Annotated in this window: 90 protein-coding genes and 1 pseudogene (1 of these 91 running past the window's edge); 52 read left to right on the top strand and 39 right to left on the bottom strand. The window is 74.6% G+C overall.

Annotation, left to right across the window (positions count from 1 at the left end; translation table 11 throughout):
• Positions 1-755: the 5' portion of a LysR family transcriptional regulator gene (locus ACYVO2_RS15470; protein WP_461008366.1), read on the bottom strand. The gene continues 211 nt to the left of window position 1, outside the view; the window shows 755 of its 966 coding nt (coding positions 1-755); its start codon is at positions 753-755; its stop codon lies off the left edge, out of view.
• Positions 756-910: 155 nt separating this feature from the next.
• Here ACYVO2_RS15470 and ACYVO2_RS15465 point away from each other — a divergent pair, with 155 nt between their 5' ends.
• Positions 911-1,732, top strand: coding sequence for an EamA family transporter (locus ACYVO2_RS15465; RefSeq protein ID WP_461008412.1), 822 nt, complete (start codon positions 911-913; stop codon positions 1,730-1,732).
• Positions 1,733-1,751: 19 nt separating this feature from the next.
• Complete coding sequence (locus ACYVO2_RS15460; protein WP_461008365.1) at positions 1,752-2,336, top strand: sugar O-acetyltransferase; 585 nt, start codon at positions 1,752-1,754, stop codon at positions 2,334-2,336.
• A 71-nt stretch (positions 2,337-2,407) separates the two neighbouring features.
• On the opposite strand, the gene ACYVO2_RS15455 is transcribed toward ACYVO2_RS15460, so the two are convergent.
• From ACYVO2_RS15455 to ACYVO2_RS15445, 3 genes are all read right to left on the bottom strand, one after another.
• Complete coding sequence (locus ACYVO2_RS15455; RefSeq protein WP_461008364.1) at positions 2,408-2,764, bottom strand: tetratricopeptide repeat protein; 357 nt, start codon at positions 2,762-2,764, stop codon at positions 2,408-2,410.
• 136 nt (positions 2,765-2,900) lie between these two features.
• The gene (locus tag ACYVO2_RS15450; protein WP_461008363.1) at positions 2,901-3,269 is read right to left on the bottom strand and encodes a (2Fe-2S) ferredoxin domain-containing protein; all 369 of its coding nucleotides are present in this window, start codon (positions 3,267-3,269) and stop codon (positions 2,901-2,903) included.
• 126 nt (positions 3,270-3,395) lie between these two features.
• Positions 3,396-5,165: a pectate lyase gene (locus ACYVO2_RS15445; protein ID WP_461008362.1), complete on the bottom strand. Its 1,770-nt coding sequence runs from the start codon at positions 5,163-5,165 to the stop codon at positions 3,396-3,398.
• 359 nt (positions 5,166-5,524) lie between these two features.
• On the opposite strand from ACYVO2_RS15445, the gene ACYVO2_RS15440 reads away from it, so the two are divergent.
• On the top strand, positions 5,525-7,546 hold the full coding sequence (locus tag ACYVO2_RS15440; protein WP_461008361.1) for a vWA domain-containing protein: 2,022 nt from the start codon (positions 5,525-5,527) through the stop codon (positions 7,544-7,546).
• A gap of 197 nt (positions 7,547-7,743) precedes the next feature.
• Here the strand turns inward: ACYVO2_RS15440 and ACYVO2_RS15435 are convergent, their stop codons facing one another.
• Both ACYVO2_RS15435 and ACYVO2_RS15430 read right to left on the bottom strand, forming a co-directional pair.
• Positions 7,744-8,355, bottom strand: coding sequence for a hypothetical protein (locus ACYVO2_RS15435; protein ID WP_461008360.1), 612 nt, complete (start codon positions 8,353-8,355; stop codon positions 7,744-7,746).
• Positions 8,356-8,487: 132 nt separating this feature from the next.
• Positions 8,488-9,138 (bottom strand): RBBP9/YdeN family alpha/beta hydrolase, encoded by a 651-nt coding sequence (locus ACYVO2_RS15430; protein WP_461008359.1) that lies wholly within the window; start codon positions 9,136-9,138, stop codon positions 8,488-8,490.
• A 51-nt stretch (positions 9,139-9,189) separates the two neighbouring features.
• On the opposite strand from ACYVO2_RS15430, the gene ACYVO2_RS15425 reads away from it, so the two are divergent.
• Both ACYVO2_RS15425 and bdeA read left to right on the top strand, forming a co-directional pair.
• Positions 9,190-10,164 carry a LysR substrate-binding domain-containing protein gene (locus ACYVO2_RS15425; protein WP_461008358.1) on the top strand — a complete coding sequence of 325 codons (975 nt, stop codon included), beginning with the start codon at positions 9,190-9,192 and terminating at the stop codon, positions 10,162-10,164.
• 267 nt (positions 10,165-10,431) lie between these two features.
• Positions 10,432-11,361: a bis(hydroxyethyl) terephthalate hydrolase gene (gene bdeA, locus ACYVO2_RS15420; RefSeq protein WP_461008357.1), complete on the top strand. Its 930-nt coding sequence runs from the start codon at positions 10,432-10,434 to the stop codon at positions 11,359-11,361.
• A gap of 169 nt (positions 11,362-11,530) precedes the next feature.
• Here bdeA and ACYVO2_RS15415 read toward each other — a convergent pair whose 3' ends face one another.
• Positions 11,531-11,692 carry a hypothetical protein gene (locus ACYVO2_RS15415; protein WP_461008356.1) on the bottom strand — a complete coding sequence of 54 codons (162 nt, stop codon included), beginning with the start codon at positions 11,690-11,692 and terminating at the stop codon, positions 11,531-11,533.
• Positions 11,693-12,808: 1,116 nt separating this feature from the next.
• On the opposite strand from ACYVO2_RS15415, the gene ACYVO2_RS15410 reads away from it, so the two are divergent.
• From ACYVO2_RS15410 to ACYVO2_RS15390, 5 genes are read left to right on the top strand one after another with little or no spacing between them, the layout of a single operon-like run.
• Positions 12,809-13,195 (top strand): ectoine synthase, encoded by a 387-nt coding sequence (locus ACYVO2_RS15410; RefSeq protein ID WP_461008355.1) that lies wholly within the window; start codon positions 12,809-12,811, stop codon positions 13,193-13,195.
• Positions 13,195-15,765: a class I adenylate-forming enzyme family protein gene (locus ACYVO2_RS15405; protein ID WP_461008354.1), complete on the top strand. Its 2,571-nt coding sequence runs from the start codon at positions 13,195-13,197 to the stop codon at positions 15,763-15,765. Before ACYVO2_RS15410 ends, ACYVO2_RS15405 begins: the two co-directional genes overlap by 1 nt.
• Positions 15,762-17,036, top strand: a complete 1,275-nt coding sequence (locus ACYVO2_RS15400) for an acyl-CoA dehydrogenase family protein (RefSeq protein ID WP_461008353.1) — start codon at positions 15,762-15,764, stop codon at positions 17,034-17,036. Before ACYVO2_RS15405 ends, ACYVO2_RS15400 begins: the two co-directional genes overlap by 4 nt.
• On the top strand, positions 17,033-18,280 hold the full coding sequence (locus ACYVO2_RS15395) for an MFS transporter (protein WP_461008352.1): 1,248 nt from the start codon (positions 17,033-17,035) through the stop codon (positions 18,278-18,280). Before ACYVO2_RS15400 ends, ACYVO2_RS15395 begins: the two co-directional genes overlap by 4 nt.
• Before the next feature lie 52 nt (positions 18,281-18,332).
• On the top strand, positions 18,333-18,743 hold the full coding sequence (locus tag ACYVO2_RS15390) for a cytidine deaminase family protein (RefSeq protein ID WP_461008351.1): 411 nt from the start codon (positions 18,333-18,335) through the stop codon (positions 18,741-18,743).
• Between the two features lie 11 nt (positions 18,744-18,754).
• On the opposite strand, the gene ACYVO2_RS15385 is transcribed toward ACYVO2_RS15390, so the two are convergent.
• The gene (locus ACYVO2_RS15385) at positions 18,755-19,189 is read right to left on the bottom strand and encodes a VOC family protein (protein ID WP_461008350.1); all 435 of its coding nucleotides are present in this window, start codon (positions 19,187-19,189) and stop codon (positions 18,755-18,757) included.
• 253 nt (positions 19,190-19,442) lie between these two features.
• Between ACYVO2_RS15385 and ACYVO2_RS15380 the strand changes: the two genes are divergently transcribed.
• The 3 genes from ACYVO2_RS15380 to ACYVO2_RS15370 all read left to right on the top strand — a co-directional run bounded on the left by ACYVO2_RS15380 (position 19,443) and on the right by ACYVO2_RS15370 (position 21,545).
• The gene (locus ACYVO2_RS15380; RefSeq protein WP_461008349.1) at positions 19,443-20,333 is read left to right on the top strand and encodes an RICIN domain-containing protein; all 891 of its coding nucleotides are present in this window, start codon (positions 19,443-19,445) and stop codon (positions 20,331-20,333) included.
• A gap of 235 nt (positions 20,334-20,568) precedes the next feature.
• The gene (locus ACYVO2_RS15375) at positions 20,569-21,240 is read left to right on the top strand and encodes an enoyl-CoA hydratase-related protein (RefSeq protein WP_461008348.1); all 672 of its coding nucleotides are present in this window, start codon (positions 20,569-20,571) and stop codon (positions 21,238-21,240) included.
• A 182-nt stretch (positions 21,241-21,422) separates the two neighbouring features.
• Positions 21,423-21,545 (top strand): hypothetical protein, encoded by a 123-nt coding sequence (locus ACYVO2_RS15370; protein WP_461008347.1) that lies wholly within the window; start codon positions 21,423-21,425, stop codon positions 21,543-21,545.
• A 24-nt stretch (positions 21,546-21,569) separates the two neighbouring features.
• On the opposite strand, the gene ACYVO2_RS15365 is transcribed toward ACYVO2_RS15370, so the two are convergent.
• Positions 21,570-23,711 carry a glycoside hydrolase family 36 protein gene (locus tag ACYVO2_RS15365; RefSeq protein ID WP_461008346.1) on the bottom strand — a complete coding sequence of 714 codons (2,142 nt, stop codon included), beginning with the start codon at positions 23,709-23,711 and terminating at the stop codon, positions 21,570-21,572.
• Positions 23,712-23,813: 102 nt separating this feature from the next.
• On the opposite strand from ACYVO2_RS15365, the gene ACYVO2_RS15360 reads away from it, so the two are divergent.
• From ACYVO2_RS15360 to ACYVO2_RS15335, 6 genes are all read left to right on the top strand, one after another.
• Positions 23,814-24,866: a LacI family DNA-binding transcriptional regulator gene (locus ACYVO2_RS15360; protein ID WP_461008345.1), complete on the top strand. Its 1,053-nt coding sequence runs from the start codon at positions 23,814-23,816 to the stop codon at positions 24,864-24,866.
• A gap of 66 nt (positions 24,867-24,932) precedes the next feature.
• Positions 24,933-26,264 carry an ABC transporter substrate-binding protein gene (locus ACYVO2_RS15355; protein WP_461008411.1) on the top strand — a complete coding sequence of 444 codons (1,332 nt, stop codon included), beginning with the start codon at positions 24,933-24,935 and terminating at the stop codon, positions 26,262-26,264.
• A 19-nt stretch (positions 26,265-26,283) separates the two neighbouring features.
• The gene (locus tag ACYVO2_RS15350; protein ID WP_461008344.1) at positions 26,284-27,225 is read left to right on the top strand and encodes a carbohydrate ABC transporter permease; all 942 of its coding nucleotides are present in this window, start codon (positions 26,284-26,286) and stop codon (positions 27,223-27,225) included.
• On the top strand, positions 27,222-28,070 hold the full coding sequence (locus ACYVO2_RS15345) for a carbohydrate ABC transporter permease (RefSeq protein ID WP_461008343.1): 849 nt from the start codon (positions 27,222-27,224) through the stop codon (positions 28,068-28,070). The genes ACYVO2_RS15350 and ACYVO2_RS15345 overlap by 4 nt, the downstream gene beginning before the upstream one ends.
• A gap of 108 nt (positions 28,071-28,178) precedes the next feature.
• The gene (locus ACYVO2_RS15340) at positions 28,179-30,638 is read left to right on the top strand and encodes a CBM35 domain-containing protein (RefSeq protein ID WP_461008410.1); all 2,460 of its coding nucleotides are present in this window, start codon (positions 28,179-28,181) and stop codon (positions 30,636-30,638) included.
• Positions 30,639-30,832: 194 nt separating this feature from the next.
• Positions 30,833-31,936 carry a cation diffusion facilitator family transporter gene (locus ACYVO2_RS15335; RefSeq protein ID WP_461008342.1) on the top strand — a complete coding sequence of 368 codons (1,104 nt, stop codon included), beginning with the start codon at positions 30,833-30,835 and terminating at the stop codon, positions 31,934-31,936.
• Here ACYVO2_RS15335 and ACYVO2_RS15330 read toward each other — a convergent pair.
• The 3 genes from ACYVO2_RS15330 to ACYVO2_RS15320 all read right to left on the bottom strand — a co-directional run bounded on the left by ACYVO2_RS15330 (position 31,926) and on the right by ACYVO2_RS15320 (position 36,704).
• Entirely contained in the window at positions 31,926-33,725 is a 1,800-nt protein-coding gene (locus tag ACYVO2_RS15330; RefSeq protein ID WP_461008341.1) for a DUF6055 domain-containing protein, read from the bottom strand. The genes ACYVO2_RS15335 and ACYVO2_RS15330 overlap by 11 nt on opposite strands.
• A gap of 148 nt (positions 33,726-33,873) precedes the next feature.
• Positions 33,874-35,811: a hypothetical protein gene (locus ACYVO2_RS15325; RefSeq protein ID WP_461008340.1), complete on the bottom strand. Its 1,938-nt coding sequence runs from the start codon at positions 35,809-35,811 to the stop codon at positions 33,874-33,876.
• On the bottom strand, positions 35,808-36,704 hold the full coding sequence (locus ACYVO2_RS15320) for a hypothetical protein (protein WP_461008339.1): 897 nt from the start codon (positions 36,702-36,704) through the stop codon (positions 35,808-35,810). The genes ACYVO2_RS15325 and ACYVO2_RS15320 overlap by 4 nt, the downstream gene beginning before the upstream one ends.
• Positions 36,705-36,850: 146 nt before the next feature.
• On the opposite strand from ACYVO2_RS15320, the gene ACYVO2_RS15315 reads away from it, so the two are divergent.
• Positions 36,851-37,999 (top strand): winged helix DNA-binding domain-containing protein, encoded by a 1,149-nt coding sequence (locus ACYVO2_RS15315; protein ID WP_461008338.1) that lies wholly within the window; start codon positions 36,851-36,853, stop codon positions 37,997-37,999.
• Positions 38,000-38,403: 404 nt separating this feature from the next.
• Here the strand turns inward: ACYVO2_RS15315 and ACYVO2_RS15310 are convergent, their stop codons facing one another.
• Entirely contained in the window at positions 38,404-39,519 is a 1,116-nt protein-coding gene (locus ACYVO2_RS15310; protein ID WP_461008337.1) for an endo-1,4-beta-xylanase, read from the bottom strand.
• 361 nt (positions 39,520-39,880) lie between these two features.
• Here ACYVO2_RS15310 and ACYVO2_RS15305 point away from each other — a divergent pair, with 361 nt between their 5' ends.
• Positions 39,881-40,822: an MBL fold metallo-hydrolase gene (locus ACYVO2_RS15305; protein WP_461008336.1), complete on the top strand. Its 942-nt coding sequence runs from the start codon at positions 39,881-39,883 to the stop codon at positions 40,820-40,822.
• Positions 40,823-40,886: 64 nt separating this feature from the next.
• Here ACYVO2_RS15305 and ACYVO2_RS15300 read toward each other — a convergent pair whose 3' ends face one another.
• The 5 genes and pseudogenes from ACYVO2_RS15300 to ACYVO2_RS15280 all read right to left on the bottom strand — a co-directional run.
• Positions 40,887-43,679, bottom strand: a complete 2,793-nt coding sequence (locus tag ACYVO2_RS15300; RefSeq protein WP_461008335.1) for a DUF5682 family protein — start codon at positions 43,677-43,679, stop codon at positions 40,887-40,889.
• Positions 43,676-44,788, bottom strand: a complete 1,113-nt coding sequence (locus ACYVO2_RS15295) for an ATP-binding protein (RefSeq protein ID WP_461008334.1) — start codon at positions 44,786-44,788, stop codon at positions 43,676-43,678. The genes ACYVO2_RS15300 and ACYVO2_RS15295 overlap by 4 nt, the downstream gene beginning before the upstream one ends.
• A 209-nt stretch (positions 44,789-44,997) precedes the next feature.
• Positions 44,998-46,464 (bottom strand): vWA domain-containing protein, encoded by a 1,467-nt coding sequence (locus ACYVO2_RS15290; protein ID WP_461008333.1) that lies wholly within the window; start codon positions 46,462-46,464, stop codon positions 44,998-45,000.
• Positions 46,461-47,882, bottom strand: a complete 1,422-nt coding sequence (locus tag ACYVO2_RS15285) for a hypothetical protein (RefSeq protein WP_461008409.1) — start codon at positions 47,880-47,882, stop codon at positions 46,461-46,463. The genes ACYVO2_RS15290 and ACYVO2_RS15285 overlap by 4 nt, the downstream gene beginning before the upstream one ends.
• A 9-nt stretch (positions 47,883-47,891) precedes the next feature.
• Positions 47,892-48,389: pseudogene (locus ACYVO2_RS15280) on the bottom strand (hypothetical protein); the annotation flags it as partial.
• 766 nt (positions 48,390-49,155) lie between these two features.
• Here ACYVO2_RS15280 and ACYVO2_RS15275 point away from each other — a divergent pair.
• Positions 49,156-49,941 carry a TetR/AcrR family transcriptional regulator gene (locus ACYVO2_RS15275; RefSeq protein WP_461008332.1) on the top strand — a complete coding sequence of 262 codons (786 nt, stop codon included), beginning with the start codon at positions 49,156-49,158 and terminating at the stop codon, positions 49,939-49,941.
• A 96-nt stretch (positions 49,942-50,037) separates the two neighbouring features.
• Positions 50,038-50,748, top strand: a complete 711-nt coding sequence (locus ACYVO2_RS15270; RefSeq protein ID WP_461008331.1) for a carboxymuconolactone decarboxylase family protein — start codon at positions 50,038-50,040, stop codon at positions 50,746-50,748.
• A gap of 433 nt (positions 50,749-51,181) precedes the next feature.
• Here ACYVO2_RS15270 and ACYVO2_RS15265 read toward each other — a convergent pair whose 3' ends face one another.
• Entirely contained in the window at positions 51,182-53,107 is a 1,926-nt protein-coding gene (locus ACYVO2_RS15265; protein ID WP_461008330.1) for a potassium channel family protein, read from the bottom strand.
• A gap of 45 nt (positions 53,108-53,152) precedes the next feature.
• The gene (locus ACYVO2_RS15260) at positions 53,153-53,515 is read right to left on the bottom strand and encodes a hypothetical protein (protein ID WP_461008329.1); all 363 of its coding nucleotides are present in this window, start codon (positions 53,513-53,515) and stop codon (positions 53,153-53,155) included.
• Positions 53,516-53,904: 389 nt separating this feature from the next.
• On the opposite strand from ACYVO2_RS15260, the gene ACYVO2_RS15255 reads away from it, so the two are divergent.
• Positions 53,905-55,437, top strand: a complete 1,533-nt coding sequence (locus tag ACYVO2_RS15255; protein ID WP_461008328.1) for an alanine/glycine:cation symporter family protein — start codon at positions 53,905-53,907, stop codon at positions 55,435-55,437.
• Positions 55,438-55,543: 106 nt separating this feature from the next.
• On the opposite strand, the gene ACYVO2_RS15250 is transcribed toward ACYVO2_RS15255, so the two are convergent.
• Complete coding sequence (locus ACYVO2_RS15250) at positions 55,544-56,608, bottom strand: PucR family transcriptional regulator (RefSeq protein ID WP_461008327.1); 1,065 nt, start codon at positions 56,606-56,608, stop codon at positions 55,544-55,546.
• A 112-nt stretch (positions 56,609-56,720) separates the two neighbouring features.
• Positions 56,721-57,308: a DM13 domain-containing protein gene (locus ACYVO2_RS15245; RefSeq protein WP_461008326.1), complete on the bottom strand. Its 588-nt coding sequence runs from the start codon at positions 57,306-57,308 to the stop codon at positions 56,721-56,723.
• Between the two features lie 378 nt (positions 57,309-57,686).
• Here ACYVO2_RS15245 and ACYVO2_RS15240 point away from each other — a divergent pair, with 378 nt between their 5' ends.
• The 4 genes from ACYVO2_RS15240 (at position 57,687) to ACYVO2_RS15225 (ending at position 66,741) form a co-directional block, all read left to right on the top strand.
• On the top strand, positions 57,687-58,301 hold the full coding sequence (locus ACYVO2_RS15240; RefSeq protein WP_461008325.1) for a hypothetical protein: 615 nt from the start codon (positions 57,687-57,689) through the stop codon (positions 58,299-58,301).
• Between the two features lie 45 nt (positions 58,302-58,346).
• Positions 58,347-60,413 carry a flotillin family protein gene (locus ACYVO2_RS15235; protein WP_461008324.1) on the top strand — a complete coding sequence of 689 codons (2,067 nt, stop codon included), beginning with the start codon at positions 58,347-58,349 and terminating at the stop codon, positions 60,411-60,413.
• A gap of 228 nt (positions 60,414-60,641) precedes the next feature.
• Positions 60,642-65,477: a DNA repair ATPase gene (locus ACYVO2_RS15230; RefSeq protein ID WP_461008323.1), complete on the top strand. Its 4,836-nt coding sequence runs from the start codon at positions 60,642-60,644 to the stop codon at positions 65,475-65,477.
• A 40-nt stretch (positions 65,478-65,517) separates the two neighbouring features.
• A complete protein-coding gene (locus ACYVO2_RS15225; protein ID WP_461008322.1) occupies positions 65,518-66,741 on the top strand; it encodes an ATP-grasp domain-containing protein in 1,224 nt (407 codons plus the stop codon).
• A 15-nt stretch (positions 66,742-66,756) separates the two neighbouring features.
• On the opposite strand, the gene sigJ is transcribed toward ACYVO2_RS15225, so the two are convergent.
• The 3 genes from sigJ to ACYVO2_RS15210 form a co-directional block, all read right to left on the bottom strand.
• Positions 66,757-67,707 (bottom strand): RNA polymerase sigma factor SigJ, encoded by a 951-nt coding sequence (sigJ, locus tag ACYVO2_RS15220; RefSeq protein ID WP_461008321.1) that lies wholly within the window; start codon positions 67,705-67,707, stop codon positions 66,757-66,759.
• A 5-nt stretch (positions 67,708-67,712) separates the two neighbouring features.
• Complete coding sequence (locus tag ACYVO2_RS15215) at positions 67,713-68,657, bottom strand: NAD-dependent epimerase/dehydratase family protein (RefSeq protein ID WP_461008320.1); 945 nt, start codon at positions 68,655-68,657, stop codon at positions 67,713-67,715.
• 105 nt (positions 68,658-68,762) lie between these two features.
• Positions 68,763-69,659, bottom strand: coding sequence for an alpha/beta hydrolase (locus tag ACYVO2_RS15210; RefSeq protein ID WP_461008319.1), 897 nt, complete (start codon positions 69,657-69,659; stop codon positions 68,763-68,765).
• A gap of 117 nt (positions 69,660-69,776) precedes the next feature.
• On the opposite strand from ACYVO2_RS15210, the gene ACYVO2_RS15205 reads away from it, so the two are divergent.
• Entirely contained in the window at positions 69,777-70,811 is a 1,035-nt protein-coding gene (locus tag ACYVO2_RS15205) for a PucR family transcriptional regulator (RefSeq protein ID WP_461008318.1), read from the top strand.
• Between the two features lie 30 nt (positions 70,812-70,841).
• Here ACYVO2_RS15205 and ACYVO2_RS15200 read toward each other — a convergent pair whose 3' ends face one another.
• The 3 genes from ACYVO2_RS15200 to ACYVO2_RS15190 all read right to left on the bottom strand — a co-directional run bounded on the left by ACYVO2_RS15200 (position 70,842) and on the right by ACYVO2_RS15190 (position 74,207).
• The gene (locus ACYVO2_RS15200) at positions 70,842-71,669 is read right to left on the bottom strand and encodes a class I SAM-dependent methyltransferase (protein WP_461008317.1); all 828 of its coding nucleotides are present in this window, start codon (positions 71,667-71,669) and stop codon (positions 70,842-70,844) included.
• Positions 71,670-71,845: 176 nt separating this feature from the next.
• Positions 71,846-73,048, bottom strand: a complete 1,203-nt coding sequence (locus tag ACYVO2_RS15195; protein WP_461008316.1) for a PP2C family protein-serine/threonine phosphatase — start codon at positions 73,046-73,048, stop codon at positions 71,846-71,848.
• A gap of 541 nt (positions 73,049-73,589) precedes the next feature.
• Positions 73,590-74,207: a TOPRIM nucleotidyl transferase/hydrolase domain-containing protein gene (locus ACYVO2_RS15190; RefSeq protein ID WP_461008315.1), complete on the bottom strand. Its 618-nt coding sequence runs from the start codon at positions 74,205-74,207 to the stop codon at positions 73,590-73,592.
• A gap of 189 nt (positions 74,208-74,396) precedes the next feature.
• Here ACYVO2_RS15190 and ACYVO2_RS15185 point away from each other — a divergent pair, with 189 nt between their 5' ends.
• The 11 genes from ACYVO2_RS15185 (at position 74,397) to ACYVO2_RS15135 (ending at position 90,121) form a co-directional block, all read left to right on the top strand.
• Positions 74,397-74,957: a hemerythrin domain-containing protein gene (locus ACYVO2_RS15185; RefSeq protein WP_461008314.1), complete on the top strand. Its 561-nt coding sequence runs from the start codon at positions 74,397-74,399 to the stop codon at positions 74,955-74,957.
• Between the two features lie 751 nt (positions 74,958-75,708).
• A complete protein-coding gene (locus ACYVO2_RS15180; RefSeq protein WP_461008313.1) occupies positions 75,709-76,695 on the top strand; it encodes a 3-oxoacyl-ACP synthase III family protein in 987 nt (328 codons plus the stop codon).
• A 199-nt stretch (positions 76,696-76,894) separates the two neighbouring features.
• A complete protein-coding gene (locus ACYVO2_RS15175) occupies positions 76,895-78,556 on the top strand; it encodes a hypothetical protein (RefSeq protein WP_461008312.1) in 1,662 nt (553 codons plus the stop codon).
• 8 nt (positions 78,557-78,564) lie between these two features.
• Positions 78,565-79,653: a Gfo/Idh/MocA family oxidoreductase gene (locus ACYVO2_RS15170; RefSeq protein WP_461008311.1), complete on the top strand. Its 1,089-nt coding sequence runs from the start codon at positions 78,565-78,567 to the stop codon at positions 79,651-79,653.
• Positions 79,654-79,664: 11 nt separating this feature from the next.
• Positions 79,665-80,966, top strand: a complete 1,302-nt coding sequence (locus ACYVO2_RS15165) for a B12-binding domain-containing radical SAM protein (RefSeq protein WP_461008310.1) — start codon at positions 79,665-79,667, stop codon at positions 80,964-80,966.
• A gap of 7 nt (positions 80,967-80,973) precedes the next feature.
• A complete protein-coding gene (locus ACYVO2_RS15160) occupies positions 80,974-82,128 on the top strand; it encodes a Gfo/Idh/MocA family protein (RefSeq protein WP_461008309.1) in 1,155 nt (384 codons plus the stop codon).
• On the top strand, positions 82,125-82,982 hold the full coding sequence (locus tag ACYVO2_RS15155; RefSeq protein WP_461008308.1) for a class I SAM-dependent methyltransferase: 858 nt from the start codon (positions 82,125-82,127) through the stop codon (positions 82,980-82,982). Before ACYVO2_RS15160 ends, ACYVO2_RS15155 begins: the two co-directional genes overlap by 4 nt.
• Complete coding sequence (locus ACYVO2_RS15150; protein WP_461008307.1) at positions 82,982-84,631, top strand: serine hydrolase domain-containing protein; 1,650 nt, start codon at positions 82,982-82,984, stop codon at positions 84,629-84,631. The genes ACYVO2_RS15155 and ACYVO2_RS15150 overlap by 1 nt, the downstream gene beginning before the upstream one ends.
• A 29-nt stretch (positions 84,632-84,660) precedes the next feature.
• Positions 84,661-85,743, top strand: a complete 1,083-nt coding sequence (locus tag ACYVO2_RS15145) for a methyltransferase (RefSeq protein WP_461008306.1) — start codon at positions 84,661-84,663, stop codon at positions 85,741-85,743.
• Positions 85,744-85,760: 17 nt separating this feature from the next.
• Positions 85,761-86,924, top strand: a complete 1,164-nt coding sequence (locus ACYVO2_RS15140) for a cytochrome P450 (protein WP_461008305.1) — start codon at positions 85,761-85,763, stop codon at positions 86,922-86,924.
• A 407-nt stretch (positions 86,925-87,331) separates the two neighbouring features.
• A complete protein-coding gene (locus ACYVO2_RS15135) occupies positions 87,332-90,121 on the top strand; it encodes a helix-turn-helix transcriptional regulator (RefSeq protein WP_461008304.1) in 2,790 nt (929 codons plus the stop codon).
• A gap of 52 nt (positions 90,122-90,173) precedes the next feature.
• On the opposite strand, the gene ACYVO2_RS15130 is transcribed toward ACYVO2_RS15135, so the two are convergent.
• Complete coding sequence (locus tag ACYVO2_RS15130) at positions 90,174-90,824, bottom strand: TetR/AcrR family transcriptional regulator (RefSeq protein WP_461008303.1); 651 nt, start codon at positions 90,822-90,824, stop codon at positions 90,174-90,176.
• A gap of 119 nt (positions 90,825-90,943) precedes the next feature.
• Between ACYVO2_RS15130 and ACYVO2_RS15125 the strand changes: the two genes are divergently transcribed.
• Both ACYVO2_RS15125 and ACYVO2_RS15120 read left to right on the top strand, forming a co-directional pair.
• The gene (locus ACYVO2_RS15125) at positions 90,944-91,351 is read left to right on the top strand and encodes a RidA family protein (protein ID WP_461008302.1); all 408 of its coding nucleotides are present in this window, start codon (positions 90,944-90,946) and stop codon (positions 91,349-91,351) included.
• Positions 91,352-91,536: 185 nt separating this feature from the next.
• On the top strand, positions 91,537-92,217 hold the full coding sequence (locus tag ACYVO2_RS15120; protein WP_461008301.1) for a class I SAM-dependent methyltransferase: 681 nt from the start codon (positions 91,537-91,539) through the stop codon (positions 92,215-92,217).
• Between the two features lie 76 nt (positions 92,218-92,293).
• On the opposite strand, the gene ACYVO2_RS15115 is transcribed toward ACYVO2_RS15120, so the two are convergent.
• Positions 92,294-92,947 (bottom strand): response regulator transcription factor, encoded by a 654-nt coding sequence (locus ACYVO2_RS15115; RefSeq protein WP_461008300.1) that lies wholly within the window; start codon positions 92,945-92,947, stop codon positions 92,294-92,296.
• Positions 92,935-94,122 (bottom strand): sensor histidine kinase, encoded by a 1,188-nt coding sequence (locus ACYVO2_RS15110; RefSeq protein WP_461008299.1) that lies wholly within the window; start codon positions 94,120-94,122, stop codon positions 92,935-92,937. The genes ACYVO2_RS15115 and ACYVO2_RS15110 overlap by 13 nt, the downstream gene beginning before the upstream one ends.
• 138 nt (positions 94,123-94,260) lie before the next feature.
• Between ACYVO2_RS15110 and ACYVO2_RS15105 the strand changes: the two genes are divergently transcribed.
• The 9 genes from ACYVO2_RS15105 (at position 94,261) to ACYVO2_RS15065 (ending at position 108,189) form a co-directional block, all read left to right on the top strand.
• Positions 94,261-95,850, top strand: a complete 1,590-nt coding sequence (locus ACYVO2_RS15105; protein ID WP_461008298.1) for an alpha/beta hydrolase — start codon at positions 94,261-94,263, stop codon at positions 95,848-95,850.
• A gap of 419 nt (positions 95,851-96,269) precedes the next feature.
• Positions 96,270-97,241, top strand: coding sequence for a PaaX family transcriptional regulator (locus tag ACYVO2_RS15100; RefSeq protein ID WP_461008297.1), 972 nt, complete (start codon positions 96,270-96,272; stop codon positions 97,239-97,241).
• Between the two features lie 521 nt (positions 97,242-97,762).
• Entirely contained in the window at positions 97,763-100,135 is a 2,373-nt protein-coding gene (locus ACYVO2_RS15095; protein ID WP_461008296.1) for a glycosyl hydrolase 53 family protein, read from the top strand.
• Positions 100,136-100,677: 542 nt separating this feature from the next.
• Positions 100,678-102,144: a right-handed parallel beta-helix repeat-containing protein gene (locus ACYVO2_RS15090; protein WP_461008295.1), complete on the top strand. Its 1,467-nt coding sequence runs from the start codon at positions 100,678-100,680 to the stop codon at positions 102,142-102,144.
• Positions 102,145-102,316: 172 nt separating this feature from the next.
• Complete coding sequence (locus ACYVO2_RS15085; RefSeq protein WP_461008408.1) at positions 102,317-104,383, top strand: family 43 glycosylhydrolase; 2,067 nt, start codon at positions 102,317-102,319, stop codon at positions 104,381-104,383.
• Between the two features lie 275 nt (positions 104,384-104,658).
• Positions 104,659-105,492, top strand: coding sequence for a PIG-L family deacetylase (locus tag ACYVO2_RS15080; protein ID WP_461008407.1), 834 nt, complete (start codon positions 104,659-104,661; stop codon positions 105,490-105,492).
• Positions 105,493-106,159: 667 nt separating this feature from the next.
• Positions 106,160-106,324, top strand: a complete 165-nt coding sequence (locus ACYVO2_RS15075) for a hypothetical protein (RefSeq protein ID WP_461008294.1) — start codon at positions 106,160-106,162, stop codon at positions 106,322-106,324.
• Positions 106,321-107,391 (top strand): hypothetical protein, encoded by a 1,071-nt coding sequence (locus ACYVO2_RS15070; protein ID WP_461008293.1) that lies wholly within the window; start codon positions 106,321-106,323, stop codon positions 107,389-107,391. Before ACYVO2_RS15075 ends, ACYVO2_RS15070 begins: the two co-directional genes overlap by 4 nt.
• A gap of 192 nt (positions 107,392-107,583) precedes the next feature.
• Positions 107,584-108,189 (top strand): flavin reductase family protein, encoded by a 606-nt coding sequence (locus ACYVO2_RS15065; protein ID WP_461008292.1) that lies wholly within the window; start codon positions 107,584-107,586, stop codon positions 108,187-108,189.
• Positions 108,190-108,211: 22 nt separating this feature from the next.
• On the opposite strand, the gene ACYVO2_RS15060 is transcribed toward ACYVO2_RS15065, so the two are convergent.
• From ACYVO2_RS15060 to ACYVO2_RS15050, 3 genes are all read right to left on the bottom strand, one after another.
• Positions 108,212-108,664, bottom strand: a complete 453-nt coding sequence (locus ACYVO2_RS15060) for a nucleoside deaminase (RefSeq protein ID WP_461008291.1) — start codon at positions 108,662-108,664, stop codon at positions 108,212-108,214.
• Between the two features lie 89 nt (positions 108,665-108,753).
• Complete coding sequence (locus ACYVO2_RS15055; RefSeq protein WP_461008290.1) at positions 108,754-109,629, bottom strand: undecaprenyl-diphosphate phosphatase; 876 nt, start codon at positions 109,627-109,629, stop codon at positions 108,754-108,756.
• Between the two features lie 136 nt (positions 109,630-109,765).
• A complete protein-coding gene (locus ACYVO2_RS15050; protein ID WP_461008289.1) occupies positions 109,766-110,332 on the bottom strand; it encodes a helix-turn-helix domain-containing protein in 567 nt (188 codons plus the stop codon).
• A 125-nt stretch (positions 110,333-110,457) separates the two neighbouring features.
• Here ACYVO2_RS15050 and ACYVO2_RS15045 point away from each other — a divergent pair, with 125 nt between their 5' ends.
• Positions 110,458-111,138: a B3/B4 domain-containing protein gene (locus tag ACYVO2_RS15045; protein WP_461008406.1), complete on the top strand. Its 681-nt coding sequence runs from the start codon at positions 110,458-110,460 to the stop codon at positions 111,136-111,138.
• On the opposite strand, the gene ACYVO2_RS15040 is transcribed toward ACYVO2_RS15045, so the two are convergent.
• The 5 genes from ACYVO2_RS15040 to ACYVO2_RS15020 form a co-directional block, all read right to left on the bottom strand.
• Positions 111,125-111,874 carry an SIR2 family NAD-dependent protein deacylase gene (locus ACYVO2_RS15040; RefSeq protein ID WP_461008288.1) on the bottom strand — a complete coding sequence of 250 codons (750 nt, stop codon included), beginning with the start codon at positions 111,872-111,874 and terminating at the stop codon, positions 111,125-111,127. The two genes, ACYVO2_RS15045 and ACYVO2_RS15040, sit on opposite strands and share 14 nt — an antisense overlap.
• Positions 111,875-112,004: 130 nt before the next feature.
• Complete coding sequence (locus tag ACYVO2_RS15035) at positions 112,005-113,321, bottom strand: hypothetical protein (RefSeq protein WP_461008287.1); 1,317 nt, start codon at positions 113,319-113,321, stop codon at positions 112,005-112,007.
• Entirely contained in the window at positions 113,318-113,851 is a 534-nt protein-coding gene (locus ACYVO2_RS15030; protein ID WP_461008286.1) for a SigE family RNA polymerase sigma factor, read from the bottom strand. Before ACYVO2_RS15030 ends, ACYVO2_RS15035 begins: the two co-directional genes overlap by 4 nt.
• 115 nt (positions 113,852-113,966) lie before the next feature.
• The gene (erm, locus tag ACYVO2_RS15025) at positions 113,967-114,806 is read right to left on the bottom strand and encodes an ErmE/ErmH/ErmO/ErmR family 23S rRNA (adenine(2058)-N(6))-methyltransferase (protein WP_461008405.1); all 840 of its coding nucleotides are present in this window, start codon (positions 114,804-114,806) and stop codon (positions 113,967-113,969) included.
• Between the two features lie 203 nt (positions 114,807-115,009).
• Positions 115,010-115,138, bottom strand: coding sequence for a hypothetical protein (locus ACYVO2_RS15020; RefSeq protein ID WP_461008285.1), 129 nt, complete (start codon positions 115,136-115,138; stop codon positions 115,010-115,012).
• Positions 115,139-115,343 lie beyond the last annotated feature (205 nt).

Raw genomic sequence — 115,343 nt, 5'->3', positions numbered from 1 at the left:
ATGTCCTGGGTGTACTCCACCTCGGGCCGGGCCCCGGCGGGCCACAGGTCGAGCGTGGTGGTGCCGGTGCGCCGGTCGATGAGCAGGACCCGCTCGCGGATCTCCGCCAGGCGCACGGAGCGCCGCCGCGCCCACGGGTCGTCGGCCGCCATGGCGCAGTAGCGGCGCTCGTGGCCGACGACCGCGGCGGCGAAGCGCCGCTCGTCGAACGGCGCGCGGGCCACCGCGATGTCGCACAGCCCCTCGGCCAGCCCTCCGGTGGCGGTGTTGGCGCGGACCAGGTGCAGGTCCACGTCCGGGTACCGGGCCGCCCACCGGCGCTGGAACTCCCGCGTGTGGCGGCCCATCGCGGACCAGGCGTGGCCGATCCGCAGCCGGGTGTGGCCCGTGGTGGCCTCCCGCACCAGGTCCTCCGCCTCGGCGAGCAGATGCCTGGCCCGCGCGAGCACCTGCACGCCCGCGGTGGTGGGGGTGACGTTCCTGCTGGTGCGGTGCAGCAGCCGCACCCCGAGCACCCGCTCGAGCGACAGCAGCGTGCGGGACACCGCGGCCTGCGAGACGCCCAGCTCGATGGCGGCGTCGGTGAAGCTGCCGGTGTCCACGATCGCCACCAGGCAGCGCAGGTGCCGCAGCTCGAGCTCCCCGGCCCCGGCGGCCCCCGCGGGCCGGCGCCCGCCCGCCGCACCCCGGGCCGCACCCCGCCCCGCGGACCCGCGCGCGCTCCCGGCCGGGCCGTCCCTGTCCGCCCCATGCATGACTGAAGCGTATGCGAATGGGCGTGCATGCATTTTGCGCATCCGCGCCGCACCGACACGCTCCGGCCATGGAGATGTCCGTACACAAGGGGCGGACCCGGGGCGGCGCGCCCGCCGGGGGCGGCCGGGCCGGGCGCGGCGGGCGCCGGGCGGGTGTGGCGCTGATGTTCGGCAGCGGCCTTTCCAACCAGGTCGGCGCGGCCACCGGCGCGCTGGCCTTCCCCGTGCTCGGCCCGCCCGGGGTGGTGGCGGTGCGGCAGTGGGTGGCCGGGGCGGTGCTGCTGGCCGTAGGCCGGCCGCGGGTGCGCGGGTTCACCCGGCGGCAGTGGTGGCCGGTGCTGGCCCTGGCGGCGGTCTTCGCCACGATGAACCTGTCGCTGTACACGGCCGTGGACCGGGTGGGCCTCGGCCTCGCGGTGACGCTGGAGTTCCTCGGCCCGCTGGCGGTCGCGCTCGCCGAGTCCCGCCGCCGGCTCGACCTGGGGTGCGCGCTCGTCGCCGGGGCCGCGGTCGTCGCCCTCGCCCGCCCCCGGCCGAGCACCGACTACCCGGGCATCGCCCTGGGCCTGCTGGCCGCCGCCTGCTGGGCCTGCTACATCCTGCTCAACCGGGTCGTCGGCGCCCGGCTGCCGGGCGTCCAGGGGCCCGCGGCCGCGGCCGGGGCGTCCGCCCTGCTGTACGTGCCGGTCGGCGCGGTGGTGCTGGTCCACCACCCGCCGACCGCCGGGGCGCTGGGCTGCGCCGCCGCCGCGGGCGTGCTGTCGTCGGCGGTGCCGTTCCTCGCGGACATGCTGGCGCTGCGCCGGGTCCCGGCCCGCTTCTTCGGCGTCTTCATGAGCGTCAACCCGGTGCTCGCGGTGCTGGTCGGCCTGGTGGTGCTGGGCCAGTCGCCGGACGCCGTCGAGTGGCTCGCCGTCGCGGCCGTGGTCGGCGCCAACACCGTCGCCGTCGCCACCGCCCGCGACGGCTGGGGCTGACGGACGTACGGTCGTGCCCATGCCCGACTACTTCGCCGATGACCCCCGGACCAACCGCGAGCGGATGCTCGCCGGAGACCTGTACATTGCCGACGATCCCGAGATCGCCCGCGAGCAGCAGCGCGCCGTGCGCCTGGCCGCCGCCTACCTGGCCGCCTACGCGCAGGACGTCGAGGCGGCGCGGCCGATCGTCGAGGAGCTGGTCGGTGACCTCGCGCCCACCGCCCACATCCGGCCGCCCCTGTACGTCGACTACGGCACCCACCTCTCCGTCGGCGAGGGCACCTTCGTCAACTACAACCTCACCGCGCTGGACGTCGCGCCCATCAGGATCGGGCGGGACTGCCAGATCGGCCCCAACGTGCAACTGCTCACGCCCACGCACCCGCTGGAGCCGGGGCCGCGCCGCGACAAGCTGGAGGCGGCGCGGCCCATCACCATCGGCGACAACGTGTGGCTGGGCGGCGGCGTCATCGTGCTGCCCGGTGTGACCATCGGCGACGACAGTGTGATCGGCGCCGGCGCCGTTGTCACCCGGGACGTCCCGGCGGGCGTCGTCGCCGTGGGCAACCCGGCCCGGGTGGTCCGCTCGGTGCACGGGTAGCCGCGCGGCGGTCCCAGCCGTGCCGTGGGGGCGGACCCGGCCGGGTCCGCCCCCACGGCGCCTTCCTTCTCCTACGCCCGGTCCGCGGGCGCCGCGGACGGGCCGCGGAGCGCCGAGGCCGTGCGCAGCCACCGCTCCGCCTCCGCGTTCCGGCCCTGCCGCTGGAGGGTGCGCCCCAGCATCAACTGGGCGTAGTCCTCCACCGGGTCCAGGCGGATCACCTCGCGCAGCTCCCGCTCGGCGCGGCGCAACTGGGCGGAGTGGTAGTAGGCGCGGGCCAGCAGCAGCCGGGGGGCGACCTGCCCCGGGGCGTCGTCCACCACGCCGGCGAGGATGCGGGCGGCCTCGGCGTAGTCCTTCGCGTCGAAGAACAGCCGGGCCCGCGCCCAGCGCTCCGCGGTGCTCCCGTCCAGCCGGTCCCAGGTCATGACGGCTCCTCTCCCGCGTGCGCGGTGCGGCACGCGTTCGGTGGGGGCGGGCCGGTCCCTGCCGGCTCTCCGCCCCCGGGGTCCGTTGAACATTGAACTTCCTGGGTTCATTCCGGCCGGTGCCCCGCCGCCCCGGTCAGCCGACGGCGCGGCCCGGCGGGGTGAACGTGTACAGCTCCAGGACCTCGGGCGGCTCGGCGACCCCGGGGCCGCCCGCCTCGACCCACGCGGCGATGTCCTCGAACGCCTCGGGGTCGTTGACCAGCCCCAGCCACACCGGGCGCCCGCCCGCTGCCCGCCCCCGCGCCGAGGGCTGCACCACCACCACGTTCGCCCGCTCGCACACGTCCAGGCACGCGGAGATCCGCACCGGCACCCGCCCGGCGAGCCACGCGGTGCGCTCCGCGTGGTCCACCCCCGGCACCTTGGCGCTGCCGCAGCAGCAGTCCCGGCACACCGTCACCCGGCACGGTGCCGGCCCCGCCGGCGACGACTCCATGGACATGCCGACGACCATCCCCCTCCGGGACCGTGCCCGACCCGTTTCCGCCGGTCATCATGGCAGAGGGGCCGCCCGGCACCCGGACGGGGCCCCGCCCGCGCCCGCCCCCGCGCCGCGGGGGCGCGCGCCTCAGGCTCCCGCCACATGCGCCGTCAGCCGGGCCAGGTTCGCGGTGAACGTCTCGGTGGTGATGCCCTCGGCGCGCTCCGCCGGGGTGTACGGCGGCTCCTGCGGGGGCGTGCGCGGGTCGTAGGGCGAGGTGTCGTGGACGTCGCCGACGTCGGTGCTCATGAACGCGCGCCCGTCGTACGGCTCGTCGGTGCCGGGGCCGGCGCAGGGGTTGGTGGTCACGGGGATCGCCGAGCGCCAGTGGCCGCGGTCGCCCAGCTCGGCCACCAGCCGGGCCGCCTCGTCCGCGCCGACCGCGGGCAGCGGCGAGGGCGCCCCGGCGAACAGGTCGGTGAGCTCCGGGCGCCTGACGGAGAACCAGCGCGGCAGCGCCCCGCCGCGCGGGCTCATCGGCGACCGCTCCACCATGGCCGCGACCTCCGCGTCCGGCATCGCGGCCAGCTCCTCGTAGGTGGCCCACAGCGCGGCCGGGTTCAGGTTCTTGGCCGCGGGGGAGTGCTTGAGGGTGTGGCGGTGGTCGTGGTCCCAGTAGTAGGCGCCGTTGCGGACGTTGGACCCGAAGCGGTGCACGAACCTGGCCCGGTTGCTGCCGAGCTCCACATGGGTCGGATGGGTGCGGCCGGCCAGCAGCGGGTTCTCCTCGATCTGCCGGGGCGTCAGCCGGCAGGTCTCCAGCCACGCCAGCGCCTCCGGCACGCGCCGCAGGAAGGCGCGGTCGCCGGTGAGGCGGAAGTAGTGGAACAACTGGCGCACATTGGTCTGGGTGACGGCGGGAGCCAGGGCCCGCGGCTCGTAGGAGCGCGCGCTGGCCGGGGCCCCCGCGGGACGGCCGCCCCGCGGGCGGGCCAGGTGCTGGGCGCCCCACCCGGCCTGCGGGCCGGGTCGCTGCTGGCGGCGCAGGCACTCCATCGCCCGCCGCACCGGCCCGGTCAGCTCGCGGCGGCCGAGGCCCACGGCGCACATCAGCAGGAACTTGACGTTCTCGCCGAGCACGTCGTCGTTGAAGGTCACCTGGCTCGTGTAGTCGCCGTCCTCCATGGCGGGCCGGGCGTCGGCCGGGACCCAGGACGGCACGTGGTCCGGCCACGGCATCGCGTCCACGCCGCGCACCGCCGGGTACCGCTGCGGCCAGCCGCCGTCCGCGGTGCCGCCGCGCAGTTGGGAGCGGAGCACGAAGCCGACGGCCCGCCCCAGGGCCCGCCCGAACCTGCGGTCGCCCCGCTCCAGGTACAGCCGCAGCAGCAACTGCCCCGCGGTGGAGGTGGTGGCGTCGTCGAAGGTGGCGTTGCCGTAGTGGTGCTGGAACTCCTCCAGCCGCCAGCCGTTGGCCCCGACCGTGGCGTACCACTCGCGCAGCGCGTCCTCGCCCGCGAAGTCGTGCACGTAGTTCCACCCGCCGGATGGGTGCTGAGCGGCGACCAGGGCCAGGCCGGTGCGCTCGGCGGCGCGGTACAGGCGCTCCTCGCCGGTGGCGTGGTAGGCGTCCAGCAGGCCGTGCCCCACGGACGGGGTGCCCGGCGGCTGCACCCAGCACATGGTGCGCCGCGCCCGCATCTCGCCCCAGCGGGCGGAGAGGTCGGGCAGGTAGTTCCACACATAGCCGCCGCGGTAGGAGACTTCCTCATCCATGAACTCGGCGGCCCGCACCATGGCCCGCACCACCGCGCCCCGGTCCACCGCCCGGGCGGTCCCCCCGGTGCCGAGCGCCGCCCCCGCGCCCAGCGTGACCGGCACGACCGCACCCACGAACGTCCGTCGGCTCATCGTCATGCCCACGTCGTACCACCGGGGGCGGACGGGCTCAATGGGTTCGTCAGCACGACTCTTGTTCACGTACGTGAACATGGGGTGCGTCGGCCCGGGGTGCGGGCCGCCGCCCCGCGCCGACTTCCGAAGGGCATTCCAGCGCATCGAAATCCCAGAAAATTCCGCCCATTTATTCGAACTTTCGTACTGGCAATACATCAGGCGAGCGTATTTCTGGCGGGGAAATCCATATCGTGACCTGAAACGCTAATACGCTCATCCTTTCTTATTGACGAAAGCGTCACCACGCCGCGAGGCTTCCCCCGCAGCCGCCAGGACGGCGCACCAGGTGCCGTCCGGCCGCCGATTCCGGGGGGGGAATCATGCGCACAGCCCTGCGCCGACGCAGGACAGGTCCACGAAGAGCCGTCACCACCGCGGTGGCGCTGGCCGTCGCCACGACCGCCGCCCTGGCCTGGGCGCCGGCCGCGACCGCCGCGCCGGCCCCGGGGGCCTCGGCGAGCCCCACCACGATCAGCAGGTTCGGCACCTCCACGGTGCAGCTCACGCTCGACGGCGAGTCCAGCACCCAGTCCACGCCCACCGACCTGGTGCTGGTGCTGGACGAGTCCGGCAGCATCAACGGCACCGAGTACCAGCAGATGAACGACTTCGCCGAGAGTGTCGTGGACGGCGTCGCGGGCCACGGCCTGTTCGCCAACGGCGGCACGGTCGGCGTGGTCGGGTTCTCCAACACCGGGGAGACCGTCCACCCGCTCGACGGCGACAAGGAGGCCGTCAAGGCCGCCATCCAGAACAACCCCAAGCAGAACGGGGGCACCTGCATCTCCTGCGGCCTGACGCAGGCCAAGACCGTCCTGGGCGCCGACGAGCCCGACCGGAACGAGGTCGTCCTGGTCATCACGGACGGCAACCCCAACACCGGCGACCCGACCAAGGAGCGGGCCGAGGAGCTGCACCCGCGGGCGACGGTGATCGCGGTCGGCGTCGGCGACGGCGTCAACCAGGCCACGCTGGAGACCGTCGCCAGCGGCCCGGGAGCGGACAACACCTTCTCCGTGGGCGACTTCGGCGACCTCGACAAGGCGCTGAAGGCGATCGTCGAGGCCATCGTGGTGCCGGGCGCCACCAACCCGAGGATCGACGTCACCCTGGACGCGCCGTGGCGGCTGGTCCCGGGCACGGTCACCGCCAACCTGCCCGGCTCCGGCATCGGGAACGTCACCGACACCGGCTTCACCTGGACGCGCGCCCAGCTCGGCGACGAGAACCTGGTCATCACCTACCAGGTGAGGCACCAGGGCGCCCCGTGCGGACCGCTGAACGTCAACCAGTCCGTCGACTACACCGACGACGAGGGCGCGCCGGTGGTCTTCCCCGCGGTGCAGGTCACCGTCGAATGCCTGCCCCCGGTCGCCGACGCGGGCCAGGACCGCGCCGTGGACGAGGGCACCTCGACGACCCTGGACGGCTCCGCCAGCCACGACCCGGACGGCACCGTCGTGTCGTACGCGTGGAGCGGCGCCGACGCCGGGGTGGGCGCACTGGCCGACGCCGACCAGGCGGTGGCCACCTACCAGGGCCTGGACGACGGCGCGGACGAGGTGAAGCTGACCGTCACCGACGACAACGGCCTCACCGACGACGACACCGCCACGGTCACGGTGAAAAACGTCGCCCCCGACCTCACCCTCGGCCCCTGCCCCGTCGACCCGCACAAGGTCGGCACCGACGTGTCCTTCACCGGCTCCTTCACCGACCCCGGGGTGCTCGACACCCACACGATGACCGTCGACTGGGGTGACGGGCAGGTCACCGGCGTCCCCGGCGTCAGCTCGCCGGTCGGCGCCGCCCACCAGTACACCGCGGCCGGGATCTACACCATCAGCGTCACCGTCACCGACGACGACGGCGGCTCCGACACCGCGGACTGCGGCTTCGTCGTGGTGTACGACCCCGACGGCGGGTTCGTCACCGGCGGCGGCACCCTTCACTCGCCCGCGGGCGCCTACCCGGCCGAGCCGGGTGCCACCGGGACGGCCAACTTCGGCTTCGTCTCCAAGTACCACAAGGGCGCCGAGGTGCCGTCCGGCCAGACCGAGTTCCAGTTCAAGGCGGGCAGCCTCAACTTCCACTCCACCGGCTACCAGTGGCTGGTCGTGGCCGGGGACAAGGCCGTCTACAAGGGCAGCGGCACGGTGAACGGCCAGAGCGGCCACGCCTTCATGCTGACCGCGATCGACGGCGACCCGGACCGGCTGCGGATGCGCATCTGGCGCACCGCCGACGACACGCTCGTCTACGACAACCAGAAGGGCGCGGCACCCGACGCCGACCCGGCGAACGCGATCTCCAAGGGCCAGATCGTGATCCACAAGAACTGACCGCCCTCCCGTCGCCCCACCCGCCGCCCCAGCGGCGGGTGATGCGACGGGTGGTGACCCCAGCGGGGGGTGGGGCAACGGGGTGGTGACCCCAGCGGTGGGTGATGCGCCGGGATGGTGACCCCAGGCGGCCGGTGCTCCTCGCGAGCACCGGCCGCCTCCGCCGTGCCCGCCACCGCCTGCTCCGGCCGGCGCGTCTACTCCGGGCCGGCCCTCGCCGCCACATGACGGCAGATCTGGCCGAAGACGCGCCACAGCCGGGCGACGTCCGTGTCGAAGCAGTTCTTGGCCTGGAGGTAGAGGTCCGCCTGCGGCTGGAGGGCCCCGGTGCTGTGCGGGGAGACGACGAAGTGCAACCCGAGGGCCAGCCGCGCGCAGTACCGGTCGAGCGCCTCCCGGGCGGCGTCCAGCCAGCGGTAGGTGGCGTTCACCTCCCCGCGGGCCGCGGCCAGGCGGGCCAGCAGCAGGGACGTCTCGTAGGCGCCGCGGTGGTTGCGGGCCGCGGACAGGCCGCCGTCGGCGCTGATGCGGTGCCGCGCCCGGCCGAGCGGGCCGCGCACCTGGGCGTTGGCCGTGTACGTCTCGTGGGCCCGGTGCAGGCAGCGCGCCAGGCGCGCGTAGTGCTCGCGGGCGTCGGTGCTCGCCACCGGGCCGGTGTCGAGGGGGACGGCGCGGCAGCCGCGCCCGGTCACCGACGCGAGCACCAGGGCGCACTCGGCCTCGGCGAGCGACGCCTCGGTCTCCAGAGGGCGCAGCGTCCACTGCCGGATCTGCTCGAGGCGGCGCACGGCCGAGTCGGCGGACTCCATGCGGCGCTCCCTCCTTCCCGGGGCGGACGGGCTCGCCGCGCTCACGCCGTGACCGGCGAGCACCCTCCCATCGTGCGCCCCACCGCCCCGGGCCGCACGTCGGCGGCGGCCGCGCGCTCGGCCGCGCGGCGTTCACCCCTCCGCGGGCCGCGGGCCGAGGCGGGTGCCCGGGTCGAGGCACCAGGCGAGCACGTCCGGCCACGAGCCGTACCCCGCGGTCAGGTCCAGGTGGCCGCCGCCGGGCACCACGTCGGTGTCCAGGCCCAGCGGAGCGCCGTAGTGCGCCGCGGCGCCGCCCGCGCAGTACTCGTCCTCGTCCCCGGCGACCAGGCGGGTGTCCGCGGCGGCGGCCAGGTCCGCCGGGGTCAGCCGTGGCGGCACGAATCCGGCCACCTCGGGGTAGCTCGCGGTCACCGCGACGGAGGGCGGCGCGACCAGCAGCACCCGGTCGGCCAGCCGCCGCCCCGGGTGCCGCGCCACCAGGTGCAGCCACACCAGGACCGACAGGCTGTGGCACAGCACCACCCGCTCCCGGCCGCGCAGCGCGTCCAGGTGCCGGACGGACTCCGCGAGCCAGGTCTCCAGGTCGGGCTCGTCGGCGTCCGGGAGCTGCGGGTAGCCCACCGGGTGGCCCAGGCGGGTCAGTTCGCCGGCGAGCCAGTGCTGCCAGTGGCCCGGGGGCCGGTGGTTCTGCCAGCCGTGCAGGATGAGGAAGCCCTGGCCGGGAGCGGTGTCCGCCGCGGCGGACACCGGGCCGGGCGCGGGAGTGGCGGATGCGGTCATGGCAGCGATCCTGGCGGCCCCCAACGCTTCAGGTCCAGTTAATCTTTCTGCATGGAACAGGTGAGCGAAGCCTTCACCATCGATCTGCGCCGCCTGGGCGCGCTGCGGGAGCTCCACCGCCGCGGCAGCCTCGCCGCGACCGCGGCCGCGCTGCACCTGACCCCGTCGGCGGTGTCCCAGCAGATCGCCGCCCTCTCCCGCGAGCTGGGCGTCCCGCTGATCGAGCGGCAGGGCCGCGGGGTGCGGCTCACCGGCCAGGCGCGCATCGTGCTGGAGCACGCCGACCGCATCGCCGCCCAACTGGAGCGGGCCCGCGCCGACCTCGCCGCGTGGGCGGGCGGCGAGCGGGGAGCGGTCACCGTCGGCGCGTTCTCCAGCGCCATCTCCGGCCTGCTGCCGCCGGTGCTGCGCGCCCTGGCCCGGCGGCGGCCCGGCATCGAGGTCACCGTCGTGGAGGCCGAGCCGCCCGGCCTGTTCACCCGGCTCGACGCGGGGGACGTCGACGTGGCCGTCGCCGTGGACTTCGGCGACGCGCCCACCCACACCGACCGCCGCTACACCCGCACCGACCTGCTCACCGACGTCCTGGACGTGGCCCTGCCCGCGGACCACCGGCTCACCGGCCTGACGAGCGTGCCGCTGCGCGAGCTCGCCGCCGACCCGTGGGTGGTCGGGGACGCCAGGACCTGCTGCGGCGCCGTGACCCGCGCGGTGTGCGCGGCGGGCGGCTTCACCCCGGACGTCCGCCACGCCGTGAACGACTGGCAGTCCCTGGCCGCGCTGGTCGAGGCGGGCGCGGGCGTGGCCCTCGTCCCGCGCCTGGTGCAGCCCCTGCACCGTCCCGGCCTGTCGGTGCGGCCGGTCGAGGGGCAGGCGCCGTCCCGCAACGTCTTCGCGGCGGTGCGCGCGGGCTCGGAGCGCTCCCCGGCGCTCGCCGCGGTCCTGGAGCACATCGGGGCGGCGGCCCGCGGCACGGCCGCCGCGCCCCGGACGCGGGGCTCCCGGCCTCCCGCGGAGCGCCGCTGACGCGGCGTCGACGCGCCGTCGATTGGACTCGTGCACATCGGCGCCGGGCGGGCGGATGGGCGGAAGCACACGTTCCAGCATCGTCCGAGAAGGGGTCATGACGCGGCGGCCCGGGGGGTTCTATAGTTCCAACTCCCCGTTACTACCACTCGGTAAGTTACGTTGCCGCAGGTGACAGACGTGCGGCCGGGCGTACGACCGGTTGCTTCGGCCTGCCCGATCCCGCCCGCGCGGCAGCGTGGCTCACCCCTGGTGAAAGGACGAGTCGTGCGAATAACCCTCCGCAGAACGGCCCCGACCGCCGAGGGCGGAGCGCCCCGGCGCCGCCGCGGGCGTCTGGTCGGCACTCTCGCCGCCGCCGCGGCCGTCGCGACCATGAGCACCACCCTCACCTCCGGCGCCCAGGCCGCGGAGAACCCGTACGAGCGCGGGCCCGACCCGACGACGGCGAGCATCGAGGCGCCGCGCGGCCCCTACGCGGTGTCGCAGACCACCGTCTCCTCGCTGGGCGTCACCGGCTTCGGCGGCGGCACGATCTACTACCCGACCACCACCGCCGACGGCACCTTCGGCGCGGTGGCGGTGTCGCCCGGCTTCACCGGCACCCAGTCCTCCATCTCGTGGCTGGGGCCGCGGCTGGCCTCCCAGGGCTTCGTGGTGTTCACCATCGACACCAACACCATCTACGACCAGCCCGACAGCCGCGCCCAGCAGCTCCTCGCCGCGCTGGACCACCTCACCGAGCGCAGCTCGGTGCGCGGACGCGTCGACGCCACCCGGCTCGGCGTGATGGGCCACTCGATGGGCGGCGGCGGCTCCCTCCAGGCGGCCAAGACCCGGCCCGCGCTCCAGGCGGCCATCCCCCTCACCCCGTGGCACACGGACAAGACCTGGCCCGAGGTCAGGACCCCCACCCTGATCATCGGGGCCGACGGGGACAGCGTCGCCCCGGTCTCCTCGCACGCCGAGCCGTTCTACCAGTCGCTGCCGTCCACGCTGGACCGGGCGTACCTGGAGCTGAACAACGCCTCCCACTTCGCGCCGAACACCTCGGACACCACGATCGCGAAGTACAGCATCTCGTGGCTGAAACGATTCATCGACAATGACACCCGCTACGAGCAGTTCCTCTGCCCGCTGCCCCGGCCCAGCCTGACCATCGAGGAGTACCGGGGCAACTGCCCCCACACCTCCTGAGCAGCGACGCGTCTGCCGGCCCGCGCCCCGCGCGGGCCGGCAGACGCCGTCTCCGCCCCGGAGCCCCGGAGCCCCGGAGCCCCGGCGGGGCCGGCCGGGCGGCCGAGGCGGAGGTCCGCTGCGGGGACGCCGCTCCGCGCGCCCGGCTCGCGCGTCGGCCGGGTGGGCCTCACGCTCCGGGGGCCGGCCCGAACCGCACCGCCATCCGGGCGGCCGGGCCGGTGACGGGAACACCGCCGTCGATCGTGGTGGTGCCGAGTCCGTGGTCGTCCGCCTGCCTGCGGACCTCCTCGTCCCAGGGGGCATCGCGTCCGAGGCGCTCGGCGGGCACGGGTCCGGGGTCGCCGCCGCCCCGGTCGGCGCGCGCGGGCGGAGTCCGCGCAGCGCTTCGGCGAGTGCCTCCCGGCGGAACCGGGGTGCGGGCAGCGGGAAGAGGGCTCGGCCGGGCTGCCGCGGCGGCGGTGCGAGGTGACCGGGCGGGATCCCGAAGTGGCCGACCATGATGACGCGGTCGGAGGGCATGGCGATGAGGTCCTCACCAAGGAGGCCGCGGTCTGCCCGTGCGGGCTCGGAGTCGCCTGGACACCTGCCGGGGGGCGGCCCCGCCGCCTGTCGCCCGGGGACGCTCCGCGCGGGCGGACAGGCGCGGGTGACGCCGCGACGCGCACCGCGCCGACCGGCCGTGTTCCGCACGGTCGCCGTCGGGCACCGCGATGCCGCGCCGGTCGGCCGACAGCCGGGTCGACGTGCTCTCGCCGGCCCCCGTGCCGCCGGCGATCCAGCGCACGTGCGACGCGTCCCGGTGTCCGGGGAAGGGGAGGCCGTGCGAACCATGGTTCCGGTCGCCGCTCGGGAACCGCGGTCTTGTTCTCGCGTCGCGGCACGCTGATGCGGGGATACGGCAGGCCGGCGGTCGGGCGACGGCGGAGGGCGGTTCGTCGTCCCCCGCCGCGACCGCGCTGACGTTCCGGGCCGCTGACCCCGCTCGACCGCACGCCGTCCCCTTGCCGGACCGGACGCCGCCGCGCACCGCGCGCCCCGGCCCCCACCGCACACCAGCCCCCGCGCGCCGCGCGCCCGGGCATCGCGCCGCCCGTCCGCGAAATCCCCGCCCGCCCCCTACCCGGACCGGGGAAAAGAACGCCGGAAGGCGCCCTCTCCGCAAACACCGCCCCGGTGCGGCGAACAGGTCGTGGGGAAAGGGAAGGCCGCCGCCCTGCCGTGTGTGGCGCGGATCACACCTCGATGTTACTTGACCAACTCGCCGCACTACGTCAAGTATGTTTCCGGTTTCGTTCTCGTAAAGAGGATCGGCGCCGGTTCAACGGGCGAAACCAGCCGCTCTCCATTCTTTCCCGCAAGACCCCGTCCGCATCATGGGATTACGCGCGCTTTCCTTTTCCGGCACCAATTCCCTGCGTCACCCCGTCAACGCTGGAGTGTTGCGATGCTGATCCGCTCGCTGGCCGACTTAACCGGTTCCCCGTACGAGGTCGACTGGGGCAACGGCACCAGTCTGCGCCTGCTCACCGCCGTGGACAACATGGGTTTCACGGTCTGCCACACCGTGGTCAGGGCGGGCACCTCCTCGCTCATCGAGTACCGCTCGCACCTGGAGGCGTGCTTCTGCCTGTCCGGTTCCGGCGAAATCGAGGACATGGCGGGCAACGTCCACCGGATCACCCCGGGCGTGCTCTACGCGCTCGACAAGCACGACCGCCACCACCTGCGCGCGGACCCGGACGGCGATATGACGCTGCTGAGTGTCTTCAATCCGCCGCTGAAGGGCACCGAACGCCATTCGCTGGACCGGGTGAAAGCGTCGTCCTACTGATGGCCGCACACATTACCGGTGGCGCGGGCGACACCCCACGCCTATTCGAGTTGTTCGAGAGCAACGCTCGAGAAAACCCCGGGCGGGCCGCCCTCACCGTCGAGGGCGACGCCGTCACCTACGGGGAGCTGAACGAGCTGGCCGACGCCTACGCGGCGCAACTGCGCGAGACCGGGGCCGGTCCCGGCGACCGCGTCGTGGTGTACGCGGACCTGTCGCCCGACGTGGTGGCAGCGGCGCTCGGCATCCTCAAGGCGGGCTGCTGCCTGGTCACCACGCACCCGTCGTTCACCCGGCGCAAGCTGGTCCACCAGATCGGCCACTGCGACGCCGCCGTCCTGGTCACCGACCGGGCGGAGGACCCGGGCGGGCTGTTCGCCGACACGGACCTGGCCGCCGTGCTCCCGCTGGGCGGCGGCGGCCCGCCCGGCCCTGCCGTGCCGCGGCCCGGGCCCCTGGGGCGGGACAGGCGCGGCCCGGGGATCCCGGTCGAGGGGCACCCGGCCGCCGTGTTCTACACCTCCGGCTCCAGTTCCGCCCCCAAGGGGGTGGTGATCAGCCACCGCAACATGACCGCGGCGTTCCGGGCGGTCACCGCCCACCACGGCCACACCGCCGACGACGTGGTGCTGAGCTGCACCACCATCGGCTCCGACTTCGGCTTCTACAACATCGTGATGCCGCTGGCCTTCGGCGGCCGGGCGGTGCTGCTGCGCGGCCTGCCGGAGCGGCCGGAGGAGCTGCTGGAGACCGTCGCCCGGGAGGGCGTCACCGCCGTCCACGCCTTCCCGTCGCTGCTGGCCCTGCTGTGCCGCGTCGAGGACCCCGCCCGGCACCCCGTCCCGTCCCTGCGCTACCTGTCGAGCACCGGCCAGCGCCTGCCGGCCGAGCACATCCGGCGGCTGCGCGAGGCGTTCCCCGGCGTGCCGCTGCACTCGATGTACGGGCTCACCGAGTGCAAGCGCGTGTGCGCCCTGCCGCCGTCCGAGCTGGACCGGCGCCCCGGCTCCGTCGGCCTGCCCCTGGCCGGGGTGCGGGCGTTCCTCGTGGACGAGGCGGGCGAGCCCGTCGAGGAGCCCGGTGCCGCGGGTGAGCTCGCGGTCGTGGGGGAGCAGGTCATGCAGGGCTACTGGGGCGAGCCCGAGCTGACCGCCGAGGTGCTGCGCACGGGCCTGTTCGGGCAGGAGCGGGTGCTGTTCACCGGGGACGTGTTCACCCGGGACGAGGACGGCCACCTGTTCTGGGTGTGCCGCAAGGACGACACGTTCAGCCGGTCGATGTTCAAGGTGAACCCGCATGAGGTCGAGGCGCGGCTCAGGGAGCACCCGCAGGTCGCCGACGCCGCCGTGGTGCCGGTGCCGGACGAGGAGGCCGGGCAGGTGCCCGCGGCCTGCGTGGTGCCGCGGGACGGCGCCGCGCTCGACGCGGAGCAACTGCGCCGCCACTGCGCCGAGCGCCTCGACTGGCACATGGTGCCCGCCCTGGTGTCCTTCCGTGACGCGCTGCCGCGCACCGAGTCGGGCAAGACCGACCGGCGGGCCCTGCGGCGGGCGCTGACCGAACCCGCCCCCGCGGGCGGCGGCGCCCCCGACTACGTGGCCTCGTCGTCGATGGTGGGCCTGGCCGACCGCTTCGACGCGATCGCGACCGGCCGCGACCAGGTGCCGCGCGTCCCGGTGCGCTCCACGATCCGCGACCGGTTCCCCGACCGGCGCCTGCTGGACTACCAGGACGCGATGGTGGAGCGCTCGGGCCCGCTGTTCCAGCACTTCCTGGCCAGCGTGCCCGGCATCCTGGAGGAGATGTCCAGGGTCGGCGTGGCACTCGCCGACCTGGCCGGGCGCCGCGCCGCCCGCGAGGGGCGCGGCCTGACGTTCTACGAGGCCGACGCGTTCGACGGCAGCAACGGGCGCACCCTCGCCGCGTTCGCCGAAGGCCGCGTCACCACCCTCACCAGCTCCCCCAACCGCGCCAACGAGCGGTACTTCCGCACCTGGGCCGACCCGGCCCGCTCCCGGTACTTCCCCGGGTCGCTGTTCCTCCTGGACCGCGCCGTGCTGCGGGAGCGGGAGGAGTACGCGCCGTTCCGCGACGGCGTGGACGTGGTGTACGAGACGGCCGCGTTCCAGTTCTACGGCAAGGACCGGGCGGCGCAGATCGCCCACCTCACCGAGGTGCTCAGGCCCGGCGGCCTGGCGTTCTTCCTGGAGAAGCTCGACCACCCCGACCCGCTGGAGTACGAGCACCGGGAGCGGGTCAAGGACGAGGTGCACAAGGCCCGCTACTTCTCCCCGCAGGAGGTCGAGCGCAAGAAGCAGGAGATGCTCACCCGGATGGTCCACGGGCAGGTGGAGTTCACCGACCTGGTGGCGGCGCTGGGCGAGCGCTTCGAGCACGTCTGGCTCATCTGGAACGGCACCAACTTCCACGAGTTCGTGGCCTGCGACGATGCCGAGCTCCTGGCGGAGTTCCTGGAGCTGGCCGGGCAGCCGCGCATCCCGGACGGGTTCTGCTTCGAGGACCCGGTCGTGCGGCGGGTCGGCGGGCGCGCCGCGGCGGGCCCGCGGTGAGCGGCGAGGAGACGCCCGGCGCCGACCCGGGCGTGCTCGCCGCCGTGGACGCGCTCGCCGGACGGTGGCGGGCCCGGGCGGAGCAGGCCGAGCGGGAGCGCCGCCTGCCCCGCGGCACCGTCACCGAGCTGTTGGACGCCGGGCTGCTGCAACTGGCGGCCCCGCCCCGGTTCGGCGGCGCCGGGCACGGTTGGCCCACCCTGGTGGAGGCGGCCCGGCGCGCCGCGCGGGCGTGCCCGTCCACCGGGTGGGTCGTCGGGGTGGTCGGCGGGCACGCCGCGCTGGCCGGGCGGCTGCCCCGGCAGGCCGCCGAGCAGGTGTTCGCCGCCGGGGCCCGGCAGGTGTTCGCGACGGCGTCCGCCTCCGCGGGCGGGCGCGTCACCCGCGTGCCCGGCGGCTACCGGGTGGCGGGCAGATGGCGGTTCTGCTCCGCCGCCGACCACGCCGACTGGGTGCTGCTCAACGGCCCCTGCCCGGAGACGGGCGACCGGGTGCTGCTGCCGCTCGCCGCGGACCGGGTGCGCGTCGAGGACAACTGGCGGGTCACGGGCATGGCGGGCACCGGCTCGAAGGACATCACCGTGGACACCGTCGTCCCCGATGCGCTGACCGGCTCGCTGACGCGGTGCTTCGCCGCCCGGCGCCCGGACGGCGGGACCGCGCCGACGGCCTACTACCTGGACGAGGTCCCGTTCCTGCCGTACATCAACACCTGCGTCGTCGGCCCGGTGCTGGGCTGCGCCGAAGGCGCCTGGAGCGCCTGCCTGGACCTGCTGTCCGCCGGACGCGGCGGGGCGCGCGCCCTGGACGACCCGCTGGTCCGGGACGGCCTGACGGAGAGCGCGGCGGAGCTGGACTGCGCGCGCCACCTGTACCGGGCCGTGTGCGCCCGCCTGCACGGGGCCGGGGCCGCCCGGCGGGCCGTCACCCCCGAGGACGCCGCCGCGGTCGGCCGGGACCGCGCCTACCTGGCCCGGCTGTGCGTGCGGGCCGTGCACCGGCTGGTCGGGCTGGGCGGCACCGCCGTCCACGCCGAGGACCACCGGCTGGGCCGGCACTGGCGCGACCTCCAGATGATGGCGGCCCACCGCGACCTGGACTGGTCGCGCAACGCCGCCGCCTGGGCGGCCGAGGCCCTGGACGCCGCCGGGCCCGCCCCCGCCGCGCCCCCGGCCACCGGCACCGCCCCGGAGCAGCCCGCCCCGGAGCCCGCAACCCCGGAGCCCGCAGCCCCGGAGCCCGCAGCCCCGGCCCGCGTCCGCCCGGCGTGAGCCCCGCGCCGGGCACCGCCTTCCTGCGCCGCGAGGGGCGCTGGCTGCTGGGCGGCTTCCTGCTGTTCCTGCTCTCCTCCTTCGGCCAGACCTTCTTCATCTCGCTGTTCGCCGACGACGTCCGCGCCGCCCACGGCCTCAGCCACGGCGGCTACGGCGCCCTGTACATGGCCGCGACCCTGCTCGGTGCGCTCGCCCTGACCAGGGCCGGCCACCTGGTGGACCACCGCCCGGCGCGCTCCGTCGTGCTGGTCACCGCGCCGATGCTGGCGCTCGGCACCGTGGTCATGGCCTGCTCGGCGCACACCGCCGTGCTGTTCGCCGCCCTGGTCCTGCTGCGCCTGTTCGGGCAGGGCATGATGACGCACACCGCGTTCACCCTGCTCGGCCGCTGGTTCACCCGGCGGCGGGGCCGGGCGACGTCCCTGGCCGCCCTCGGCCTGAACACGGGCGAGGCGGCCCTGCCCGCGCTCGCCGTCGCGCTGGCCGCCGCGGCGGGGTGGCGCACCGTGTGGTGGACGGCCGCCGCCGTGGTGGCCGCGGTCGGCGCCGCCGTCACCGCGCTGTTCGCGGTGGAGCGCGCCTCGCGGCCCGCGCCCGAGCCGGGCCCAGCGGCCCCGCCCGCCCCGAGCTGGACCCGCGCCCAGGTGCTGCGGGACCGGTACTTCTACGTCCTGCTGCTCGCCACCGCGGCGCCCGCGCTCATCGGCAACACCGTCTTCTTCCACCAGGCGCACCTGGCCGAGGTGCGCGGCTGGTCCCTGGAGACCCTGGCGACGGCCTTCCCGCTGTACGCGGTGACCACCGTGGTGTGCAGCGTGGCGGGCGGCCACCTGGTGGACCGGCTGACCGCGCTGGCGCTGCTCCCGGTCTTCCTGCTCCCGCTCGGCGGCGGGCTGCTGCTGCTCGGCACGGTCGAGGCCCGTTGGGGCGCCTTCGCCTTCATGGCCCTGTACGGGGTGACCAACGGCGTCTCGCTGAGCCTGTTCGGCGCGGTGTGGCCGGAGGTCTACGGCACCCGGCACCTGGGCGCGATCCGGTCCGCGGTGGTGGCGGTGCTGGTGTTCGCCTCCGCCCTGGGCCCCGGGGTCAGCGGCCTGCTGATCGACGCCGGGGTCGGCCACCCCGTTCAGCTCGTCGCCCTGGGCGGCTACTGCCTGGCGGCGTCCGCCGTCGCCGCCCCGGCCGTCCGGCGCCTGCGCCGGCGCGCGACCGCCGCGCCGCGGCCGGCCGTCGGGGCGTGAGGGCCGCGGAAACCGGTGGCCCGGCGGCGGCCCGGTTGGTAGCTTCCGCCGGATGGCGACCCCTGGGCACGACGAACTCATCGCGGCCGCGCAGGCCGTGCTCAACCCCCGCCGGGTCGGCGACCGGCTGTTCGGCGACGTGGCCGCCGCGCTGGTCACCGACGCGGGCAACCTCTACCGGGGAGTGTGCATCGACACCTCCTCCGGCATGGGGTTCTGCGCGGAGCACGCGGCGGTCGCGGCCATGGTCACCGCGGGGGAGTACCGGATCGCGAAGGTGGTGGCCGTGTGGCGCGGCGACACCGGCGCGCTGCACGTGCTGCCGCCGTGCGGCCGGTGCCGGGAGTTCCTGCGCCACATCGACCCGGCGAACCTGGACACCGAGGTGGTCCTCGGCCGCCGCGACTCGGCCCGGCTCCGGGAGCTGCTGCCCGCCCACGAGTGGCCCGCCCCGCTGGACTGACCGCCGCCCCGTCAGCCGGCGAAGATCTGCGACTCGTCGGCGAACGCCTTGAACTCCAGGGCGTTGCCCGCCGGGTCGAGCAGGAACATCGTCCACTGCTCGCCCGGCTGCCCGGCGAAGCGCAGATACGGCTCGATGACGAACGCGGTGCCCGCCGCGCGCAGCCGGCCGGCCAGCTCCTGGAAGCGCGGGACCGTCAGGATCAGGCCGAAGTGCGGCACCGGGACGTCGTGGCCGTCCACCGCGTTGTGGGCCCTGTCCCGCGCCCGGCCCGGCGCGAGGTGCGTGACGAACTGGTGGCCGTGCAGGTTCCAGTCCACCCAGCTCTCGGCGCTGCGCCCCTCCTCCAGCCCGAGCACCCCGCCGTAGAAGCGCCGCGCGGCGGCCAGGTCGTCGACCGGCACGGCCAGGTGGAACCGCGGTATCGGGGAACCGGACGCGCTCATGGGCCTCGCCGCCTTCCTGTGGGCGCCCGGCACGCCGCCGGGACGGGTGGTGCCGAGGTTACGGGAGGCCGGAAGGAGCGCGGGCCGCTCCCGCCCGCCCCGGCGCGCCGGGGCGGTGGCCTCCTGTGACGGAACATGGTGGACCCGGACACGGCGTGTCACACTGCTGCCACGGGGAAGCGGTGGGACCACCCCATGGCCGCGGACCGGCTCGCCGCGCGGGCCGCTGCCGGGGTGGGGACGGGGGGCGCTGGTGGCCGACGGCGGTGAGGTGCGCAACGAGCTGACCGGCTCCGAGGCGTCGGGAGCGGTGGTCCAGGCCGGTGCGGTCCACGGCGGCGTGCACATCCACCACCACGGCCCGGCGCCGACGGGCCCGGGCCCCCGAGGGGCGGCGCGCCGCGGAACCCTGGTCGCGGCCACCGCCGCCGTCTGCGCGGTGGCGGGCATCGCCGTGACGACGTGGCAGCTCATCGACGCGGGCACCGGGGCGCCTCCGGCGGCCGCGGGGACCGTGCCGGCCTCCGCCCCGCGGACGGCCCCGCCGTCGGCGTCGGCGGCCGACCGCTCCTCGCCCCCGACCGCCCCGGGCCCGGCGCCGGTGTCGAGGTCGCCCGAGCCGTCGCCGCTCACGCCGGGCCCGGCGCCGCCGTCCGGCGCCGAGTCGCCGTCCGCCGGGGGAGCGGCGCGGGAGCGGGCCGCCCCCGAACTCCCGGACGGCGCGGTGCGGTACGTCAACGCCGGTGGCGGGGAGTGCCTCGGCGTCCCCGACGCCGGCGTGCGGTCCGCCGAGCCGCTCGCCCTGTCCGCCTGCGACGACGTCGCCGGCATCCTGTGGGAGCACCACCGGGAGGAGACCGCCGACGGCGGCACCTGGTACTCCGTCAGGAGCGGGCACAGCGGCCAGTGCCTGTCCGTGGACGCGGCCCGCCGGCACAACGGCGCGCCGGCCACCCAGTACCCCTGCGGCCCGTACCCCGACCAGTACTGGTCGTTCCGCTGGGACCGGCGCCATCACGGATGGCAGCTCCGCAACCGCAACAGCGGCAGGTGCCTGGCCGTACAGGACGGCGGCACCGCCGGCGGGACCCCCGTGGTGCAGTGGGAGTGCGGCGACTTCGCCGACCAGTTCTGGCGGCTGTGAGGTCCGTACGGCGGAAGGCGGACCTGCCGCGCGGCCCCTTGCAGGCGCCCCGCCGCACCGCATAAGTTACCGAACGGTAGTCCGGGCCGGGCCGGGTGGAGGACGGCCGCGCGGCGGGCCGCCGCCGGGACCCGCGACCTGCCGGTCCACGTGCCGCGGGACCGGCCCGGCGCCGGCCGCCGCCCGGCGCGGCCGCGACCGCCCCACCGACCCGCCCACCCCCGAGGGAGCCGCCGTGCCCACGCTCGACCGCCAGGACAACGTCTTCATCCTCGACATCGGGGACGGCGAGAACCGTTTCCACCCCGACTGGCTCGCCGCCGTGACCGGCGCGCTGGAGGAGGTGGGGAAGGCGGAGGGGCCCCGCGCCCTGGTGACCTGCGCCACGGGCAAGTTCTTCTCCAACGGCCTGGACCTGGACTGGCTGTTCGCCCACGCCGACCAGCACCGGGACTACGTCGTCTCCGTCCACCGGCTGCTGGCCGGGGTGCTGTCCCTGCCGGTGGTCACCGTGGCCGCCCTCCAGGGGCACACCTTCGCCGCGGGCGCGATGTTCTCCCTCGCCCACGACTTCCGCGTGATGCGCGCCGACCGGGGCTTCTGGTGCCTGCCCGAGGCCGACATCGACATCCCGTTCACCCCGGGCATGTCCGCGCTGATCCAGGCCAGGCTGACCCCGCAGACCGCGCACGAGGCGATGACCACCGCCCGCCGCTACGGGGGCCATGACGCGCTCGCCGCCGGGATCGTCGACCGCGCGGTGGACGAGGACGCGGTGCGCGCCACCGCCGTGGAGCTCGCCGCCGCCCAGGCGGCCAAGGCGGGCCCCACCCTGGGCACCATCAAGTCCCGCATGTACGGCCCCGCCCTGGCCGCCCTGCGCGACACGGACAACCCCCTCGGCTGAGGCCGCGGAGGCGCGCCCGGCGGCCGGCGCCCGGGGCGGGTGCCGGCCCGGGCGCGCAGCGGGATCCGGCTCCCCTGGTGCGCGGTCCGGGCGGGCCGCCGCCGGTGCCGCGGCGGTGGGGATCCGGCCGGTGGCGGTGGCCGTCCGCCGTGGTGTTCCGCGGCGAGGAGCCCGACCAGACCATGACCATCAACCCCTGCCGGCTCCGGTTCCTCCACCAGGGCATCGACCCCTCCGCCGAAGGCGACTGCTCCCAGCTTCCCCATCGCCTCGGCCTGCTCACCCGGACCAACCCCGCCTGCTGAGCACCTCGTCGCGGCGGACGCCCCTCAGCCCTCCGGCGCCAGGCGCACCAGCACGGCCGCCGGGGTGCGGGGGAGGGTGACGAGCAGGGCGGCCAGGGCCGGGTCCCAGGCGGCGGTGCCCGCGGGGGCGGCGGGGTGGAGGACCGTCGCCGCGAGGCCCCGCGCGTGGGCCAGGTGCGGCATCGGCAGGGCGGCCCGGGAGGCGTGGCCGCCCCTGCGCCACACCGAGACGTACGAGGCGCCGCCGGGGACGCGCAGCCCGAGCGCCAGCCAGTCGTCGGTCCAGCCGGGCAGGCCCAGCGGCCAGAACGGCACGGCCCGCGCCAGGTCGCCGCGGATCGCCCGGTACGTCCCCACCGCGTCCCGCACCAGCGCCAACTGCCCCGGCGACATGCGGTCGAGGCGGCCGGAGAGGTGGATGCGGCCGAGCAGCGCGCCGCCGAGGGTGAACGCGATCTCGTCGTCGCCGAACTCCGGCTGCGGGTACGCCCACACCGCGCCCTGCTCCGGCGGCACCGCGGTCGGCGCGGCCGCGGCGATCGGCGGGTAGCGCAGCGGGTCCTGCTGGTCGCTGGTCGACTGGAGCTGGGCCACGGCCAGCGACGCGCCGTCCATGCGCATCCCCCCGGAGGCGCAGTTCTCCACCACCAGGCCCGGGTGGCGGTCCAGGACGGCGGAGAGCCAGTCCAGCCAGGCGCGGGCGTGGCCCAGCAGCCCGTCGCCCGGCGAGGTGTCGCCCGGCGCCTGCGTCCCCGGGGCCACGGTGATGTTGTAGTCCAGCTTCAGGTAGCCCACGCCCCACTCGCCGACGATCCGGTCCACCGTCCCGTCGAGGTGCGCGCGGGCCGCGGGGTGCCGCAGGTCGAGCTGGTGGCGGCCCTGCTCGGTGACGCGCACCCCGTCCCGCTGGAAGAACGCCTCAGGTGGCAGCGTCCGGGCGATCGGGCTGCGGACGCCGACGACCTCCGGCTCCAGCCACAGCCCCGGCACCATGCCGCGCTCCCTGATCCGGTCCAGGACCTCCCGGATGCCGCCGGGGAAGCGCCGCCGCGAGGGCAGCCACTCCCCGACGCTCTCCCACCAGCCCCGCCGGTCGTCGTCGTACCAGCCGGAGTCGATGCAGAAGTACTCCGCGCCCGCGTCGGCGGCCGCGTCGATCAGCGGCAGCAGCTTGGCCGTCGTCGGGTCGCCCATCAGGGTGTTCATGTAGTCGTTGAAGACGACGGGCAGCGCGGTGTGGTCCGGGTGCGGGCGGCGCGCGGCGCGCCGGTACGCGGTCAGGGCGGCCAGCGCGTCCTCGAGGCCGGAGCCCAGCGCCAGCGCCACCGGCACGGTGGTGAACTCCTCGCCGGGCGCGAGCCGCCGGCTCCACTGGTGCTCCGCGTCGGTGGGGCCGTTCAGCGCCAGGTACGTGCCGCGGGCGCGTTCCCCGGTGTCCCAGCGCCAGCCCGCGGGCGACTCGATCTGCCACAGCCACGCCCGGCCGCCGCCCTCCTCGGTGAGGGCGCCCATCGGCAGATGGCCGTCGGTGGGCCAGCTCCCGCGCCCGGCGAGGGCCACGGCGGCCCGGCTGTCGTGCTCGTGGGCGGCGGCGTTGACGTCGGCGAGGCAGGCGCGCAGCGGCTCGGCGTACCAGCGGCACTCGGCCAGCCAGTCGTTGCGGGCCCGGTGCACGGTGAGCGCGTCGGGGGCGGGCAGGCCGCCCAGCAGCAGGCTGCTGACGGATTGGACGACCAGGGGCGCGGCTCCCTCGTTGCGCAGGCGGACCCGGGAGCGCAGCACCGGCACCCCGTCGGGGGAGGACAGCTCGACGGACGCGGTGAGCCCGGTGCCGGCGTCGTGCAGGTCGAGGGTCAGCCGGTGCCAGGCGCCGTCCCGCCGGGCGGCCCGGGAGCGCAGCCGCAGCCGCGAGCCCAGCGCCGTGCCGGTGAAGCGGGGCCCCGACCAGCCGCTGCCGTGGCCGAGCGCGGTGAGCTCGACGAGCGGCAGCGGCGCCCGCGGGTCGGCGGGCGGCGGCGGGTCGCCGGGCCCGGCCAGCCGGACGAGCCGGGGCGCGTCGTCGGGCCCCGTGGCGAACTCGGCCCGCAGCGCCGAGTGCCCCCACACGGAGGTCTCCTCCCGGCCGGTGTCCGCCGGGGTGTGTGCCGGATCCGCCGTCTCGGTCAATGCGCTGCCCCCAGCTCCCTCGTACCGCAGGCCGGTTCGGCCCGGATGAACGGGCCGTTACGGTCTCTTGACGGCCCCTGTGTGACCGGTCACAATCCTGGCATGAATGTGACCGGTCACACAAGGCGGTCCGTGAGCATCCGGGACGTGGCCGCCGCCGCGGGCGTCTCCCACCAGACCGTCTCCCGGGTGATCAACGGCCATCCCAGCGTCCGGCAGAGCACCCGGGAGAAGGTGCTCGCCGCCATCGACGACCTGGGCTTCCGGCGCAGCGCCACCGCGCTCGCCCTGGCCAGCGGGCGGAACCGGATCGTGACGGTCCTCACCGCCAACACCACGCACTACGGCTACGCGTCGATCCTCCAGGGCATCGAGGAGGCCGCGCGCGCCGCCGCCTACGGCGTCGGGATCACCGTGCTGGAGTCGGCGGGCGAGACCGCCGTCGCCGCCGGGGCGCAGCGCGCGGCCGACGCGGGCGGCGGGGCGATCGTGATCGCCTACGACCCGGCGGGTGTGCGGGCGCTCGCGGCCCTCGACGGGGCGCTGCCGGTCGTCGGCGTGGTGGAGACCCCCGCCGACCCGCCCGGCGGTGACCGGCCCTGGGTGTGGGCCGACGACCGCCGGGCCGCCTACGAGGCCACCCGGCACCTGCTGGCGACCGGCCACACCACCGTGCACTACGTCGCCATCCCCTCCAGCACCCGGCGCACCAGCGCCCGCACCGCCGGCTGGCGGCAGGCCCTGCGCGAGGCCGGCGCGCCGGAACCCGTCCCCGTGCAGGGGGACTGGGGCCCGGCGGGCGGCTACACGGCGGGCCGGCGCCTGGCCGAGGACAGGGGTGTCACCGCGATCCTGTGCGGCAACGACGACCTCGCGCTCGGCGTGATGCGGGCCCTGCACGAGGCGGGCCGGGCGATCCCCGGCGAGGTGAGCGTGGCCGGGTTCGACGACGCCCCGCACTCCGCGTACCTCACGCCGTCCCTGACCACCGTGCGCCTGGACTTCACCGGCCTGGGCCGGGCCGCGTTCGGCCTGCTGCACAAGGCGCTGGAGGAGTCCGCCCCGGTGGCCCCGCACCCGGTCTCCGTGCCGGAGCTGGTGCTGCGCGAGAGCTCGGGCCCGCCGCCGGGCGCACCCCGCCCGTCCCGCCCCTGAACTCCGAGCGTCGCCCCGCCACCGCCCACGGCCCCCACGCAGTAAGGCGAGGAACCCATGAGAGCGTTGAAGAGCAGGACCCTCCCCGCGGTGGCGCTGGTGTGCGCCGCGGCCCTGACGGCCACCGCGTGCAGTGACCCCACGGCGGGCACGTCCGGCGACGGCGGCGCGGAGAGCAGGAAGGCGGTCGATCCCACCGCCCGGCTCGACGGCGTGAAGCTGACCATGTGGACGGCGCAGAACACGGTGAACGCGCCGAAGCAGGTCGTCGACGCCTTCGAGAAGGCCACCGGCGCCAAGATCGAGGTGCAGGCCATCCCCGACCTGTACGAGCAGAACGTGCCCACCAAGCTCGCCTCGGGCGACCGCCCCGACCTGATGTTCTGGCAGCCGTCCATCTCCACGCTGCCGTTCGTCCAGCCCGAGCGGAACCTGCTGGTCCTGGACGGCGAGCCCTGGGAGGCGAAGCTGGGGGACACCGAGCGCTCCCTCGGGGTCATCGGCGGCAAGCGGTACGCGGCCGTCGTCACCAGCCCCGCCATGCTCGGCGTCTACTACAACAAGGACGTCTTCGCGCGGGCCGGTATCACCGAGAAGGACTTCCCCGCCTCCTACGACGAGCTGCTGCGGCTCGCCCGCAGGGTCGAGGAGCGCACCGACGCGGCCGGCTTCCACGAGGCCGGCGGCGACAAGTGGCCCCTCCAGTGGCAGATGCAGGTGCAGCTCACCGACCTCGGCCCCGACTGGTGGGAGCGGCTGAACCGGAACGAGGAGAAGTGGACCGACCCGGTCGTGGTGGGCGCGATCAAGAAGTACAAGGAGCGGGTGCTCGACGCCGGGCTCACCCAGGACAACCACCGCACCGGCACCTTCACCGGCCAGGCCGACGCGCTGTGGCAGGGGGAGGCGGGCATGGTCCTCAACGTCACCTCCTTCCAGACCCAGCTCCAGGCCAAGCACTCCACCGCCGAGATCGACCGGCGGATCGGCTGGTTCCCGATCTCCAACTCCTCGGCCACCGGCATGTACTCGCCCGACCAGACCAACGGCGTGGTCGCCTTCAGGACCGGTGACACCAGGCGGCAGGACGCCGCCCGCCAGTTCCTGGCCTTCTGGCTCGGCCCGGACTACCCCGAGTACATCAAGACGATGAAGATCCCGTCGGTGCAGCCCTCGGTGCCCACCCCCGACGGGCTGCCGCAGACCGCGAAGGCGCAGGTGGCGGCGCTGCCGAAGGCCAACGGGGTGTTCCAGGCCAAGGCGATCGTCGCCCCCGACACGCACCTGTACCTCGCCGAGATGATGTACGGCAAGAAGACCCCCGAGCAGGTCGCCCAGGCCATCCAGGACCAGTTCGCGCAGGTGGCCAAGGCCCAGGGCGCGCCCGGTTTCCAGTAACCGCCACCCGGGGGATCCCATGGCCGACACAGCCGTACCCACGCACGCGCGCCAGCCGCGGCAGGCCCCGCGGACCGGCCGGGGCCCGCGAAGGGCACCGGGGAAGCCGCCGCGCGCCGCCGTCCACCACCCCTGGTGGTTCGCGCTCCCCGCGATCGCCGTCTTCGCGGCCTTCTTCCTGCTGCCGAACCTGCTGAACTTCTACTACCCGTTCACCGACTGGTCCGCCTACCGCGCGGACGTGACGTTCACCGGCCTGGACAACTTCCGGACCGTCGCCGAGGACGGCTCGCTGCTGCGGGCCATCCGCACCACCGTGCTGTACGCCGCGCTGGCCGCGCTGTTCCAGAACGCCTTCGGACTCGGCCTGGCCCTGCTGCTGGAGGCCGACACCCGCTTCAACCGCTTCTTCCGCGCCGTGTTCTTCCTGCCCGTGCTGATCTCGGCGCTGGCCACCGGCTACCTCTTCCAGGCCCTGCTCGACCAGGACGGCGCCGTCAACTCCGCGCTCGGCGCGGACGTGCCCTGGCTGGGCTCGACCACCTGGACGTTGGTGGTGGTCACGGTGATCCACGGCTGGAAGTGGATGGGCCTGGCAATGCTGGTCTACCTCGCCGGCCTCAAGGGCATCCCCCGCGACATGCTGGAGGCCGCCCGGATGGACGGGGCCGGCCCCTGGCGGACCTTCCGCTCGGTGCGCTGGCCGATGCTGGCGCCCGCGGTCACCTTCAACGTCACCACCGCGCTGATCGGCTCGATGAACACCTTCGACATCGTCCAGGCCACCACCGGCGGCGGGCCCGCGGCCTCCACCGAGGTCTTCAACATCTACATGTTCCGGGTCTTCGGCCAGGGCCTGTACGCCCAGGCCTCCGCGATGAGCCTGGTGCTGTTCCTGGTGGTGGTCGCGGTGGCGATACCCCTGGTCGTCGGGCTGCGCCGAAGGGAGCAGACGCTGTGAGCACCGCATCGGCGCGGCGCACCCCGCCGCTGTGGCGCCTCGGCCGCCCGGCGCTGGTGGTGCTGCTGGCCCTGGCCGCCGTCGGCGTCCCGCTGTGGCTGACGCTCGTCACCTCCGCCAAACCGCAGGCCGAGGCGGTCCGCCCCAACCTGGACCCGCCGCGGCACTGGCAGCCGGCGGACAACTACGCGGACGCCGTCGGCGACGGCGAGATGCTGCGCGGCTTCCTCAACTCCCTGCTCGTGGTGGTGCCCTCGGTGGTGCTCGTGCTGGTCCTGGGCGCGGGCGCCGCGTGGGTCTTCGCCCGCCGCAAGTCCAGGGTGGTCACCGCGGCGTACGCGGTGTGCATCAGCGGGCTGCTGCTGCCGCCCGCCGTCATCACCATCGTGATGGAGCTGCGGCAGTTGGGCCTGGCGGGCACCCGGCCGGGGATGATCGCCGTCTACACCGGGATGTACCTGTCCACCTCGATCTTCTTCATCACCGGGTTCATCCGCACCATCCCGCTTGAGCTGGAGGAGGCGGCCCGTGTGGACGGGGCGAGACCGCCGGTGGTGTTCTTCCGCATCATCCTGCCGCTGCTCCGGCCGGTCATCGCCACCGCGACGATCATGGTGATGCTCTACGCCTGGAGCGACGTCTTCTACGCCTTCTTCGTCCTCGGCGGAGGGGAGCGGGCCACCCTCCCGCTCAACCTGTTCCAAGTCGCCGGCGCCCAGCTCTACCTGCACAACTGGCACCTGGTCTTCGCCTACGTCGTGGTGATGAGCCTGCCCATGGTCGCCGTGTTCGTGCTGGCCCAGCGAAAGATCGTGTCCGGAATCACCAGTGGAGCCGTCAAGTAGCCGAAAGGTTTCGCCATGCCCACGAGTACCCGTCCCGCCCGCCTGCCCGGCAGAAGGCGACCGCGAGCCAGAGCCGCCCTGGTCGGCCTGCTGCTCGCGGCCTCCACCATGACCGGCGTGTCCCTGACCGCCCAGCCCGCCGCGGCCGCCCCCCAGCGGCTCACCGTCGACCTCGCCGCCCCCGAGGGCGCGGTCATGCGCGGCGCCAACGGAGCCCTGTACGGCCTCAGCGACGACGGCGTGCCCAGCGACGCCGCGCTGGAGCCGCTGAAGCTCACCAGCGTCTCCCAGAAGCCCGAGGGCGGCGCCCAGCACCCCAACGGCGACGCGATCACCGTCTCGAAGTCCTTCTTCCGCAACGGCGGCGGCGACGTCTACGTGATGATGCAGGACATCTACGCCAAGTGGCCCTACGAGGACCTCGGCATCGAGGACTACCTCACCAAGGTCGACCGGATCGCCCGGGACGTGAGCGGCGCCCCGAACAGCGACCGCTTCGTCTACGTCCCGTTCAACGAGCCCGACTGGATCTGGTACGGGCTCAACAGCTCCGACCAGGCGAAGTACGAGGCCGGCCGCGACCGCTTCCTGCGCGACTGGAAGACCGTCCACCAGCGCATCCGCGCCCAGGACCCCGACGCCCGCATCGCCGGGCCCAACGAGGCGTACTACGACCGCCGCTTCCTGCCCGAGTTCCTCACCTGGACCAAGGCGAACGGCGTCCTGCCCGACGTGATGACCTGGCACGAGCTGAGCCCCGACTCGCTGCGCGCCTTCCAGGGCAACTACGAGCACTACCGCGCCCTGGAGCGCAGCCTGGGCATCTCCCCGCTCCCGGTGAACATCGACGAGTACGCCAACCGCCGCGACCTGTCCGTGCCCGGCCAGCTCGTGCAGTGGGTGTCGATGTTCGAGCGGAACAAGGTCTACGCCAACCAGGCGTACTGGGACGCCGCGGGCAACCTCAGCGGCAACGTGGTGCGCACCAACATCCCCAACGGAAGCTGGTGGTTCTTCCGCTGGTACGCCGGGATGACCGGGCAGACCGTCAAGGTGACGCCGCCGCAGCCCGACACCGTGGACACCCTCCAGGGCCTCGCCTCGCTCGACCGCGGCCGCCGCCAAGCCCAGGTGCTGCTCGGCGGCTCCTCCGGCGACACCGACGTCCTGGTGCGCGGCGTGGACCGCGGGGTCTTCGGCGGCGCGGTGAACGTGACCGTCGCCGAAGCGGAGTGGTCCGGCTACGAGGGCGCCCACCCCGCGCCCCGCGTGCTGTCCCGCGGCCGGGCGGCGGTCGCCGCGGATGGCAGCGTATCCGTGCCCCTGAAGGGCCTGCGGAACATGTCCGCCTACCGGATCGTGCTCACCCCGGCCGGCGGCGGCACCCCCGCCGCGGCGCAGGTGCCGTGGAGCGCCTCCTACGAGGCCGAGGCCGCGCGCATCACCGGCGGGCAGGTCAACACCCACGGCACCGTGGCCAACGCCAACGGCTACGCCGCCTCCGGCACCAAGGACGTCGGCTCCCTCAACACGGCCGCCAGCAGGGTCGACTTCTCCGTCACCGTGCCCCGCAGCGGCGCCTACGACCTGTCGGTCCTCTACGGCAACCAGTCCGGCGCGCCCTCCACCCAGCGGCTGTCCGTGGACGGCGCCGCCGTCGCCACCGTCACCTACCCGTCCACCGAGAACTGGACCTACCGCGGCCGCAAGGAGCTCACCGTCGAGCTGACCGCGGGCAGCCACACCCTCACCCTGGCCAGGGACACCGGCGAGGCCAGCCTGGACCGCATCGACCTCACCGCGCACACCACCCCGTCCACCACGTACGAGGCCACGCTCGCCGAGGTCTCCGGCAGCGCGTCCTACGACTACCGCGACTCCTCCGGCACCGGCACCGGCGCCCTGGTCCTCGGCGGCGGGGGGAAGGCCGTCTTCGACGTGTACGCCCCGCGCGACGGCTACTACACGGTGACCTCCAGGGCCTCCGCGGCCGTGCGGCTGTCCGCGCACGGGCAGAGCGCGACCGCGGCCCCGAACCGGGCCCTGCGGCTGTACCTGGCCGCGGGCAACAACCGCGTCACGGCCACCGCCGACCCCGGCACCGCCCTGCGCGGCCTGGACGTGACCGGCTCCGGCTCCGCCTCAGGCGCCCGCTCCTACGAGGGCGCGCAGGCCGCGCTCACCGGCGGGGCGCGGCTGGTGGACAGCCCCCACGCGTCGGGCGGCAGCTACATCGGCTGGCTCGGCAACGGCGCCGACAGCAAGGCCGCCTTCACCGTGGACGCCCCGCGCGCCGGCCGCCACCTGCTGGTCGTCCACTACGCCCACAACGACCGGCGGGACAACGGCCACGCCTACAACACCGACATCGTCTCCCGCACCGCCGACATCACCGCGGGCGGCACCACCCGGCGGGTGACCTTCAAGAACACCTGGAGCTGGGACGACTACTGGACGCTCGCCGTCCCGGTCGACCTCGCCCGCGGCTCCAACACCATCACGTTCGGCAACGCCGCGGCGTGGGCGCCGAACATCGACCGGATCGAGCTCGCCCCCGTCCTCGGCTGACGCCCACGGGAGCGGCCGCCCCCCCCACGAGGGGCACACGCGTAGCGGCACTCCGCCCGGCCCGGGTCCCGAGCACCTCGGGGCCCGGGCCGGGCGCGGTCGCGCCCCCGGTGCGGTTGCAAAGGCGTCGCACCTGGTCAGCGGCGGTATGAGCGCTGTAGCCGCAATGGGTTTTCCGTGCCACCGTAAGCCCCATGGAGGGGACCGCACGCCCGCACGGGCACACCGACCACCACGCTCACCACCACGCGCCCCGAGGCCGGTGGGCGCGGCTGCGCCACCGGGCCGCGCATCTGCTCAAGCCCCACTCGCACCGCTCGGCCGACAAGGTGGACCGGGCGCTGGAGTCCTCGGCCGAGGGGATGCGGGCGCTGTGGGTCTCGCTCGCGGTGCTGGGGCTCACCGCGGCGGCCCAGGCGGTGGTCGTGGTGCTCTCGGGGTCGGTGGCGCTGCTGGGGGACACCGTGCACAACGCGGGGGACGCGCTGACCGCGCTGCCGCTCGGGGTGGCGTTCGTGCTGGGGCGGCGGGCGGCCAACCGCCGGTTCACCTACGGCTACGGGCGGGCGGAGGACCTGGCCGGGATCGCGATCGTGCTGACCATCGCCGCCTCCGCCGCGTTCACCGCGTGGGCGGCGGTGGACCGGCTGCTGAACCCGCGCGAGGTGGACTGGCTGCCCGCGGTGGCCGCGGCCGCGGTGATCGGGTTCGCCGGCAACGAGTGGGTGGCCCGCTACCGCATCCGCACCGGACGCAGGATCGGCTCCGCGGCCCTGGTCGCCGACGGCCTGCACGCCCGCGCCGACGGCTTCACCTCCCTGGCCGTCCTGCTGGGCGCGGGCGGCGCCGCCCTGGGCTGGCGCCCGGCCGACCCGGTGGTGGGGCTCGCCATCACCGCGGCGATCCTGCTGGTGCTGCGGGACGCGGCGCGGGAGGTGTTCCACCGGGTGATGGACGCCGTGGACCCCGCGCTGGTGGACGCCGCCGAGCGGGCGCTGCTGGCCGTGCCGCGGGTGCGGGCGGTGGGGGAGCTGCGGCTGCGGTGGATAGGGCACCGGCTGCGCGCGGAGGTCGCCGTCGTCGTGGACGGGCGGCTGACCGTGCGGCAGGCCCACCAGGTGGCCGTGGACGCCGAGCACGCCCTGCTGCACGCCGTCCCCCGCCTGACCGCCGCCCTGGTCCACGCCGATCCCGCCCCCGACCCGGGCGCGGCCGACCCGCACGCCGCGCTCGCCCACCACGCGGCCGGGACCCCGCGGCCCGGCGCGTCCTCGCGGCGCCCCGCGGCTACCGGCTGAGCGCCACCTCCGCGTCGCCGAACGCGCGGGTCGGCGGGTTGATGTCGGTCTCGCCGCCCCGGCCGTCGCAGCCGCGGTCGGGGTTGAACATCAGGTACGTGCCGGAGGAGCAGGTGATCCACAGCTCCGCGTCACCGCCGACCACCACGTTCCCGGACAGGTTCGCCCCGCCCTGGACGATCGCGTTGTCCCGCACCACCACGTTGTCGCGGAGGGTGGCGCCGGAGTTCACCCAGGCCAGGCCCTCGACGCGGACGTTCCCGGTGAGCGTCGAGTTGCCGAGGACGGCCGCGCGCGGGCCGACGTGGACGCTCGCCGCGACATTGGCGCGGTTGTCGACCCAGCCGCCGCCGTTGGGGTGCCAGTGCCCGCCGCCGGTCGCGGCCGGCTTCTGGTGGCCGGGCTCGTGCCCGTACGGCGTGGCGCCGCTGACCGTGAACTCGTACGGGTAGCGGTAGTTCTTCGGGAAGCCGTCGTTGTACCCGTAGTGGTGCACGGTGCTCGGGGTGCCGGTGACCGTCAGGTAGACCTCGGTCTCGCCGGGCTGCAACTGGAAGCCGATCTCGCCGTCGGCGCCGCTGGACAGCGGGCCGTACCGCGGCACGCCGTTGCGCAGCGCCACGAACCCGTACGTCCAGCCGGACCCGGCGGCCGCGTTGACATGGCCCTTGAAGCGCAGCCGGACCAGGGCGCCGTCGCTGCTCGGCACCAGCCTGATCTTGTTGTAGCCGTAGTCGGACGGGGCGAGGGCGTTGGGGATGGCGTAGTGGCCCGCCGCCTGGTTGACGGCGTTCACCGGGACGCCGTTGTAGGCGTTGACGAAGCCCGCGCCGTAGACGTTGCGGATGAACGGCAGGACGGTGGCGCGGTTGGAGTAGTCGTAGGTGACCTGGCGCTGGGCGTACTCGCCGATCCTGGTGTTGAGCTGCGCCTGGGTGAGGTTGTTGACGCGCCGGTAGACCTCCAGCGGGTGCTCGTTGCTGCGCGCCTGGTTCCAGATGTCGGTGAACGTCCTCATCCCGCCGTACTTGTCGACGAGGTACTGCACCAGCATCCAGTTGCCGTAGTGGTGGCGGCTGGAGGAGTAGGCCAGGTTCTCGGTGCGCAGGAACCGGGTCAGGTCGCCTGCGCCGCCGCCCGGGTAGACCTGCATGGTCATGAACTCGGCGCTGGTCTCGTAGAAGGTGCCCGCCGAGGGGTCGGTGAGGCCGACGCCGCTGCCCTTGCCCAGGTAGGTGTAGAACTGGAAGACGTGGGCCAGTTCGTGGGCCAGTCCCCACGACCCGGGCTGGGCCGCGCCGGGGGCGACGTTGATGACGCCGACCCGGCCGTCCACGGAACCGGCGTTCGCCCAGCCGTCCAGCTCCGTGCGGTTCCAGGTGCGGGTGACGATCACGATGATCTTGTGCTGGGCCAGCATGCCGGTCTCGGGTGTGAACCGCATGTCGTTCACGTAGAACGAGTACAGGCTCTCCAGTTGGCCGAGGATGTTCGCCGGGTCGAAGCGGTACTCCGCGGGCGCGTTCAGCGGGTCGGTGCCGGAGCGCTCACCCCACAGCAGGACGAAGTTGGCCGACTCCCTGGTCCGCTCCTGGCGCCAGGGTACCTCGCCGGTCTGCGTCCAGCGGGCGGGGATGTACACCGTCTTGGCCGCCGCCACTTCGCCGCCCGCGGCCGGCGGCTTCCCGGCCGCGGTCGAAGCGGCCGGGGCCGCGCCGGCCACCAGGAGCGCCAACGAGGCGGCGACGACCAGAGGCCTTTGCCATGCCCATGACATTCGCTTCCGCATGAACCGCTCCTCCGTCCCAAGGGGGCCCCGGCCATGCTCCCATGGAAGCGCTTTCACGCCTAGGTACGGCGACGCGAACGGCCCGTCGGCGGCGCGTACTCGGCCGGTGGGGCCGCCCCCGCCGCACCGCCGCCGACGGGCCCGCCGCTCAGCCCTCGTCCTCCTCGTCCTCCTCGTCCACTCCGCCGAGGGAGTCGTAGAGCTCGTCGATCAGCGGGGAGTCGTCGGCCCACCACAGGTCCGTCTCGCGCTTCCCTGACCCGCCGGCGACCAGGGAGGGATCGACGGCGTCCAGCCAGGGGGCCTCGCCGACGTCCTCCGCGTACCCCGGATCGAAGTCGCCGATCATCGGCACGGGGACGGTCGACTGCCGGTGCCTGACCATCCACGAGTTGCGGAAGAAGTCGAACCGGAGGTGGCGGCAGTCGGCGGACTCGGTGAAGACGATCGGCGGGACGAGGAAGTGGGCCGCGTCGACGGTGGCCGCGACGTCGAGGTAGTTCTCGGGGGTGCCGCCGAAGTTCCAGCAGGCGGCGAAGTTCACCGGCGCCAGCGACTCCTTGCCGAGGACGTGGATGAGGTTGCCCCGGACCAGGAACTTCTCCGGGTCCAGCACCACGTCCTCGCCGAGCATCAGGATCGGCGCGGGCATGATGTGCGCCTTGGCGAAGGTCTGGGCCCGCGTGTAGAGGTCGACGATCTCGTCGTGGCGCGTGGGGTCGAACCGGCCCGAGTCGTGGAACGGGCAGCACGCGCTGTTCGGCTTCTCCGGATCGGGGAAGAGAACGGACTTGTCGAACGGCGCGAGGGCCGACTCGCCGCCCCTGGCCGCGAGGAAGGCGGGGATCCAGGCGGTGTCCTCGGCCTCGATCACGGCCGAGTCGCACAGGGCGCGGAACGGGGTGTCGCCGAGCTTGCAGTTGAAGTGGTCGAGCAGGGTGATCGCCGCGCACTCGGCCAGCGAGAGCGCCTCGCTCCTGGGGAACCAGAAGTCGTGGCCGTTCGCGACGAAGTCCACCCCGCGGAACCGCTTGTGGACGAAGGGCTCGCGGGCGGGCCCCGGGGCGAGGCCGTCCCAGTGGGCCGCGGCGACCCGGTTGTAGCAGGCGTCGGCGTGGCGGGCGAGCTCGGGCGCGAAGACGCTCTCGCCGGTGAGGTAGCACGCCTTGCCGAACAGCGCGCCGATCTCCGGGTCGTGCGTGACCTCGGACTCGGCGAAGGTGAAGATGAGCTCGGTGCGCAGGAAGACCTTGCGGCCGTCCCGGTAGGGGGCGCCCTCGTGCTCGTACCGCTGATCGAAGATCACGCAGGTGAAGGGCTCGATCTCGGTCAGCGCGGGGCCGCCGGTGAGGTCGAGGGCGGGGGCGCCCGAGCCGCCGGTGAGGTAGAGCAGGACCGTGTACCGGGAGACGTGCCGGCGCGCGGCGTCGTAGTAGGGGGTGTCGCGGTGGCGGTGGAAGTTGCCGTCGCCCGGCTCGAACCTGTTGCAGCGGAACACCGGGTTCACATGCGAGAAGCCCTCCAGCAGCGGCTGCGGCAGCGCCTTGGCCACCGCCTCGGTGAGCGCCTCGGCGAGCAGCGCCGAGTGGAAGATGAAGCGGTCGCCGCCGCGCGAGGCGGCGTTGAGCGGCGGGACGTAGAGGTCCAGCGCGTCGAGGCGCTCGAGCCGGGCGCGGGCGCCGTCCGGGAGCCGCAGGGAGAACGTGTACGCGTCCCCGGCGAGCTCCACCGGATCGGCGAGCTCGAGTTCCAGCCTGTCCCCCGCGAACAGGCGGTCGAGCGGAAGGATGTTCTCGAACGTGCGGAACGACAGCTCGCGCGGATCGACGAAGACGGCGGCCAGGTGCGGCGCGTCCTCGCTGGGCCGGGCGAACAGCTCGCGCACGCCGGCGTCGATGCGCTCGGCCTCGACGAAGCGCACCGCCTTGTACCGCACGGTGGGGTGCCAGCAGACCGCGAGCCCGTCGAGGGTCGCCGCGGGTTCGGCGTCGGTGGCGTCGACCTCGGCCAGATACCGCTCGACCTCCTCGGCGGGGGCCCGGCCGGCCGAGAGGGCGAAGAAACGGTCGCGGAGCTCGGTGCTCATGCACTCCTCCAAAGGCTGCGCAGCGCGGGCGGGAGGTGGGGGGCGTGGGCCAGTTTTCGCGCGCCTGCTTCACCGACGTCGTCGCGGTACAGCAGCAGTCGCCCGAGCGAGTCGGCGAACGGTGCCGCGAGCAGGGCGTCCACCCCCTCCTCGCCGATCCGGTTGTAACGCAGGTCGAGCTCGGTCAGCTCCTCGAAACGCCCCAGGGAGAGCATGGCCAGGCCGGTGAGCGCGTTGTGCTGGAGGCGCAGGCACCGGACGGCGCGGAGGTGGGGGGACGCCGCGAGGACCGCCAGGCCGGGGTCGCCGATGCCGCAGTAGCGCAGGTCGAGCGTCCGGATCCGCCCGACCGTAGGCGAGGCCCCGAGGGCCATGGCGCCGGGGTCGCCGATGCGGAGGTAGGACAGGTCCAGCTCGACGATCCGGCTCAGGTCGAGCGCGGCGAGCGCGCCGGCCCTGACGGGCGGCGGGACGGGCACGCCGTCGTCGTCCTCCTCCCAGTCGTCCTCGTCCTCGTCGTCGTCCTCGCCGGTGACGGGCCCGATCCGCAGCGCGGTCACGAAGGGCCCCTCGAGGGCCTTCTTGATCAGCGCGGGCGCGTCGTCGGACCAGGCGACGGCGACCTTCGTGGCGAACCCGTACCGGCGTGCCAGGGCGGTCACCCCGGGCGGCAGCTCCGCCTCCCAGTCGGGCCGGTGCTCCCGCACCAGCGCGGCGATCTCACGCTCCAGGGCCTCGCGCCCGGCGGGACCGACCCGTGCCCGGCGCTGCTCCAGCCGGATGAGCTCGCCTCTGGCGTCACCCCGCGCCAGCAGCCAGTCGCCGTAGGAGAGCCATGAGGCGAGGTCGCCGGGGCGGTCCCGCAGTTCCTGTTCGCGATCCGCAGCTTTCATTCGGGGGATGCTAGGGGCAGGCACCGACACCGGCGGCCTCCGCGGGGTGCCGGACGGACCCCGTGTGGACCCCCGGATTCGCCGTCGGCCGCCGCCGTGCCCCCGCCTCGGCCGGCGGGCCGCCGGCGCGGGGGAGAATCGCAGCCATGAGGATCACCGCGCGTGCGCTCAACCGCGCCACACTCGCCCGCCAACTGCTGCTCGGCCGTGAGCGGCTGGACGCCGCCGACGCGGTGCGGCGGGTGGTCGCCGTGCAGGCGCAGCAGCCCGCGTCGCCGTACCTCGCGCTGTGGAACCGGCTGGACGGATTCGACCCGGCCGGCCTCGACACGGCCCTCGCGGACTTCCGCGTGGTCAAGGGGACGCTGATGCGGATCACCCTGCACGCGGTCCACGCCGCGGACTACCGGGCGTTCCGCGAGGCCGTGGAGCCGACGGTGCGCGGCTCCCGGCTCGGCGACCCGCGCTTCAGGGCGTCCGGGCTCACCGCCGCCGACGCCGACGCGCTCGTCCCCCGTCTGCTCAAGCACGCCGACCGGCCGCGGACCGCGGCCGAGATGCAGGTCGCGGCCGAGGAGCTGCTCGGCGCGCCGCTGCCGCCCGCGGCCTGGCGGATGCTGCGCCAGTACGCGCCGCTGTGGCACGCGCCCACCGGAGGGCCCTGGTCGTTCGGCACCCGGCAGTCGTACGTGGCGGCGAGCGCCCGTCCGGTGCTCGCGGACCCGGAAGCCGCCGACGACGCGCTGCGGATCCTGGTCCGCCGCTACCTGGCGGGCTTCGGACCGGCGTCGGTGCCGGACATCGCGCAGTTCTCGCTGGCCCAGCGGGGCCGGGTGCGCGCGGCGGTGCAGGCGCTCGCCGGCGAGCTCGAGCAACTGGAGGGCCCCGACGGCGCGGTGCTGTACGACGTCCCCGGCGCGCCCAGGCCCGCCGAGGACACCCCGGCGCCGCCCAGGCTGATGGCGATGTGGGACAGCGTCCTGCTGGCCTACGCCGACCGCGGCCGGGTCATCCCGCCCGAGCACCGCGGGCACGTGATCCGCGTGAACGGCGACGTGCTGCCCACGCTGCTGGTCGACGGCCATGTGGCGGGCGTCTGGCGCGCCGTCGACGGGGGAGTGGAGGCCACCGCCTTCCAGCCCCTCCCGGACGCCGCCTGGGAGGGGCTGGCCGCGGAGGCGGAGGGGCTTGCCGCCCTCCTCGCCGGCCGCGACCCCGGGGCCTATCGCCGCTACGACCACTGGTGGGCCAAGGGCCTGCCCGCCGCCGAGACACGGCTGCTTCCCGGGCGCTGAGCGGCGACCGGCCGCCGCCCCGCCGCCCGCGGCGCCGAGCGCCCCGGCCCGTGCCCGCGCGGCGGCTCCCGTCCCGCACCCGCAGGAGGCCGGATGCCGGAGGGGGACGACCGCCGCCTGGGAGCGCGAGGGGCCCCTCGACCCCGCGGAGCAGCGGCTCCAGGTGCTGTTCACCGCCGGCCCGGCCGGGATGAGCGCCCGCATGGGCGGACACCCGGCCAGGTCCGGCACCCGGACCCCGGAAGGCCCTTCGGCCTGACGGCGTCACGGCTGGCGGAGTCACGGCCTGGCGGCGGCCCGTGCCGGAGGCCCCGCCGCGGGCCGTCCGCCGGCCTCGCGCCGGGCTGGCGGCGGCGAGGCCGGCGGACGGGGCCGGGGTCGGGGCCCGTCGGTGGGGCGGTCCGTCAGCGGCGGTAGGCGGCGGCGACGGCCCGGTAGGCGGGCTTGGGCCGGTAGTCGGCGTCGAAGATCAGCGCGTCGCCGTAGCCCTCGAACCAGCCCGGGACCCAGGAGTGCTTGTCGGTGACGCCCCAGGTGGTCACGCCGCGGCAGCGGGAGACGGCCACGCAGGCGCTGACCACCTGGTGGTAGTCGCTCGCCTGCTGGGCCAGCTCGGTGGCGTCCGCGGGGGTGGGCAGGCGCACGTCGAGCTCGGTGATCCGCACGTCCACGCCGAGGGCGGCGAACCGCTGGATGTTCTGCCGCAGGGTGCTGGGCACCTCGCCGAGCACCAGGTGCGCCTGGAGGCCCACGCCGTCGATGGGCACGCCCTTGGCCCGCAGGTCGCGGACCAGGTTGTACATCGCGGTGCTCTTGTCGTTGACGCCCTCGACGTTGTAGTCGTTGATGAACAGCTTCGCCTTCGGGTCGGCGGCGCGGGCGGCGCGGAAGGCGTCGGCGATGTAGCCCTCGCCGAGCTTGTCCAGGAAGACGGTCGAGCGCAGGGTGCCGTCCTCGTTGAACACCTCGTTGACCACGTCCCAGGTCTGCACCTCGCCCCGGTAGTGCTTCATCACGTTGGTGATGTGGCCGGTCATCACCGAGTGCAGCTCGTCCGCGGGGACGTCGCCCACCCAGCTCGGGAGCTGGCTGTGCCACACCAGGGTGTGCCCGTGGACGCGCTGCCGGGCGGAGGCGGCGAAGTCGACCACGGCGTCGCCCGGGCCGTACACGAACTGGCCGCGGGACGGCTCGATGGTCTCCCACTTCATCTCGTTCTCGGGGGTGACGCTGTTGAATTCCCGGGCGGCGACGGCCCGGTAGCTCGCCTCGCTCTCCAGCGGGCCGGTGGCCACGGCCGCGCCGATGAACTTGCCCTTGGCCCGGGCCAGGTCGCGCAGCGCGACCGGCTTGTGCTTGCCGCCCTTGCCCGCCTTGCGGACGGTGTCGGCGTGGGCGGCGTCGGCGTTTGCGGTGTCGGCGTGGGCGGTGGAGGCCACGCCGAGGGGGATGAGCAGGGCGGCGCCTGCCAGCGCCGCGAGAGCGCGGGCGCGCCGGGTGGTGGATCGGGTGCTGGGCACGTACGGTCCCCTTCTTTCGTGTCACCGTGCGAGTTGCGATGCCAGTTCGGAGCGCTCCCGGCCGCGTAAGCAGGAATGCTGTCGCCCGGCGGGGGCAGCGTCAATGCGTTGTGCAGGACTTTGTTTCCGAAACTTCTTCGAAAGATTCGGCACTCCAGGGGCGGGGTGATCGCCGCGGGGCGACGGAGAGACCGCCGCCTCCCGCGGAGGGGCGGTCTTCCCGGACGGGCGCGCCGCGCCGGGGCGCGGGGGCTCGGGTTGGCCGATTGTGAGTGCGGGGACCGGACGCCTGCGCGACGATCGAGGGTGCCGATGCGCCCCGCGGCGAGTCCCCGCCCGCCCCGTACGACAGGAGCCCGCAGTGAGCAGCGTCCAGCACGACGTGACCACGCCCGGCCCGCCCCGCGTCGAGGAGGTCGGTGACGGGGTCTTCGCCTACATCCAGCCCGACGGGAGCTGGTGGATCAACAACACCGGGTTCCTCGTCGGCGGGCGCGGGGTGGTCAGCGTGGACTCCTGCTCGACGGTCCGCCGCACCCGCGCCTATCTGGACGCGATCGCCGCGGTCACGCCGCAGCCGGTGCGGACGCTGATCAACACCCACCACCACGGCGACCACACCTTCGGCAACCACCTGTTCCGCGGCGCCACGATCGTCGGGCACGAGGCCACCCGGGCGGGCATCCTCGACTGGGGAGCCCCGAGGTCGGCGCCGTTCTGGACCGAGGCCGACTGGGGCGACGTCGTCCTCGAACCGCCGTTCCTCACCTACACCGACGCGGTGACCGTGTGGGTGGACGAGCTGCGCGCCGACGTGCGCCACGTCGGCATGCCCGCCCACACCACGAACGACTCGCTCGTCTGGCTGCCGGAGCGCAAGGTGCTCTTCAGCGGCGACCTGCTGTTCAACGGCGGCACCCCGTTCCTCGTGCAGGGCTCGGTGGCCGGCGCGATCCGGGTCCTGGAGGAGGTGGTCAGGCCGCTGGGAGCGGAGACCGTCGTCCCCGGGCACGGCGCCGTGACCGGGCCGGAGCTCATCGACGACGTGCTCGGCTACCTGCGGTTCGTGCAGGCCGCCGCGCTCGCCGGCCGCGACGCCGGGCTCACGCCGCTGGAGACCGCCCGCGAGCTCGACCTGGGCGAGTACCACGACCTGCTCGACCGGGAGCGCATCGTCGGCAACCTGCACCGGGCCTACGCCGAGCTGGACGGCGGCCCGCCCGGCCGGCCCATCGACGTCGCCGCCGCCCTCACCGACATGGTCGCCTACAACGGCGGCCGCCCCCTCACCTGCCTCGCCTGAGCGCCGCCGCGGCGCGGGCCCCGAGGGGTCCGGCGGGGACCCGGAGACCGGGCCCCCGCCGGGGTCACACCCCGGACAGCAGCCGCTCCAGCGCCACCGCCGTGTCGGGGTGGAGACCGGCCAGGGCCGCGCCCGCCGGGCCGGGCTCCGCCGTCTCCCACGCCCCGTCGCAGCCCAGCAGCCCCGCCACCGCGTCGCACGTCCCGGGGTGGGCGGTCAGCAGCACGCCACCGCCGCCCGCGCGCCGCGCCGGACGCGCGGCCGCCGGCTCCGGCTGCGCCAGCCACGGCGGCACCCACTGGTCCAGCTCCGCGAGCCGCCCGGGGAAGATCCGCCCCGCCTCGCGGATCAGCAGCGGCGCCAGCTCGGCACCCTCCGACCGCAGGGAGGTGATCAGGGTCGGCAGCCACGGCAGCAGCACCGGGTCCGGCAGCCGCCCGAAGGCGTTCGACACCGCCTCCACCACGAAGTCGGTGAGGCCGGGGACGGGCTCCAGGGCGTGCACGAAGCCGCTGAGGTAGCGCGGGTAGGCGGGCACCACCAGCGGGTTGCCCAGCAGCTCGTCGCACCGCGCCCGCAGGTCGGCGCGGGAGAGGGTGCCGAGCTGCACCTGCGCCGCCCACAGCAGCGCCGTCTTCGACGGGTCCTGCGGGTGCGACTGGGCGACCGCCAGCTCCAACTGGGTCCTGTCGCAGCCCAGCGACAGCGCCAGGCTCTCCATGCTGAACAGGAACCCCAGCATCGCCGCCACCTGCCGGACGGTGGCGTCGTCGTCGGTGAACGCCGTCGGCAGCAGGGTGCAGTAGTGCGCGTAGCCGGTCTTGACGAAGGACTCGATCCACGGCGGCAGCACCGGCTCGCTGGTGCGGTAGTACGCCAGCAGCCGCCGCACCCGGCGCAGCACCTCCGGCGCGCCGTCCACGCTGCGCTCGGCCGACAGCACCTCCAGGGCCCTGGTGCCCAGCTCGTCGGCGAGGCGGCGGCTGCGCAGGTACAGCGTCGCGTCCTCGACGGTCTCCAGGACGGTCGCCGCGGTGGCCCGCGGGCCGTACGCCGTGCGGCGCAGCCGCTGCTCCAGCACCTGCTCGATGCTGACGCCCTCGTAGCCGAGCTCGATGAGCGCCCGCTGGTGGGTGCCCAGCGCCACGTCCCAGGACTCCTGGATCGGGCGCTCACCGAGCCTGCGCTCACCCATGATGGGCCGCGCGGCGCCCTGCGGCATCAGGTACCGCAGCATCCACAGCACGTCGGAGCACCGCTCCAGCTCCGGCCGCGAGGCGATGTCGAGCAGCGCCCGCTGCACACCGCGCTGCTGGAGCTTGAGGTTCAGCAGCGCGAGCCGGTCGTGCACGTCGCGGGCCAGCGGCGGCAGCGCGTCGTAGCCGACCTGGCCGATCCGGTCGCCGCCCATCATGATCTCCACGAGGCGGCGCACGTCGCGCCGCCCGGGCACGGCGTCCTTCTCGATGCAGGTGACCGCGGCGTCCTGGAAGTCGTACGGCGTGGGCTTGGCCCGGTCGCGCATCCCGGCCAGCAGGATCGACGTCTCGAACACCGCGATGGCGTCGGCGGTGGAGGCGAGGTAGCCGTTGCGGCGCGCGGCGCGCACGATCTCCACCGACCACCCGAGCAGCTCCGCCTCGTCGAGACGGTCGAGCACGGGCGGCCGCCGCAGGAAGCCGGTGAGCCGGTCGGAGGGCGGAACCGGCGCCTGGGGGGCCGCCGCGGCCGCGGACTTCTTCGGCCTCGCCTTCTTCGCGCCCGCCTGGCCCGCCAGCCGGTACGGCTCCACCCGGGTGCGTTTGAGGTTCTTCGCCCACACCGTCGCGGCGATCGACACCGAGCCCGCGGCGAGGCCGAACTGCGCCTCGATCGCCGCGTGGCTGGACGGGATCAGGCCGTGCTGCCACTTGGTGGCGGTGCGCGGGGCGATCCGGTGGGTGTCGCTGCCGTGGACGCCGAACTCCGCGACCCGGCTGGCCGCGTGGAAGGCGCCGCACACGTAGAGGCAGTCCGCGGGATCGGTGCCGGTCGCGGCCAGGTGCTCGCGCATCCTGGTCCACATGTGGCGCTCCCGCTCCTCGTCCACCCGCACCCGGTGCGGGTCGCCGGGCGCCAGGCGCCGGAAGAGGCTGCCGATCAGCAGCATGACCTGGCGGTAGGTGTCGTGGTCGCTGTCGCCGAGCGGCAGTTCGACGTACTGGTGCCACCACTCCGACCAGTGCCGCACCCGGCCGTGGCGCAGCAGGTGCTCCTCCAGCTCGGCGAAGCGCGGCCGCAGGTCGCCGATCTCCACGCCGACCGCGTCGCCGTGCAGCGCCGCCTCCTCCTCGGCGGGCGGCGCGTCCGGGTCGGCGGGCTCGTCCCGCGTCCCGCGCGCGTCCCACTGGAAGACGTGGTCCGAGGAGCGGTCGACGAGGACCAGCTCCACACCCGGGGTGTCCAGCGCGTAGGCGATCGCCTGGTACTCGGCCGACGCCTCGGTGATCGGCGCGACCACCGACAGCGGCGACCACTCGGCGGGGAAGCCCTCGACCTCGGTCGCGAACGCCTGCACCGCCACCGGCAGACGGCAGTTGCGCAGCTCGGTCAGCAGCGGGGCCATGTCCTCGCACAGCTCCAGGTACACCACCTTCGGCTGCTTCTCCCGCAGGCGGCGCGCCATCGCCAGCGCGGACGCCGGCGAGTGGTGGCAGACGGGGAAGATCTCCAGCGGCTCGCGCACCGCGCGGTCGACGTCGTCGACGATGCCGAGCAGGATGCCCTCCAGGGCGCCGGGGCCGTCGGCGAAGGCCGCCGCGGCCTCGTGCAACTGGGTGCGCAGCGCCGTGAAGGTCCCTTCGGGGGCGCCGCTCATGACAGGGTGGCGATCGCGTCGCGGCCGCCCTCCAGGAACTCCGGCCAGGACCCGCCCTCCTCCTTGCTGCGCGGCTCGACGACGCCGTGCAGGTACTTGTTGAGGATGGCCAGGTCCTCGGGCTCGCGCCGGGTCAGCGACCCGACGAGCGAGGAGGCCAGGGTGCGGGCGGTCAGGGCGCGCTCGCCGAAGAAGTTGCTGTGCAGGATCGCGTCCTCCAGCACGCCGATCTGCTCGGCGGTGGACAGCGCGGACTCCAGCTTCTCGTCGTCGCTGCCGGCCGCCGCGGCCGAGGCGCGCAGGTCGGCGAAGCTCTGGAGCAGCACGTCGAGCAGCGTCGGCGGCACGTCCAGCTCTATCCGGTGGCGGCGCAGCAGCTCCTCGGTGCGGAAGCGGACGATCTCCGCCTCGCTCTTCTTGTTGGTCACCACCGGGATGCGGACGAAGTTGAAGCGGCGCTTGAGCGCGGACGACAGGTCGTTGACGCCCCGGTCCCGGCTGTTGGCGGTGGCGATGATCGAGAAGCCGGGCTTGGCGAAGACGATGTTGTCGCTGTCCAGCTCCGGAACGGAGATGTACTTCTCCGACAGGATGGAGATCAGCGCGTCCTGGACGTCGCTGGTGGAGCGGGTGAGCTCCTCGAAGCGGCCGATGGAGCCGGCCTCCATCGCGGTCATGATCGGCGAGGGGATCATCGACTCCCGCGACTGGCCCTTGGCGATGACCATGGACACGTTCCAGGAGTACTTGATGTGGTCCTCGGTGGTGCCGGCCGTGCCCTGCACGACCAGCGTGGAGTTGCGGCAGATCGCGGCGGACAGCAGCTCGGCCAGCCAGCTCTTGCCGGTGCCGGGGTCGCCGATCAGCAGCAGCCCGCGGTCCGAGGCCAGCGTGACGATGGAGCGCTCGACGAAGCTGCGGTCGCCGAACCACTTCTGCGAGATCTCCCGGTCCAGGCCGTCGGCGCGCTCGGAACCCAGGATGAACAGGCGCACCATCTTCGGGGACAGGCGCCAGGAGAACGGCTTGGGGTTGTCGTCGATCGACTCCAGCCAGTCGAGTTCCTCGGCGTACTTGAGCTCGGCGGGGGCGCGCAACAGGTCGGACACGACAGGGCCTTTCGGTACGGGATCCGGTGAGGGGATCGGCAAGGGAAGCGTTGCTGGTCTGAACGGGTAGCGCCTGCGCGCGCGGACGTCCTCGGGTGGGGACGCCCACGGGCGGCGGGACGCGTCACGAGGGGGGAGCGGCTCCGGGCGGGAGCGACGTCCGGTGGGAAGCGGCTCCGCGCGGGAGACGGCTCGGGTGGGCAACGTCCTCAGGTGAGGAACGTCTTCAGTTCGTGGACGAGCTTGCGTATGTGACCGGAGATCACCGGCGTGCCCAGGTCCTTGAACCGCTCCCGGAACCACGGGTTGACGCTGCCGCGGCCCGAGCTGGTCACCGAGCCGACCGGGATGAACTTCGCCCCCGAGCGGTGAATGCCCGCCATGCTCTCGAAGAGCTGCTCGGTGCGCCACTCGTAGAAGTCGGAGATCCACACCACGACGGTGTTGCGGGGCTCGGCGATCTTCGGCTGGGCCAGCGCCATGGCGACCGTGCCGTCGGTGCCGCCCCCGAGGTTGGTGCGCAGCAGGGTCTCGAACGGGTCGTGCGCCCACGGGGTGAGGTCGACCGCCTGCGTGTCGTACGCGATCAGGTGGACGTCCACCTTCGGCAGCCCGGCGAAGATCGACGCCAGGATGGTGCAGTTCACCATGGAGTCGACCATGGAACCCGACTGGTCCACGACCACGATCAGCCGCTGCGGCGTCGTCTTGCGGACGGTGTGCCGGTAGTAGAGGCGGTCGACGTACAGCCGCTCCTCCTCCGGGCTCCAGTTGGTGAGGTTCTTCCAGATCGTGCGGTCCAGGTCGAGGTTGCGGAACACCCGCTTGGGCGGGACGGAGCGGTCCAGGGCGCCGACCGTCGCCTTCTCCACCTGGGTGCGCAGCACTTCGGCGACCTCGTCGACGAAACGGCGGATCAGCGCCTTGGCGTTGGCCAGGGCCACGCCCGAGAGGTTGTTCTTGTCCCGCAGCAACTGCTCGATCAGCGACATGCTCGGGGTGAGCTGCGCGGCGAGCTTGGGGTCGGCCAGCACCTCGCGCAGGTGCATGCGCTTGACGAGGTCGGCCTCGATGGCGCCGAGTTCCGGGCCGATCGCCGGGATCAGCCGGCTCAGGTCGGGTGTCGTGCCGCGGCCGCCGGTGCCGGTGGGGCTGACGCCGGGTCCCGCGGCGCCGCCCGCCGCCCCGCCGCGGCCCCCGCGCAGCTCCCCGGGCTTGCAGCCGAGCGCGCGCTCCAGCCAGCCCGCGTCGGACTGCCAGCGCGCCAACTGCCCGGCGGTGACCGTGCCCGACCCGGAGGCGAAGACGTTGAGCAGCACCTTCGACACCAGCGCCGCGCGCCGCACCTCGGCGGCCCGGTCGCGTGCGCCGTCGTCGCCGGGCTCGGGCGCCATCAGGCCGTCGAGCTCGTCGGCCAGTTCCGGGTGGCGCTGCACGATCGAGTCCACGGAGGCCTGCGGGTCCAGCAGTGCGGGCGGCAGCCCGATGTCCTCGACGACGGCGAGGCTCGCCGACTCCAGCGCGGCCTGCTCCTCGGGGTCGAAGAGGCGGGCGAGGAGCCGCCAGTACAGCACCTGGCGGCGGTTGTCGTGGGGGTCGGCCCCGGGCCGGCGCGCGGTCGCGCCGCCGGCCGCCCCGTGGGTCGCGGATGTCGGTCCCGCGGTGTGCTCCGTCATTTCCGCAGCAGCCTTCCCGCGCGCTCCCGCAGCACGGCCACGGCGTCGGTGGCGGCCTTCTCGGCCTTGACCCCGGCCTTGTCGGTCGTGCCTCCGGCCCATCCTCCGGCGTGGACCGTGACGGGCTTCTTCCGCACGGTCGTCTCGACGGCCAGGGGCTGGACGCGATACGCCCCGGCGTCCCAGCGGAGCAGTCCGATGCACGCGCCGGACGCCGCGACGGCCTCGGGGGTGAGCGGCCCGGCGGCCGGTATGCGGTCGGTGTCGACGGCCAGCGGACGGCCGGCGACGGTGAACGTCAGCGCGTCGCCGTCCTTGGCCGCGGCGCAGCCGTCGAGGAAGACGGGGACGGCGATCCGCGCCGGGTGCCGGTCCAGGGGCGCGGTCGCCGCGGCGGCGGCGACGGGCAGGGCGACCCGGGCGGTGGCGAAGGCGTCGGCGGGCTCGCCGGGACGGGCGTGCTCGTCGCTCCAGACCAGGTCGCCCTCGGCGGTGATCGGCATCTCGGACAGCTCCATCGCGCGGCCCTCACCGGCGGCCGCCAGCAGCGACATGTGCGGGCGGAGCAACTGCCACAGGCCGGCGCCGACGACCGTGTCCGGCTTGGGCGCGGACACGCTCGCGCGCACCAGGCGGGGCGCGGAGCCGTCCGCGGGCTCGAACACCGCGTGGACCTGGGCCTGGACGGCGGTCGCGTGCTCGTGCAGGTCGACGCCGAGGGGCAGCAGGCGGCCGGTGGCCGTGCCGGTCACGGGCACGCCGGCCGCGCCGGGCAGCGTCAGCAGCATCGCGCGCGCCCACAGGTCGGCCCAGCGGCGCACCGGGACCCGCTCCAGGGTGGCGCCGGGGCAGGACGCGGCCAGTTCCGCGGCGAAGCCGTCGAGCAGCGTCGCCAGGCGGCGCAGCGCAGGGTCGGGGAGCATCGCGGAGACGACCTGCGCGGAGCCGGAGACCACCTCGTGGTCGATGCCCTGCCAGCCGCAGCGCGCCAGGTCCGACAGCCAGGAGCGGGCGGCGGCGAGCAGGTTCACCGCCTGCTGCCCGCCGGGCTCCGGGAGGACCTCCTCGGCGCGGGGCCGGCCGGTCACCTCCTCGACGCGGGTGAGCAGCGCGTCGTGGACGGAGCCGAGCAGCGCGGTGCGGGCGGCGGCGAGGGCGACGAAGTGGTCCTCGGCCGCGGCTCCGGCCACCGCCTTCTCGGCCGCCTCGGCGACCCTGGCGGCCAGCGGCGTCCCCGCGACGGCGTCGGCGAGCCCGGTCAGGCCGGCGGCCCTGGCGGGCGGGGGGCGCAGCAGGCCGGTGACGAGCGCCTCGTCGAAGGCGTGCACGGCCGCGAGGGCTTCGTCGAGCCCGGCGACGGCCTCGGCGAGCGGGCCGGTGTGCTCCTGCGCGCTCGCACCGGGCTCGCGCGGCGGCACCCCCGCGGTCACCGCCCTGGTCGGCGGGAACCACTGCATCTCCGGCAGCGGCGCGGTGCTGGGTGCCAGCTCCAGGTAGGCCAGGTGGCGCAGGAACCGGCTGAAGACGGGCGCGGCGGCCGCGGCGTCCCCCTGGGACGGACGGGCGGCGCTCATGGCGGAGGCGACGGTCTGCGCGCTGGGCTCCCCGTCCGCGGTCTCGACCCGCAGGTAGCGGGCGACGCGCTCGGCGCCGTACTGGAGCACCGCCTCGTTGATCAGGGCCCTGATGTGGTTGCAGAACCCGCCCCGCGCGCCGCCGCAGGGCCGGTTGTTGTTGGTGCTGCACGCGAACGCGTAGGTGCCCGCCGCGACCGACGACACGTAGACCCGCTCGATGTCCGAGCCGCTGGACACCACGCCTTGCAGGCGCCCGTCGGCGAGCTCGACGAACGGCACCTTGGCGAGCTTGCGCGGCCGGGCCGGCGGTACCACCCGCGCCGTGCTCGACCTCTCCCAATCGGACAACGCACCATCTCCTCTACGCCAAGGGGACGTCCACGCCACACCGGCGGGACACGGCTGAACATACTTGCGGCCACTGACAGCGCCGCCCGCGGGTTCGGGCCGTGCGGGCGGAGGGAGCCGGCGGCCGTCCCCGGCGGTGGGCGGGTCGGCGGCGCGGGTCGGCGCGGAGCCGGACACGGGACGTCGGGCGGGCGGCGGGGGAAGCCGCGGAGGCGTGCGGGGCGGCTCCCCGGGAGGGCTCAGACGGGCTGGTGGATCCCGATTCCGCTCCCCATTCGGCGTGCTGCTCGTCTCACGACGACGTCGTGGCCCCGGGCGCCGGCTTCGACACCGGCATCCTGCACAGCGAAGAGGTTCGTCGCCCGCGGCAGTGCCGAACTCGAAGACCGCCGCCGTCTCCGTCGGCCGACCCCGCGGCTCCGGCGTCGCGGGATCCGTCACGTTCCGCGACCTGAGAACCCTGGGCGATGGTTTTCGGCCACTTCCCTCCTGCACCGCTCGGCGGAGTGGCACGTCCGGTTGCCAGGCAGGCGAAGGGGCTGGTGACGCTCATTCGAAAGTCCAGGGGAATGCGAGCGCTCCGCGAGGGTCCGCCGCGCCCGTCCGGCTGAGAACGCCGAGGGTCGAAGGTGGGCCTTTTCGACTTGCTGAGCCTGTCACCTGCGGCGATCACAATCCGTGTGCGGCTGCCCGGCCGGGAGCCGGCCTTTGCTCACGGCTGATACTGACACTTGTGCTTACTAAGCAGCAAGTGCAGACTCATGGCATGACGACGGAACAGGAACAACTGGAAGAGATCGGGGAGGTGGTAGTCCGCCACCTGGCCGACACCGACCGGGAAGCAGCCGATTTGACCCTGGCCGACCTGGCGGAAATCGTCGGTGTGTCCCGGGCCACCCTCATCCGCCGCATCGGCAGCCGCGGGGCGCTCGACGGAGTCCTCGCCGCCGCGGGAGTGCGGGAGGTCAGGCGCCCGGGCGCGATGGAGCGGTGCGTGGAGGCCGCCGCCCGGCTCTACGCCGAGTACGGCGTCGCCGAGGTCACCCTCGACCACGTCGCCACCTCCGCCGGATGCACCGTGCAGGCGATCCACGGCGGGCTCGGCGGCAGGGACGGCCTGCTGGTGGCCGTCTTCGAGCGGTACAGCCCGCTGCCGCGGATGGCCAAGGCGCGGGAGCGGCTCCCCGAGGACCTCACCCAGGGTGCCCGGGTGCTGTACTCCCAGATCCTGGCCTCCCTGCTCGGCGACCCGCCGGTCCTGCCCAACCTGATGGTGGAGGTCCTCTCCCGCCCCAGCGGGGCCCTGGCCTCCCACGTCCGCGACAGCTACGCCCCCCGCACCGCCGAGCTGGTGGAGGGCTGGCTGGCCGGGCACATCGCCCGCGGCACCGTCCGCCCGCTGCCCCGCCCGACCCTGATGAGCCTGTTCGCCGGACCGGTCCTGCTCCAGTCCGTCCTGGCCGCCGTCGTCGGCGACCACCCCACCCCCAGGCAGAGGGAGCGCATCGCCACCGACCTGGCCGTCTCCTTCTGCAACGGCATCAGCGCCTAGACACCGACAGCACCGCGACCGTCATACCCGTACCACATTCGTCTCCCCCTCCTCCGGCCCTCCGACAAGCGGCCGGACCCCGAAAGGAGTTCTGTGATGGTGGACCTGCCCAGCAGCCCCCTGGCCGAGATCGACCCGGAGTTCGAGAAGGTGGCCCTGGAGACCGGCGGGTGGACCTACGCGCGGATCCCGGACCTGACCATGCGCGAGAAGCTCCTGCTCTGCCTGACCAACGACGTCTGCCGCGGCCACAACGCCCTCGCCCTGCGGCTCCACGTCCAGGCCTCGGTCCACCACGGCACCCCCTTCTCCGACATCCTCGCCCTCATCCGCTTCGTCGCCCCCTACGCCGGCTACCCGGCGGCCGCCGACGCCCTGGAGTACGTCAACACCGTCCGCCAGCAGCTCGGCATCCAGGCCCCCGGCCAGGACGAGGACCCGGGCGTGGCCGGCGAAGGTGTGGAGCCGCCGCGGTTCTGGGTCAGCGCCGACCAGTGGTCCGCGGAGTTCATCGAGTCCCGCACCTCCCGCGCCTGGCGCGAGTCCCGCCTCAGCGGCAAGGAACGCGCCTACATCGCCCTGGTCGCCGACATCGCCAACCAGACCCTCGGCCCCTCCTTCCGCGGCCACGTCGAGCAGGCCCTCCTGGAGGGCGCCACCCCGGCCCAGGTCCGCGCGGTGGTCCGGTTCACCAGCGAGTTCGGCTGCGTCAAGGCCGCCAACGCCCTGCGCGCCCTGGACGAGATCCTCGCCATCGCCGAGACCCGCGGCGAGACCGTCCGCAGCGTCAGGCTCGTCGCCGCCTGACCCGGCCACCACCGAACAACCACGCACCACACCGCTCAACCCCCGGGGCGCACCCACCACAGGGTGCGCCCCCGAGCATCTCCACCCCTCCGCGACCCCGCCCCCGGCCGGAAGCCCACCGTGGCGGTCGGGGAGAAGACCCGCTGGAGCCGCCGGACAGGACGAGGAGGCCGAGGACGGCAATGCGGCCGGACGGTGGCGTGACGGGAACCGGGGCCCGCGGCAGCGCCGGGGTCCGGCAGACCCCGTGAACGCCTGGTCACCCGGCGCCGCCACCTACCGCACCGCCTCGACCGGCACCTCACCGCCTACCGGATCCTCACCGCCCCCGAAGCGCCGCCGCGACACGACGCCCCGGCGCCCGTCCGCCCGCCCGGTCCCGATCCCGGTCCCGATCCCGGCGCCGGGGGAGAAGCCCGCTGAACCCGGGCGGTCATGGTGTCGGCGGGTCCGCCGCCGGGCGGCCGTGGCCGAGGAGTTCGGCGAGGCCCTGCCTGGTCGCGGCGAGGACCACGCGGTCGCGGGGGCGCAGCAGGTAGCCGGGGTGCAGGTCCCACACCAGGCCCACCGCCCCCGCCGCTCCGCCGCCGGGCGCGGTCAGGTCCCGCCGCCGGTCCTCGGCGATGTCCAGGGCGATGATCCGCCAGAAGCCGGGGCGGAAGGCCTCCGCCACCGTGCGGTCCTCCAACTGCGGGTGCCCGGCGACCTCTATGGCGGCGAAGACCAGCACGCGCCGCTCCACGGGTATGGCGCCCAGGATCTCCCGGCCCATCATCGCCCCGGCGAAGGACGGCGCGGCCAGGGAGGTGACGCTCCTGCTGCGGGTGAGCGCCTGGGGGTGCGCGGCCCGCAGCGTGCGGTGGACGGCGGTGGCGAACCGGTCGTCGTACAGCCGCAGCGCCACGCGCAGGTCGGGCTTGACCGCGCGGGCGTACAGGGCGGCCTCCAGGTTGGTGGTGTCCGCGCTGGTCAGGGCCAGCAGCGCGTGGGCGTGCCGGATCCGGGCCGACTCCAGCACGCCTTCCTCGGTGACGTCGCCGATGACGGTGGGCACGCGCAGGCCGCGGGCGAGCGGCACGCCGCGGGCCTGCGGGTCGCTCTCCACGCACACCACGGGGATGTCCAGGTCGCGCAGGCGGGCCAGGACGCGGGTGCCGACCTTGCCCAGGCCGAGCAGGACGACATGGCCGGACATCCCGCGCGGCGGGCGCCGCAGCGACGAGGCGGTGCGGAAGGTGCCCAGCGCCTCCAGCACGGCCGCCATCAGCACCGGCAGGAAGAGCAGCCCGGCGAGCCCGGACAGCAGTTGCAGCACCTGCCGCCCGTCGGACTGGCCGACGGCGGGGTCGCCGATCGCGAACACGTCCAGCAGGGCGAGGTAGGCGGCGTGCGGCAGCGGCGCGCCGGTCACCCTCCAGGACGCGGCGGCCAGGGCCAGCACGGCGAGCGCCAGGCCCCCGATCGACCAGCGCAGCCGCCGGGACAGCAGCGAGCCGAGCGGCATGGAGGGGCCGGGCAGGGAGCGCCGGGGCGGCGGCCCGTTGTGGGAGACGGCCTCGAGCACGACCGTGCCGCGCCCCGCGGCGGCCGCCACCGCGTCGTCGTCGGGCAGCAGCCTGGGGCCCTGATCGCCGCTGCTGTCCGAGCCCTCCACCCCGGCGGGATCGTCGGCGGTGGCGGACAGCAGCGCCAGCGTGCACAGGCCAGCCGGGGCCACCTCGCCGGACTCCGGAGGGGTGCGCTCCACGGCGCGCAGCAGCAGCCCGTCGGCCTGGACGACCTTGCTGGTGCCGGCGACCGCGGTGGCGGCGAGCGCGGGCGCGGCGGTGTCCGCGTCGGACAGCACGGTGGTGGAGGCGTCCGGCTCCGCCGCGTCCGGGTCGGCGACCGCCGCGGCCTGGTCGAGCAGTTCGGCCAGGTGCTGGCCGAGCTTGCGGTTGTACAGGCGGATCACCAGGCGGATGCGGGGGTTGAGGCGGCGGGCGCGCAGCGCGGCGTGGATGTTGGTCTCGTCGTCGTCGTGGACGAGGGCGAGGGCGGCGGCCTGCTCCACACCGGCCTCGGTGAGCGTCTCGTCGTCGGGTTCCGCGGCGTGCAGCACCCGCGTCCCCTGGTCCGCGGGTGCGGCGGGCGTGCGGCCGACCGCGGCGGTGACCCGCCCGAACAGCACGGCGGCACGGACCCGCCCCCGGCCCGCCGCCGTCCGGCGGGGTCCGCCCGCGGTGGGCACGGGCGGGATGACGAGGGTGACGCGCTCGCCGTACACGTCCCGGAGCTCGGCGGCCAGGCGGTGGGCCAGCGCGTCGTCGCCGCAGACCACCATGTGCGGTGCGCCGGGCGGCGGAAGCGGAGCGGGCATGGCTGATGATCCCCCCGTTGCGGTCGGTCGTGTGTCGCGGGCGGCTCAGGCCCGCGGCCGCTCACCGGCCCCGGTGGCCGACGCCGGCCGTCCCGTCCGTCCGCCCTCCGGCGCGGTCCCGGCGTCGCGGCGGGCCGCGAGGGCGAGCAGTCCCGCGCTCGCGGCGGCGAAGCCGATGCCGGCGGCCGTGCAGACGGCGACGGTCACCTCGGGGGCGCCGGCCAGGCGGGGGACGGCGTTGGCCGCCGCCCCGTAGAAGCACAGCACCCCGTACCTGCGCAGCCGCGCCGCCGTGCGCGCCCCGCGCCGAGCGGGGAGCCGGCCGAGGAGCAGGGCCGCCGCGAGGGCCACCACGAGCACCACGGCGACGGCCGGGCCGAGCCACTGGTGGAGCGGGTTGCCGGGCACGCGATCGCCTCCTTGCTCGTCGGACGGCAAAGGCTAGTGGCGGCCGCGGGGCCTCCTCCATGCCGGGTTCCGGCAATCTTCGGGGCTCCTGACAGCAGGATGTCCACATCGATCACCGCCCGTCGGCGGGCCGAGCCGCCCACGCGTGTGACCCAGGACACCCAACACGAGGCAAAGGTGTGATAAAACTGCACGCCACCGCCTTGGGCTCGTCTCTTGCCTGCGGGAAGGCAGCGAGTCGGCAGTGGCGCGGCGCGACCCACGGTCGCTCCCGCTCCCGCCTGAGGCCGAACCCACCAGGTCGGCGGCCGTGACAGCGGTGTCCGCTCAGCCCACGCATGCACGCAGCACCGCCGCGACGGTTCTGCGCCACTCCTGAAGGTAGCCAGATGTCACTCGACTCCATCACCGAGTCCATAGACGAAGCCGTCAGCGACTTCTTCGAGCCGATCGCCGAGTGGCTCGGCGACGTCGTCTTCTACGCCGTCCCGCTCGGGGACACCGAACTGCCGCTGATCGTGGCCTGGCTGGTGATCGCCGGCCTGGTCTTCACCACCTGGTTCGGCCTGGTGCAGGTACGCAGGTTCCGGCTCGCCGTGGACGTGGTGCGCGGCAAGTACGACGAGAAGGACTCGGCGGGTGAGGTCAACCACTTCCAGGCCCTGACCGCGGCCGTCTCCGGCACGGTCGGCCTGGGCAACATCGCCGGTGTCGCGGTCGCGGTGAGCGTCGGCGGCCCCGGGGCGACGTTCTGGATGATCCTGTGCGGCCTGCTCGGCATGGCCACCAAGTTCGTCGAGGTGACCCTCGGCGTGAAGTACCGCGAGGTGCACGCCGACGGCACCGTCTCCGGCGGCCCCATGCACTACCTCCCCAAGGGTCTCGCCGAACGCTTCGGCGCCCGCGGAGCCGTCCTCGGCAAGGTGCTCGCGGTATTGGCCTCCATCATGGTCCTGTTCTTCGGCCTGTTCGGCGGCAACCTGTTCCAGGTCAACCAGAGCTACACGCAGTTGGTCACCACGGCGGGCGGCGAGGACGGCTGGATCGGCTCCTCCGCCGGGGCGCTGCTGTTCGGCGTGGTGGTCGCCGCCCTGGTCGGCGTGGTGCTGCTCGGCGGCATCAAGTCCATCGCCTCCGTCACCAGCCGCCTGGTGCCGTCCATGGCCGCCATCTACATCGCCGCGTGCCTGATCGTCATCCTGGTGAACGTCACCGCCGTCCCCCAGGCCTGCGTCGACATCGTCGAGGGCGCCTTCAACCCCGAGGGCGTCGCGGGCGGCATCCTCGGCGCGCTGATCATCGGGTTCCGGCGGGCGGCGTTCTCCAACGAGGCCGGTATCGGCTCCGCCCCGATCGCCCACTCCGCGGTGAAGACCAACCACCCCGCGAGCGAGGGCCTGGTCGCCCTGCTGGAGCCGTTCATCGACACGGTCATCATCTGCACCATGACGGCCCTGACCATCGTGATCGCCAACCCGGAGAGCTGGCAGGAGGCCCGCGCCGGCGAGTCGATCGGCGGGGTGGCCATCACCTCCGACGCCTTCGAGACCGTGCTGCCCTGGTTCCCGCACGTGCTGACCGTCGCGGTGCTGCTTTTCGCCCTCTCCACGGTGCTGACCTGGGGCTACTACGGCCTCAAGGCGTGGTGCTACCTCTTCGGCCGCAGCCGGACCAGCGAGATCACCTACAAGGCCCTGTACACCGTCCTGGCCGTCGCGGGCTCGCTGCTCACCCTCCAGACCCTGATCGACATGGCCGACGCGGTGCTGTTCATGCTCGCCGTGATCAACATCATCGGCCTGTATCTGCTGGCCCCGGTGGTCAAGCGGGAGCTCGACTCCTTCCTGCGCTTCGTGCGGGCCAGGGACGCGGGCGGGACGGCGCAGGACGAGGAGAACCCGGCGAAGTCCACCGCCCTCTGAGGCGGGGGGGCGACCGCCCCGCCACCGCCCGCGGCCACCCGCGCCCGGACCGTGCCGTGACCAGCCACGGCCCGCGGCGCGGGTGGCCCCGCCCGCGCGCCGGCCTTCACAGCTCCCTGTCCGGCCAGTCCAGCAGCCGGGCGCCGATCACCGCGGTCTGGAGGGTGTAGCGGTGCAGGGGGTCGGCGGGGTTGGAGCCGGTGAGGGTGTGGATGCGCTCCAGGCGGTAGCTCAGGGCGCGGACGCTGAGGCTCAGGCGGCGGGCGGCCTCAGCGGCGACGCAGCCGGAGTCGAAGTACGCGGTGAGGGTGTCCAGCAGCGGCCCGGCGCCGCCGCGGGCGCGCCGCAGCGGGCCGAGGGTGGTGCGGACCAGGTCGGCCATGGCCTGGCGGTCACGGGTGAGCACGGGGAAGACGAGCAGGTCGGCGGCGCGCAGGACGGGCTCGTCCAGGTGCATGCGCCGGGCCAGGTCGAGCGCGCCGAGGGCCTCCTCGTAGGAGTGGACCACGCCGCCGGCCCCGGGGTGGGCGCGGCCGATCGCCACCTGGCCGCCCCCGGTGGCGGCGTGGGCCTGCTTGGCGAAGTGGGTGAGCACATCGGGCTGGTCGCCGGGGGCGATGCAGACGATCCGGCTCTCCTTGGTGGCGAGCAGGACCAGCCGGTCCCCGAACCGGCCCAGCAGGGCGTTCCCGACGCGGCGGGTGGCGGGGTGGGTGTCGTCGTAGGCGTCGGGCCCCTCGGCCACGGCGACCGCGTGGGCGTGCGACAGGCGCAGGCCGTACCGCTCGGCCCGCTCGGCGAGGCGGCCGAGGTCGCTGCGCCCGTACAGCAGGTCGTCGATGAACTCGCGGCGGGCGGCGACCTCCTGCCGGACGGCGAACTGCTGGGCCCGTTCGTAGCCCTCGACGAACGCGTCCACGGCCTGCTCGACGGCGGCCAGCACCCGGTCCGCGGCGGGCCCGGCCGCGGCGGCGGGCCACTGGGCACGGGTGGCGGACAGATGGGCGGCTATCAGGGCGCGCAGCCCCAGCCCCGCCTCGGCGGCCCGCTCCCCCTGGGAGCGCCGGGCCTCGAGCTCGTCGCGGGTCAGGCGCCGGCCGGTGGCGGCCACCGCGGCCAGGGCGTCGGCGTAGCCGTCCAGGTACCGTTCCGGTGTCGCCTGCCCCGCCATGTGTCCCCGGCCCCCTTGTGTCGTGCGCCGTCGCGGGCATCCCCGTGCACGCGCGACGATCAAGGGTGGCAGACGCGGCGGGGGAGGGGCACCCGCCGCGGGCACGAGCGGTTCAGGTGAGCTCGGCGGCGCCGAAGGAGACGTCGAAGCGGTCGCACCAGATGCTGACGCTGCGGTAGGCGGCCGGGTCCACGTCGGCGGGCAGGCGGTAGTTCTGGTCGCCCTTGTTGCCCTTGAGCTTTCCGAGGCTGACGTGCCTGCCGTCGTCGAACACCCCCCACCCGTCCCTGCCGTCGATCACCGGGGCGTCGGTCAGCCACACGTGCAGGTCGGGGCCGTTGCTGGTGTCCAGCCCCTCGAAGCGCAGCACGTGCGAGCCGTCGGCCAGCCGCAGCACGCGCACCGCGCCGGAGGTGGTGTGCTCATGGCTGATCAGCTCCCCGGAGGCGACCGTCTCCGGCGTGGCCGCCGCGGCGGACCGGGACGGCTCCGCGGCGGGCCCGGACGGCGCGGCGCCGCCGGAGGAGGCGGGTGGCGGCGTGGCGGGAGCGGTGGCGACCGGGACCGCCTCGTCCACGTGCTCGTCGATCCACAGCGCCCAGGGCTGGAACCAGTACAGGCCCAGGCCGAGCGCCGTCGCCAGCACCGCCGACGCCGCCACGACCACGAGCCGGACCGGTTTGTTCACCGCGCGACCCACGAGAGCTCCTCCTCATGCACGTCCGTCACGGGCCGGAGCGGGCACCGCCCCTCCCGGGTACGGCACCACAGTGGCCGGTGCGGGCGGGTTCGCGCCGCGCGACGGGCCCGCCGTCAGAGTTTCGTAAGACCGCTCCGCCCCGCCGGCCCCCGGAAGGCGGTCCGCGCCGGGCGCGGGGGCGGGGAACGGAAACAGGCACTCAACAGGCCGTGAACACTGCCGGGTTCCGGCAATGCGCACGGGTGTTCGCCGCTGTCACGATGCGGTCAGCGGGCAGGGGGGAACGCCCCGGTGCCGGAACCACGCAACGCCGTGGGGCGCCGGGGCGGGCCGTGCCGTGCCCGCCCGGACGGTGGCAGACGGGACGGGGGGTGCGGGATGGGCGGTTTCGTGGACGTCGCGCTGTCCTTCCCGACGGTGGTGCTGTCGCCGGCCCTGCTGGTGGTGGCCGGGTTCTGGCTGCTGGTCCTGCTCGGCGGCGTCGAGCACGACGCGCTGGACGCCCACGCCGGCGCCGCCGCGTCCGGTGCGGGCGCGGTCCCCGCGGCGGTGGGCGGGTCGGTGTTCGTGGCGCTGTCCTGGCTGGCCGGCCTCACCGGCTCCGTGCTCGTGGCCAGGGCGGGAACGAGCGGCGTCACCCATCTGGTGCTCGCGTCCGCCGCGCTGCTGCTCTCCCTGCTCGTGGCCTGGCGGCTGACGCGGTGGGTGGCGCGGCCGCTCGCCAGGCTGCTCCCCGCCGAACCCGGCCCGTCCCGACGGGACTTCGTCGGACTGACCTGCGTCATCCGCACCGGCCGGGTGGACGGCGCCTTCGGGCAGGCCGAGGTCACGGCGCGGGACGGCTCGACCGCCGTGGTGCAGGTCCGCGCGAGCGGCCCCGACCGCCTGACCGGCGGCAGCACCGCGCTGCTGTACGCGTACGACGAGCCCGGCGAGTTCTTCTGGGTGACGCCCTGGGACCCCGCGCTCGATCCGCGCTCCCCGGCTGCCTGAGCGGCACCGGCTCCACACGATCTCCCGACAAGGACTGAACCCCGCATGGACGCCATCTCCATGGGTGTCGGCGTGTTCGCCGCCCTCATCCTGCTCATCGCCCTGGCGCTGCTGCTCGTGCTGACCCGGCTGTTCCGCAAGGTGGAGCAGGGCAAGGCGCTGATCGTGTCGAAGACCCGCAAGGTGGACGTGACGTTCACCGGCCAGATCGTCCTGCCGGTCCTGCACAAGGCGGAGGTCATGGACATCTCGGTGAAGACCATCGAGATCTCCCGCACTGGCCGGGACGGGCTGATCTGCCGCGACAACATCCGGGCCGACATCCGGATCTCGTTCTTCGTGCGGGTGAACAAGACCGTCGAGGACGTCGTCAAGGTCGCCCAGGCCATCGGCACCGCGCGCGCCAGCGACAAGGCCACCCTCCAGGACCTGTTCAGCGCCAAGTTCTCCGAGGCGCTGAAGACCGTCGGCAAGCAGATGGACTTCACCGACCTCTACACCCAGCGCAAGGAGCTGCGGGACCGCATCATCGAGGTCATCGGCACGGACCTGAACGGCTACAGCCTCGAGGACGCGGCCATCGACCACCTCGAGCAGACCCCGCTGTCGCAACTGGACAGCGACAACATCCTCGACGCCCAGGGCATCCGGAAGATCACCGAGCTGACCGCGACCGAGCACGTGCGCACCAACGAGTACCGGCGGCACGAGGAGAAGGAGATCACCCGGCAGAACGTGGACGCCCGCGAGGCCATCCTGGAGCTCGAGCGCCGCCAGGCGGACGCGGAGATCAAGCAGAAGCGGGAGGTCGAGACCGTCCGGGCGCGCGAGGAGGCGGAGACCGCCCGCGTGGTGGAGGAGGAGCGGCTGCGCGCGCAGAGCGCGTTCCTGCGCACCGAGGAGCAGCTCGGCGTGCAGCGGGAGAACCAGGCCAGGGAGATCGCCGTGGCCGCGAAGAACCGCGAGCGGGTCATCGCGGTGGAGAACGAGCGCATCGAGAAGGACCGGCTGCTCGAGGCCATCGCCCGGGAGCGGGAGACCGCGCTGACCAGGATCGCCGCCGAGAAGGAGGTCGAGGCCGAGCGCCGGGAGATCGCCGAGGTGATCAGGGAGCGGGTGGCGGTGGACCGCACCGTCGCCGAGCAGGAGGAGGCCATCAACCGGCTGCGCGCGGTCGAGGACGCCGAGCGCAAGCGGCAGGCCGTGGTGATCGCCGCCGAGGCCGAGGCGCAGGAGCGGCTGGTGAAGGACATCAAGGCCGCCGAGGCCGCCGAGCAGGCCGCCACCCACCGGGCCGCCGAGGAGGTCACGCTCGCCGAGGCGCGGCTGAGGGCGGCCGACCTGGAGGCGCAGGCCAAGCTGCGGCTCGCCGAGGCGGCGCAGGCCGAGGCCGCCGCACCCGGCCTGGCCGAGGTGCGGGTGCGGGAGAAGGAGGCGGCCGTCATCGAGCAGGCGGGCCGCGCCGAGGCGGAGGCCACCCGGGCCCGGCTCGACGCCGAGGCGGCCGGGCTGCGCGCGAAGGCGCTGGCCGAGGCGGCGGCCGTCGAAGAGAAGCTGAAGGCAGAGGCCGCGGGCCTGACCGAGAAGGCGGCGGCGATGGCGGCGCTGGACGAGGCGTCCCGGGCGCACGAGGAGTACCGGCTGCGGCTGGAGGCGGACAAGGACGTCCGGCTCGCGGGCCTGGAGGTGCAGCGGCAGGTCGCCGAGGCGCAGGCCACCGTGCTGGCCACCGGCCTGGAGCACGCCGACATCAGCATCGTCGGCGGCGAGTCGGTCTTCCTCGACCGGCTGATGTCCTCCATCGCGCTCGGCAAGGGCGTGGACGGGTTCGTCCAGCACTCACGGACGGCCCGGGCGCTGGCCGAGCCGTGGCTGGAGGGCGACGCCGACTTCACCGCCGACCTGACCCGGGTCCTCGGCTCGGTGTCCACCGCCGGCGTCCGCGACCTGACCGTCTCCGCCCTGCTCACCAAGCTGATGGCGGCCGAAGGCGCGCACAGCGGGCAGCTCGGGCAACTGCTGGCGGCGGCCCGGGAGATGGGCCTGGCCGACCTGCCCGTCGGCTCCGCGGCCGGGACCCGGCACGCCAACGGGACCGCCGCCGCGGTCTGACGGAGAGCTCCGGGGCTGCCGTGCACAGGGGACACGGCAGCCCCGGGCACGGCCCCCCGCGCCGCCCCGAGCACCGTCCGGCCGGAGCGGCCGGGCGCACAGCCCGAGAGAGCCGAACAGCCCCGGAGAGCCCGCGGAGCCCGCAATTCCCCGCGGAACCGCAGCTCCCCGCAGCTCCCCGCACACCCCGCAGAGCCCGCGGAGCCCCGGAAGAGAACGAGGAGTCACATGCAGACCGGTCTTGACGCCGGGACGTACGAGGTGCTGCGGGACCGGCTCGCCGCCCGGGCCGCCGACCTCGTGGCGCGCGCCGAGGCGCTCAACGCCCGGCGGGTGGAGGTGTTCGGCGCCACCGAGACGCGGCTGGCCGGCACCGGGCGGGTCACCACCGACGCGCCCCGCGTGCCGCGCGACCTGGTCGCGGTCGGCGGCCTGCTCCTGATCGGCTACCACACGCCCGGGGCCGGGGCCGGACAGCCCGCGGTCGGCGACGTGTTCGCCCTGCACCGCCCGGATCTGACCCCGGCGCCCGCCGACGCGCTGCCCGGCCTGCTGGACGACCCCGCCTTCGTCCGGGAGTTCCAGGCCCTGCACCGCTACTACCGCCAGGCGTCCCTGCACCGCCTGCGCCTGGTGGACGGCAGGCTGCTCGCCGTGTTCCGCACCGGCCCGGAGCCCGGCGACATCCGCGTGCTGCGCTGGAGCGTCGCCGCCGACGGCACCCCGGCGTTCCTCGACGCGCGCGGCGACCGCGACCACACCACCCCGCCCGCCCACGACGTGGAGTGGATCCCCGCCACCCGAGACGACCACGTGCCGGGCCGCCACCCGCACATCCGCGTCGCGGGCGAGGTGTTCGTCTCCACCGTCGGCGGCACGCTCACGGTCAAGCTCCGGGACGACACCGAGACCCCGGACGGCGTCCACACCGAGCCGGTGGACGACCCCCTCCAGGCCCTGGCGGACGCCGAGGTCGCCCACGCCCGCGTCGGCCCCCTGCTCCTGCTGCGCGTCCACCCCTACCGGGAGCCCGCCCCGCGCCATCTGGTCGTCAACACCGTCACCAAGGAGGTCCGCCGGCTCGACGCCATCGGCGTCTCCTGCCGCCGCCTGCCGGACGGCCAGGGCATCGTCTTCCCCGGTGGCCACTGCCTGGCCACCGGCGCCGTCAGGACGTTCGACACCCCCACCGCCGGCCTGGCCTTCGAACGCGCCGTCCACTCGCCGCACGGCGAGGACGTCCTGTACGTCTTCCACTCCGACACCGGGGGCCACGGCCTGCTGCTGCCCTACCACCGCATCCGCAAGGACATCGCCCACCCCCTGCGCTGCCGGGGCCACGCCCTGCTGGACGACGGCACCCTGGTGGTCCTGCCGCCCCGCGACGAGCGGCCCGGGCGTGCGCACACCCTCCAGGTCTGGCGCACCCCCTTCGTCTCCGACCTGCGCGCCGCGGCCGGAGGGGACGGGCCGCTGGAGCGCGTCGGCAACGCGGACCTGGTGCGCGGCATCGCCGACTGCCTGTCCGTGGCCCGCGATGTGGCCGAGCTCACCCCGTCCGCGGAGGTGTACGAGACCCTCGCCGCGGCCTGCGCCCGCGTCGCCGACACCCACCACTGGCTCGGCGACCCGGACCTCGGCGACCCGCTCGCCCCGCTCACCGCCATGCGGGAGACCGCCCAGCAGGTCCTCACCGAGTACCGGGCGGTCCGCGACCTCACCGAACGGGCCGGGCGGGCGCTGGACGAGTGCGCCGCCGACATCGCCGGGCTGGTGCGCCGCGTCCGGGGCGAGCCGCCGCGCGACGCGGACGGCTGGGTGGAACGGCTCACCGGGCTGCGCCGCGCCCAGGGCCGCCTGGCCACCCTGCGGGACACCCGGTACGCCGACACCGGCCGCGTCGACGAGCTCGCCCGGAGCCTGGCGGCCGACCTGGCCACCGCCGGCGAACGCGCGGTGGCCTTCCTCGCCCGCGAGGACGCCTTCGCGGGCCACCACCGGGAGGCGGAACGCCTCACCGCCGACGCCGAGGCGGTCGCCACCGTCGCCCGGGCCGCGCCGGTCGCCGAGCGCATCGAGGAGCGCGCCGCCGACCTGCGCGCCGTCGCGGAGGTCGTCACCGGCCTGGAGATCACCGACGCCACGCTGCGCGCCGCGGTGCTGGAGCGGATCGCGGACGTCCTGGCCGGGCTCAACCGTGCCCGCGCCACCCTCCAGGCCCGCCGCGGGGAACTGGGCGAGCGGGAGAGCCGCGCCGAGTTCGCCGCCGAACTCGCCCTGCTCGGCCAGTCCTTCACCGGCGCGCTCGCCGCCGCCGACACCCCCGAGGCGTGCGACGACCACCTCGCCCGGCTGCTGCTCCACCTGGAGGACCTCGAGGCCCGCTTCGCCGGCTCCGACGCCCTCCTGACCCGGATCGCGGACAGGCGCGACGAGATCCACGGCGCCTTCACCGCCCGCGGCCAGGCCCTGGCCGACGCCCGCTCCCGCCGCGCCGAGCGCCTCGCCGACTCGGCGGCCCGGGCCCTCGCCACCGTCACCCGCCGCGCCGCCCAACTGCCCGACACCGACGCGGTCAACACCCACTTCGCCTCCGACCCCATGGCCGGCAAGGTCCACCGCGCCATCGAGGAGCTGCGCGGCCTGGGCGAGCAGGTCCGCGCCGACGAACTGGAGGGCCGGCTCGCCGCCGCCCGCGAGCAGGCCGCCCGCGCCCTGCGCGACCGGGCCGACCTGTACGGCGACGACGGCACCACCCTCCGGCTCGGCCGCCACCGGTTCGCCGTCACCACGCGGACGCCGGAGCTGACCCTGGTCCCGCACGGGGACGGCCTGGCCCTCGCCCTCACCGGCACCGACTACCGGCGCCCCGTCACCGACCCGGACCTCACGGCCGACCGCGCCTGCTGGAACCGGCTGCTGCCCTCGGAGTCCGACGAGGTGTACCGCGCCGAACACCTCGCCGCCCGCCTGCTCGCCGAACACGGCCCCGAGCGCCTGGCCGCGGCCGACGACCTGGCCGCGCTGGTGCGCCGCGCCGCCCAGGAGCGCCACGACGAGGGCTACGAGCGCGGCATCCACGACCACGACGCGACCGCCGTCCTCACCGCCGTGCTCCGCCTGTACGAGCAGGCCGGACCGCTGCGCCACCCGCCCGCCGCGCGCGCCGCCGCCCAGCTCTTCTGGGCACACGGCACCACCCCGCGGGCCCGCGCCGTCTGGGCCCGCCGCGCCGCCTCACTCGCCCGCGCCCGCGCCGCCTTCGGGCCCTCCCGCGCGATCGAGGACCTGCGCCGGGAGCTCGCCGAGGCCCTCGCTCCCTCCACCGACACCCCGGAGCCCGCCGCCGAGTACCTCTTCGAGGAACTGGCCGCCGGCCCGGCGGAGGGCTTCACCACCGGCGCGGCGGCCCGCGCGCTGCTGGAGAAGTTCCACCGGGAGGCCGGTCCCGCCGCCTACGAGGAGGACGTGCGGGCCCTGCTGGCGGCCGGGCAGCTCCCCGCCGCCCGGGCGCTGGCCGAGGGCTGGCTCACCGCGTTCACCGCGGCCGGCGGCGACCGCACCGACCCCGGCGACCTCGCCGAGGCCGTGGCCGTCGCCCTCTGCCCCGAACTGCCGCGCCGCCACCGCGACGCCCGGCTCACCGCCACCGTCGAAGGACTGCTCGGCACCCACCCCCGTCTCGACGGCCGCACCCTCACCGTGCGCATCGACGAGTTCCTCGCCCGCACCCGCGCCTTCGCCGACCACGACGTGCCCGCCTTCCGCGCCCACCGGCAGCGGCGCGCCGCCCTCGTCGCCGCCGAGCGCGCCCGCCTCCGCCTGGACGAGCACCGGCCCAGGCCGCTCACCACCTTCGTGCGCAGCCGCCTGCTGGACGAGGTGTACCTGCCGCTGGTCGGCGACAGCCTCGCCAAGCAGCTCGGCACCGCAGGAGCCGGCCGGCGCACCGACACCGGCGGCCTGCTGCTGCTCCTGTCCCCGCCCGGCTACGGCAAGACCACCCTGGTGGAGTACGTCGCCGACCGCCTCGGCCTGCTCCTGGTCAAGGTGAGCGGCCCCGCGCTCGGCCGCACCACCACCTCGCTCGACCCCGCCGCCGCCCCCGACGCCACCTCGCGCCGCGAGCTGGAGAAGATCGACTTCGCGCTGAGCGCGGGCAGCAACGTGCTGCTGTACCTGGACGACATCCAGCACACCTCGCCCGAGCTGCTCCAGCGGTTCATCCCGCTGTGCGACGCCACCCGCACTCTGAACGGGCACGACCTGCGGGGCAAGCGCTTCGCCGTCTGCATGTCCGGCAACCCCCACACCGCCACCGGCCACCGCTTCCGCGTCCCGGACATGCTGGCCAACCGCGCCGACGTGTGGGACCTCGGCGACGTGCTCACCGGCAAGGAGGACGTCTTCGCCCTGAGCTTCGTCGAGAACGCCCTGACCGCCAACCCGGTGCTCGCCCCGCTCGCCGGAGTCGCCCGCGCCGACCTGGAGCTGCTGATCCGCCTCGCGGAGCGCGACCCCGCCGCCGCGGCCGACCGGCTCACCCGTCCCTGGGCCCCGGCGGAGCTGGACCGCGTCCTGGCCGTGCTGCGCCACCTGCTCACCGCCCGCGCCACCGTCCTCGCCGTGAACGCGGCCCACATCGCCTCCGCCGCCCGGACCGACGCCACCCGCACCGAGCCGCCGTTCCTGCTCCAGGGCTCCTACCGCACCATGAACCGCATCGCCGAACGCCTGGTGCCCGCCATGGACGACGCCGAGCTGTCCGCCGTCATCGACGACCACTACGCCGCCGAGGCGCGGACCCTCACCGGCGACGCCGAGGCCAACCTCCTCAAGCTCGCCGAACTCCGCGGCACCCTCACCCCCGAACAGGCCGCGCGCTGGGCGGACGTCAAGCGCGCCCACGTCCGCGCCCAGGCCCCCGACGCCCCCGACGACGCTCCCGCCGCCCGCGCCGTGACCGCCCTCGGCCTGCTCGCCGACCGCCTCACCGCGGTGGAGGCCGCCATCCTCCACACATCCGCGCCCGGTGTGGCACCATGCCACTCGTGCCGGCCCTGATCGAACAATTGCGGCCGGCCGCAAAACGGGGAGGGCGTCGATGCCGAAAATGATTGTTATCGGATACCGGGAGGACCTCGACCGGGCGCTAAGGCGCCGGGGCCTGGACCCCTACTATCTCGTACAGGCGCCGATGCCCGCGCCGGAAGGCCGGCCCTTCGCTCGGGTCTCCGACACCGAGAACGCCCAGGAAATACTGCGGGCAGTGCTCTCCGCCCGCCTCGACGACGTGGCGGGCGTGCTCTCCGTCCACGAGATGGGCGTGTTCGGGGCGGCCTTTCTGCGGCAGCAGCTCGGCCTTCCCGGAAACACCGACTCGAAGGCCACGCTGTATTTCCGGGACAAATACCTCCAGAAAAGCGGCCTGCCGCCCCGGGTCAGGCGTGCGCGCTGCCGCCACGTGCCGAGGGGCACCTCCTTCAGGGATCTCGCGGACGAGCTCGGGGACCCGTTCGTGATCAAGCCGGCGACCGGGGCCGGCGCCCTCCGAACGGCCGTCGTCCGTTCCCCGGAGGAGTATTCGCGAGCCCTGAGTCACTTCTCGGGCCGGTCGGACGTCGAGATCGTCGCCGAGTCCCGCGTGGACGCCCCGGAGGTGTACCTGGACGGCATCTGGGCGAACGGCGGCCTGCGGTGGGCCTCCATGAGCCGCTACCACGTCTCGCCGCTCAGCGCCGTGCAGGGCGGCGTCCTGGCCGCGCACATCGTGGACCGAAGGCGCTGCCCGGAACTGTTCCAGCAGGCGGAGACGCTCGCCGGGCAGGTTCTCGCCGGCCTGAACGCACCCGACTGCGTGTTCCACATGGAAGCATTCACGGAAGAATCCGGGCTGACTTTCGGCGAGTGCGCCATCCGCCTCCCCGGAGCGCTGTCCCCGCAGATCAACAAACTGACCTTCGGCGTGGACCTCTTCGACGCCGAGATCAGCCTCGCCCTCGGGGAAGAGGTGACGCTGCCCCCGGGCGGCGGCGCACCGGACCGCTTCCACGGATACATGCTCCTGCGCCGCCCCGCCGAAGGCGAGCTGACCCAGGCGGATTTCGAACGGAACTTCGCCTTCGACGAGATCGCCTACGATTCCTCGCCCGACGCCCCGGTCGGTCCCTACGGCCGCGTGGGCACCGCCATCGTCTCCGATCCCGAAGAACCGAGACTGCGGAAAACCATCGAGGAAATCGCGCGGTTCAACGAGACCGGCGGCCGCCGGGAGGCCGGCGGAAAGCCTCCCGGCGCCCGGCGGCCGGCGGCGCCCTCACCCCGGTGACGCCGGCGGCGGGCATCACCGGGTCCGGTGGCGGGCCGGCGGCGCGGCGGCCCCGCCCCGGCGGCCCGCGCGCAACAGGGCACCGATCTCGCTGACCCGGGCCAGGTGCCGCAGCTTGTCGGGGTTGACGACGGAGTCGATCGCCCCGATCCGGCCGTCGGCGAACCCGAGCCCCATGACCCCGAACAGTCCGCCCCGTGCGTCGAACACCATGGCGCCGGGCTCGCCGTTGACCTCGGTGACGCGCAGGCGCACACCACCGAAGGGCGTCAGCACGGCCATCCCGGCCAGCAGCGTCCGCGCCACCCGCTCCCGGCCCCCGACCGGCCGCGCCGGCGCCGGGACCCTGCCGCCGCCGTCGCCGCGCAGCACCACGTCCCGCGCCAGCAGCGCCTCGAGCGCCCGCAGGTCGCCCTGCTCCGTGGCGGCGAAGAAGCGCCGGGCCAGCTCCTCCCGCTGCCGCCGGGAGGCGTGGTAGCGCGGCCGGCCCGCCCGGACACGGCCGCGCGCCCGGGCCACGAGGTGGCGCGCGCTGTCCACATCGGTGCCGATGACCTCGGCCACCTCCGCGTACGGGTACTCGAACACCTCACGCAGCAGGAACGCGGCCCGCTGATGCGGCGACAGGCTCTCCAGCAGCACCAGCAGCGCCAGCGACAACGAGTCGGCGGACTCCGCCCGCTCGGCCGGTGACGGCTCCGTGACCAGCGGCTCCGGCAGCCACTCGCCCACATACCGCTCCCGCCGCGCCCGCGCCGAGCGGAGCTGGTCGATGGCCAGCCGGGTGACCAGCGTGGCGATGTACGCCCGCGGCGAGGCGATCGGCTCGTCCCGCCGCAGGGTCTGGTGCATCCGCAAGAACGCCTCCTGCACCACGTCCTCGGCTTCGCCGACGCTGCCGAGCATCCGGTAGGCGATGGCGAACGCCCGTGGCCGCAGTTCGCCGTACAGGTCCGAGGCGGACACGGCGGCTATCGCAACCCGTCGGTGAAGCCCGTGCGCCAGCTCGGGTACCGCAGTGTCCAGCCCAGTTCGCGCTTGGCCTTCTCGCTGGAGATCCCGCGGGCCCGCGTCATCATGTCCACCGCGGCCTGCCCGGCCAGCAGCCGGGCGAGCCAGGCCGGGACGCGGCGCGGCGGCTCGGCGCCGAGCGCGCGGGCCAGGTACGGCAGCCACTCGCGCACCGGCGCCGGGTCGTCGTCGGCGACGTGGTAGATCCCGGGCCTGCCGCGTTCGACGGCCGCGACCGTGGCCGACGCCGCGTCGGCGATGTGCACCAGCGACCACACCCCGGCACCGCCGCCGACGATCGGGAACCTCCGCCTGCGGAGCTGCTCGGCCATGACGGCGTCCGGTGCGGCGCTCATACCGGTCCCCGGGCCATAGAAGCCACCGTAGCGAAGCGCGATGCCGTCGGCCCAGGTGATGCCGGTCACCGCGTCCTCCAGGTGGCGCAGCGCGGCCACCGCCTCCGCGGCGTCCGCGGGCGGGTCCGGCTCGATCCGGCCGCTCTCGTCGGCGACCGGCCCGCCGGTGCGCTCCATCCACATCGCGTTGCTCTGCGCCACGAACCTGCGGACGCCGGCGGCGCGGGCGGCGGCCAGCAGGTGGTCGGTGCCCTCGGTGCGCAGCCGGTTGGTGGCGGCCGCCATCCGCTTCGCGTTCCGGACGCTCAGCGGCCCGTTCAGCGCGGTGAGCTGGTGGACGATCACCTCGGGCTCGGCCTTGGCCACCGCGTCGCCCACCGAGTCGGGGTCGAGCGCGTCGACGACGACCGGTTCGGCGCCCAGCGCGCGCAGGGCGCCGGTCCTGGCCGCCGAGCGGGTCGTGCCGACGACCTCGTGGCCGCGCGCCACGAGCTGGGTGACGAGCTGACGGCCGATGGCGCCGGACGCCCCGGCGATGAGGATCCTCATGCTGTCTCCGTTCGTTGTGCTCACGAACGGAAGACGAGACGCCCCCGCACCCCATGAACGGCAGTTGCCCAGATCACACCCGGCGCGGGGGCGGCCTCGGCCGCCTCAGTCGGCGAGGGCGCGGCGCAGGGCGGCGCCGAGTTCGGCGATCTGCCGCTGGGACACCTCCGCGGACAGGATCGCCTGCGACCCGTGGAACGTGCCGGGCCACTGGTGCAGCTCCACCGAGACGCCCGCCTGGAGGAGGCGCAGCGCGTAGATGATGTCCTCGTCGCGGTTCGGGTCGAACTCGGCGGCGGCGATGTAGGCCGGCGGCAGGCCGGAGAGGTCGGTGGCGCGGGAGGGGGCGGCGTGGGGCGTGGCGGGCGTGGAGCCCAGGTAGTGCCGCCACGAGGCGGTGAGCTTGGCGCGGTTCATCCAGGGCGTGTCGGTGAAGTTCCGCGCCGACCACGTCTCCTGCCGGTCGTCGAGCTCCGCCTGGTTGAGCAGTTGGAAGCGGATCGGCGGGCCCTGCTCGTCCCGCGCCCGCAGCGCCACCGCGGCCGCGAGGTTGGCGCCGGCGCTGTGCCCGCCGACCGCGATCCGCTCCGGGTCCACGCCGAGTTCGGCCGCGTGCCCGTGGGTCCAGGCCAGCGCGGCGTACACGTCGTCCAGCGCGGCCGGGTACGGGTGCTCGGGGGCCAGCCGGTAGCCCACCGAGACCACCACCGCGCCGGAGAGGTCCGCCAGCCGGCTGGCCCACGGGTGCTCGGTGTCCAGGTCGCCCATGACGAACCCGCCGCCGTGCAGCCAGATTACGGCGCCCTGCGCCCGGTCCGGGCGGTAGATCCGCACCGGCACGTCCGGCTCGGCGGGCACCGCGCGGTCCTCGACGACCATGCCCGCGACATCCGGCGCGGGCACCGCGGTGGCCAGGTCGGCGAAGTTCTTGCGCTCGGCGACCGGGTCGGTGAGGTCGGCCCGGGGGAACAACGGGATGAAGGCTTCGAGTTCGGGATCCATGCCGGCCATCCTCGCGGCCGCCGCCCAGGGGATCATCCGCCATCCGTCGCTCGTCCCGCCCGGTTCACGCACCGACCGGCGCCCGGCCTCCTGCCGTGGACGCCCTATCCTCCTGCCATGGAGGCACTGGCCGCACGGCTGTCGCACCTGGACGCGCAGGCCGAGGGCGCGATCCGCGTCGTCATGTTCTACGACACGCTGATGCGCCGCCGGGTGGACCTTCCGGCGCTGGCCAGGGCCTCGGCGGGCCTGGCCGAGTGCGTGGCCGGGATCCGGCTGCACGGCACCGGTCGGACGATCCGTTTCTCGCCCAGCGGCACGCAGGCCTGCGGCCCGCCGTCACCGGCCTCCACCACGATGCCGATCACCCTGGACGGGGAGGAGATCGGCGCGGTGTGGCTGGAACGCCCGCACGCGCCCGGGCCGCTCGACTCCCTGCTGCTGGACCGGCTGGCCATAGCGGCGGCGGGGGTCGTGGAGCGGTACGGCCCGGCCCGCACCACCATGGCCGACCCCGCCCTGGTCGAACTGGTGATCAGCTCCGAAAGCGACGAGGCGGCCCGCGCCCGGGCGCTGCGGCTGCTGGGCTTCGCCGCCGACCTGCCCGTCCACGTCGCCGCCGTGCGCACACGCCTGCCCCTGGACCGGATCGGCGCCCTGATCTGCCCGGCCCGCCCGGTCAAGGCGGCACCCCTGGGCGAGGTGGGCGTCATCCTGGCCACCACCCTCACCCCCACCCGCTTCCCCACCGGCGCACAGGCGGGCATCGGCAGCGCGCAGTCCCCCGACCGGTCCTGGCGCCAGGCCCGCACCGCCCTGCGCTTCACCACCCCCCACCGGCCCGTCATCGCCTACGACGACCTGGGCGCCCTGGCCCTCCTGGCCGACACACCCCCCGCCGCCGCGCGCGACAACGCCGACGTGGCCGCGATCGCCCGCATCGCCGGCAACCCCGAGGACCTCCACACCCTGGACGCCTACTGCGCCACCGGCTCCCGGCGCCGGGCCGCCGACCTCCTGCATCTGCACCACAGCAGCGTCGCCCGCCGACTCGACCAGATCGGCAAGGCCCTGGGCATCGACCTCACCGAGCCCACCGGACTGGTCCGGGCCACCCTCGCCCTCACCGCGTGGCGGCTCCTCGACGACTGAGCGGGCCGCGCGGGCGGGAGCCGATGCCGGTCAGGGCAGTCGGATCAGGTTGAGCCGGTACTCCTCGACCTGCGGCAGTCGCTGCTCGGCGAGGCCGGTGAGCATCTCCTGGTAGGCCGCGGGCAGCTCGTCGTACATCCCGGGCGGGAGGCTGCCGAGCGTGTGCGAGGCGAGCCCCCGCGCGCCCGGCAGCCACTCGGCGAGCCGTTCCGGGGCGGCGCAGGCCCACCGCATCCGGGCTTCGACCTTGCTGAGCGCGTCATGCCGGTCCTGGGTGGAGATGATGCCGGGTCCTGCCGTGTCCAGGGCCAGCAGCGAGCCGGGGAAGCGCTCGGCGAGGAGGGTGACGACGTCGCGGACGTCCGCCTCGGCGAGGAAGGGCAGCACGGCCTCGGCGGACAGGAAGTACGGGCCGCCGGTGCCGGACGCGACGGTGTCCGCCCAGGCGGGGTCCGTCACGGACGCGGCGATCATCGTGCGGCGCGGGGTGTCGGTGAAGAAGGCGCGGCGCAGGTCGATCACGTCCGGCAGGTCGAGGTCGAACCAGCGGGCCCGGCCGTTGTCGACGCGTTCGTACCGGGTGTTGAGGCCGGTGCCGATCTCCACCACCGTCCCGGTGGGGTGCTCGGCGAGGAACTCCGCCACCCACCGGTCGAACAGGCCGGTGCGGAGCGTGGCGCCGATCAGGCTCGGCAGGCCGTCGAAGCGGGTGAAGTCGTAGTCGATCGCCGCGACGATCTCCTCGGCGCGGGCGTCGCGCAGGGCGGCGTCCGGCTTCCGGTTCTCCACCGCCCGCCCGTACAGCGGGATCAGCAGGGTCTCCTGGACCGTGCCCAGACGTGCGGCGCGCTGAGTCATGGCAGCCTCCCGGTTCGGTCTCCCACCGGGCCGGCCCTCCGACCCGGGCGCTCGGATCTCCGCCGTTCCCACTCGGTTCCCGGGGGTGGCGACACCCGATCCTAATGAAAACGGATCCCATTGTCGAAGATTGGGGATGGCCGCCGCGCGCCTTCGCGGGCGGGGTGGTGCGCTGGTCAGGGGACGAGGTCGTCCTGGTGGCCGCCGCGCCATTCGGCGAGCAGGACGGTCGCGTCGTCGTCCAGGTTGCCGCCGTGGTGGTGCAGGACGGCGCGCATCAGGCGGCGCAGGGTCTCGTGCAGGGTGTGCTGTCCCGAGTGGTGGCGCACGATGAAGTCGACGAACCGGTCCTTGCCGAACTGCCGCCCCTGGGCGTCCCTGGCCTCGACGATGCCGTCGGTGTACAGCAGCAGCCGGTCGCCCGGCTGGAGCTGTTCGTGGCAGACGGTCACCGGCAGGCCCAGTTCCGCGCCCATCGGCCCGGCCGGGGGGCAGGACAGCGAGGTGGTCCACCGGTTGTCCCGGATCAGCACCGGCAGGTGGTGCCCGCGGTTGACCCAGGTCAGGCGGCCGGTGGCCAGGTCGAGTTCGGCGAGGATCCCGGTGACGTAGCGGCTGTGCCCGAACTGGCCGGTCAGGCTCGCCTCGATCGCCTCGCTGGTCTGCGCCGGCGTCGCGCCCCGGCGGCGGGCGTTGCGGCAGGCGGCCACGGCGAGGTTGGCGGTGATCCCGGCGGCGGTGTCGTGGCCCATGGCGTCGAAGACGCCCATGTGCAGGGTGGTGCCGCTCACCGCGTAGTCGAAGGCGTCCCCGCCGACCTCGTAGGCGGGTTCCATCACGGCGCCGACGGTGACGTCGTGCCCGGCGAAGGCAGGCGGCGGGGTGAGGTGCCACTGCATCTCGGCCGCCACGTTCATCGGCGCGGTGCGCACCAGGCGGGCGAAGGAGTCGCTGAAGGAGCGCTTGCTCAGCAGCAGCAGGGCCACCAGGGACGCCAGGTCCCGCAGGGTGTCGGGGACGGCCTCCGCCCCGTCGCCGCCCCCTTCGCCGCCCGCGCCGGCGACCGCCCACAGCACTCCGAGGCGCTCGACCCCGTCGGTGACCGCGGCCCACCAGCGGCGCGACCCGTGCCCGCCCTCCTCCACCACCTCGACCCGCTGGTAGGCCAGGCCGGGCAGCGTCCCGTCGACCGCGTACTGCCGGCCGCCCGCGCCCGCGTCGGGCCCGCGCCCGGTGAGCTCCCGCAGCACCGTCTCCTGGATGTCCACCACGAACACGGCCACCTCGTCCAGACCGACCGTGGCGGCGTGCTCGGCGATCAAGCGGGGCAGTTGTTCGAGCGTGACGGTGTGGCTCGCCTGCATCAGCCGCGCCAGCATCCGTCCCGGCTCCACCCCTCGCGCCTCCCGCCCGCCCGCCACGGCCCCGACCTCCGCCGGGTCAGCCGGCCACGACCCCGGCCGCGGCCGGGGCGCCGCCCCCGGCGCGCGGGGCCTCCCGCGCCTCGTCCTCCGCCACCGGGTTCCGCGGGACCACGGGGTTCGCCATCACCATGACAGGCTCCTCACCGCCCGGCCGGCGCCGGGGACACGCCGCGGCGCCTGCCCGGGGCTGGTCACCACCGCTCACCGCGCACTCATTCCCCGCGGTGGGGGACACCCCGCCCGAGGACGCGCGCTACCACCCCGGCAGCGTAGGGAACCCGCCCCCGGGCGCCTTCCGGCCGAACGCTCGTCGCGTCCGGCCGGCTCGGGCGGCGGCGTCCGGAGCCGCCGACGGGGTGTGCCGCTGCCGGGATCCCGGGCGGGTCGGTGACGGTGCCGGCCGGGGCGTTCCCGCCGCTCGGTCCTCGTTCGCCTCCGCCCGGCCACGGCGCGGCCGTCACCGTCGCCGCGCCGGGCGGACCGGCCCGCCCGGTGGTCACAGGCAGGCGAGCAGGCCGTCGAGCGGGGCGGGCGCGCGGTCCGGGTCCAGGGCCTCCACGAGGACACGGCCGTAATGGATCTTGCGCCCCTTCTGCGTGCCGAGGAAGCGCCGCAACTGCTGCTGCGGGGCGCGGCCCCGCTGGGCGGGCTGGCGCAGGAACGTCCTCAGGGCGCGCAGGTCGCCCTCCGCCCGGACGAGCTCCTCCACCCGTGGCACGCCCAGCGCGCGGATGAGCTCGTCCTCCAGGTCCGCCGCGCAGACGAAGAACCCCTCCTCCGCCGCGCCGGGCCGTCCCAGGCCGCGGGCGTAGTGGCCGCGCTCCGCCTCGTCGCACAGTCCCGTGAGGCGCAGGCCCAGGCCGGCCGGCCCGAGCAGGCGGCCGAAGCGCCCGACGTTCATCGCGCCGCCCATCGACAGGACGCAGACCCCCTCGGCCGCCAGGTCCCGGCCGCGACTCGCGGCCAGCGCGCCGACCGCCGCGACGTCGCTCGGCCCTTCGAGCAGGACGACCACCCGGACGGGCAGTTGCGCGGCCAGCTCGCGCGCGCCGTCGCCGGGGCCGCCGGCCGCCCACGCGGTGACCGCCTCCCGGAACGACCCCATGTCAGCCATGGGACGAGTCTGATGCCGCTCCGGTCACCGCGGTAGGGATTTTCCGCCCACCGCCCTGCCCGCTCGACCGGCCCGGGACGCCGGACCCCGGCTCGGCGCGCGGCGAATGCCCCTGTATGTCCACAATGAGGGTGGACGGAAGGCGGACCCGGGTCGTCACGACCCGCGGCTCTCGGAGGAGTGGAAGCCATGGCGCACGGCGGGGATGTCATCGCGGAGCTGACCACCGACCACCGGGAGGTCGAAGAGATGCTCGAGCAACTCCTGGCGGTGCCGCCGGGAGACCAGGCGCGCAGGGACATCGTGGACCGGCTCACCATCGAGCTGATCCGCCATGCCGTCGCCGAGGAGGAGCACCTGTACCCGGCGGTCCGCGAACACCTCGCTGAGGGGGACGCGCTCGCGGACAAGGAGCTGGCCGACCACGCCGAGGTCGAACGGATCCTCAAGGACCTGGAGGGCCTCGACCCCACCGACGCCAGGTTCGAGCAGTTGGTCGCCAGGCTGCGCACCACCGTCGGCGAGCACGTCGAGGACGAGGAGCGGCGGCTGTTCGTGATGCTGCGCGACGCCTGCTCCCCGCAGGCGCTGACCGAGCTCGGCGACAGGGTGCGCCGGGCCAAGCGGACCGCGCCCACCCGCCCGCACCCCGCCGCGCCGGACACCCCGCCCGCGAACAAGCTCCTCGCCCCGGGCGCGGGCCTGGTCGACCGGGCCCGCGACGCCCTGACCGGCCGCGGCGGGAGCTGACCGGCCCGCCCCCGAACGGCGGCACGGAGCCCGCACCCGGCGGCGGGGCGAGCGGGCTCCGTCGGCGCGGTCCACGGCAAGGCGACACCCGGGTCCGCCGTGCGACCGGCCCTCACGGCGGTCACCCGTGCGGCGGGCGGCCGTGGAGCCCGTCGCCGTGTGCGGTCGCCCGCGCCGCCGCCCGTCCCGTCGCCCATATCGCCACGCGCCGCCGCCCGCGTCGCGCCCGCACCGCCACGTGACCCCGCCCGCACCGCCGCCCGCGCCGTCGAAGTCCACCGCGCCCGCGCCCTCCCCGCCTCCCGGGTGCGGCCGCGGCCGTGGCCGAGTCGCCGGTGCGCCGTCTGATGGCACATCAGCCCGAGGCAAGCCGGCGCCGCCACCCCGCCCCCGCTGAGCAGCGCGGACCCGGGTGCCCCGGCCCGTCGCCGGGCCGGCGTTCCGGTCGGGGCGGGGAACGGGCGGGCCGCCGCTGCCCGTAAGGCCGTGCCGGGTACGGGGCCGGTGCCCGTTCGTGCGGTGCCGGTAGGGGGTGATAAGGGTGGCCAGGGGATGAGCCGGGCCGCCGGCGTACATAGCGTTCTTCCCAGGACAACGCGGACCGCCCCGGCACCGGGCGGCGCGGGCGGTCGCCCTACGGGGGCCGCACCCGGGCCCTCCCCGCCGCGAGGTCGTCCGGTGAGGCACCGCCAGGCGCGGGCAGGCGCCCCGCGCGGAGACTTGGGCTGCACAGGAAGGCGGGAGATTCCGCATGCCGGTGGGGATCCTGGAGGTCGGAGTGCACGTGCCGGCGACGGTCGTCGGCAACGCCCGCATCGGCCGGTGGGCGGATGTGCGGCAGGAGTGGGTGGCGGAGCGGACCGGGATCCGGGAGCGGCGCTACGCCTCCGCCGGGGAGGCGACCTCGGACCTCGCCGTCGCCGCCGTGCGTGACCTCCTGGCGAGGAGACCGGGCGCCGGGCGGGACGTGGGCTGGCTGATCGTGGCCACGGCCACGCCCGACCAGCCCCAGCCGGCGACGGCCGCGGCGGTCCAGGACGGGCTCGGCATGGACGCGGTGGCGGCCTTCGACCTCAACGCCGTCTGCTCCGGGTTCGTCTACGGGCTCACCGTGGGCGCGGGCCTGCTGGCCACGCAGCCCGCGCAGGGCCGGTACGCCCTGCTGGTGGGCGCGGACATGTTCTCCTCGGTGATGAACCGGCGCGACCGCAGGACGGTCAGCCTGTTCGGCGACGGCGCGGGCGCCGTCCTGCTCGGCGAGGTGCCCGAGGGGTACGGCCTGCGCGCGTCCCGGCTGGTGTCGCACGGGCGCCTGCGCTCCCTGGTGGAGGTGCCCGCGGGGGGCACCAGGACACCGCTGACGGCGCGGGCCCGCCGGGCCGGGGGGCACCTGTTCCGGATGGACGGCAGAGCCGTGTCCGACTACGCCCTGCGGGTCCTCCCTGAGGTGATCGGCGACGCGCTGGCGGACAGCGGGCTGGCCCTCGGCGACATCGACCGGTTCGTCTTCCACCAGCCCAATGTGCGCCTGCTGGAGAAGCTCACGGCCGAACTGGGCATCGACCCGGACCGGGTGCCGATCACGGCCCGGGAGCTGGGCAACACCGGCGCCGCCTCCATCCCGCTGACCCTGGACCGGACCCATCGCGAGCGCCCGCTCCGGCGCGGCGAACGCGTCCTGCTGGCGGCGCTCGGCGGGGGCATGACGGCCGCCGCCGCCGTCCTGGTCTGGTTCTGAGCCCCGCGGGCCCACCGGGGCCCGCCCGCTTCCCCCGGGCCGGGCCGCCACCCGCGCCGGCCGGCCCACCCGCGTCCCGCGCACCCACCCGTGTCCGCGCACCGCGACATGCCGCACACCCCGCGGCCTCCCGCCGCCCCGCCGGGGCGCCCGCCCGCCCGGCGTCCGCGGCCCACCATCCACGAGAAGGGAACGACCCATGCCGTTTTCCACCAGCGAGCCGGTGCCCGGCGCCGTGGGGACCGACGGGTCCGCCGCGCCGCCGGAGCCGGCCGGGGGCCGCTACGAGGTCCTGGACGGCCGGATGACCACCGGGCAGTTGCGTGACGCCGTCGGCTCGGTGCTGCGCGGCGAAGGGCTGCCCGAGGCGGACTTCGACGCCCTCGGCCCGGGCGGTTGCGTGACCACCCTGGACGGCACCCGGGTGGAGATCCGCAGCCGCCCCCTGCCGGACGGGGAGCCGGGCACCCTCGACCACGTCCACCCGGTGGTGGGCCGGCTGCGGGTGCTGCTCACCGCGGCCGGGCCGCTGTCGCCCGCGGCCGAGGCGGTGTTCGACCGCCTGGTGGACGCGCTGACGCTGCGCGGCCGGTGCTACACCGGCGCGGAGATCGACTCCATCGTGCGCGCCATGCCGCTGCTGTCCCGGTACACCACGCACGAGCCGGCGCTGCGCGACTGGGCGCTGGTCTTCCGCGACCACTACGTGGAGAACAGCGTCGGCTTCCTGCTCGGCATGGAGCGGGCCGGCCTGGACCGCGACTGGATCTTCGCCCTGTCCAAGGGCGACCGCACGCTGCACCGCGACCGCGTCCACGCCTGGTTCCTCGACCGCGGCTACCGCAGCGACGTCCTGGACAACTCCGTCATCAACGGCTCGGCCGACGCCGACGCCCGCGCCTACGCCATGGGCGTCAACGACCGGGTGGACGACTTCATCCGCGCCGCCCACGCCGCCGGCCGCCGGGTCCTGGTCATCGACGACGGCGGGCTGCTCGCCCAGGGCTACGGCACCAGCGGCCTGCTGGACCAGCGCGTGGACGCCGCCGTCGAACTGACCGTCAGCGGCCTCAAACGCGTCTCCGCCGTGCCCGGCGGGCTGTCCATACCCGTGCTGAACATGGCCAGGTCCAAGCTGAAGACCATGCTCGGCTACAACGAGATAGCCGACTCCTGCGTGCGCCGGCTGCGCGCCATCCTCCCGGGTGAGAAGTTCATCGGCCGGCACGTGCTGCTGCTCGGCTTCGGCACCCTGGGGGCGCGGGTGGCGCACGCGCTGCGCTCCGTCGGCTGCCGTGTCTCGGTCGTGGACACCGACGTGCTGCCGCTCATCATCGCCGCGGAGCACGGCTTCGAGACCTACCGCAGCCTCGCGGAGGCGCTGCGCGCCCACTCCCCGTTCCTGCTGATCGGCGGCACCGGCGAACTCGCCCTCACCGCCGAGGACCTGCCGCTGCTGCCCGACGGCGCCTACCTCGCCGGGTTCGCCACCAAGGACTTCAGCCTGCTCGGCGAGGGCCACCCCGGCGTGCGGTCCGCCGAGGTCCCGTTCGTCGGCGTGCGGCACACCCTGCCCACCGGGGCCACCGTCACCCTGCTGGGCGACGGCAGGTCGCTGAACCTGTTCGAGTACGAGGGGATCGCCAACCGCGGCTACGACGCCTACCGGGCCGGGACGCTGATCGCCGCCAAGGCGCTGTGCCGCGACGCCGACCGCCTCGGGCCCGGCCTGCACCTGGAGCCGGTGGACCGCGCCATCGACGACGCCGGGCTGTTCTCCGCGTACTACGAGGAGTACCTGGCCGCCGGGACCCGGCGCCGCCAGGACGCGCCCGCCCCGAGCCCCGCCGGCACCCGGTGAGGCCGCGGATGTCCAGGACCCATGTGTGCGTGATCGGCTACGGGACCGCGGGCCGGCTGCACGAGCGCCTGCTGGCCGGCCTCGGCTTCACCGTCAGCGTGGTCGACCCGTCCCCGGCCGCCGCGCCCGCCGCGGCGCCGGTGTTCCGGCACCCCGAGGAGGTGCCCAGGCACCTGCCGGTCGACGTGTGGTCGGTGTGCTCCCCGACTGCCGCCCACCTCGCGGCCGTGGAGGCCGTGCTGGCCGTGGACCCGGCGGCCCGGCTGCTGGTGGAGAAGCCGGTGTGCCGCTCCTGGGAGATCCCCGCCCTCGTGGCGCTGCTCGCCCGGCACGAGCGGGCCCGCCTGGTGGTGATGGACCAGTACCGGCACGCCCAGGCGGTCGCGCTGCTGCGCACCATCCGCAAGGAGCTCGCGCCCGGCCACCCGCTGCGGGCGGTGCGCGTCGGGTTCGGCAAGGACCGGCGGGCCGACATCGCGGCGGGCCGGTTCGTGGACCGCGACTACGGGGTGTTCGGCTACGAGTGGCTGCACATGCTGGCCCTGGTGCGCGGCGTGCTGCCCGCCGACGCCTATGACGCCTACCTGCGCGCCGAGCCGGGCGACGGCGGTCTGCGCGTCGCCCTCGACCCCGAGCTGACCAGCACCGCCGCCCACGAGACCGGCACGGCGGGCGGCGCCGCCGTCGAGCTGTACTCCACCGTCGTCGGCCCCGACCCGTCCGGCCAGGTGCCCGTGCCCTCCTGGTTCGACCGGCCCCGCGCCCACCGGGAGAGCAGGCAGCGCCGGCTCGAGGTGACCGCGGGACCGGTGGTCCTCGGCCTCGACCTGGACCCGGTGACCCTGCCGAACGGCACCCGGCTGCCCAGGAACACGCACCGGCTGGCCGTCGAGGGCCCCGGCCTGCGGCGGGAGTGGCTGGTCCACGACTCGCCCATGGAGAACGCGCTGCGCCGGTCGATGGCCGCGCTGCTCACCGAGCCGGGACCGCCCGGCCTTGACCTGCGGGCCGTGTCGCGCATCGGCCGGCTGGCCGCCTCGGCCAAGGCCGCGTCGCCCGCGTCGCCGCCGCCCACCGCCCCCTCCGCCCGTCTGTGAGGTCGACCGCCATGCAGATCTGCCTGGTCATCCCGAGCAACCGCTTCGACCAGTACTTCATCCAGGTCCCGCTGGACGTCCTGGTGGCCGCGGGTCAGCTCCGCGCCGACGGCCACACCGTCACCGTGTGGGACCAGCGCCTGACGGACACCCCGCCCGGCGCGGCGGGGGCCGACCTGGTGGTGGTCTCCTCCGCCATCGCCGACCGCGCCCAGTGCTACCCGCTGGACCTCGGCCCCGTGCGGGCCGCCGCCGACCGCGCCCGGCGGCACTTCCCCGGCGCCCGCACCGTGGCGGCCGGCCCGCACGGCACCCACCTGCCCGCCGCCACCAGGGCGGCGCTCGGCGTGGACCACGTCGCCGTCGGCGAGGCCGACGCGGCCACCGTGCACGCCGTCCGCGACCTGGCCGCCGGGGCCACCGCCCCGGTGCTCGGCGGCGACCTCGCCGCCTCGCCGCTGACGGTGGTGGGCGCCAAGCCCAGGCCCTACCCCAACCTGGACCTGGAGGAGTGCGCCGCCCCCGCCTACGACCTGGTCCCCATGCACCGCTACACCGCCGAGGTCATCGTGGACGGCCTGCCCCAGCCCGGCCCCTGCGGCATGGTGCTGGCCGCCCGCGGCTGCACCTACGGCTGCACCTTCTGCCACCTGCCGTTCGGCACCCGCATGCGCACCCAGCCGGTGGACCGGGTGATCGCCGAGGTGGAGGCGCAACGGGCCGCGGGCCTCGAGTTCCAGTTCTTCCTCGACTACGTCTTCGGCATCAACAAGGCGTTCTACCGGGCCGTGTGCGAGCGCCTGCGCGGGCGCGGCATCGGCTGGGTGGGCCAGACCCGGGCCGAGATCGTGCTGCGGAACGACGTCACCGAGTGGGCCGCGGCCGGCTGCCAGGGCATGTGGCTGGGCGCCGAGTCCCCCTCGGTGGCGGGCACCGGCGTGCACAAGCGGGTCACCGAGGAGCAGATCAGGGACGCGATACTGAAGCTGCGCGACGCCGGGATCGTCCCGTTCGCGTTCGTGCTGCTCGGGCTGCCCGACGACGACGCCTGCCAGTCGGACTGGCTGGTGGACTGGGCGGCGGACATCCCCGCCTGGTTCGGCATCAACCAGTTGTACCTGCGGCCGGGCACCTCGCTGTACGACCGGCTCGCCCCCCGCCACAACGGCGGCCGGCCGCCCGCGACCTGGGAGGAGGTCCGGGAGGTCACCCGCAGGTACCGGGAGGCGTACCCGGCCGACCTCGACGACCAGGAGCGCCGGCTGACCGCGCTCCCCAACTACCTGGGCAACGCGATCGCCCCGGTCGGGTGAGGCGGCCGTGCTCACCTTCGGCATCGTCGGATGCGGATCCATCGGCGGCTTCCTCGGGCGGCTGCTGACCCGCGGGGACCCCGCGCTGGCCGGCCGGGCGAGGCTGGCCGCGGTGGCCGGCCGCGCCCCGGACCGGGCCGCCGCGCTCGCCGCGGAACTGGGCTGCGACGCCGCGGACGTGCCCGGCCTGCTGGCCCGGCGGGACGTGGACGCCGTGGTGGTGTGCACGCCCAGCGGCACCCACGCCGAGCTGGCCGGGGCGGCGCTGCGGGCGGGCAAGCACGTGCTGGTCGAGAAGCCCGCGGACGTCACACCCGAGGCCGCCGACCGGCTGGTGGCCGCGGCCCGCCGGCACGGCAGGACCCTCGGCGTGGTCTCGCAGCACCGCTTCGACCCGGCGGCCCGACTGGCCCGCGCCGCCGTCGAGGACGGGCGGCTCGGCCGCGTCACCTCCGCGTCGGTGGAGTTCCCCTGGTGGCGGGACCAGTCGTACTACGACTCCGGCTCCTGGCGGGGCACCAGGTCCCTGGACGGCGGCGGCGCCCTGATGAACCAGGCCGTGCACGCCGTGGACCTGGTGCAGTGGCTGGCCGGCCCGGTGGTGCAGGTCGCCGCGCACACCGCGCTGCTGGCCCACCGCGGCGTGGAGGTGGAGGACGTGGCCACCGCCACCCTGCGGTTCGCGGGCGGCGCGCTCGGCACGCTGCTGGCCACCACCGCCGCCTACCCGGGCCGCACCGCCAGGGTCGCGGTGCACGGCGACCGCGGCTCGGTGGTCATCGACAACGACGAACTGGCCTTCTTCCACGCGGCGCGGGACGGCGAGCGGGTGCCCCCGCACGGCGCCTACGGCAGCGCCGACCAGTCCGCCGAGCACGCGGCCGCGCTGGAGCGGGACCCGGCCAGGGACCGCATCGGCCTGCTGTACCAGCCGCACCGCGACCAGCTCGCGGACTTCTGCGACGCGGTGCGCGACGGCCGGCCCCCGCTGGTGGACGGCGCCGCGGGACGGCAGGCGGTCGCCGTGGTCGCGGCCGTCTACGAGGCGGCCAGGACCGGCGTGCCGCAGCGGCCCGCCGGCGCCCCGACCCCGACCACCCGCGCCACCCCCGCGGCGGACCACGCCCGCGGGGCGGCGCCCGACCAGGAGAGGACACCGTGACCGAGGTCGCACACACAAGCGCAACCGAGCGGAAGGCCGCGCTCGCCCGGCTCTTCGACCGCAGCGCCCCCACCTACGAGCGGGTCGGCGTGGAGCACTTCGCCGACCTCGGCCGGCGCCTGGTGGCGCACGCCGGGCTCACCGAAGGGCAGCGCGTCCTGGACGTGGGCTGCGGCACCGGCGCCGTGCTCGTCCCCGCCGCCCGCGCGGTCGGGCTGCGCGGCGAGGCCGTCGGCATCGACCTGTCGCCCGGCATGGCCGAGCGCGCCCGGGAGGAGGTCGCCCGGCACGGCCTGGGCAACGCCCGGGTGGTGGTCGGCGACGCCGAGACCGTCACCGCGGACGGCGTCCCCGGCGCGCCCGCCTCGTTCGACGCCGTGCTGGCCGGCATCTGCCTGTTCTTCTTCCCGCGTCCCCGCGCGGCCCTGGCCCGCTACCGGGAACTGCTCCGGCCCGGCGGGCGGGTCGCCGTGTCCTGGTGGGGGCGGCCGGACCCCCGCTGGGACCCGGTGTTCGCGGCCGGCGCCCCCTACGGCCGCGGCCCGTCCTCCCACACCCTGCCCGAGGACAGCCCGTTCCGCTCGGTCGACGCGCTGCACCGGGCGCTCACCGAGGCCGGGTTCACCGGGGTGCGGACGCACGAGGAGGACAGCGTCACCCGCTTCGAGAACGCCGACCAGTGGTGGCGGTGGGTGTGGTCCACGGCGGGCCGCCAGTTCTGGGAGGCCGTGCCGGACGGCGCCCGCGAGGACGCCGAGGCGGCGGTGAACGCCGAACTGGCCGCGCTCGCCGCCCCCGACGGAAGCCTCACCAGCACCTCCAAGGTGCGGTTCACCGTGGCCGGGAGCGACTGATGCGGGCGGCCCCGGCCGGCCCCGGCCCGGCCACGGCCACCGGCCCGGCCGGGCACGCCGAGGCGGCACGGCACGAGCTGTTCTCCCCGCACTGGCTGCGCCTCGCCGGCGCCGGCTGTGCCGCGCCCCCGCCCGGCGCCGACACGGTGGTGACCGTCGCCCTGCGCATCACCGACCCGCCCCCCGGCACCGCGCCCGCCGTGCTGATGACCGCCGACCTGGCCGACGGGAACCTGCGCTTCGACGCCGGCCCGCCCACGCAGCGGCCCACCCTCTCCTTCACCCTCACCCACGCCGAAGCGGCGACCCTGCTGCTGGGCGGCCAGCGGCAGCGCACCGGGCTGTTCGAGCACGGGGGGCTGCGGCTGGAGGGCGCGTTCCTGTTCGTCTTCTTCCTCGACCGCGTGCTGCGGCAGGACCCCTCGGGCGCGCTGGCCCGGCTCCGGGAGCACACCGCGTCCCCGCCCGAGGACACCGCGCCACCCCACTGGCCGCCCCCGGCCGCCCCCCTCCCGCCGCGGGAGCGGGAGGAGGCGGCGCGGCGGGCCGCCGGCGCGGTCCTGCCCCGCACCATGGCCGCGCTGCGCGCCGAACTCGGCCGCACCACCCCCGGCGCCCAGCTCTACGTCTCCCACGCGGCTTCCGGCACCGCCGTGTCCGTCGCGCTGGGCGAGTGCCGGCCAGGGGTGCCGTTCACCCGCGACGCCTGGCCCATCTGGTACTGCTGCTCCAAGGCGGTCGGCGCCGCGGCGTTCGGCCGGCTGTGGGAGCGGGGCCTGGTGGACCCGGAGCGGCCCGTCGCCGCGTACCTGCCGTGGTTCCGCGGCCAGGGCCGGGAGGACATCACCCTCCACCAGCTCCTCACCCACACCACGCCGGTGCCGATGGCCCTCGACCCGCTGCACGGCGCCTTCGCCGCGCCCCTCGACGCACGCCGCGCCCTGGTGCGGTCCCTGGCCGTCCCCCCGGGCGCCCGCCCCGGCGAGCGCATCAACTACGCGGCGTGGTGGGCGTGGTTCCTGCTCGCCGAGGTGGTCGGCGCGGTGGACGGCCGCGACTGGGCGCGCTTCCTCGCCGACGAGGTGCTCGCGCCCTGCGGCATGGAGGACACCCGGGTGGTGCTCACGGCCGAGGAGTACCGGGCCGCGGCGGACCGGCTGCCGCTGATCCACATCACCGGCGACGGCCTGCCGGCCCAGCCCACCTGGTGGTTCGCCACCGAACGGTCCTGCACCCTGCCCATCCACGGCCTCAACATGCGCGGCCCCGTCCGCGACCTCGGCCGCTTCTTCGAGACCCTGCTCGCCGGCGGGCAGGGCCCCCGCGGCCGGCTGCTGCGCCCGCCGACCGTCACCGCGCTGACCGCCCGCCACCGGGTGGGCCTGACCGACCCGTTCGGCAACGCCGACTGGGGCCTGGGCTTCCGCGTGGAGTCCCACCACCTGGGCGAGGAGTACACCGCGTTCAGCCACCACGCCTCGCTGCGCTCCTTCGGGCACTACGGGCTGTGGACCTCCGTCGCGTTCGCCGACCCGGACGCGGGCCTGGTCACCGCCCTGCACCTCAACGGCAAGACCAGACAGGACGAACACCGGCGCCGCGCCCTGGCCGTGTGCGACGCCGTCTACGAAGACCTCGGCCTGCTGTGACCGACCCCGCCCACGAGAGGGGAACACCCGTGACCACATCGCGCGACGACCTGTCCCCGCACACCGTCATCGCCCTGGCCACCGCCTTCTGGTCCTCGAAGGTGCTGCTGAGCGCGATCGAGCTCGGCGTCTTCGCCGAGCTCGCCGAGGAGCCGCGCACCGGCGAGGAGCTGTGCTCCCGCCTGGGCGTCAAGGGCCGGGGCGCCAGGGACTTCTTCGACACCCTGGTCTCGCTCGGCATGCTGGAGCGCACCGGCGGCGTCTACCGCAACTCGCCCCTGTCCGACGAGTACCTCAACCCGCGCAAACCCGCCTCGGACATCACCGGCTACCTGGCCTTCCTCAACGCGGGCTTCGGCGGCTGGGCCCGGCTCACCGAGGGGCTGCGCAGCGGCGACCGGCTGGACTTCTCCGACGCCCTGGCCGCCTCCGGCGGCGACGGCGCGGCCTCGGGCGACGGCACCCTGGTGGCCGCCGACGCCGGCAGCGACACCTTCGGCGAGGCGTTCGCCACCCCCGAGCAGGTCACCGGCTTCGTGCGGGCCATGACCGGCTACAGCCTGGGCGCGAACCGCGCCCTGGCCACCGCCTTCGACTGGTCGCGGGTGCGCACCGTCGTCGACGTGGGCTGCTCCGAGGGCGACTTCCTCGGCCAGGTGCTCCGCACCCACCCGCACCTGGAGGGCATCGGCTTCGACCTGCCGCAGGTGGGCGAGCGCTTCGGCATCCACCTGGAGCACGTGGGCGCCGCCACCCGGGCCAGGTTCGCGCCCGGCGACTTCTTCACCGACCCGCTGCCGTCCGGGGACGTGCTGGTGATGGGCCACGTCCTGCACGACTGGAGCCTGGACGTCAAGCAGATGCTCATCCGCAAGGCGCACCGGGCCCTGCCGCCCGGCGGGTCGCTGCTGGTCTACGAGTCCCTCATCGACGACGACCGGCGCGTCAACACCATGGGCATGCTGACCAGCCTCAACGTCTCCCTGGTCTCCGCGGGCGGCCTGGGCTACACCGGCGCCGAGTGCCGGGCGTGGATGGCCGAGGCCGGGTTCCGGGACATCACCGTCGGCCACCTCGACGGGCCGGAGTACATGGTCGTCGGCGTCAAGTAGCCAAGGAGCGGCGAAGGATGGACCACGCCACCGCCGTGCAGCGCGGACCGCTGCCCGGGTACCTGTCCCTGCCGGAGCCGGTGCCGGACGCGATCCGGGTCCTGGCGCCGACGGGCGACCGGCTCTGGCTGGTGACCGGCCTGTCGCTCGGCCGCCGGGTGCTGACGGACAGCCTGTTCAGCCGGGCCCTGGCCGTCGCCCCCGGCGCCCCCGCCGTCCACCCCCTGCGGCCCGACCCGACGGCGCTGACCAGCCTGGACCCGCCCGGCCACGGCAGGCTGCGCAAGCTGGTCAACCACGCCTTCGCGCCGCGGGCCGTGGCCGCCCTGGAGGACGGGATCCGCCGCACGGCCCGCGGCCTGCTGGCCGGGCGGCGGGGCACGGACCTGGTGTCCGGCTATGCGACGGTCCTCGCGGCCGACACCATCTGCCGGGTGCTGGGCGTGCCGCGGGCCGAGCGGGGCCGCTTCACCGCGCTGGCCGACCGGGTCCACGGCATCACCCCGTGCCCGCCCGAGGAGTCGGCGGCCGCCCACCGGGAACTGCGGGAGTACGTCGCGTCCCTGACCGATCCCGCGCGGCGCCCGCCCGGCGACCACCTGCTCGGGGCGCTCCTCGACGCCTGCGAGAAGGACGGCACGCTCAGCGGGCACGAGCTGACCGGCCTGGTCGAGCTGCTGCTCAACGCGGGCTACGAGACGACGATCGGCCAGGTGTCGCTCGCCGTGCTGGCGCTGCTGGAGCACCCGGAGCAGTGGCGGGCGCTGGTGCGCGACCCGGGGTCGGTGCCCGGCGCGGTCGAGGAACTGCTGCGGTTCGCGCCCGTCGTCCCGGTCGGCTTCACCCGGGTGGCCCGCCGGGACACGCTGCTCGGCACGGCGCGGGTCCGGGCCGGCGACGGCGTCCTGGTCTCGCTGCTGCACGCCAACTTCGACCCGCGGCACAACCCGAGGCCCGAGGTGCTCGGCGTCGGCCGGCGGCCCGCCCGGCACCTGACGTTCGGCCACGGGCCGCACGTCTGCCTCGGCGCCCGGCTGGCCCGGCTCCAGACCAGGGTCGCCGTCGAGGAACTGCTGGGGGCCGCGCCGGGACTCACGCTGCGGGCCGACCCGGCCCGACTGCGCTGGCGGCCGCCGGACGCCATCGTGCGCGGTCCGACAGCCGTGCCCGTCGCCTGGTGAGCGGGCCCCCGGCCCACGGAGCCGGCCCCGGACGCGGTGCGACCCCGCACCCGCCGGCGGCCGGCTCCCGCCCTTTCCGCGGGCCGCGGGCGGGGCCCGCCCAACCGCGGCGGGCGGCGCGCGACGGGGACCGGCACAGGGGTCCGGTCCCCGCCGCGACACCCGCACGGCACCGCCCATTTCCCCGGCCGACCGGTCGTGAAAATGGCCGGAAAACGTCACGCCATTACCCGCGAATGTTCGTATGGGTCCCGTTCGCCGGAAGACGCGAAAGGGGTGGGAGATCCGCTGACGCGGGGTGGCGGCGGTCCGTGTCCGGTGTTTTAGACTGAACGGCGCGGGGTTCCCGACCTCTTCTTCCCCGTGGCCGGGCGGGGAGCGATTACCGCGAGCGCAGGGGTGATGTCATGCGATCAGCGAAATGGAACACGCAACGCGCGGCCCTCGATGAATTACTGGGCGGTAGCGGGCGCTCCCGCGGCGGCGTCCTGGTCGTCCATGGCGGACCGGGCACCGGCAAGAGCTCCCTGTTATGCGCACTCGGAAATCACGCGAGCACCTCCGGCGCCCTGTATCTCGCCGCCACCGGATTTCCCAACGAGCGTGAAATCCCTTTCTCCGTCCTGGAACAGCTCACCCACGCCCCAGGAGCCCCGGGCCCCGTGCTGGGCGCGCTGGCCCGCCTCATGTACCACGGCGCCTCCGCGGACCCCCCGGACGCCTTGGACCTGCGCGCCCTGCGGGACCTGACCGCCGCCCTGGGCGCGGCGGCCCGGCAGACCCCGGTGGTGATCGCCGTGGACGACCTGCACCACGCCGACCGGGCCTCCCGGGCCTGCCTGCTCCATCTGGCCCGGCGGGCCAGGACCAACGGCATCGTGATGGTCCTGGCGCACGGGCAGGCGCTGCGCAGGAGCACCGCCCACCGCCCGGAGCTGCTCGGGCTCCCCGCCTGCCGCATGCTGGAGACCGCCACGCTGCCGCGGGCCGAGACCCGGGAGCTGGTGGAGCGCAGGCTCGGCGCGGAGGCGGCGGACCGCCTCGGCGGGTTCGTCCACGACGTCAGCGGGGGCAGCCCCGCGCTCGTCGGGGCGCTCGTGGAGGACCTCGCGGCGTCCGGCGCCGCCTCCGGCGGCCGCCCCTCCGTCGGTGACCACATGAGCTGCGCCTACCTCGCCGTCCTCGTCCGCTACCCCTCCCTGCTGGCCTGCGCGCGGGCCCTGGCCGTGCTCGGCGAGCACGGCACCCCGGACCTCGTCGCCCGGCTGCTCGACCGCGACGCCGCCGAGGTCGGCCGCGACCTGCGGGAACTCGACGGCGCGGGCCTGCTCGGGGACGGCCGGTTCCGGCACCCGGACCTGGCCGCCGCGGTGCTGGAGGCCGCCGACGCCGCCGAACGGGCGCGCCTGCACCGCCGGGCCGCGGCCCTGCTCTCCGAGGAGTGCGCCGACGCCCCGGCCGTGGCGGCCCACCTGGTGGCCGCGGACGACACGCCGGAGCCGGAGCGGGTGGCGGTGCTGCTGAGCGCGGCCACCCGGTCGCTGGGGCGGGGGCAGGCCGACGAGGCGCTGCGCTTCCTGCGCCTGGCCGACCGAGCCGACCTCGACGCGCAGGGCCGCAGGGACGTCCTCCTCGCCCTCGTCCACGCCCTGTGGTACGTCAACCCGGCCGCCGCCGCCCCCGAGGCGGAGCGCCTGCTGGCCGAGATGCGGGCCGGCGCCCTGGACAGGCTGTCCCTGCACCCGCTCATCCTGTGGCTGCTGTGGTTCGGGCGCGGCAAGGAGGCCGACGAGGCCATCGCCCACCTGGCGGGGGTCCTGCGCCCGGGCGACCCGCGCGACGCCGAGCAACTGGCGGCCACCCGGGTGCTGGTCGGGTACTTCCGCCCGGCGTCGCTCGACCTCCTCCCGGCGGACCCCGGAAGCCCGGCGCTCGGCGCCGCGGCGACCCACCCGGATCCCGCCCCCCTCCTGCCCGCCCCCACCCGGCCCGAGGTGCGGCGAGTCGCCGCCGCCCCGCCGCCCGAGCCGCCCGCTCCCGCCCGCCGGCTGCGCTGGAAGCGCGACGCCGTCGCCCTGCTCGACCTGCTCAGGCACGGCCGGCTGGTGCAGGCCGACCGCATGGGCGAGGAGCTGCTGGCCCGGCCCCCCGAGCGGAACGTGCCGGCCCGCCGCGCCTTCTACACCGCCCTGCACGGGCACATCCGTGTGCTGCGGGGCGACCTGCGCACCGGTGCCGAGCGGGCCGCCGCCGCGCTGGAGCTGCTGCCGCCCCACAACTGGGGCGTCGCCGTCGGCCTGCCGCTGTCCGCCCTGGTGCTGGCCGCCACGTTCAGCGGCCGCCTCCAGGAGGCGGCCCGGTACCTGGAGCGCCCGGTGCCCGAGGAGATGGCGCAGTCCTCGTTCGGCGTGCTCTACCTGATGGCCCGCGGCCACCACCACCTGGCCACCGGCCGCCCCTACGCGGCCCTGACCGACTTCACCGCCTGCGGCCCGACCGTGGACCGGCGCGAACCGCGGTACGACCTGATCGGCTGGCGCAGCAGCGTCGGCGAGGCGTATCTGGCCCTCGGCGACCCGCACGCGGCCCGGCGGCTGGCGGTGCAGGAGCTGGCCCAGTTGGGCGACCGGCCGACCGTCCCCCGGGGCCGTGCCCTGCGCTTGCTGGCGGCGGCGGGGGAGCCCGACCGGCGCGCGGCGCGGCTGGAGGAGGCGGCGTGGGTGCTGCGCGCCTGCGGCGGCCGTCTGGTGCTGGCCCGCGTCCTCGCCGAGCTCAGCCAGGTCCGGCTGGCCGACGGCGACACCTCGGAGGCGCGCGGCCTGTGGCACGAGGCCCGGCGGCTGACCGAGGAGTGCGGGGCGAGCAGCCGCTGGATCACCGAGACACCCGTGGTGCGGGCCGCCCCACCGGGTCCGGAACCCGGCGCCGCGCCGGTGTCGCGCGAGGCCGCCGCGGCGGGGGCGGCGGCCGAGCGGTTCGCCCTGTCCGAGGCCGAGTGGCGGGTCGCCGCGCTGGCGTCCGCCGGGAAGTCGAACCGGCAGATCGCCACCCAGCTCTACATCACCGTCAGCACCGTCGAGCAGCACCTCACCCGCGTCTACCGCAAACTCTCCATCCAACGCCGCGCGGACCTGCCCCGCATCCTGGGCCCCGTCCCCTCCCCCTACCACCCCGAGCCGGACGCCTCCCTGGGCTGACGCAGCACCGGCCACCCGGCGGCCGCCGCCCCACACGGGGGATCGGTTCGCGCTAGGGCCCCTCCCCCCGCCTGCTGGAGCCGGACCCCGCCGCGTACGTCCGCCCCCAGCCGTGCTCGACCGATCGGCGGCAGCGGGCGGGTTCGTCCCCGGCGGCGGTGAACAGCGCGGTCAGCATGGGCACGCCGTGGGCGAGTGCCTGGCGGGGGAGGGGGCCGGTGGCGACGAGGGAGGCGAGGCCGTGGCCGATGGTCCAGCTCTGGGTGGCCAGGTCCAGCGGATCGACCTCGCCGCGGAAGCGGCCGTCGGCCTTGGCCCGTTCGACGGCGCGGACCAGGTGGTGCAGGGTGCCGTCCGCCGCGCCGGTGTCCGCCAGGGCGAAGCCCGCGTCGAACATGACCCGGTACAGATCGGGGCTCTCCAGGGCGTTGGACAGGTAGGCGGCGCCCAGCGCGGCGAGGTCGCGCACCGGGTCCGCGGAGATCTCGACGGCGGCGAGCTTGGCGGCCAGGCGGGTGAAGCCCTCCTGCCGCAGTGCCGTCCACAGGCCGTCCATGCCGCCGAAGTAGGTGTACACGGCCATCGTCGACACGCCGGTTCCGGCGACCAGGGTGCGGAGCGTGACCGGCTGCCTCGTCCGCAGCATGTGCGCGGCCCTGTCCAGCAGCACGGAGCGGACCGCCGGATCCTTCGTCCTCGCCATGGCCCCCACAATACATAGCAGCGCTATGCTTTCATGGGGCGCCGATCCTGTCGCCCGTGACACCGAGTCGTTCACGACACCAACGAGTCGTTCATGACACCAAGAGGAAGAGGCCGTCCATGGCCGTGACGCTGGTCAATCCCGAGGGGTTGCCGAAGCCCGACGTCTACCGGCAGGTGGCGGTCGCCACCGGATCGAGGCTGGTGTTCCTCGCGGGGCAGGTCGCCCGCGACGCCGAGGGCCGCCCCGTGGGCGGAGGAGACCTCGCCGCCCAGGTCGAGCAGTGCTATCTCAATGTCGCCACCGCCCTGGCCGGGGTCGGCGGCTCCTTCGACGACGTGGCGAAGCTGACCGTCCACGTCGTCGACTGGAGCCCCGAGAAGATGCCGCTGCTGGGTGAGGGCGTGAGCCGCGCCGCGGCGAAGCTCGGCATCGACCCGGTCAAACCGATCACCCTGCTGGGCGTCGCGGCACTGGGGGAGCCCGACCTCCTGGTGGAGGTCGAGGCCACCGCGGTCCTCGAATAGCCGCGCCCGCCCGAAGCCTGATGGCTGGTCGGCGACCGGTGGGATCGGGGCACCGGTCGTTGCCGCGCGTCAGGGTTCCGCTGCCCCGCGCCGCGGACGAACGCTCCGTGGGGGAATCCTGGCCCGGGGTCCGTCAGTGCTCTCCACGAGGGGGAAGAGGCGCGGACCGTGGGTACGGTCAGGACATGGACAGCGACGACGACGTTCTTCTCGCCGAGCAGATGGCCTACTACAGAGCCGCCGCGGCCGAGTACGACCGGCCCTACGCGGAGCGCGAGGACCTGCGGGAGCTGCTGGCCGCGGCCGACGGCCTCCCGATCACCGGGGACGTGCTGGAGTTGGCCTGCGGGACGGGCCAGTGGACCCCGGTGCTCGCCGGGCGGGCCCGTTCGGTGACGGCAGTCGACGCGTCGGCCGAAGTGTTGGCCATTGCTCGCCCGCGCAGCGCCGCGTCCCCCCACGTCCGGTTCCTCCAGGCCGACCTGTTCGAGTGGCAGCCGCCGCGGCGCTACGACACCGTGTTCTTCGCCTTCTGGCTCTCCCATGTCCCGCCGGCGCGGCTGCCCGGCTTCTGGCGCACCGTCGCCGCCGCCCTCGCACCGGGCGGCAGAGCCGTCTTCGTCGACGACGGCCCCGCCGGGGCGGCGAGGGAGGACGTCCTCGCGGACCAGCCCGTCCCCGCGGTGCGGCGCCGGCTCGACGACGGCAGCCGGTACCGCGTCGTGAAGGTGTTCCACGACGCCCGGACCCTCACGGACGACCTCACCGCGCTCGGCTGGTCGGTCCGCGTCCGGCCCGCGGCCGGGAACTTCATCGTCGGCGTCGCGGAACCGCCGCCCGCCGCAGGCCATGGGACGGCGCCCTGAACCGCACGGCGAGGACGTGCCGCGCCTGCCCCGCGCGCTCCGCGCCCGACCGCGTCCGCCGGACGCCGCCACGGGATCACACGGGCCGCCGGTGGCCGAGGTAGGTGAGCACGGCCCTGACCCGGCGGTGGCCGCTGCCCGCGGCGGGCAGGCCGAGCTTGTCGAAGATGCGCCCGATGTGCTTGTGCACGGCGTTGTCGGTGACGGCCAGCCGGTCGGCGATGGCGGCGTTGTCGTGGCCCTCCGCCATGAGGGCGAGCACCTGGTGTTCGCGCGGGGTGAGGTGGGCCAGGGGGTCGTCGTCCCGGCGGAGGAGGAGCTGGGAGATGACCTCGGGGTCCATCGCGGTGCCGCCGGCGGCGACGCGGCGCAGCCCGTCGGTGAACTCCGCGATCCGGCTCACCCGGTCCTTGAGCAGGTAGCCGATGCCCCCCTGGCCGTCGGAGAGCAGCTCCCTGGCGTACTCCCGCTCGACGTACTGCGACAGCACGAGCACCGGCAGGCCCTCCCGGAGGCGGCGTGCCCGCAGGGCGGCGTGTATCCCCTCGTCCTTGAACGAGGGCGGCAGCCGTACGTCGACGATCGTCACATCGGGCCGGTGGGCGGTGACGGCGGCCAGGAAGGCGGGGCCGTCGCGGGTGACCGCGGCGACCTCGAAGCCCTTCGCGGCCAGCAGCAGCTCGAGGCCGCTGGACAGCAGCACGTTGTCCTCGGCGATCACGACCCGCACGGCACCTCCGCGGCGATCGTGGTCGGGCCGCCCGGAGGGCTGCTGATCCGGACGGTGCCGTCGAGGGCCAGCACGCGGCGGCGGATCCCGGCGATGCCGGTGCCCAGCGCCTCGTCCGCGCCGCCGATCCCGTCGTCGGTGACCCGGATCGACAGCCGGGCGCCCGTACGCTCCACCCGCACCGCGGCGTGCCCCGCGCGGCTGTGCCTGGCCGTGTTGGCGAGCGCCTCGGCGACCACGAAATAGGCCACCGACTCGGCCGCGGGCGGGACCTCGTCCAGTTCGCCGACGTGCAGCCGGGTGGGCACCAGGGAGTCGGCGGCCAGCGCCGCGAGCGCCCCGCCAAGGCCGCGGTCGGCCAGGATCGGCGGGTAGGTGGTGCGGACCACGGCGCGCAGCTCGGTCATCGCCTCCTCCACTCCCTCGTGCGCCTCCCGCAGCAGCCTGGTCACGGCCTCGGGCGCGTCGGTGAGCGACTCGCGGGTCACCGCGAGCCGCACCGCGACCGCCACCAGCCGCGCCTGCACCCCGTCGTGCAGGTCACGCTCGATCCTCCGCAGCTCGGCGGCGTGCGCGTCCAGGGCTCCCGCCCGCGTCCGGGTCAGCACCTCCACCCGCCGCGCGAGGCGTTCGGTGGCCGACGGCGACAGCAGCGCCAGGCAGACCCGGGCGTGCGCCCGCGCCAGCGGCGGGCAGCCCCACCACGCCGCCCCGGTGAGCACGGCGGCCTGCAACGGCGCCGCGCTCAGCGCGATCCGCCAGCCCGTCACCCGGACGTCGCCCAGCAGCCGCGGCGCCGCGTCGGCCGGGAATGCCCACCACAGCGTCATCGCCGGCACGGCCATGACGACGTTGCCCACACACAGCAGGACGGCCAGACCCGCGGGCAGCCCCACGGCCATGTGCACCGTCGGCCACAGCAGGTCCCGGCGCGCACCCGGGTCGGCGCGCATCCGACGCCACCAGGCGCGCGGTCCCCCGGGCGGGGCCGCCGGGCGGGCCGGGACCGCGACGCCGAGCAGCCGCCCCGCCCGCCGCCGGTGCCAGTCCGCCCAGGCGCGCGCCGGGGTGGGCAGCACCAGCAGCGGCAGCGCCACGACGGTGGCGAGGGCGGTCAGCAGGCCACCGAGCAGGTAGGCCGTGCCGCGCCACGCCCTGGTCCATCCTCCGCGCACGCCCACCCCTTCCTCCCCGTCCACGGACCGGTGCCCAGTATCGGGGCGCGGCGGCGGCCGGGCAGTACAGCAGGCTGTACCTTCGTCCGGCAGTCGACGGCATACTCCGGCCGCCGAGCCGCGCCTAGCGTCGCCGGCATGACGACGAAGAAACACCTGCGCGTCCTGGCGCGGCGGCTGGGCGCGCCCGCGGCCGCGCTGACCCTGGCGGCCACGGGCACCGCGGTGCTCACCATGGACGACTCCGCCTCCGGCCTCGCCGAACACCACCGGCAGCGGGTCGATTGGACGGACTGCCGGCAGGGACCGGACGACGAGCTGGGCGCCGGCCTGCACCGGGCCGGAGCCCGGTGCGCCAAGGTCACCGTCCCCCTGGACTACACCCGCCCGAAGGGCCGGACCATCGAGATCGCCGTGTCGCGGCTGCCGGCCGCCGACCCGGCCCGCCGGATCGGCGCCCTGGTGCTCAACCACGGCGGCCCCGGCGAGCCGACGCTCGGCATGCCCCTGGAGACCCGCACCCACCTGGGCAGGGTCGGCGCACGGTACGACCTGATCGGGGTGGACCCGCGCTTCGTGGGACGCAGCACCCCGCTGGACTGCGGATGGCCGGTCGGCCTCTGGCTGCGCTCCGCAGGGACGGACCGGGCGGGCTTCGACCGCCAGGTCGCCTTCCACAAGGACCTGGCCGAACGATGCGCGCGCCGGCACGGCGACGTGCTGCCGCACGTCACCACCCGCAACACCGCCCGGGACATGGACATCGTCCGCGCCGTGCTGGGCGAGCGCCGGATCTCCTACCTCGGCTACTCCTACGGCGCCCAGCTCGGCGCCGTCTACGCGCAGATGTTCCCCGGGCGGACGGACCGGATGGTGCTCGACAGCGCCGGCGATCCACGCCGGTGGGGCCCCAGGACGCTGATCGGCAGGGAGCCCGCCTCGGAACGGGCCCTGCACGCCTGGGCGTCCTGGACCGCGGCACGGCACCGCGACTACGGCCTGGGCCGCACCCGGCGCGAGGTGCTCGCCACCGTGGAGCGCGTCGTCGCGGCGTCGTCGGAGCGCCCGCTGCCCGTCCGCTCGCACCCGGGCGAGGTGGACGAGCACGTGGTCCCGTTCCTGATCCAAGGCGGCGTCGGCAGCGACCACGACCGGGCGCGCGCCGGGCTGGCGTCCACGGTGAGGGTGCTGGGCGAGGCGGCGCGGGCCGCGGACGGGGACACCGTCGCCCCGAACCCCGAACTGGAGGAGTCCTTGCGGTTCCTCCTGGACGGTGCGGCGAACTCGCGTCTCGTCAGCCCCGCCGCCGTGATCTACTGCGGTGACCGCGCCGCCCCGCGCGACCCCGAGGTCTACTGGGACGACATCCGGCGCGTCCGGCACCGCCACCCCCTGTTCGGGCCGATCACCCACAACATCGCCCCCTGCGCCTTCTGGCCCGAGCCGCCGCGCGAGGAGCCGACCGCGATCGCCAACCGGGCCGAAGCGCTGATCGTCTCCGCCACCGGGGACACCTCCACCACCTACCGGGGCGCCCAGGCCATGCACCGGCTGATGACCGGCTCCCGCCTGCTCACCCTGCGCGGGGCCATCGCCCACGGCGTCTACGGCGAGTACGGCGACGCCTGCGTCGACGCGAAGGTGAACGCCTACCTGGAGTCAGGCACGCTCCCCGCCGGGAACGTGACATGCCACAAGCCGCCGTCCATGGGCCCGGCGGGCCGATAGGCACAGCGCGGTGCCGCCATGGGCGGGGGAGCGGGGCCGGTCGGGGCCGATCCTCACGGGGGAGCGGGGGCGGGGGGCGCGAGCGTAGGCGGGCGTGTGGAACCTGCGCCGGAATCCGTCCGGTCGGGCACGCAACTGGCAACCATCTCTCCGACGAGGTGCCCGTTCACCGCGCCCGGGCCGGCCCTCCGGCCGACGCGCATCCGAGGACCTCCCGCTCCCGCCCGGCCGGGGCACCCGGCGGCGGGGTCCGCGCCCCACCCTCGCCCGCCCTTCCCCGCCCTCGGACCGCCGGAGCCCGCGGCACAGGAGCGCGGCTCACCCCGGCGGGACGGCAAGAGCCCTGCTCCGGGTCCCTCCGGGCGATCCCGTGGCCGTTAAGGTGGGGGCCGCCGTATTCGCATGCGCCGGAGTCGACCGTGCCCAACCTGTCCAACCTCGAGGAGGTCTTCTCCGGCGACGGTGACGGCACCGGACCGGTGCGGTTGGCCCGCTGGCAGGAGCGCAGCTCGCCCCAGGGGCTGGCGGTGACCCTGATCGCCGACTACACGTTCCCCGTTCGGGCGTGGCTGCCGTCGGCGGCGATCGTCGCGCTGCTCGGCGAGTTCGGAGTGACCGGCGGCGCCGCCCGTACGACGATCAGCAGGCTGGCGCGCCGGGGAGTGCTGGAGGGCAGTCGGCAGGGGCGGTACAGCTCGTACCGGCTGACGCGAGAAGCCGCCACCGATCTGTGGAGCGGCGGCAGTTCGATCGCCGCTTTCACCACCCAGCCCGACACATGGGACGGCGTGTGGACGCTGATCGCCTTCTCCGTCCCGGAGCGGGAGAGCGCGCGGCGGCGCGCGCTGCGCAGCGCACTGCGATGGCGGGGGTGCGCGCCGCTGTACGACGCGGTCTGGGTCTCGCCGCACCCCCTGACGCCGAAGGGCCGGGCCGAGCTGGCCGACTTGGCGCTGGGCGCGATGAGCGTGTTCCGCGCGCGGCAGGTGGATCTCGAGACGGAGGCCAACCGCAACCCGGTTCAGGCGTGGGACCTGCCCGGCATCGCCGAGCAGTACGAGGCCTTCGTCCGAAGGTGGAGCAGCCTGCTGCCCCGTGTCAACGCCGGTGGTGTCACCGGTGCCGACGCGGTGCGCGTCCGCACCGAGGTGATGCACGCCTACCGCCACTTCCCGGTGCTGGACCCGCTGCTTCCCATCGGCCTGCTGCCCCCGGACTGGCCACGGTCGCGGGCCCGGGAGGTGTGCGTCGCGGTGTACGACGGTCTGGCCCAACCCGCCCAGGAGCACGTCCGCTCCGTGGTGGCCCGCTTCGCCGACGGGCCGTGTCCCGACATCAGAGCCCACACGATCGCCGGCATGAGCGCCGGCGTCGGCCACAGCCTCGGCTGAGCTCGGCCGGACCGGGTTCGACCGCGCACAACGATTGACAGACAAACGCCCGATCGGAACCCTGTCTGTTGTCCGAGCGGTGGGACCGCTCCCAACATCACGGCACCCGGACAAGGGGGCGCACGTGCCACCAGCAACCCTCACCACCACGGCCGGCGACCGGCGGACCGGGGACCCGTCCACCACCACCGACGCCTCCGCACCGGCCTTCCGCCCCACGCCCGCAGCCGCGTCCCGCGCCAGCGGAAGCCGGACCGGCACACCATCGCCCGGCTCCGGCGCCTCACGGCGAGCCTCTTTTTTTGAGCCGCGCTGAATCGTTTCAACACCACTCGCCCACCTACTCGCCCACCCGCTCGCCCACTCACCGACCCACCCGGCACTCCCGCAGCCGTACGAGACGAGGCAGACGTCCGAGGGAGGCCGGGGCCGGAACACCCACCGACCGCCGAACTGCCAGGAGGACCCGCTGGAACACGACGGTGCCCACCCGGATGGACAGAGATGAGGAGCAGGCAAGCATGCGAAAATGTCCCGCCCGCGCGGTACTCAGCGGCATCACCGCCATCACCGTGGCTTGCGGCCTGGCGGCACTCGGGCCGGCCGACCCGGCCGCCGCGTACTTCGGCAAGGCCGAGATCTCGCCGATCGAGAGCGACATCGGCGAGAAGCCCTGGGCCGGCGTCGACGCCGGCAGCGGGGCGTCCACCGCCGACCTGGCCATCGACCAGGACGACCGGACCGCGTGGGTGGCGGACGGCGCATCCGCGGACCGGTGGCTGACTCTCGATCTGGGCGGCGCCTACGACAACGTCAGGAAGGTCGAGGTCGTCCTCCCGGACCCCGGGGCGGTCTACCAGTACGTGATCGAGTCGTCCACGGACGGCGAACGCTGGCACGTCATCGCCGACCACTCGGCCGACCACCAACCCGCTCGCGGATCGGTCGACCTGTTCACCCGGCCGGGGACCCGATTCGTGCGGGTGGCGTTCACGGGAGCCTCGCCCGGCGCGACTGTGGGAATCAGCGAGCTCAGCGTCTACAACTACCTCCGTGACGACCTGGTCCTCGGCGCCGACGCCTCCTGGGTGGACAACGACGTCGCCGAGGGCCGCGATTACTGGGTGAGTCCGAAGGAGGAGGACCCGGGTGCGGGTCCCCACCTGCTCGACGTGCTCCAGGACCGCGGCGTCGAGTACGTCCGGATGCGGATCTTCAACGAGCCCCGCAGCGAGTCCTCGGGCAGCGTCCTGCCCGTCCCGTACCAGGGCCCGGAGCGGTCGCTCGAGGTCGCCAAGTGGATCGCGGCCGAGCGGGACATGGGCCTGGGCGTCGACCTGCACTACGCGGACTCGTGGGCCGACCCGTCCAAGCAGCCGAAGCCGCGCAAGTGGGCCCAGTTGGAGTTCGACGACCTGAACCAGGCGGTGTACGACTACACCTACGACTACGTCGAGCAGTTGATCGAGCAGGGCACGACGCCGGACAAGGTGGCGGTCGGCAACGAGGTCACCAATGGCTTCATGTACGGCAGCGAGGCCGCGCTGATCGGCACCACGGCTCCGGCGTACTTCCACAACCAGCCGGAGATCTACCAGTCGCGGCCCGGCGGCGGCCTGCTCTGGGAGTACTGGGGCTCCGACGACCCGGAGGAGAAGCGCCTCTACGAGGAGGCGTGGGACCGGTTCACCACGCTGTCCGCGACGGGGATCCGCGCGGTCCGCGACGTGTCGGCCGACCACGGCGAGGACATCGACGTCGAGACGCACATCACCATCGGCACCGGCCGCGGCGACAAGGCGCTCGAATTCTGGGAGCAGTACCTGACCAGGGTGAAGGCCAAGGGCGCCGACCCGGACGTTCTCGCGCACTCGTACTACCCGGAGTGGCACGGATCGCCGGATCACTACGAACGCAACATCAACGCCGTGGCCGAGGCGCACCCGGGCTACAAGATCGAGATCGCCGAGACCTCGTACCCGGCGTCGGGTGGCGGCGGGGCCCCGATGCCCAACTCGACGTACCCGCGCACCGTCCAGGGCCAGGCGGACGCCCTCCAGCGCGTCTTCGAGATCGCCAACGACATCCCGGACAACCAGGGCCTGGGCGTGCTGGCGTGGGAACCCGCGAGATGGCAGTCCATGTTCACCGCGGTACCGGGCATGACGCGCACCTGGGAGCCGAACGCGTCGATCGACGTCTTCACCAAGAGCCGCGCCTCCCACCTGGTGGAGGACACCGTCCACGCGTCCGCGCTCGTCGGCGGCGAGGTGGCGCTGCCGGGTTCCGTGCAGGTGCTGACCATGGCCGACGGCTCCACGGACCCGGTCCCGGTGACCTGGGACCCGGTACCGGACGACGCCACCGACGCGGCTGGCCGGCTCACGGTCCACGGCTCGACCGAGTACGGTCCGGTGACGGCGGTGATCGACGTGGTGGAGGCCCATCCCGGCCTCGACTGCGACCGGGTGATCACCGGCCGGCACGCCGGCCCGCTGACGGTGACCGAGGGCGTGACCTGCCTGTCCGGAGCGACGGTGACGGGCCCGGTGTCCGTGCGCGCCGGCGCCTCACTCCAGGCGGACAGCGCGACGATCTCCGGCCCGGTGCGCGCCGACGGCGCGGCGGCCGCGGTGATCTGCGACAGCCGGATCTCCGGCCCGGTCACGTCGTCCGGGACCTCCTCGGTGACCATCGGCAACCCGGTACTGGGCTGTGCTCCGAACACGCTCAACGGCCCCGTGACGGTGACGGGAACGCACTGGTGGAACGTGATCGCCGGCAACACGATCAGCGGCCCACTGACATGCAGCGAAAACCCCCGACCCCCGGTGAACAACGGATCGGCCAACACGGTACGCGGCCCCAAGTCCCTCCAGTGCCGCGACCTCTGATGCCCTGACACCCCACCACCCCGGCCCGCTGCCGGGCCGGTCCCCCCGACCCGGCCCGGCAGCGCACCCACGGAAAACCGCGACGCCCTGCGCGCCGCGGCGCCCACCCCGACCCGCGTACGGTGCGGCTCCACGTGCTCGTCCCTTCCGGCACCGGGGGATTCACCCCCGCTGCCGTCGCGCCGGGCCGTGGAGCGCGCCCACAGGTGGCTGATGTTCCACCGGCGCCTGATCCTGTCCGCGATCCCGGCCGGGGCGCGCGGTCCACCGACCGAGGCAGCCTGGTTAAAGCGTTTGCATCCATGGTTCGAACTCACGGCTGCGGTCGCCGCACGATCACCGCCAGCGGGTACTGCGCGGCAAACCCACCATCTTGACACGATCATGTCATCCGCTCATAGTAAACGTTTTAACGGACCCTTGGACGTAGGGCGCCGATACCCGACCTTCCCCGTCGCGCATCGTGTCCGTCCGCGGCCTCGTCTCAACAACGGCCAAGGCGAGGTCGCCGTGCGGATCGCCGACGGGTTCCGCTCCGGCGCATGACCGGAGCACCTCGCGCGACCGCTCACGCGCCGACGGACCACCTGGCGGACGGCGCGATGTACGCCCGGCTCGGTGCGGGCCGGTCATCATCCACCCCGGGAGACGACGCCATGAGAATCGCGAAGTCGATCACCCCTGTCATCCTGTTCACGGTGGTGACGGCGGGCTCCATGCCGATGGCCGCCGGCTCGGTGTCCGCGAACGATGCGGCGGCGGCCGGGAACATCTACTACGTCGCGCCGAACGGGAATGACGGCGCGGCGGGTACGCAGGCCGCCCCATGGGCGTCGATCGCCCGTGCGCAGGCCGTCGCCGGAGCGGGTGACACGGTCTACTTCCGGGGTGGCACCTACGCCTACACCCGCGCGAACAGCGCCTGTTCGAGCCCGTCCGCGAGAGTCGACGCGATCACCCTCAACAAGAGCGGCAGCTCGGGCAACCTGATCCGGTACTGGGCCCACCCGGGCGAGAAGCCGGTCTTCGACTTCTCGCGAATGACGGACAATTGCCGTATCAAGGGCTTCGACGTCACCGGAAGCTGGATCCATCTCAAGGGACTGGAAGTCAAGGGCGTTCCCCAGAACAACAACCAGAACGCCGAGTCCTGGGGGATCTGGGTGTCCGGCAGCAACAACATCTTCGAGCAGATCGACACCCACCACCACATGGGAACCGGCCTGTTCATCAACGGCGGCGGTGGCAACCTCGTCCTCAACTCGGACGCGCACGACAACTACGACCTGCGCAGCAATGACGGGCCCGGCGAGAACGCCGACGGGTTCGGCGCGCACTACACGCCGGCCGGACGCGCCGCGAACGTGTTCCGGGGTTGCCGCGCGTGGTGGAACGCCGATGACGGGTTCGACCTCATCTCCACGTACTCGCCCGTGATCATCGAGAACTCGTGGGCCTGGCGCAACGGATACGTGCCGGGGACGACGACCCCCTCCGGCAACGGAGCCGGCTTCAAGTCGGGCGGCTACGGGGGCGACTACGAGGCCAACGCGCCGAAGCACACCGTCCGCCTCTCGGTGGCGTTCCTCAACAAGGCGGCCGGCTTCTACGCCAACCACCACCCGGTGGCCAACGACTTCTTCAACAACACCGGCTACGGAAACAACCCCAACTTCAACATGCGGGGAGTCGACTCCAGCGGCGCCGCCGTCGGCCGGGGCAACCTGCGCAACAACATCGCCTACACCGGAACGCCGACGTCCTACATGACCGGCACGAACGCCGCGTACAACTCCTGGAACCTCGGTGTCCCCCTGTCGAACTCGCAGTTCCAGAGTGTGTCGACGTCCGGCTGGAACGCGCCCCGCCAGGCCGACGGGAGCCTGCCGGTGCTGCCCCACCTCCGTCTCGCGGCGAACAGTGCCCTGATCGACAGGGGCACCGACGTGGGACTGCCCTTCAGCGGAAGCGCGCCGGATCTCGGCGCCTTTGAGAACGATGGAAGGTGACGTCTTGAGGAAACCATCGCGCGTCGTCCCGAAGTACTGGAAGGCGGTGGCCGCCGCATTGCTGTCCATGGCGTTGGCGGCACCGCTCTCGGCGAGCACCGCCGCGGCGGAGGCACCGGCAACGCAAGGACCGGCAGCGGAGCTCCGGGACCAAGAGGCCGCTGCTGGGCCGGTGGTGGACCGCGGCCTGGAGTACCTGGTGTCCGACTACCGCACGCGCACCCCGGAGAAGTACACGGCTGACTCCTGGGCACCCTTCGCCAAGGCGTTGACCACCGCGGCCCGTGTCGCCGCCGACAGGTCGGCCGGCACGTCGGAGGTCGCCGCCGCGAAGACGGCACTGATGACCGCCGCCGCCGAGCTGAAGGCGGCCGACGAGGGCACGTTCCAGACCATCACGAACAACACCTTCTGGAACGACACCAGCGGCAACCCCATCTATTCGCAGGGCGGCGGCGTCTTCAAGTTCGGCGACACCTACTACTGGTACGGCGTGCACTACACCGGCGCCGAACTCTACCGGGCCAACCCGACGAGGAAATACGACGGCGACGTCAGCTTCGTCTCGATCCCCGTGTACTCGTCCAAGGACCTGGTGAACTGGAAGTTCGAAAACCGCGTCGCGACGCGCTCGACCCCGATCAACAACGGCGCCACCCTCGGTCAGGCAGGATGGGTCGGGCGGCTCGGGGTCTCGTACAACGAGAACACCGGCAAGTACGTGCTCGCCACCCAGGCCTATGTCGGAGGCGCGCACGGGGTTCTGTTCCTCCAGGGCGACTCGCCCACCGACACCTTCGACTACGGCTACTTCCAGACCCAGATCACCAACTCGCCGACCACCGGCACCGGGGACCAGACCGTCTTCACCGACGACGACGGAAAGGACTACCTGATCTTCTCCAACCGCGAAGGGCGCTCTCGCGCCTTCGTCAGCAAGCTCAGGGAGTCGGACTCGCTGCGGGCGGAGCCCGGCGTGCAGATCGGCTACAACTCCGCCGGCCGCGAGGGCAACGCCATGTTCAAACTCGACGGCAAGTACTATCACGCGGCGTCGGACCTGCACGGCTGGAATTCCTCGGTCGCGCATGTCCTGGAGTCGACCAGCAGCAACATCCAGGGTTCCTACACCGGCGAGTACACGCTTGCCGGCACCGAGATGGACTACAGCCACGTGACCCAGACCGGGTTCTTCGTGACAGTCAAGGGCACCAAGCAGAACACGGTGATCTTCGCCGGCGACCGCTGGGCCGACTTCGCCTGGAACGGCATCGGGTACAACCAGTGGATGCCGGTGACCAAGACCGGCGCGAGGCCGCAGTTCCACTCGGTGAGCCAGTGGCAGTTCAACGCCACGACCGGAGAGTGGCGTGTCGGGCCGGCGAACAACTACGTGCTCAACCCCAACTTCCAGGCCGACCGCGTCATCGTCCCCCAGGTGCGGGGTTGGACCAACTTCCGTGAGTCGGGACCGAGCTCGATCGTGACCAACGTCAACGGCGGCGCGAACGGGTCCCGCTTCGCGTTGCAGATCGGCGCCGGACAGTCCTACGCCGGTGGCGTCCGGCAGCAGATCACCGTACCGGCCGGCACCTACCGGCTGTCCCTCTTCGCCAGGACCTCCGGCTCGCTCAGCGCCGCCCAGGTGACGGTCACCGACGCCGCCGGCACCGCGCGCACGCTCAACGTCCCGGCATCGAGCGGCTGGACTCGTCGTGAGCTCGCGGACATCCCGCTGTCCGCCGGGACCGCGACCGTCACCGTCCGAGCGGCGAGCAACAACGGACACCTCTTCGTCGACGACCTCGGTCTCGTGAAGACCTCCGTCGACACGCCCCCGCCGTCGGGGCAGCGCTACGAGGCGGAGACCGCGCCGGCGGTGTGCCAGGGCACGATCGACTCCAATCAGGCCGGCTTCTCCGGTAGCGGGTTCTGCAACGGCGATGCCGCCGCGGGAGCCTACGCGCAGTTCACGGTGACCTCGGCGGCCGCCGGACCGGCGACACTGGGAGTCCGATTCGCCAACGGCACCGGCAGCGCCAGGCCGGCGAACCTGGTCGTCAACGGATCCACGGTGGCGACGGTCTCGTTCGAGTCCACCGGTGCGTGGACGACGTGGTCGACCAAGACCACGACCGTCCCGCTGAACGCCGGCAGCAACACCATCCGGCTGGATCCCACCACGGCAGCCGGGCTGCCCAACGTCGACCACCTCGACGTCGGCGCCACGACCGGCTGACCTCCCTTCCAGCGCCGTGGCCCGCCGCTCGGCACCGACGGTGCCGAGCGGCGGGCCACGGTTCAAGCCGGAGGCGGCCCACTGGAAGGCCAAGCGGCCGCGTCGGGGAACAGCCGGTCCGGGAGCACGGTTGCATCGTCCGAGGGACCGGCGTCGCACGGGCGGGGGACACGGAGACCACAAGGTCGTCCGCCGCACCAGGATCCGGGCCCCAGGATGGCGGTATGCCCGCCGAGCACTCGGACCAAGACGTATTTTTGCAGGAGGACTGTTCCATGACCGACCGGCCCTTGACGCTGATGGCAGTACACGCCCACCCCGACGACGAGGCCACCGGCACCGGAGGAGTCCTCGCGCGGTACGCGGCGGAGGGCATCCGCACGGTTCTCGTGACGTGTACCGACGGCGGTTGCGGTGACGGACCGGGCGGCGTCAAGCCGGGCGACCCTGGGCACGATCCCGCGACGGTCGCCTTGATGCGCCGTCAGGAACTCGAGGCGAGCTGTGAGGTCCTGAAGGTCAGCGACCTGGAGATGCTGGACTATGCCGACTCGGGGATGGCGGGCTGGCCGAGCAACGACGCCCCCGGATCCTTCTGGCAGACCCCCGTGCAGGAAGGCGCGGCCCGACTCGCGGAACTCATGCGGCACTACCGACCCGATGTGGTCGTCACCTACGACGAGAACGGCTTCTACGGCCACCCCGACCACATCCAGGCCAACCGCATCACCATGGCGGCGCTGGAGATGACCGCGCTGACACCGAAGGTGTACTGGACCACGATGCCCCGCTCGATGATGCAGCGGTTCGGCGAGATCATGCGCGAGTTCCATGAGGACATGCCGGAGCCGGATCCTGCCGAGGCCGCCGCGTTGGCCGAGATCGGCCTCCCCGACGACGAGATCACCACCTGGGTGGACACCACCGCGTTCAGCGGTCAGAAGTTCGACGCGTTGGCCGCGCACGCCAGTCAGGGCGAGAACATCTTCTTCCTCAAGATGGGCAAGGAGAGGTTCGGCGAGTTGATGGGCATGGAGACCTTCCAACGTGTCCAGGACCCCACCGGCGCGGCCGTACCCGAGAACGACCTCTTCGCCGGACTCCGCTGATCCGCCCCGTCGCTCCCCGCACCCGACAGGACTCCGGGACCAGCCGTCCCTGGCGGTGGCGGGGAGCGACGCGGGCTGAGGGGACGCCGGCTCGGACCGAGCCAGGAACGCACCCCTACGCCGTCTGAGTGGGAGGGATGGCCGTCAGGGGTGCCATCAGCCGCTCGACGTGCGCGGTTGTTGCTGTCATACGCAGGCGTGCGGAGGAACGGGCTGCCAGGGAGAGCGAGAAGGCGGCCAGGGGTGATCCGTCGCCATGAGTTGACCGATGCCGGGTGGGAGTTCGTGCGGCCGCTGCTGTCCAGGGCCGGTACGGGCCGTCCACGGCTGGACGACTGCACGATGTGGAACGCCGGGCGAGTCGGCACACCCGGTTGCGCCGGTGGACGGCCGGCGGCGCCTTCGACCGCATGCTGCAATGCCCTGGCGGCCACTGACCGAGGGATGTGCGGCCTTCCATGCGACGATCACGGGCTTGCGCTCGCCCACGGCGTTCAGCTCAGCACGCCAGAGCTCGCCGACCACCTGAAATGCCGCAAGCCCCACACGTTCAGGTGATGGCAAATCACCCACCCACTCGTATACCGCCCCCTCAGCCGGAGCGCGAGCCCCGCCTCGGCCCGCCGGCTGAGTCCGATGTCGGAGAGGTCCCCTAGTGTCGGTCGGCATGAGAAGGATGACTTTCGTCGACGAGACGACCAGAGGTGGCCGCTCCGACGCCTGGGAACTGGACATCGCCGAAGAGCGGCCGACCGAGGTGTTCCGGGCCCTGGCCCAGCCCGACACCGGCGAGGTGTCATCCCTGAAGCTGCTCTCGTCGGTGGGGGGTTGAGCGAGATGGAAAGTGCCGCCCACCACATCGCCGCGGGTGACATCGAGCTCGCGGACATGACTCTCAACGCCATGGGAGTCACCGACAGCGGCTATCAGGGCGTCGGCTGGTCGGAGCAGCTTCTGTACCAAATGCGTGATCTTCCTCAAGAGCGTCGTCGCAGCCTCGCCCGTTTCCTGGTCGAGCGTTACCACCGCCTCGAGGAAGTCTCCGAGTTTCGGGCTCGGACACTGCTTCTGGCCGGGATCCTCGCGGCGGATCTCCCCGAGGACCCACTGTCCGCCGAGCGCATCGCGGTGCTCGACGACCTCGGCGAATGCCACTCCTTCTGGTACGGGGAGCATTTTTCGGTTCTGGTGGAGGCGGAGCTGGCCGCCGGCCGTTCCCTCACGCCGGCTGCCATCGCCGCCTTCCGGCGCAGTGGCATGGAGTACGGCTTCCCGACCGCACCACTCGGCCGCGCTGGTGAGAAACCCACCGACCCGGTGCTGAACGTGGGTGAGAAGTGGGCCGAGCGCGCCATGGAGCAGGTGGGGCCCGGTCCCGACGACCCGTGGCGGGCGCTGCTCGCGCACGCCCTCACCGCCACGTCCGCCAAGCCCAGCGCGAAGTGGGACAGGCTGGCTCGGCAGCTCGTCGAGCCGCTAGGCCCTGAGCTGGTGCGGGAGAAGGTGGTGTCCTGGCTCGCTCTGGTGGGCGTTCCGCGTACCTTCCGTGTGAAACCCGTTTTCTGCCAGGACCGGCACTTCAACGAGGTCTTCGACCCGTACAACGCCCTCGCGCTGCGTGGCCTTGCCTGGCTGCTGTCGCTGCTGCCACCGCATTCCGACGCAGTTAGTGCGCTTGCGGCGTTGGTGGAGACCTCGCTGAAGAAGGTGCCCGGGCGGGGCCCGCGCAGTGCGAAGGTGGCGCATGCGGGCGCTTTCGCCCTGGGCCGGGTCGACAGTGAGCCCGCGCTGGCCGAACTGGACCGCCTCGCCGCCCAGGTGACACACAAGGCCACCGCGAGGGTGATCGCCACCGCCCTGGAGGCACACGCGACGGCCCTTGGCCCCGGAGGGCAGTGAGTGAGTCGTTCGGCGGTGAGCGTCTCCCACCGGCAGCCTGCACGGGACTGGTAGCGCACACTCCGACACCATCGAACCCGCTGATCAGCTCGGACCCGACAGTCTCACATGTTCCCACGATGACAGATCGATCACCGGCTCACATACCGCCCTCTTGGGGACCGCGGTCCCCCCGCCGGGATACTGGCTCGCATGCGCGTTGACTTCGATCCCGAGACCATGGACGCCTCGTCCTTCTACAAGCTGCTGACGGCCGTGGTCGTGCCACGGCCGATCGCGTGGGTGTCGACGGTTTCGGGGGAGGGGGTGGCCAATCTGGCGCCGCACTCCTTCTTCTCCGTCTCCTGCACCAGCCCGCCGATCGTGCAGTTCACCTCCGTCGGGCGCAAGGACAGTCTGGTCAATGCCGAGGCCACGGGGGAGTTCGTGGTGAACTTCGCGCCGGAGGGGCTGCTGGAGCAGATCAATGCGACGGCGACGGACTTCCCGGCGGAGGTGAGCGAGTTCGAGGCGGTGGGGATCGAGCGGGAGGCCAGTGCCAAGGTGGCGCCGCCGCGGGTGGCGGCCTCGCCGGTGGCGTTGGAGTGCCGGGTGCACAGCACGCTGGGGCTCGGGAACTCCACGGTGGTGTTCGGGCGGGTCGTGCACGCGGTGGTGAGCGAGGACGTGCTCGTGGACGGGCATCCGGAGGTGCGGCGGCTGCGGCCGCTGTCCCGGCTGGGGAAGAACGAGTGGGGGGTGCTGGGGGAAGTGCTGGAGCTGGCGCGGATCCGGTACCGGGACTGGCCGCGGGGATGAGGCGGGCGGCCCGCGCCGGTGGTCAGGTGCCGATGTCCTCGTGCCACAGGTCGGGCCGGTCCCTGACGAAGTCCGCCATCAGCGCGGCGCACTCGGGGTCGTCGAGGACGACGATCTCCATGCCGTGCCCGGCCAGCCACTCCTGGCCGCCCCGGAAGGTGCGGTCCTCCCCGATGACGACCCGGGAGATGCCGAACTGGCGGACCAGGCCGCAGCAGTACCAGCACGGGGAGAGGGTCGTCGCCATGGTGGTGCCGCGGTAGGCGCGTCGGCGTCCCGCCGCGCGGAACGCGGCCGTCTCCGCGTGCGCGGACGGGTCGCCGTCCTGCACCCGGCGGTTGCGGCCGCGGCCGAGCAGGGTCGCCCGGTCCGGGCCGTACAGCGCGGCCCCGATGGGGACGCCGCCCTCGGCCAGGCCCGCCCGCGCCTCCTCGACCGCCACCCGCAGCATCCGCAGGTCCGCTTCGTCAGCCATGCAGGCATGCCTTCCCCGCGGGCGGGAGCCGCAGACGCGAACCGGCCCGTCCGTGGACGGGCCGGTGGCGGGGGCGGTGCGGCGGGGCGTCAACTGACGCTGTCGCCCGCCTCCGGGTCCAGGGTGCCCATGCCGACCAGTACGAACAGCAGGATGCCCAGCGCTATCCGGTAGATCACGAACGGCATGAAGGAGTGGGTGGTGATGAACTTCATCAGCCACGCGATGACGGCGTAGCCGACGACGAACGCCACGACCGTGGCGAAGATGATCTGCGCCCACGGGATGTTGGGCTCGTCCGCGATGTGCGTGGTCTCGTACGCGCCGGAGGCGAGCACGGCGGGGATGGCCAGCAGGAACGAGTAGCGGGCCGCGGCCTCGCGGGTGTAGCCGAGGAACAGGCCGCCGCTGATGGTGGCGCCGGAGCGGGACACGCCCGGGATCAGGGCCATCGCCTGGCAGCAGCCGTAGATCAGGCCGTCCTTGACGGTGAGGTCGCTCAGCTCCTTGCGCTGGACGGGCGCGCGGTGGCGGCCGCCCTTCTCGTCGAGCCCGGCCCGCCAGTCGGCCAGGCCGAGGATGAGTCCGAGCACGATCAGGGTGGTGGCGATCAGCCGCAGATCGCGGAACGGGCCCTCGATCTGGTCCTTGAGCGTGACGCCCAGCACCCCGATGGGGATGCTGCCGACGATGACGAGCCAGCCCATCCGGGCGTCGGGGTCCTTGCGCAGCGCCTTGTCGCTCAGGGAGCGGAACCAGGTGCTGACGACCCGCACGATGTCCTTCCTGAAGTAGATGAGCACCGCGGTCTCGGTGCCGATCTGGGTGATCGCGGTGAACGCCGCTCCGGGGTCGTCCCACCCGGAGAGCGCGGCGACTATGCGCAGGTGGCCGCTGGAGGAGATGGGGAGGAACTCGGTCAAGCCCTGAACCATGCCCAGGACGAAGGATTGAAACCAGTCCATTTTCCGGGTGCTCGTGTCCTTGTGATCGCGCGGGCGTCAGCGGTCCGCACCGCGGTCGGCGGACGGTCCGGGGTGAATGCTAGGGCCACGCGCGACCGGCGCGTCCCCCGCCCCCGGCCCCGGGCTGCCCGGCCCCTCAGGCGCGCGGCACCAGCACGGCGCCCGTGTACTCCACGGGGGCCGTGCCCCGGTTGGCGTAGGCGTGCGGGCGGTCCCCCGCCATCCGCAGGGCGTGCCCCGGCGGCAGCACGGCCTCCTCGCCGCCCACGGTGACGGTGAGGGTGCCGCTCAGCACGTGCAGCAGCTCCACCGTGCCGGTCACGTGCGCCTCGCTGGTGTGCTCCTCGCCGGGGGCCAGCCGCCAGTGCCACAGCTCCGCGCCGACGGGCTGCGCCGCCCCGGTGAGCAGCGTGCCGGTGCCGCCCCCCGGGCCCTTCCACATCACCGACTGCGCGGCGGGCGGCGCGGCCTCCAGCGACGGCGCGGCGGGCGGGGCGAGCAGGTCGGTCAGCGGCACGGTGAAGGCGTCGCAGAGCCGGACGAGCGTGGCCAGGTTCGGGTTGGAGCGGCCGTTCTCGATCGCCACCAGGACGCCCTTGCTGACCCTGGCCCGTGCGGAGAGGGCGTCCATGCTCCAACCGCGTTCCCGGCGCAGCGCGCGCAGCCGCTCGGCCACGGCCTCCATCACGGCCCGGTCGTCCATGGGCGGTCCTTCCGCGGGTGGGTGGGGGCCACGGTAGCGGCCCGTCGCCGCCCGGTCGGTTCATGGTACCGTCGCGTTCATTCGAACGACCGGCGGAGCGAGGAGGGGCTGTGGACCTGGACGACATCGTGCGGGCGGTACGCGTGGACGAGGCGGTCCACGCGCTGCGGCCCGACTTCGCCGTGCTGGTGATCGCCGCCGAAGGCCTGCCCTGCGGCCCCACCGACGACTGGTCCCGCGCGCTGCTGAAGGAGGCCGCCGCCACCGCCGACGGTCTGGACGCCCCCGCCCACCCGCACATCGCGGCCTGGCGCGAGGCGTACACCGCGTTCGGCGCCAAGCCGGGCCGCACCCGCAACAGCGCCGAGGCCCTGATCCGCCGCGCCGCCGCCGGGCTGCCCGAGGTCAACCTGCTCGTGGACGTCTACAACGCGGTGTCCGTGGCGCACCGGCTGCCCGTCGGCGGGGAGGACCTGGACCGCTACCAGGGCCCGCCCCGGCTGGTGCGGGCCGCGGGCGACGAGCCGTTCGACACCGCGGCGGGCGGCGAGCCCGTGGTGGAGCGGCCCGAGCCCGGCGAGGTCGTCTGGCGCGACGACACGGGCGTGACCTGCCGCCGCTGGAACCACCGCCAGTGCGTGCGCACCCGCATCACCGAGGGCACCACCCGCGGCCTGTTCCTGCTGGAGCGCCTGGAACCGATGCCGCCGGACGGTCTGCACGCGGCCGGGGAGGAGCTGCTGGAGCGGCTGCGCGAGCGCGCCCCGGGCCTGCGCGCCGCCTCCCGGCTGGTCACCGCCCCGTAGCGGCCCGCAGCCGGGCCGCGATCGCGGGCAGCGCCGTGCCGATCGGCTCCCGGACCACCTCGTCCGCGATCGCGTCGTACGGGGTGGGGTCGGCGTTGACGATGACGAGGCGGGCGCCGGACTCCGCCGCCACCCGGCACAGCGACGCCGCGGGCTCCACCTGGAGGGAGGTGCCGACCGCCAGGAACAGGTCGCACACCTGGGCGATCCGCGCCCCCTCGCCGAGCACCTCCGGGTCGAGCGACTGCCCGAACATCACCGTGGCGGACTTCAGCACCCCGCCGCAGCGCAGGCACGGCGGGTCGGCCTCACCGGCCTCCACCCGGGCCAGCGCCTCCGCCATGGGGGTGCGGTCGCCGCAGGAGACGCACAGCACGGCGTGCACGGTGCCGTGCAGCTCCAGCACCTTGCGCGGGGTGGAGCCGGCCTTCTGGTGCAGGCCGTCGATGTTCTGCGTGATGATGCGCAGCGGCACCCCGGAGCGCTCCAGGTCCACCAGGGCGCGGTGCGCGGCGTTCGGCTCGGCGCCCCACACCGGGCTGTCCCGGCGCATCAGCCAGGAGCGGCGGCGCACCTGCGGGTCGGCCATGTAGTCCTGGTAGGTCACCAGGCGCTCGGCGCCCGGGTTGCGCCGCCACACCCCGTTGGGGCCCCGGTAGTCGGGCACCCCGCTGTCGGTGCTCACCCCGGCACCGGTGAGGACGGCGACGAGCCCGGGGGCCGCGTTGTCGGTCATGCGGGCAGGGTAAGCGCCCCGCCCGCCGGACCCAAGCGGATATGGGCCCGGCGGGCGGGGGAGCGGTGGGGTGCGGGCGGGCCGCGGGCGCGGAGCCGCGCCGGTGCCGCCCGCCCCCGGGGCGGGCGGGTCAGCGCCGGGTGAACAGCGGCACCCAGGCGCCCGGCTCCTGGCTGTTCTCGCGGAAGCCGGTGAGGGGGACGACCTCCCGGCCGGTGACGTCCACCAGCACCAGGCGGTTGCGGAACTCCTTCTTCCCGGCGCAGTCCGCGAGGTCGCACGTCCAGGCGATCAGGTGCTCGTCGTCCGCCCAGACCAGTTGCCGCTGCACCCGCTGGGAGCCCACCCGCTCGCCGGTCGCGGTGTCGTAGACGTGGGCGATCGGGTGGGGGGCCGGGTCCTCGACGGGCTCGCCGCCGGAGCCCACCACATGGCCCTCCAGGATGGTGGTGGACGGCGCGTTCGGGTCGACGCCGCCCCCCTTCCCCGACGCGGGCGCGGTCGCCGTGCCCCGCGGGTCCGGCGGGAGGGGCGGCTCCGTGGTGAGGCTGCCGTCCGGGGACGGGCCCGCCGTCCAGTCGTTGTACGCCTCGTTCGGGGGCGCCGGTACCCGCTTGCCCGCCATGTCGTAGAAGTCCCGGTACGGGGCGACCGGCCGGCGGTCGTGGACCAGTGAGCCGTCCCGGCTCCAGCCGATGTCCTGGCGGGGGCCGGACACGGGGCCCTCCTGCGGGGGCAGGGCGCGCCAGGGGCCCTCGCCGGTGGCCGCGTCCAGCACGTAGTAGCCGGTCCGGAACCTGCCGCGGGTGCCGTCCGGGTTCCCCGAGTAGGTGGTCACGGCCAGGCGGGTGCCGTCGGGCGACCAGGCCAGACCCCCGGCCGGGCGGTCCACCGGGATCCAGCGGGTGACCTTCCCCGTCGCCAGGTCCACGATGCCCACCCGCCGGTCCGGCACCTTCTCCAGCACGGCCGCGGTGCGCATCCCGGGCGCCACGTCGAGGTGCGCCCACGGCGTCCGCGCGTACCGCCGCTCCTGCGGGTCGTGCAGCCACCAGGTGCGCACCCGCACCTTGTCGCCGTCCGCCCGCTTCTCCCAGCGCCAGGTGTGGTACGCCGACATCGCCACCTCGCCCGCCGCCACAAGGCCCGCGGGCGGGGACTCGTCCGCGCGGGCCAGCACCCGCTCGGCGGCCGGGCCCGCGCCGCGGTGCCCGTCGCCGCCGAGGTCGAGCGCGGGCACGGCCGCGGCGGTGAGCACCACCGCCGCGGCGGCGCCGGCCACGGCCAGGGAGCGGGCGCGGCGCCTGCGCGCGGTCGCCCGCAGCACCCGCCCGGCCAGGTCGGGCTCCGGCCGGACGCCGTCCAGCGGCCACTCGTGCAGCGCCTGGCGCAGCAGGCCGTCGAGTTCCGCGCCGGGCGCGGGGTTCTCGGGGGATACGCCGTTCACAGGGGAACCTCCGTAGGAACGCGGCGCGGGGCCACGGGGATGTCGAGTTCGGGCGCGAGCCGGCGCAGCTTCTCCAGGGCGCGGTGGGTGGTGCTGCGCACCGTCCCCACCGAGCAGCCCAGGACGGACGCCACCTCGGCCTCCGGCAGGTCCTCGAAGTAGCGCAGGACCAGGACGGCGCGCTGCCGGGCGGTGAGCCGGGCCAGCGCGGCCCGTACCAGGAGCCGGGTGTCCACCGCGCCGGGTCCGTCGGCGGCGGCGGGCCGCTCGGGCGGCTCCGCCACGGGGGCCTCCCGGTGCGGCCGGCGCAGCCGCCAGCGGCTGATCTGCTGCCGGTAGAGCACCTGGCGCACATACGCCTCCGGGTCCTCCACGCGGTGCCAGCGGCCCGCCGCCTTCATCAGCGCCGTTTGCAGCAGGTCCTCGCCCGCGTGCACGTCGCCGCCCGCGAGCAGGACCGCGAGCCTGAGCAGGGCCGGCGACCGCGCCGACACGAATTCCCGGAAGGACTGCTGGTCCTCGGTGTTCATCCGCACCTTCCCGAACCGAAACGCTGGACACTCCCTCAGACGCCTCGGCGCCCCCGCCGCTATGCCTGCCGCCGCGCACGCGTTCCCGCCGGGCCGCCCGCGCCCCGCCGCGCGGTCACCCACGGCCGCCTCCCCGCCCGTCCGCGGCCCCGCCGTGCAGGGCCGTGAAGATCCCGAGCCACTGCCCGGGGGTGACGAACGCGACCACGGTGTCCCGCGGGACGCCCGCCCGCGCGAAGGCCGCCGCCAGCTTCCGGCCGGGGTGGCGCTGCCGCAGGGAGGCGTACAGGCTGCCGCCCACCCCGGTGAAGCCCAGGTCCACGAGCGCTTCCCAGGCGGGCAGCAGCCCGGCGTCCAGCAGGGGGACGCGGCGGCGCTCGATCCGCAGCACCGCGGCGTCCACCCGGGGCACCGGGCGGAACAGGCCGCGGTCGATCCGGCCGGCCAGGTGCCAGCCGAACCGCGGCCAGGTGCGCACGGTGAGCCTGCTCCACCGCCCGTGGCCGCCGGTGCGCTTGCGCGCGTACTCCCACTGGGTGATCAGGGTGGCCGCGGTCAGCCCGGGCGCGGCCAGGCACCAGGCGACGATGTCCGCGGTGGCGGAGAAGGGGATGTTGCCGACGACGGCGAACGGCTCGCGGGGCGGGCGCGCGGCCAGGAAGTCGCCGGGCACCACGCCCACGCGCCGCTCGCCGCGGAAGCGCTCGGCCAGGGCGGCGGCCAGGCGCGGGTCGATCTCGTAGGCCGTCACTCGGCGGCAGCGCAGGGCCAGCGCCCGGGTCAGACGGCCCTCGCCCGCCCCGGGCTCGAGCACCAGGTCGCCGGGGTCGAGCCGGGCGGCCCGCACCACCCGGTCGATGGTGCGGGGGTCGCGCAGGAAGTTCTGGGAGAGCTCGGCCCTCCTGCTGCGGGGCGCCGGGCGGGCCGGCGCGGGCGGGTGCGGGGGCTGGGGCAGGCGGGGGCCGGGGTGCACAACGCGTCGTCGCGCCACGTGGGAGGTCCTGTTCCGCTGAGGGACGGCGCGGGGCAGGCGGGCGCGGCACACACCGCGCGGGCGTGTGCGAGGGCAGGCCGAAGGCACCCGCGGCCGTCCGGAGAAAAAGGGACAGCGGGCGGGCCCTGGGTCGGTGCGAAGGACGCGGAGCGGCTGAGACCGGGTCAGGCGCCGGACGCGCCCCGGCGGACCAGGGCGTGGCGCTGACCGCGCGGCCTGGCGGTGACCGACCAGGACCCGAGGACCCGGTCGGTCACCGCGGCGCAGCAGGCGGCGAATGCGGAAGCTGACATGGCGGCGATGCTAGACGATGCCCGGCCGCCGCCGGGCGCGGGCCCGGCCGGAGGGCGCCCCCGGGGCCGGTCGTCGGATCCCCGTCGTCGCCCGCGGGGCAGACGGGGATCCGACGACAGGCCCTAGATGTGCTGTCCCGGGACGTTGGTGACACGCGGGCTGGGTGCTTGAACGGGTGAGGGCCTTCTGGGTTCGGTGTGGATT

Source organism: Streptomyces capparidis, assembly GCF_054782095.1.
Note: the sequence above shows the minus strand (reverse complement) of the source record. Positions and strands in the feature narration are given on the sequence as shown.

What these genes read in the sequence shown, in the direction of transcription:
- ACYVO2_RS15185 (WP_461008314.1), top strand. Translation starts at nt 74,397, where the DNA reads ATGGCGCACGGCGGGGATGTCATCGCGGAGCTGACCACCGACCACCGG.
- ACYVO2_RS15030 (WP_461008286.1), bottom strand. Translation starts at nt 113,851, where the DNA reads ATGAACACCGAGGACCAGCAGTCCTTCCGGGAATTCGTGTCGGCGCGG.
- ACYVO2_RS15425 (WP_461008358.1), top strand. Translation starts at nt 9,190, where the DNA reads ATGGAACAGGTGAGCGAAGCCTTCACCATCGATCTGCGCCGCCTGGGC.
- ACYVO2_RS15335 (WP_461008342.1), top strand. Translation starts at nt 30,833, where the DNA reads ATGGAGGGGACCGCACGCCCGCACGGGCACACCGACCACCACGCTCAC.
- ACYVO2_RS15135 (WP_461008304.1), top strand. Translation starts at nt 87,332, where the DNA reads ATGCGATCAGCGAAATGGAACACGCAACGCGCGGCCCTCGATGAATTA.
- ACYVO2_RS15105 (WP_461008298.1), top strand. Translation starts at nt 94,261, where the DNA reads ATGACGACGAAGAAACACCTGCGCGTCCTGGCGCGGCGGCTGGGCGCG.
- ACYVO2_RS15240 (WP_461008325.1), top strand. Translation starts at nt 57,687, where the DNA reads ATGGGCGGTTTCGTGGACGTCGCGCTGTCCTTCCCGACGGTGGTGCTG.
- ACYVO2_RS15450 (WP_461008363.1), bottom strand. Translation starts at nt 3,269, where the DNA reads ATGTCCATGGAGTCGTCGCCGGCGGGGCCGGCACCGTGCCGGGTGACG.
- ACYVO2_RS15195 (WP_461008316.1), bottom strand. Translation starts at nt 73,048, where the DNA reads ATGCTGGCGCGGCTGATGCAGGCGAGCCACACCGTCACGCTCGAACAA.
- ACYVO2_RS15225 (WP_461008322.1), top strand. Translation starts at nt 65,518, where the DNA reads ATGCCGAAAATGATTGTTATCGGATACCGGGAGGACCTCGACCGGGCG.
- ACYVO2_RS15410 (WP_461008355.1), top strand. Translation starts at nt 12,809, where the DNA reads ATGCTGATCCGCTCGCTGGCCGACTTAACCGGTTCCCCGTACGAGGTC.
- ACYVO2_RS15180 (WP_461008313.1), top strand. Translation starts at nt 75,709, where the DNA reads ATGCCGGTGGGGATCCTGGAGGTCGGAGTGCACGTGCCGGCGACGGTC.
- ACYVO2_RS15150 (WP_461008307.1), top strand. Translation starts at nt 82,982, where the DNA reads ATGCGGGCGGCCCCGGCCGGCCCCGGCCCGGCCACGGCCACCGGCCCG.
- ACYVO2_RS15215 (WP_461008320.1), bottom strand. Translation starts at nt 68,657, where the DNA reads ATGAGGATCCTCATCGCCGGGGCGTCCGGCGCCATCGGCCGTCAGCTC.
- ACYVO2_RS15325 (WP_461008340.1), bottom strand. Translation starts at nt 35,811, where the DNA reads ATGAGCACCGAGCTCCGCGACCGTTTCTTCGCCCTCTCGGCCGGCCGG.
- ACYVO2_RS15440 (WP_461008361.1), top strand. Translation starts at nt 5,525, where the DNA reads ATGCGCACAGCCCTGCGCCGACGCAGGACAGGTCCACGAAGAGCCGTC.
- ACYVO2_RS15350 (WP_461008344.1), top strand. Translation starts at nt 26,284, where the DNA reads ATGGCCGACACAGCCGTACCCACGCACGCGCGCCAGCCGCGGCAGGCC.
- ACYVO2_RS15130 (WP_461008303.1), bottom strand. Translation starts at nt 90,824, where the DNA reads ATGGCGAGGACGAAGGATCCGGCGGTCCGCTCCGTGCTGCTGGACAGG.
- ACYVO2_RS15230 (WP_461008323.1), top strand. Translation starts at nt 60,642, where the DNA reads ATGCAGACCGGTCTTGACGCCGGGACGTACGAGGTGCTGCGGGACCGG.
- ACYVO2_RS15190 (WP_461008315.1), bottom strand. Translation starts at nt 74,207, where the DNA reads ATGGCTGACATGGGGTCGTTCCGGGAGGCGGTCACCGCGTGGGCGGCC.
- ACYVO2_RS15300 (WP_461008335.1), bottom strand. Translation starts at nt 43,679, where the DNA reads ATGAGCGGCGCCCCCGAAGGGACCTTCACGGCGCTGCGCACCCAGTTG.
- ACYVO2_RS15445 (WP_461008362.1), bottom strand. Translation starts at nt 5,165, where the DNA reads ATGACGATGAGCCGACGGACGTTCGTGGGTGCGGTCGTGCCGGTCACG.
- ACYVO2_RS15255 (WP_461008328.1), top strand. Translation starts at nt 53,905, where the DNA reads ATGTCACTCGACTCCATCACCGAGTCCATAGACGAAGCCGTCAGCGAC.
- ACYVO2_RS15250 (WP_461008327.1), bottom strand. Translation starts at nt 56,608, where the DNA reads ATGGCGGGGCAGGCGACACCGGAACGGTACCTGGACGGCTACGCCGAC.
- ACYVO2_RS15080 (WP_461008407.1), top strand. Translation starts at nt 104,659, where the DNA reads ATGACCGACCGGCCCTTGACGCTGATGGCAGTACACGCCCACCCCGAC.
- ACYVO2_RS15405 (WP_461008354.1), top strand. Translation starts at nt 13,195, where the DNA reads ATGGCCGCACACATTACCGGTGGCGCGGGCGACACCCCACGCCTATTC.
- ACYVO2_RS15320 (WP_461008339.1), bottom strand. Translation starts at nt 36,704, where the DNA reads ATGAAAGCTGCGGATCGCGAACAGGAACTGCGGGACCGCCCCGGCGAC.
- ACYVO2_RS15065 (WP_461008292.1), top strand. Translation starts at nt 107,584, where the DNA reads ATGCGCGTTGACTTCGATCCCGAGACCATGGACGCCTCGTCCTTCTAC.
- ACYVO2_RS15020 (WP_461008285.1), bottom strand. Translation starts at nt 115,138, where the DNA reads ATGTCAGCTTCCGCATTCGCCGCCTGCTGCGCCGCGGTGACCGACCGG.
- ACYVO2_RS15090 (WP_461008295.1), top strand. Translation starts at nt 100,678, where the DNA reads ATGACCGGAGCACCTCGCGCGACCGCTCACGCGCCGACGGACCACCTG.
- ACYVO2_RS15385 (WP_461008350.1), bottom strand. Translation starts at nt 19,189, where the DNA reads ATGAGCGCGTCCGGTTCCCCGATACCGCGGTTCCACCTGGCCGTGCCG.
- ACYVO2_RS15175 (WP_461008312.1), top strand. Translation starts at nt 76,895, where the DNA reads ATGCCGTTTTCCACCAGCGAGCCGGTGCCCGGCGCCGTGGGGACCGAC.
- ACYVO2_RS15140 (WP_461008305.1), top strand. Translation starts at nt 85,761, where the DNA reads ATGGACCACGCCACCGCCGTGCAGCGCGGACCGCTGCCCGGGTACCTG.
- ACYVO2_RS15275 (WP_461008332.1), top strand. Translation starts at nt 49,156, where the DNA reads ATGACGACGGAACAGGAACAACTGGAAGAGATCGGGGAGGTGGTAGTC.
- ACYVO2_RS15205 (WP_461008318.1), top strand. Translation starts at nt 69,777, where the DNA reads ATGGAGGCACTGGCCGCACGGCTGTCGCACCTGGACGCGCAGGCCGAG.
- ACYVO2_RS15165 (WP_461008310.1), top strand. Translation starts at nt 79,665, where the DNA reads ATGCAGATCTGCCTGGTCATCCCGAGCAACCGCTTCGACCAGTACTTC.
- ACYVO2_RS15330 (WP_461008341.1), bottom strand. Translation starts at nt 33,725, where the DNA reads ATGCGGAAGCGAATGTCATGGGCATGGCAAAGGCCTCTGGTCGTCGCC.
- ACYVO2_RS15235 (WP_461008324.1), top strand. Translation starts at nt 58,347, where the DNA reads ATGGACGCCATCTCCATGGGTGTCGGCGTGTTCGCCGCCCTCATCCTG.
- ACYVO2_RS15455 (WP_461008364.1), bottom strand. Translation starts at nt 2,764, where the DNA reads ATGACCTGGGACCGGCTGGACGGGAGCACCGCGGAGCGCTGGGCGCGG.
- ACYVO2_RS15290 (WP_461008333.1), bottom strand. Translation starts at nt 46,464, where the DNA reads ATGACGGAGCACACCGCGGGACCGACATCCGCGACCCACGGGGCGGCC.
- ACYVO2_RS15125 (WP_461008302.1), top strand. Translation starts at nt 90,944, where the DNA reads ATGGCCGTGACGCTGGTCAATCCCGAGGGGTTGCCGAAGCCCGACGTC.
- ACYVO2_RS15095 (WP_461008296.1), top strand. Translation starts at nt 97,763, where the DNA reads ATGCGAAAATGTCCCGCCCGCGCGGTACTCAGCGGCATCACCGCCATC.
- ACYVO2_RS15170 (WP_461008311.1), top strand. Translation starts at nt 78,565, where the DNA reads ATGTCCAGGACCCATGTGTGCGTGATCGGCTACGGGACCGCGGGCCGG.
- ACYVO2_RS15040 (WP_461008288.1), bottom strand. Translation starts at nt 111,874, where the DNA reads ATGACCGACAACGCGGCCCCCGGGCTCGTCGCCGTCCTCACCGGTGCC.
- ACYVO2_RS15200 (WP_461008317.1), bottom strand. Translation starts at nt 71,669, where the DNA reads ATGACTCAGCGCGCCGCACGTCTGGGCACGGTCCAGGAGACCCTGCTG.
- ACYVO2_RS15210 (WP_461008319.1), bottom strand. Translation starts at nt 69,659, where the DNA reads ATGGATCCCGAACTCGAAGCCTTCATCCCGTTGTTCCCCCGGGCCGAC.
- ACYVO2_RS15340 (WP_461008410.1), top strand. Translation starts at nt 28,179, where the DNA reads ATGACCGGCGTGTCCCTGACCGCCCAGCCCGCCGCGGCCGCCCCCCAG.
- ACYVO2_RS15360 (WP_461008345.1), top strand. Translation starts at nt 23,814, where the DNA reads ATGAATGTGACCGGTCACACAAGGCGGTCCGTGAGCATCCGGGACGTG.
- ACYVO2_RS15060 (WP_461008291.1), bottom strand. Translation starts at nt 108,664, where the DNA reads ATGGCTGACGAAGCGGACCTGCGGATGCTGCGGGTGGCGGTCGAGGAG.
- ACYVO2_RS15430 (WP_461008359.1), bottom strand. Translation starts at nt 9,138, where the DNA reads ATGACCGCATCCGCCACTCCCGCGCCCGGCCCGGTGTCCGCCGCGGCG.
- ACYVO2_RS15370 (WP_461008347.1), top strand. Translation starts at nt 21,423, where the DNA reads ATGACCATCAACCCCTGCCGGCTCCGGTTCCTCCACCAGGGCATCGAC.
- ACYVO2_RS15270 (WP_461008331.1), top strand. Translation starts at nt 50,038, where the DNA reads ATGGTGGACCTGCCCAGCAGCCCCCTGGCCGAGATCGACCCGGAGTTC.
- ACYVO2_RS15460 (WP_461008365.1), top strand. Translation starts at nt 1,752, where the DNA reads ATGCCCGACTACTTCGCCGATGACCCCCGGACCAACCGCGAGCGGATG.
- ACYVO2_RS15315 (WP_461008338.1), top strand. Translation starts at nt 36,851, where the DNA reads ATGAGGATCACCGCGCGTGCGCTCAACCGCGCCACACTCGCCCGCCAA.
- ACYVO2_RS15435 (WP_461008360.1), bottom strand. Translation starts at nt 8,355, where the DNA reads ATGGAGTCCGCCGACTCGGCCGTGCGCCGCCTCGAGCAGATCCGGCAG.
- ACYVO2_RS15120 (WP_461008301.1), top strand. Translation starts at nt 91,537, where the DNA reads ATGGACAGCGACGACGACGTTCTTCTCGCCGAGCAGATGGCCTACTAC.
- ACYVO2_RS15055 (WP_461008290.1), bottom strand. Translation starts at nt 109,629, where the DNA reads ATGGACTGGTTTCAATCCTTCGTCCTGGGCATGGTTCAGGGCTTGACC.
- ACYVO2_RS15050 (WP_461008289.1), bottom strand. Translation starts at nt 110,332, where the DNA reads ATGGACGACCGGGCCGTGATGGAGGCCGTGGCCGAGCGGCTGCGCGCG.
- ACYVO2_RS15075 (WP_461008294.1), top strand. Translation starts at nt 106,160, where the DNA reads ATGAGAAGGATGACTTTCGTCGACGAGACGACCAGAGGTGGCCGCTCC.
- ACYVO2_RS15265 (WP_461008330.1), bottom strand. Translation starts at nt 53,107, where the DNA reads ATGCCCGCTCCGCTTCCGCCGCCCGGCGCACCGCACATGGTGGTCTGC.
- ACYVO2_RS15390 (WP_461008351.1), top strand. Translation starts at nt 18,333, where the DNA reads ATGGCGACCCCTGGGCACGACGAACTCATCGCGGCCGCGCAGGCCGTG.